Annotated in this window: 102 protein-coding genes and 2 riboswitches (1 of these 104 cut by a window edge); of the genes, 51 read left to right on the plus strand and 51 right to left on the minus strand. The window is 67.3% G+C overall.

What is annotated here, in order from left to right; all coding sequences use genetic code 11:
* On the minus strand, positions 1-2,991 hold a 2,991-nt coding region (locus N5J29_RS00005; RefSeq protein ID WP_164151404.1), incomplete at its 3' end, for a TonB-dependent receptor.
* A 409-nt stretch (positions 2,992-3,400) separates the two neighbouring features.
* On the opposite strand from N5J29_RS00005, the gene N5J29_RS00010 reads away from it, so the two are divergent.
* Complete coding sequence (locus N5J29_RS00010) at positions 3,401-4,678, plus strand: sugar MFS transporter (RefSeq protein ID WP_164151402.1); 1,278 nt, start codon at positions 3,401-3,403, stop codon at positions 4,676-4,678.
* A gap of 20 nt (positions 4,679-4,698) precedes the next feature.
* Here the strand turns inward: N5J29_RS00010 and N5J29_RS00015 are convergent, their stop codons facing one another.
* Positions 4,699-5,706 (minus strand): LacI family DNA-binding transcriptional regulator, encoded by a 1,008-nt coding sequence (locus N5J29_RS00015; RefSeq protein ID WP_053515642.1) that lies wholly within the window; start codon positions 5,704-5,706, stop codon positions 4,699-4,701.
* A gap of 338 nt (positions 5,707-6,044) precedes the next feature.
* Between N5J29_RS00015 and N5J29_RS00020 the strand changes: the two genes are divergently transcribed.
* Together N5J29_RS00020 and N5J29_RS00025 are read left to right on the plus strand one after the other, a co-directional pair.
* Entirely contained in the window at positions 6,045-8,576 is a 2,532-nt protein-coding gene (locus tag N5J29_RS00020; protein ID WP_164151400.1) for an exo 1,3/1,4-beta-D-glucan glucohydrolase, read from the plus strand.
* A gap of 124 nt (positions 8,577-8,700) precedes the next feature.
* A complete protein-coding gene (locus tag N5J29_RS00025; protein ID WP_164151398.1) occupies positions 8,701-9,486 on the plus strand; it encodes a pentapeptide repeat-containing protein in 786 nt (261 codons plus the stop codon).
* 165 nt (positions 9,487-9,651) lie between these two features.
* Here N5J29_RS00025 and rho read toward each other — a convergent pair whose 3' ends face one another.
* Together rho and trxA are read right to left on the minus strand one after the other, a co-directional pair.
* Positions 9,652-11,385: a transcription termination factor Rho gene (rho, locus tag N5J29_RS00030; protein WP_065174406.1), complete on the minus strand. Its 1,734-nt coding sequence runs from the start codon at positions 11,383-11,385 to the stop codon at positions 9,652-9,654.
* A 230-nt stretch (positions 11,386-11,615) separates the two neighbouring features.
* Positions 11,616-11,945, minus strand: coding sequence for a thioredoxin (gene trxA, locus N5J29_RS00035; RefSeq protein WP_025878607.1), 330 nt, complete (start codon positions 11,943-11,945; stop codon positions 11,616-11,618).
* A gap of 523 nt (positions 11,946-12,468) precedes the next feature.
* Here trxA and rhlB point away from each other — a divergent pair.
* The 6 genes from rhlB (at position 12,469) to rpoH (ending at position 18,670) form a co-directional block, all read left to right on the plus strand.
* Positions 12,469-14,196 (plus strand): ATP-dependent RNA helicase RhlB, encoded by a 1,728-nt coding sequence (gene rhlB, locus N5J29_RS00040; RefSeq protein WP_164151397.1) that lies wholly within the window; start codon positions 12,469-12,471, stop codon positions 14,194-14,196.
* Between the two features lie 123 nt (positions 14,197-14,319).
* The gene (gene ftsE / locus N5J29_RS00045) at positions 14,320-15,006 is read left to right on the plus strand and encodes a cell division ATP-binding protein FtsE (RefSeq protein WP_053515652.1); all 687 of its coding nucleotides are present in this window, start codon (positions 14,320-14,322) and stop codon (positions 15,004-15,006) included.
* Positions 15,007-15,009: 3 nt separating this feature from the next.
* Positions 15,010-15,957 (plus strand): permease-like cell division protein FtsX, encoded by a 948-nt coding sequence (gene ftsX, locus N5J29_RS00050; protein ID WP_164151395.1) that lies wholly within the window; start codon positions 15,010-15,012, stop codon positions 15,955-15,957.
* A 7-nt stretch (positions 15,958-15,964) separates the two neighbouring features.
* Positions 15,965-16,807, plus strand: a complete 843-nt coding sequence (locus N5J29_RS00055; RefSeq protein WP_053515655.1) for a response regulator — start codon at positions 15,965-15,967, stop codon at positions 16,805-16,807.
* Positions 16,804-17,517 carry a uracil-DNA glycosylase gene (gene ung / locus N5J29_RS00060; protein ID WP_053515657.1) on the plus strand — a complete coding sequence of 238 codons (714 nt, stop codon included), beginning with the start codon at positions 16,804-16,806 and terminating at the stop codon, positions 17,515-17,517. Before N5J29_RS00055 ends, ung begins: the two co-directional genes overlap by 4 nt.
* A gap of 277 nt (positions 17,518-17,794) precedes the next feature.
* On the plus strand, positions 17,795-18,670 hold the full coding sequence (rpoH, locus tag N5J29_RS00065; protein WP_053515659.1) for an RNA polymerase sigma factor RpoH: 876 nt from the start codon (positions 17,795-17,797) through the stop codon (positions 18,668-18,670).
* Between the two features lie 81 nt (positions 18,671-18,751).
* Here the strand turns inward: rpoH and purD are convergent, their stop codons facing one another.
* Both purD and purH read right to left on the minus strand, forming a co-directional pair.
* A complete protein-coding gene (gene purD / locus N5J29_RS00070) occupies positions 18,752-20,038 on the minus strand; it encodes a phosphoribosylamine--glycine ligase (RefSeq protein WP_164151393.1) in 1,287 nt (428 codons plus the stop codon).
* Positions 20,039-20,099: 61 nt separating this feature from the next.
* Positions 20,100-21,683 carry a bifunctional phosphoribosylaminoimidazolecarboxamide formyltransferase/IMP cyclohydrolase gene (gene purH / locus N5J29_RS00075; RefSeq protein WP_164151391.1) on the minus strand — a complete coding sequence of 528 codons (1,584 nt, stop codon included), beginning with the start codon at positions 21,681-21,683 and terminating at the stop codon, positions 20,100-20,102.
* Between the two features lie 210 nt (positions 21,684-21,893).
* On the opposite strand from purH, the gene N5J29_RS00080 reads away from it, so the two are divergent.
* Genes N5J29_RS00080 through N5J29_RS00105 form a run of 6 tightly spaced genes read left to right on the plus strand, consistent with a single transcriptional unit; the run spans position 21,894 to position 27,701 of the window.
* Positions 21,894-22,511: a CDP-alcohol phosphatidyltransferase family protein gene (locus N5J29_RS00080; RefSeq protein WP_065181553.1), complete on the plus strand. Its 618-nt coding sequence runs from the start codon at positions 21,894-21,896 to the stop codon at positions 22,509-22,511.
* A gap of 24 nt (positions 22,512-22,535) precedes the next feature.
* Positions 22,536-24,299 (plus strand): bifunctional alpha/beta hydrolase/class I SAM-dependent methyltransferase, encoded by a 1,764-nt coding sequence (locus tag N5J29_RS00085; RefSeq protein WP_164151390.1) that lies wholly within the window; start codon positions 22,536-22,538, stop codon positions 24,297-24,299.
* Positions 24,296-25,633 (plus strand): phosphatase PAP2/dual specificity phosphatase family protein, encoded by a 1,338-nt coding sequence (locus N5J29_RS00090; protein ID WP_164151425.1) that lies wholly within the window; start codon positions 24,296-24,298, stop codon positions 25,631-25,633. Before N5J29_RS00085 ends, N5J29_RS00090 begins: the two co-directional genes overlap by 4 nt.
* A complete protein-coding gene (locus N5J29_RS00095) occupies positions 25,630-26,067 on the plus strand; it encodes a hypothetical protein (RefSeq protein WP_164151388.1) in 438 nt (145 codons plus the stop codon). Before N5J29_RS00090 ends, N5J29_RS00095 begins: the two co-directional genes overlap by 4 nt.
* Positions 26,068-26,079: 12 nt before the next feature.
* Positions 26,080-26,709 (plus strand): lysophospholipid acyltransferase family protein, encoded by a 630-nt coding sequence (locus N5J29_RS00100; RefSeq protein WP_053515671.1) that lies wholly within the window; start codon positions 26,080-26,082, stop codon positions 26,707-26,709.
* Positions 26,706-27,701 (plus strand): phosphatidate cytidylyltransferase, encoded by a 996-nt coding sequence (locus tag N5J29_RS00105; RefSeq protein ID WP_053515673.1) that lies wholly within the window; start codon positions 26,706-26,708, stop codon positions 27,699-27,701. Before N5J29_RS00100 ends, N5J29_RS00105 begins: the two co-directional genes overlap by 4 nt.
* A gap of 29 nt (positions 27,702-27,730) precedes the next feature.
* Here N5J29_RS00105 and fis read toward each other — a convergent pair whose 3' ends face one another.
* The 3 genes from fis to prmA form a co-directional block, all read right to left on the minus strand.
* Entirely contained in the window at positions 27,731-28,006 is a 276-nt protein-coding gene (gene fis, locus N5J29_RS00110) for a DNA-binding transcriptional regulator Fis (RefSeq protein ID WP_005419706.1), read from the minus strand.
* Between the two features lie 115 nt (positions 28,007-28,121).
* A complete protein-coding gene (locus N5J29_RS00115; RefSeq protein WP_279924053.1) occupies positions 28,122-28,874 on the minus strand; it encodes a DUF3426 domain-containing protein in 753 nt (250 codons plus the stop codon).
* A 42-nt stretch (positions 28,875-28,916) separates the two neighbouring features.
* A complete protein-coding gene (gene prmA / locus N5J29_RS00120) occupies positions 28,917-29,837 on the minus strand; it encodes a 50S ribosomal protein L11 methyltransferase (RefSeq protein ID WP_065174416.1) in 921 nt (306 codons plus the stop codon).
* Positions 29,838-29,987: 150 nt separating this feature from the next.
* Here prmA and N5J29_RS00125 point away from each other — a divergent pair, with 150 nt between their 5' ends.
* Entirely contained in the window at positions 29,988-30,962 is a 975-nt protein-coding gene (locus N5J29_RS00125; RefSeq protein WP_164151384.1) for a hypothetical protein, read from the plus strand.
* Entirely contained in the window at positions 30,959-31,333 is a 375-nt protein-coding gene (locus N5J29_RS00130) for a hypothetical protein (RefSeq protein ID WP_065174417.1), read from the plus strand. Before N5J29_RS00125 ends, N5J29_RS00130 begins: the two co-directional genes overlap by 4 nt.
* Positions 31,334-31,465: 132 nt before the next feature.
* Here N5J29_RS00130 and accC read toward each other — a convergent pair whose 3' ends face one another.
* The 4 genes from accC to N5J29_RS00150 form a co-directional block, all read right to left on the minus strand.
* A complete protein-coding gene (accC, locus tag N5J29_RS00135) occupies positions 31,466-32,833 on the minus strand; it encodes an acetyl-CoA carboxylase biotin carboxylase subunit (protein WP_014648613.1) in 1,368 nt (455 codons plus the stop codon).
* 10 nt (positions 32,834-32,843) lie between these two features.
* Complete coding sequence (gene accB / locus N5J29_RS00140) at positions 32,844-33,323, minus strand: acetyl-CoA carboxylase biotin carboxyl carrier protein (RefSeq protein ID WP_053515682.1); 480 nt, start codon at positions 33,321-33,323, stop codon at positions 32,844-32,846.
* Between the two features lie 59 nt (positions 33,324-33,382).
* On the minus strand, positions 33,383-33,826 hold the full coding sequence (aroQ, locus tag N5J29_RS00145) for a type II 3-dehydroquinate dehydratase (RefSeq protein ID WP_065174418.1): 444 nt from the start codon (positions 33,824-33,826) through the stop codon (positions 33,383-33,385).
* A 232-nt stretch (positions 33,827-34,058) separates the two neighbouring features.
* Positions 34,059-34,793: a DOPA 4,5-dioxygenase family protein gene (locus tag N5J29_RS00150; protein WP_164151383.1), complete on the minus strand. Its 735-nt coding sequence runs from the start codon at positions 34,791-34,793 to the stop codon at positions 34,059-34,061.
* 153 nt (positions 34,794-34,946) lie between these two features.
* Between N5J29_RS00150 and N5J29_RS00155 the strand changes: the two genes are divergently transcribed.
* Complete coding sequence (locus tag N5J29_RS00155) at positions 34,947-35,774, plus strand: isocitrate lyase/phosphoenolpyruvate mutase family protein (RefSeq protein ID WP_164151381.1); 828 nt, start codon at positions 34,947-34,949, stop codon at positions 35,772-35,774.
* Positions 35,775-35,838: 64 nt separating this feature from the next.
* Here N5J29_RS00155 and N5J29_RS00160 read toward each other — a convergent pair whose 3' ends face one another.
* Positions 35,839-37,887, minus strand: coding sequence for a TonB-dependent receptor (locus N5J29_RS00160; protein WP_081284364.1), 2,049 nt, complete (start codon positions 37,885-37,887; stop codon positions 35,839-35,841).
* Positions 37,888-38,089: 202 nt separating this feature from the next.
* On the opposite strand from N5J29_RS00160, the gene N5J29_RS00165 reads away from it, so the two are divergent.
* Both N5J29_RS00165 and N5J29_RS00170 read left to right on the plus strand, forming a co-directional pair.
* Positions 38,090-38,686 carry an NAD(P)H-dependent oxidoreductase gene (locus tag N5J29_RS00165; RefSeq protein ID WP_053515689.1) on the plus strand — a complete coding sequence of 199 codons (597 nt, stop codon included), beginning with the start codon at positions 38,090-38,092 and terminating at the stop codon, positions 38,684-38,686.
* Between the two features lie 16 nt (positions 38,687-38,702).
* Positions 38,703-39,296: a TetR/AcrR family transcriptional regulator gene (locus N5J29_RS00170; RefSeq protein ID WP_053515691.1), complete on the plus strand. Its 594-nt coding sequence runs from the start codon at positions 38,703-38,705 to the stop codon at positions 39,294-39,296.
* A 13-nt stretch (positions 39,297-39,309) separates the two neighbouring features.
* Here N5J29_RS00170 and N5J29_RS00175 read toward each other — a convergent pair whose 3' ends face one another.
* Positions 39,310-40,098, minus strand: a complete 789-nt coding sequence (locus N5J29_RS00175; protein WP_164151379.1) for a D-alanyl-D-alanine carboxypeptidase family protein — start codon at positions 40,096-40,098, stop codon at positions 39,310-39,312.
* Between the two features lie 120 nt (positions 40,099-40,218).
* On the opposite strand from N5J29_RS00175, the gene N5J29_RS00180 reads away from it, so the two are divergent.
* Together N5J29_RS00180 and N5J29_RS00185 are read left to right on the plus strand one after the other, a co-directional pair.
* A complete protein-coding gene (locus tag N5J29_RS00180; protein WP_164151377.1) occupies positions 40,219-41,769 on the plus strand; it encodes an alkaline phosphatase in 1,551 nt (516 codons plus the stop codon).
* 61 nt (positions 41,770-41,830) lie between these two features.
* Entirely contained in the window at positions 41,831-42,397 is a 567-nt protein-coding gene (locus tag N5J29_RS00185) for a GIY-YIG nuclease family protein (protein ID WP_065174424.1), read from the plus strand.
* Positions 42,398-42,431: 34 nt separating this feature from the next.
* Here the strand turns inward: N5J29_RS00185 and N5J29_RS00190 are convergent, their stop codons facing one another.
* Positions 42,432-42,614, minus strand: a complete 183-nt coding sequence (locus tag N5J29_RS00190) for a hypothetical protein (RefSeq protein WP_081279699.1) — start codon at positions 42,612-42,614, stop codon at positions 42,432-42,434.
* A 98-nt stretch (positions 42,615-42,712) separates the two neighbouring features.
* On the opposite strand from N5J29_RS00190, the gene N5J29_RS00195 reads away from it, so the two are divergent.
* A complete protein-coding gene (locus N5J29_RS00195; RefSeq protein WP_065174425.1) occupies positions 42,713-43,609 on the plus strand; it encodes a LysR substrate-binding domain-containing protein in 897 nt (298 codons plus the stop codon).
* A 51-nt stretch (positions 43,610-43,660) separates the two neighbouring features.
* On the opposite strand, the gene N5J29_RS00200 is transcribed toward N5J29_RS00195, so the two are convergent.
* The gene (locus N5J29_RS00200) at positions 43,661-44,377 is read right to left on the minus strand and encodes a transporter substrate-binding domain-containing protein (RefSeq protein WP_164151375.1); all 717 of its coding nucleotides are present in this window, start codon (positions 44,375-44,377) and stop codon (positions 43,661-43,663) included.
* Between the two features lie 81 nt (positions 44,378-44,458).
* Between N5J29_RS00200 and N5J29_RS00205 the strand changes: the two genes are divergently transcribed.
* Entirely contained in the window at positions 44,459-44,665 is a 207-nt protein-coding gene (locus tag N5J29_RS00205) for a hypothetical protein (protein WP_164151374.1), read from the plus strand.
* A 23-nt stretch (positions 44,666-44,688) separates the two neighbouring features.
* Here N5J29_RS00205 and N5J29_RS00210 read toward each other — a convergent pair whose 3' ends face one another.
* Positions 44,689-45,528 (minus strand): arylamine N-acetyltransferase, encoded by an 840-nt coding sequence (locus N5J29_RS00210; RefSeq protein WP_065181569.1) that lies wholly within the window; start codon positions 45,526-45,528, stop codon positions 44,689-44,691.
* 203 nt (positions 45,529-45,731) lie between these two features.
* Here N5J29_RS00210 and N5J29_RS00215 point away from each other — a divergent pair, with 203 nt between their 5' ends.
* The gene (locus tag N5J29_RS00215; RefSeq protein WP_164151371.1) at positions 45,732-48,266 is read left to right on the plus strand and encodes a methyl-accepting chemotaxis protein; all 2,535 of its coding nucleotides are present in this window, start codon (positions 45,732-45,734) and stop codon (positions 48,264-48,266) included.
* 36 nt (positions 48,267-48,302) lie between these two features.
* Here N5J29_RS00215 and N5J29_RS00220 read toward each other — a convergent pair whose 3' ends face one another.
* Both N5J29_RS00220 and N5J29_RS00225 read right to left on the minus strand, forming a co-directional pair.
* Entirely contained in the window at positions 48,303-50,819 is a 2,517-nt protein-coding gene (locus N5J29_RS00220; protein WP_164151370.1) for a sulfite reductase flavoprotein subunit alpha, read from the minus strand.
* Between the two features lie 161 nt (positions 50,820-50,980).
* Positions 50,981-53,524, minus strand: a complete 2,544-nt coding sequence (locus tag N5J29_RS00225; protein ID WP_164151368.1) for a TonB-dependent receptor — start codon at positions 53,522-53,524, stop codon at positions 50,981-50,983.
* A gap of 296 nt (positions 53,525-53,820) precedes the next feature.
* On the opposite strand from N5J29_RS00225, the gene N5J29_RS00230 reads away from it, so the two are divergent.
* Positions 53,821-54,741 carry a helix-turn-helix domain-containing GNAT family N-acetyltransferase gene (locus N5J29_RS00230; protein ID WP_065181626.1) on the plus strand — a complete coding sequence of 307 codons (921 nt, stop codon included), beginning with the start codon at positions 53,821-53,823 and terminating at the stop codon, positions 54,739-54,741.
* A gap of 37 nt (positions 54,742-54,778) precedes the next feature.
* Here N5J29_RS00230 and N5J29_RS00235 read toward each other — a convergent pair whose 3' ends face one another.
* From N5J29_RS00235 to N5J29_RS00250, 4 genes are all read right to left on the minus strand, one after another.
* A complete protein-coding gene (locus tag N5J29_RS00235) occupies positions 54,779-55,345 on the minus strand; it encodes a TlpA disulfide reductase family protein (protein ID WP_164151365.1) in 567 nt (188 codons plus the stop codon).
* On the minus strand, positions 55,342-57,720 hold the full coding sequence (locus N5J29_RS00240) for a protein-disulfide reductase DsbD (protein WP_164151363.1): 2,379 nt from the start codon (positions 57,718-57,720) through the stop codon (positions 55,342-55,344). Before N5J29_RS00240 ends, N5J29_RS00235 begins: the two co-directional genes overlap by 4 nt.
* Entirely contained in the window at positions 57,717-58,055 is a 339-nt protein-coding gene (cutA, locus tag N5J29_RS00245) for a divalent-cation tolerance protein CutA (protein WP_053515713.1), read from the minus strand. Before cutA ends, N5J29_RS00240 begins: the two co-directional genes overlap by 4 nt.
* Positions 58,056-58,123: 68 nt before the next feature.
* Positions 58,124-59,914, minus strand: a complete 1,791-nt coding sequence (locus tag N5J29_RS00250) for an endonuclease (RefSeq protein ID WP_164151361.1) — start codon at positions 59,912-59,914, stop codon at positions 58,124-58,126.
* A gap of 312 nt (positions 59,915-60,226) precedes the next feature.
* On the opposite strand from N5J29_RS00250, the gene N5J29_RS00255 reads away from it, so the two are divergent.
* The 4 genes from N5J29_RS00255 (at position 60,227) to N5J29_RS00270 (ending at position 63,681) form a co-directional block, all read left to right on the plus strand.
* Positions 60,227-60,514, plus strand: a complete 288-nt coding sequence (locus tag N5J29_RS00255) for a co-chaperone GroES (RefSeq protein WP_006396661.1) — start codon at positions 60,227-60,229, stop codon at positions 60,512-60,514.
* A gap of 81 nt (positions 60,515-60,595) precedes the next feature.
* Positions 60,596-62,245, plus strand: coding sequence for a chaperonin GroEL (gene groL, locus N5J29_RS00260; RefSeq protein ID WP_053515717.1), 1,650 nt, complete (start codon positions 60,596-60,598; stop codon positions 62,243-62,245).
* Positions 62,246-62,419: 174 nt separating this feature from the next.
* Positions 62,420-62,812, plus strand: coding sequence for a hypothetical protein (locus tag N5J29_RS00265; RefSeq protein ID WP_164151359.1), 393 nt, complete (start codon positions 62,420-62,422; stop codon positions 62,810-62,812).
* 38 nt (positions 62,813-62,850) lie between these two features.
* Positions 62,851-63,681 (plus strand): hypothetical protein, encoded by an 831-nt coding sequence (locus N5J29_RS00270; protein ID WP_164151358.1) that lies wholly within the window; start codon positions 62,851-62,853, stop codon positions 63,679-63,681.
* Here the strand turns inward: N5J29_RS00270 and N5J29_RS00275 are convergent.
* Both N5J29_RS00275 and N5J29_RS00280 read right to left on the minus strand, forming a co-directional pair.
* Positions 63,678-64,838, minus strand: coding sequence for a serine hydrolase domain-containing protein (locus N5J29_RS00275; RefSeq protein WP_164151356.1), 1,161 nt, complete (start codon positions 64,836-64,838; stop codon positions 63,678-63,680). The two genes, N5J29_RS00270 and N5J29_RS00275, sit on opposite strands and share 4 nt — an antisense overlap.
* Before the next feature lie 79 nt (positions 64,839-64,917).
* Positions 64,918-65,274, minus strand: coding sequence for a hypothetical protein (locus tag N5J29_RS00280; RefSeq protein WP_164151353.1), 357 nt, complete (start codon positions 65,272-65,274; stop codon positions 64,918-64,920).
* Positions 65,275-65,785: 511 nt separating this feature from the next.
* Here N5J29_RS00280 and N5J29_RS00285 point away from each other — a divergent pair.
* The 3 genes from N5J29_RS00285 (at position 65,786) to N5J29_RS00295 (ending at position 68,535) form a co-directional block, all read left to right on the plus strand.
* Positions 65,786-66,046: a hypothetical protein gene (locus N5J29_RS00285; RefSeq protein ID WP_053515725.1), complete on the plus strand. Its 261-nt coding sequence runs from the start codon at positions 65,786-65,788 to the stop codon at positions 66,044-66,046.
* A 257-nt stretch (positions 66,047-66,303) separates the two neighbouring features.
* Complete coding sequence (locus N5J29_RS00290; protein WP_053515727.1) at positions 66,304-67,377, plus strand: 3-deoxy-7-phosphoheptulonate synthase; 1,074 nt, start codon at positions 66,304-66,306, stop codon at positions 67,375-67,377.
* Between the two features lie 297 nt (positions 67,378-67,674).
* Positions 67,675-68,535 carry a hypothetical protein gene (locus N5J29_RS00295; protein WP_164151351.1) on the plus strand — a complete coding sequence of 287 codons (861 nt, stop codon included), beginning with the start codon at positions 67,675-67,677 and terminating at the stop codon, positions 68,533-68,535.
* A 66-nt stretch (positions 68,536-68,601) separates the two neighbouring features.
* Here the strand turns inward: N5J29_RS00295 and N5J29_RS00300 are convergent, their stop codons facing one another.
* Entirely contained in the window at positions 68,602-69,219 is a 618-nt protein-coding gene (locus N5J29_RS00300; protein ID WP_164151349.1) for a trimeric intracellular cation channel family protein, read from the minus strand.
* An 84-nt stretch (positions 69,220-69,303) separates the two neighbouring features.
* A riboswitch (glycine riboswitch) is annotated at positions 69,304-69,407 on the minus strand.
* Positions 69,408-69,420: 13 nt separating this feature from the next.
* Positions 69,421-69,510, minus strand: a riboswitch (glycine riboswitch).
* Positions 69,511-69,549: 39 nt separating this feature from the next.
* Here N5J29_RS00300 and N5J29_RS00305 point away from each other — a divergent pair.
* Positions 69,550-69,825, plus strand: a complete 276-nt coding sequence (locus N5J29_RS00305) for a GIY-YIG nuclease family protein (protein ID WP_164151347.1) — start codon at positions 69,550-69,552, stop codon at positions 69,823-69,825.
* Between the two features lie 95 nt (positions 69,826-69,920).
* On the opposite strand, the gene N5J29_RS00310 is transcribed toward N5J29_RS00305, so the two are convergent.
* Positions 69,921-71,201, minus strand: a complete 1,281-nt coding sequence (locus N5J29_RS00310) for an NAD(P)/FAD-dependent oxidoreductase (protein ID WP_065174438.1) — start codon at positions 71,199-71,201, stop codon at positions 69,921-69,923.
* Between the two features lie 120 nt (positions 71,202-71,321).
* Between N5J29_RS00310 and N5J29_RS00315 the strand changes: the two genes are divergently transcribed.
* Positions 71,322-72,116: an NYN domain-containing protein gene (locus N5J29_RS00315; RefSeq protein WP_074899952.1), complete on the plus strand. Its 795-nt coding sequence runs from the start codon at positions 71,322-71,324 to the stop codon at positions 72,114-72,116.
* A gap of 107 nt (positions 72,117-72,223) precedes the next feature.
* Entirely contained in the window at positions 72,224-72,844 is a 621-nt protein-coding gene (locus N5J29_RS00320) for a glutathione S-transferase (RefSeq protein ID WP_053515737.1), read from the plus strand.
* 59 nt (positions 72,845-72,903) lie between these two features.
* On the opposite strand, the gene N5J29_RS00325 is transcribed toward N5J29_RS00320, so the two are convergent.
* The gene (locus N5J29_RS00325; protein ID WP_065174441.1) at positions 72,904-75,081 is read right to left on the minus strand and encodes a primosomal protein N'; all 2,178 of its coding nucleotides are present in this window, start codon (positions 75,079-75,081) and stop codon (positions 72,904-72,906) included.
* 413 nt (positions 75,082-75,494) lie between these two features.
* Here N5J29_RS00325 and N5J29_RS00330 point away from each other — a divergent pair, with 413 nt between their 5' ends.
* From N5J29_RS00330 to sppA, 4 genes are all read left to right on the plus strand, one after another.
* Entirely contained in the window at positions 75,495-76,502 is a 1,008-nt protein-coding gene (locus N5J29_RS00330) for a hypothetical protein (RefSeq protein ID WP_065174442.1), read from the plus strand.
* Positions 76,495-77,064, plus strand: coding sequence for a DUF3106 domain-containing protein (locus N5J29_RS00335; RefSeq protein WP_065181583.1), 570 nt, complete (start codon positions 76,495-76,497; stop codon positions 77,062-77,064). Before N5J29_RS00330 ends, N5J29_RS00335 begins: the two co-directional genes overlap by 8 nt.
* A 125-nt stretch (positions 77,065-77,189) precedes the next feature.
* On the plus strand, positions 77,190-78,554 hold the full coding sequence (locus N5J29_RS00340; protein WP_053515745.1) for an MATE family efflux transporter: 1,365 nt from the start codon (positions 77,190-77,192) through the stop codon (positions 78,552-78,554).
* A gap of 109 nt (positions 78,555-78,663) precedes the next feature.
* Positions 78,664-80,586 carry a signal peptide peptidase SppA gene (sppA, locus tag N5J29_RS00345; protein WP_053515746.1) on the plus strand — a complete coding sequence of 641 codons (1,923 nt, stop codon included), beginning with the start codon at positions 78,664-78,666 and terminating at the stop codon, positions 80,584-80,586.
* Between the two features lie 98 nt (positions 80,587-80,684).
* On the opposite strand, the gene N5J29_RS00350 is transcribed toward sppA, so the two are convergent.
* Positions 80,685-80,897, minus strand: coding sequence for a hypothetical protein (locus tag N5J29_RS00350; RefSeq protein WP_164151346.1), 213 nt, complete (start codon positions 80,895-80,897; stop codon positions 80,685-80,687).
* A 111-nt stretch (positions 80,898-81,008) separates the two neighbouring features.
* Here N5J29_RS00350 and N5J29_RS00355 point away from each other — a divergent pair, with 111 nt between their 5' ends.
* Entirely contained in the window at positions 81,009-81,785 is a 777-nt protein-coding gene (locus N5J29_RS00355; protein WP_164151344.1) for an SDR family oxidoreductase, read from the plus strand.
* 38 nt (positions 81,786-81,823) lie between these two features.
* Here the strand turns inward: N5J29_RS00355 and N5J29_RS00360 are convergent, their stop codons facing one another.
* The 9 genes from N5J29_RS00360 to N5J29_RS00400 form a co-directional block, all read right to left on the minus strand.
* On the minus strand, positions 81,824-82,546 hold the full coding sequence (locus N5J29_RS00360) for a hypothetical protein (RefSeq protein WP_164151342.1): 723 nt from the start codon (positions 82,544-82,546) through the stop codon (positions 81,824-81,826).
* A gap of 25 nt (positions 82,547-82,571) precedes the next feature.
* Complete coding sequence (locus tag N5J29_RS00365; RefSeq protein WP_164151340.1) at positions 82,572-83,246, minus strand: DUF4124 domain-containing protein; 675 nt, start codon at positions 83,244-83,246, stop codon at positions 82,572-82,574.
* A gap of 56 nt (positions 83,247-83,302) precedes the next feature.
* The gene (locus tag N5J29_RS00370; RefSeq protein WP_164151338.1) at positions 83,303-83,893 is read right to left on the minus strand and encodes a Sua5/YciO/YrdC/YwlC family protein; all 591 of its coding nucleotides are present in this window, start codon (positions 83,891-83,893) and stop codon (positions 83,303-83,305) included.
* A 100-nt stretch (positions 83,894-83,993) separates the two neighbouring features.
* On the minus strand, positions 83,994-86,495 hold the full coding sequence (locus N5J29_RS00375; protein WP_065181587.1) for a DNA topoisomerase I: 2,502 nt from the start codon (positions 86,493-86,495) through the stop codon (positions 83,994-83,996).
* Positions 86,496-86,686: 191 nt separating this feature from the next.
* Positions 86,687-87,619: an RDD family protein gene (locus N5J29_RS00380; protein WP_164151336.1), complete on the minus strand. Its 933-nt coding sequence runs from the start codon at positions 87,617-87,619 to the stop codon at positions 86,687-86,689.
* Positions 87,620-87,667: 48 nt separating this feature from the next.
* Positions 87,668-88,405, minus strand: a complete 738-nt coding sequence (locus N5J29_RS00385; RefSeq protein ID WP_053517106.1) for a pilin — start codon at positions 88,403-88,405, stop codon at positions 87,668-87,670.
* A 39-nt stretch (positions 88,406-88,444) separates the two neighbouring features.
* A complete protein-coding gene (locus tag N5J29_RS00390) occupies positions 88,445-88,918 on the minus strand; it encodes a DUF494 family protein (protein ID WP_053517108.1) in 474 nt (157 codons plus the stop codon).
* Positions 88,919-88,961: 43 nt separating this feature from the next.
* Positions 88,962-90,089: a DNA-processing protein DprA gene (gene dprA / locus N5J29_RS00395; protein ID WP_164151334.1), complete on the minus strand. Its 1,128-nt coding sequence runs from the start codon at positions 90,087-90,089 to the stop codon at positions 88,962-88,964.
* Positions 90,090-90,168: 79 nt separating this feature from the next.
* On the minus strand, positions 90,169-91,299 hold the full coding sequence (locus tag N5J29_RS00400; protein ID WP_164151332.1) for a LysM peptidoglycan-binding domain-containing protein: 1,131 nt from the start codon (positions 91,297-91,299) through the stop codon (positions 90,169-90,171).
* 126 nt (positions 91,300-91,425) lie between these two features.
* On the opposite strand from N5J29_RS00400, the gene def reads away from it, so the two are divergent.
* The 5 genes from def (at position 91,426) to N5J29_RS00425 (ending at position 97,462) form a co-directional block, all read left to right on the plus strand.
* The gene (gene def, locus N5J29_RS00405) at positions 91,426-91,938 is read left to right on the plus strand and encodes a peptide deformylase (RefSeq protein WP_053517114.1); all 513 of its coding nucleotides are present in this window, start codon (positions 91,426-91,428) and stop codon (positions 91,936-91,938) included.
* Positions 91,939-92,059: 121 nt separating this feature from the next.
* Complete coding sequence (gene fmt / locus N5J29_RS00410; protein ID WP_053517116.1) at positions 92,060-92,983, plus strand: methionyl-tRNA formyltransferase; 924 nt, start codon at positions 92,060-92,062, stop codon at positions 92,981-92,983.
* Positions 92,984-92,986: 3 nt separating this feature from the next.
* A complete protein-coding gene (rsmB, locus tag N5J29_RS00415) occupies positions 92,987-94,318 on the plus strand; it encodes a 16S rRNA (cytosine(967)-C(5))-methyltransferase RsmB (RefSeq protein WP_164151330.1) in 1,332 nt (443 codons plus the stop codon).
* A 22-nt stretch (positions 94,319-94,340) separates the two neighbouring features.
* Entirely contained in the window at positions 94,341-96,053 is a 1,713-nt protein-coding gene (locus N5J29_RS00420) for a glycosyltransferase family 39 protein (RefSeq protein WP_164151328.1), read from the plus strand.
* 164 nt (positions 96,054-96,217) lie between these two features.
* On the plus strand, positions 96,218-97,462 hold the full coding sequence (locus N5J29_RS00425) for an O-antigen ligase (protein WP_229765804.1): 1,245 nt from the start codon (positions 96,218-96,220) through the stop codon (positions 97,460-97,462).
* A gap of 140 nt (positions 97,463-97,602) precedes the next feature.
* On the opposite strand, the gene N5J29_RS00430 is transcribed toward N5J29_RS00425, so the two are convergent.
* The gene (locus tag N5J29_RS00430) at positions 97,603-98,409 is read right to left on the minus strand and encodes a glycosyltransferase family 2 protein (RefSeq protein WP_164151326.1); all 807 of its coding nucleotides are present in this window, start codon (positions 98,407-98,409) and stop codon (positions 97,603-97,605) included.
* On the opposite strand from N5J29_RS00430, the gene N5J29_RS00435 reads away from it, so the two are divergent.
* Positions 98,408-99,466 (plus strand): CDP-glycerol glycerophosphotransferase family protein, encoded by a 1,059-nt coding sequence (locus N5J29_RS00435; protein WP_164151324.1) that lies wholly within the window; start codon positions 98,408-98,410, stop codon positions 99,464-99,466. The genes N5J29_RS00430 and N5J29_RS00435 overlap by 2 nt on opposite strands.
* Positions 99,467-99,566: 100 nt before the next feature.
* On the opposite strand, the gene N5J29_RS00440 is transcribed toward N5J29_RS00435, so the two are convergent.
* The 4 genes from N5J29_RS00440 to N5J29_RS00455 form a co-directional block, all read right to left on the minus strand.
* Positions 99,567-101,090, minus strand: coding sequence for a PH domain-containing protein (locus N5J29_RS00440; RefSeq protein ID WP_164151322.1), 1,524 nt, complete (start codon positions 101,088-101,090; stop codon positions 99,567-99,569).
* Positions 101,087-101,587, minus strand: a complete 501-nt coding sequence (locus N5J29_RS00445; RefSeq protein WP_053517123.1) for a PH domain-containing protein — start codon at positions 101,585-101,587, stop codon at positions 101,087-101,089. Before N5J29_RS00445 ends, N5J29_RS00440 begins: the two co-directional genes overlap by 4 nt.
* 74 nt (positions 101,588-101,661) lie before the next feature.
* Positions 101,662-102,798 carry a GTP cyclohydrolase II RibA gene (gene ribA / locus N5J29_RS00450; protein ID WP_065174455.1) on the minus strand — a complete coding sequence of 379 codons (1,137 nt, stop codon included), beginning with the start codon at positions 102,796-102,798 and terminating at the stop codon, positions 101,662-101,664.
* Positions 102,799-102,872: 74 nt separating this feature from the next.
* Entirely contained in the window at positions 102,873-103,793 is a 921-nt protein-coding gene (locus N5J29_RS00455; RefSeq protein ID WP_164151320.1) for a lauroyl acyltransferase, read from the minus strand.
* Positions 103,794-103,854: 61 nt separating this feature from the next.
* On the opposite strand from N5J29_RS00455, the gene dtd reads away from it, so the two are divergent.
* The 4 genes from dtd (at position 103,855) to N5J29_RS00475 (ending at position 108,050) form a co-directional block, all read left to right on the plus strand.
* Positions 103,855-104,295, plus strand: a complete 441-nt coding sequence (gene dtd, locus N5J29_RS00460; protein WP_053517128.1) for a D-aminoacyl-tRNA deacylase — start codon at positions 103,855-103,857, stop codon at positions 104,293-104,295.
* A 92-nt stretch (positions 104,296-104,387) separates the two neighbouring features.
* Positions 104,388-106,241 carry an RNA polymerase sigma factor RpoD gene (rpoD, locus tag N5J29_RS00465; RefSeq protein ID WP_053517130.1) on the plus strand — a complete coding sequence of 618 codons (1,854 nt, stop codon included), beginning with the start codon at positions 104,388-104,390 and terminating at the stop codon, positions 106,239-106,241.
* Positions 106,242-106,501: 260 nt separating this feature from the next.
* Entirely contained in the window at positions 106,502-107,311 is an 810-nt protein-coding gene (locus N5J29_RS00470; RefSeq protein WP_239519774.1) for a HipA domain-containing protein, read from the plus strand.
* Between the two features lie 388 nt (positions 107,312-107,699).
* Positions 107,700-108,050 (plus strand): hypothetical protein, encoded by a 351-nt coding sequence (locus N5J29_RS00475; protein ID WP_279924057.1) that lies wholly within the window; start codon positions 107,700-107,702, stop codon positions 108,048-108,050.
* A 131-nt stretch (positions 108,051-108,181) separates the two neighbouring features.
* Here the strand turns inward: N5J29_RS00475 and N5J29_RS00480 are convergent, their stop codons facing one another.
* The 7 genes from N5J29_RS00480 to N5J29_RS00510 all read right to left on the minus strand — a co-directional run.
* A complete protein-coding gene (locus N5J29_RS00480; RefSeq protein ID WP_279924058.1) occupies positions 108,182-108,418 on the minus strand; it encodes a hypothetical protein in 237 nt (78 codons plus the stop codon).
* The gene (locus N5J29_RS00485) at positions 108,415-109,050 is read right to left on the minus strand and encodes a hypothetical protein (RefSeq protein ID WP_279924059.1); all 636 of its coding nucleotides are present in this window, start codon (positions 109,048-109,050) and stop codon (positions 108,415-108,417) included. Before N5J29_RS00485 ends, N5J29_RS00480 begins: the two co-directional genes overlap by 4 nt.
* Positions 109,051-109,078: 28 nt before the next feature.
* Positions 109,079-112,330, minus strand: a complete 3,252-nt coding sequence (locus N5J29_RS00490) for a phage tail length tape measure family protein (protein ID WP_279924060.1) — start codon at positions 112,328-112,330, stop codon at positions 109,079-109,081.
* Positions 112,331-112,342: 12 nt separating this feature from the next.
* Positions 112,343-113,152, minus strand: coding sequence for a DUF2213 domain-containing protein (locus N5J29_RS00495; protein ID WP_279924061.1), 810 nt, complete (start codon positions 113,150-113,152; stop codon positions 112,343-112,345).
* A 61-nt stretch (positions 113,153-113,213) separates the two neighbouring features.
* Positions 113,214-113,546 carry a hypothetical protein gene (locus tag N5J29_RS00500; RefSeq protein ID WP_279924062.1) on the minus strand — a complete coding sequence of 111 codons (333 nt, stop codon included), beginning with the start codon at positions 113,544-113,546 and terminating at the stop codon, positions 113,214-113,216.
* Positions 113,536-114,003, minus strand: coding sequence for a hypothetical protein (locus N5J29_RS00505; protein ID WP_279924063.1), 468 nt, complete (start codon positions 114,001-114,003; stop codon positions 113,536-113,538). The genes N5J29_RS00500 and N5J29_RS00505 overlap by 11 nt, the downstream gene beginning before the upstream one ends.
* A gap of 33 nt (positions 114,004-114,036) precedes the next feature.
* Positions 114,037-114,145: the 3' portion of a hypothetical protein gene (locus N5J29_RS00510; protein WP_279924064.1), read on the minus strand. The gene runs 452 nt beyond the window's last position; the window shows 109 of its 561 coding nt (coding positions 453-561); the start codon falls outside the window, past its right edge; it ends in the stop codon at positions 114,037-114,039.

Consider the following 114,145-nt stretch of genomic DNA (forward strand, 5'->3'; position numbering starts at 1 on the left):
GAACTTGTAGCGGACGCCGAACATGTAGCGCGGACCGGTCTGGGTGGCATAACGCAGCATGTTGGTGTGCCGCGAATAGGTGCGCATGGTCTCGTCGGTCAGGTTGATCGCTTCCAGGCTCAGCGTCAGCTGTTCGCTGACCGCGTAGCTGATGTTGAGATCGAGCTGACCGTATGCGGCAGTGTAGTTCGGGTTCGGGCCCTGGCCACCGATGCCGTTGAGGAACTTGTCGCGCCAGTTGTAGGCCGCGCGGATCTGCCAGGCGTTCTTGTCGTAGAACGCGACCACGTTGGCCGAATCGCTCAGGCCGATCATCGGGTACTGGTCGCCCAGGCTGAGGTTGTTGAACGTCAGCCCCGACTTCACCTTGGTGTAGTTCGCGGCCACGCCGAAGCCGGACTGGCCGAACAGGTGCTGCACCGCCACTTCCCAGCCGTCGAGGTGATCCGAGTGCTGGTTGGCCGGTACCGTGATGTCGAAACCGGCCACCGGGTCGTTGGGCTGGCCGACGATGGTGCCGGTCATCTGCCCGGCCGAATTGCGCCCGGTATAGGTTACGCCGGGATCCCCGGCATGGTTGGTGAAGATGTAGTCGCGGATGCAGGGCATGTCGGTGGTGCCGCAGCCCGATGCCAGTGCCTCGTTCCAGTACGCGCCACCGACCGGCGTATGCAGGGTGCCGGCGTTCTCGCGCACGATGGTGTCGCTGATGAAGTTCTTGATGTTCTTGCGGAAGAAGCCCACGGAGGCATAGCTGGCCTCGCCGTAGTACCACTCCAGCGACAGATCGAAGTTGTCCGAGATCAGCGGCTCCAGACCCGGATTGCCGCGGGTGCCGGTGCCGCCCTGGGTGCGCACGATGTCGGCCAGCGACTGACCGCTCTGGATCTGCGTCCAGCTCGGCCGGCCCAGGGTGCGGCTGTAGCTGCCGCGCAGCGCCAGCGTCTCGGCCAGGTCCAGTTTCAGATCAACGTTCGGCAGCACGTAGTCGTACTTGCCCTTGCCACCGACGAAGCCGCGATCGGCGGCGTAGTCGATGTTGAACTCGTTGGCCGAACTCCAGCTGATGCCGGTCGGTACGCGCACCAGCGCATTCGACTCCACCTCGGTCTGCTCGTAGCGCGCGCCGACGGCCACGTGCAGTGGCATCGACCAATCCAACGTGGTGCGGTACTGCAGGTAGGCACTCTTCGACTTCTCGGTGGTGCGGATGTCCTCGGAGTACTCCGTCGGTGCGTAGTAGCAGCTCGGGCAGGCCGGATCGGAATCGGTGCCGACCTGGGCCGCGCGATCGATCAGGCGGTCGAAGTCGAACACCAGGAACTGGCCGGTCAGGCGCGGATCGTTGTGGCCGGAGAATGCCTTGAAGTACTTGCCCATGTTGTCGGCGTACCAGATGTCATCGGCGTAGTCGGCCGGAGAGCCCAGACCGCCCCAGCTGTTGCGCTGCATGATGGCCGAGGCAGAGCGGTTCTCCACCTGGGTGTGGCCCACGCCGAAGTCCAGCGCCGAATAGTCGGCGAAGCGGAACGTGCCGCGGCCCTGGTACTGCTGCACCTTGGACTTGTTGTAGCTGTTCTGGAACACCGAGCCGGTGACCAGTGCGTCGGAGGCCTGCACGCCGCCCGGCGGCAGTGCGATGTTGATGATCGGCAGGTCGCCGCTGTAGTCGACGGTGGTGGTGCCACGCACGAAGGCGGCCACGCCGAGCACGCCCGCCGAGCCATAGGGACTGTCCGGCCGTGATTCCGACTCGGCGTTGTGCACATCGAAGGACAGGTCCAGCGCGTCGTTCACTTCCCAGTCGACGTTGAAGCCCAGCGAGTGCATGTCGGTCTTGGTGGCCAGTTTGGCGCCGCCCATCGACACGTCCGAATTGGTCATGTCCTCGCTGTAGATGATCGGCGCGGACACCGGGCCGTTGGTCCAGATGCTGTCGCCCGGACCATAGTTGAACCAGACCGACAGCTCGCTGCGCTGCTGCTGCACCTTGTTCTCGACATAGGTGTAGTCCAGCGTGGTGGTGACATTGTCGGCCGGCTTCCACTGGAACGTCGCCTGCGCGTTGGTGCGCTGCCGCTGCACGCCATTGACGTTGTAGGCGGTGTTCTGCGGACGTGCGTAGACATCGTCGGGGCCGGGGCGGTTGGTGATGCGGTCGGAATACCCCTGGCCCGGCAGCGGCAGTGCCCGCCAGTCCGCGCTCTCGTTGCCCTTGAACGTGGCCCAGCCCTCGGCCACGGTGGCCTGGTTGAAGCCGGAATCACGTTCCTGGTGGCTGGCGCTGAACGTCACGCCGAAGCGATCGTCGGCGTAGCGCTGGCTGAAGATGCCCGAGAGCTCGCCAGTGACGTTGGAGCCGCGCAGGGTCCGCGGCAGGTTGTCGTTGGACGAATCGTTGACCGCCTTCACACCAAGGCTGATCACCGGTTCGGACTCCAGCGGCCGCAGCGTCTTGATGTTGATGGTGGCACCGATGCCACCGGCAGGATTGTCGGCGCGGCTGGTCTTGTATACCTCCACCGCAGAGATCGACTCGGAAGCGAGGTTGGCGAAGTCGAACGAGCGCGAGCCGGACAGGCCGCCGCCGCCGTTGCCCAGATTCGACGCCGGCATCTGCCGCCCGTTCAGCAGCACCAGGTTGTAGTCCGGACCAATGCCGCGCACGGTCACCTTGGACCCTTCGCCGCTGGAGGTGCGGTCGATGGAAACACCGCTGATGCGCTGCAATGATTCGGCCAGGTTGGTGTCCGGGAACTTGCCGATGTCCTCGGCGACGATGCCGTCAACCACGCCCTGGCTGTCGCGCTTGAGGTTCATCGATGAGGTCAGGCTGCCGCGGATACCGGTGACCTGCACCGCATCGAGCGTGGTCGGATCGACTGGTTCGTTGGTGGCGGGTGCGTCCTGTGCCCATGCCGGGGCGGCCAGCGCAGCCAGCAGCGCGGACGTGAGCATCGTCTTGCGAGGTACTGCCTTGTACGTCTTCATGGAAGCTCCCTCCCCAGGGAATTCGGTAATGGCGATCCTGCTTCGTTCAATCACGGACTACTGCATGTGGCCCGGATTGGAGCGACGCTTGACAGCGTTGTCAACAAACTGCCATGAAGTGCGCCGCGTCGGCGGTCGCAAGGCGCGCTGTGAAATCGTTGCCAGAACCTCGTCGCTTCGGAAACAACGCCTTGTGCGACGGCATCTGCAGCGGTTTTTCAGGGATGACAGCGCTGCCAACACGAGGGCAGGAAAGTGTTGTGCGGTGCAGAACAAAACTGCGCGGATCAGCTTTCAGCCCGCAGGTGTCAGGTCATTCGTCGGATTGACAGCGCTGGACAATCACAATGGCTGCAAATGTCACGCATGACCGCAGGATGGCTTCGATCACTGACTGGAAGGACAAGCAATGGACACAGTAACGACCGTTCGAGGACATCACGTGCAGGGCACCACCCGCGCACTGGCGGTGGTCACCGCCATCTTCTTCATGTGGGGCTTCCTGACCTGCCTCAACGACATCCTCATTCCGCACCTGAAAGCGGCGTTCGCGCTGAGCTGGGTGCAGGCGATGCTCATCCAGTTCACCTTCTTCGGTGCCTACTTCCTGATGTCGCTGCCTGCGGGCCGGCTGGTGGCTGCGGTGGGATACAAGCGCGGCATCGTCGCCGGGCTGGCCATTGCAGGCGTCGGCTCCCTGCTGTTCTGGCCGGCTGCGGCCGCCCATGTCTATGGGCTGTTCCTGGCGGCGTTGTTCGTGCTGGCCACCGGCATCACCGTGCTGCAGGTGGCAGCCAACCCCTACGTGGCATTGCTGGGCGAGGAGCGCACCAGCTCCAGCCGGTTGACCCTGGCGCAATCGATGAACTCGCTGGGCACCACGCTGGCACCGTTGTTCGGTGGCCTGCTGATCCTGTCGGCGCAGCCGCGCAGCGAGGAGCAGCTGGCGCTGTTGCCGCAGGCCGAAGCACTGGCCTACCGTGCAGCCGAAGCGCAATCGGTGCAGCTGCCGTACTTCGGCCTGGCAGTGGTCCTGTTCCTGCTGGCGGCAGCGATCTGGATGTTCCGTCTTCCCACCATTCCCGGCGTGGAGGAACGCACCGGCGCGCGAAGCCGGCCGTGGGACGTCCTGCGCCACCGCCATGTGCGACTGGGTGTGCTGGCCATCTTCTGCTACGTGGGCGCGGAAGTTTCCATCGGCAGCGTGCTGGTCAACTTCCTGTCCTCGCCGGGCATCGGCCAGGGCATGACCGAGCAGGAGGCCACCGGTTATGTCTCGCTCTATTGGGGCGGTGCGCTGGTCGGGCGCCTGCTTGGCGCGGCGATGCTGGCGAGGTTGGATGCGCGCTGGCTGCTCGGTCTTTTCGCGCTCGCGGTGGTGCTGCTGCTCGGCATCACCGTCTCCACCACGGGTGGCCTGGCCAAGTGGGCGGTGGTGAGCATCGGACTGTTCAACTCCATCATGTTTCCGACCATCTTCGCGCTGGCGATCACCCGCCTTGGAGCTCTCACCGGACAGGCTTCAAGCCTGTTGGTGATGGCGATCGTCGGCGGTGCGGTCATTCCGCTGGCCATGGGCTGGCTTGCCGACAATCATGGCCTGCAGCTGTCGTTCCTGCTGCCGGCGCTGTGTTATCTCTACATTGCCTTCTATGCATGGAAGGGTTCGCGGCTGCCTGCCGCGTGAGCCGCAGGTTCGCCGCTGGCTCAACGTCGCCGTGGTGCGGCGGTCGACTCGCGTTCGAGTACCGCGTGCTCGACCGTGATCATGCGGCCAGCGGCTTCGGCACGGATGTGCTCGATCAGCTGTTCGGTGGCCAGCCGCCCCATGTGCGAGGTCGGTTGGCGCACGGTGGTGAGTGCAGGGTAGATGTGCCCTGCGATCGGCGTGTCGTCGAAACCGCATACCGAGAGGTCGCGCGGCACGCGAAGCCCGCGTTCGCCCGCGACGCGATACACGGCCGCGGCCATGTCGTCGTTGGCGGCGAAGATTGCCGTGGGAGGCTCATCCATGTCGAGCAGCAGGTTGGCTGCGTCCACGCCGGACTCGAACGAGAACTGGCCGTTGACCACCAGCGCCGGATCGTAGGCGATACCTGCCTGCCGCAGGGCCTGGCGGTAACCGGCGTAGCGCCACTGGCAGGCACCATGCGCGCGCGGCCCCTTGATGTGGGCAATGCGGCGGTGGCCCTGCGCGACCAGGTGGCCGATCAGCTCGACCACCGCAGTGGTTTCATCCATGCGCACGCCGATGCGTCCCTCCGGGTGTCGCGGGGCGATGCAGGCGAAGGGAATGTCATGCTCTTCCAGGTACGACAGCACTACTTCGTCGTCGGTCAGCGGCGGGATCAGCACCACGCCATCCGGACGCGAGTTCTCGAACAGCGCGGTCATGTCGGGCAGGGTACGCCGGCCAGTGCCCACCGGGCCGAGGATCAGGTTGTAGTGCTGTGCGTGGCAGGCCTCGAGCATGCCGTTCTGGATTTCCATCAGGTAGTTGCGCGAAGGATTGTTGTAGACCAGTGCCAGCGCGTACGAGCGCTGTCCGGCCAGGCTGCGCGCGGAGAGATTGGGCTTGTAGCCCAGGCGCGCCACGGCCGCCAGCACCCGTTCGCGGGTCTGCTCGCGCACGTTGGGCTCGCGGTTGAGCACGCGGGACACCGTCTTGATCGATACCCCGGCAACGGCGGCGACATCCTCGATTCGACTGCGCATGATGCGGTGGATCCTCCTGGAAGGCGGCTACGCGCCGATGGTAGTGCGTACCTGCGATGTCGGTGTTGCCGGAGCAGGCGGATGGTGCCACGACGCGAGGGGGACTGGCACGTCCTGAATTCTTGTCGCGTCGCAACACCCACCGCCGCGGGCCGTGTGCTGCGTCGGCCGCAAAGCCCGCCGTTACGCGATTGCCGCCACAGGATGTGCGATCGCTCATTGACACGATGCAGGCAGGCTTATATGACAGCGCTGTCAGGACGGGCGTCCGATCGCCCATACCGACGTGCCGCTGCAGTCCCGCACGCCAGGAACGTCATCCACGGAGGTAGTACCCAGTGAAGCGCCCCACCCAGACCCTTCTTTCCGGCTGTCTGTTGGCCGCCCTGGCCGCATCGGCGGGTGCCGCGCCGTCCACGGGCGAACGCCTGCAGGACTGGCCGCGCGTCCACAGCGTGATCGCTGCTGATGCGGATATCGAAAGGCGCGTGCAGGAGATCCTTGCGCAGATGACGCTGGCGCAGAAGATCGGGCAGATGACCCAGGCCGAGATCAAGACCATCACGCCGGACGAGGTGCGCCGCTACTACATCGGCTCGGTCCTCAATGGCGGTGGCTCCTGGCCGGGCATGGACAAGCACGCCAGCGTGCAGGACTGGCTGCAGCTGGCCGATGCCTACCACGCTGCATCGCTGGCAACCGATGCGAAGACGCCGGTGCCGGTCATCTGGGGCACCGATGCGGTGCACGGCCACAACAACGTGCTGGGTGCGACCCTGTTCCCGCACAACATCGGCCTGGGCGCGGCCGGCGATGCCGAACTGATCGAACGCATCGGCGAGGCGACCGCGCGCTCGGTGCGCGCCACCGGCATCGGCTGGGTGTTCGCACCCACCCTGGCCGTGGCCCATGACCCTCGCTGGGGTCGCACCTATGAGAGCTATTCGTCCGACCCGGCGGTGATCCGCAGCTACGCCCACGCCTACGTGAAGGGAGCACAGGGCACCTTCAAGGACGACGGTAACGTGGTCACCACCGCCAAGCACTATCTGGGCGATGGTGCCACCGACAACGGCCGCGACCAGGGTGAGGCGCTGGTCGACAAGAACACCATGATCAACGTCCACGCGCAGGGATACTATGGTGCGCTTGCCGAGGGTGCGCAGACGGTGATGGCCTCGTTCAACAGCTGGAACGACCGCACCGCAGGCGTGGACTACGGCAAGATGCACGGCAGCAAGGCGCTGCTGACCGATGCGTTGAAAGACAAGATGGGTTTTGATGGCTTCGTCGTCTCCGACTGGAACGGCATCGCGCAGGTGCCGGGCTGCCGCAACGACAGCTGTGCGCAGGCCATCAATGCCGGCATCGACATGGTGATGGTGCCCGACGACTGGAAAGCGTTCATCGCCAACACCACCGCGCAGGTCAAGAGCGGTGAGATTCCGCTGGCGCGCATCGACGATGCGGTCGCCCGCATCCTGCGGGTGAAGCTGCGCGCGGGCCTGTTCGACCACAAGCCGTCCGACAGCCGCTACGCCGGCGATGCCAGGGCCGTGCAGCACCGTGACCTGGCCCGGCGTGCCGTGCGCGAATCGCTGGTGCTGCTGAAGAATGAAGGCGAGGCACTCCCGCTGCGCCGCGATGCGCGGGTGCTGGTGGTCGGCAAGAGCGCCGACAGCATCGGCGACCAGTCCGGTGGCTGGTCGCTGACCTGGCAGGGCACCGAGAACAGGAATTCCGATTTTCCCAACGCCGATTCCGTGCTGGGCGCGCTGCGCGCCGAACTGGGTGCGGACAAGGTCAGCTTCAGCGCCGATGGCCAAGGCGTCGATCCGAAGGCTTTCGATGTGGTGCTGGCGGTGATCGGTGAGACGCCCTATGCGGAGACCAACGGCGATATTCTCGCTTCGGATACCGTCAGCCACAGCCGGGCCTACCCGCAAGACCTGGCCGCGCTGAAGGCCGCAGCTGCAACCGGCAAGCCGGTGGTGACCGTCTACCTGTCCGGTCGCCCGATGTATGTCAACGACCTGCTCAATCTGTCCAGCGCCTTCGTCGCCGCCTGGCTGCCGGGCACCGAAGGCAAGGGCGTGACGGATGTGCTGGTGGCGGGCAAGGGCGGCAAGCCGGCACACGACTTCCGTGGACGCCTCAGCTTCCCGTGGCCGGGCGTTCCGTGCCCGGCACCGATCGACCAGCCCGACGCGAAGAAGCCGGCGCTGTTCGCGCTTGGCTATGGCCTCAGCTACGCCAAGGGCGGCAAGGTCGCCAGGCTCGAGGAAGCTGACCCGGACAGCTGCGGCGAAGTCACCGTGCTGCCGATCTTCAACCGCGCCGACACGCCGCCATTCGCCCTGCACGTTGCCGCCGCGGGAGCGACCCAACCGCTTGGCAATGATCTGAACGCTACGCTGCGCTGGCCCACCGCCAAGCCGGTGGTGCAGGTGCGCACCGTGCAGGTGAACACCCAGCAGGACGCCAAGGAGGTGACCTGGCGGGCCCCGGCGCAGCTGATCGCACGCAGCACCTCGCGCCGCAATCTCGGCGCACTGGCGCGCAGCAACGGCGCGCTGCAGTTCGACGTGCAGCTGGTGAAGCGCCCGGCATCGCCGGTGAAGGTGACCATGCAGTGTGGCAGCGGCTGTGAGGGCGGGGTGGACATCGCCCCGCAGCTGGTCGCGCTGGCGCCCGGGCAGAAGCAGACGGTGACCGTGCCATTGGCCTGCTTTGCAAAGCGCGGCGTGGACCTGGGCGCGGTGGAAGCCCCGTTCGTGGTCAGCGCCGACGCGCCGTTCGCCGCGGCATTCACCCGGGTCAGGTTGACGGCCAACACGGCTACCGCCGAAGGCGCGGTGGCCTGCCCGTAACCCTGCCTGCTGGATAGAAGGCAAGCTATGGCTGTTTAGACAAATCTCCGACGAGCGCGTATGTGGGTGCTTGTATCATCACGCTTCACATCAAATGTGTGCAGATAGCATGATTCTGGCGCGAATGAAGTACTGGTTGTACGAGCTCAGGATTCCGATCCTTGCATTGGTTCTGAGCGGCACGGTGATCATCGCAGTGACCGGTCGCTGGTCGTGGGTCTCGGGTCACGTCTTTCCAAACACAACATGGGGGCTTTACTCGAAAGATTTCTTCGAGAATGTGTTGGTCGAAGCACATGGAATGATTCTGGACCTGCTGGTCATCGGTTTGGTCGCCTATCTGTTCCAGCGGAGAAGCGAACGGTCCGATCTAAAGAAGCAAGTTCTTCGTGATCTTGAGGATCTCAGACACTACAGGGGGAGTGATGCCGGATATCGGATCTACGGAGAACTACGCCGCCTGTCCTCGCTGGGGGTGAAAAAGGTCACGATCGCAACCGCTCGTATCAATGATGTAAGCCTTGAGGGATTGGATCTTGTCGACTCCAGTGCACAGGGCGTAGTCATTTCAAAATCCAGTCTCAGAGATTGCGCCTTCACCGGATGTGACTTTGATGGGGCCGTTTTCCTTGACGTCAGAGCAAAGCGGACTACTTTCCGTGGCGCGAAGCTCGTGCGCGCGAAACTGGTGGGGGCCCGCTTCAAAGGCTGCGATTTCTCTGGGGCAGATTTGACTGGTGCAGATTTCTCAAACGCAGATCTGAGCAGCGCGATCTTTCGAGGTGCAAACTGCACAAGGACGAAGTTCGACGGGGCGAAGCTTCGCAGCGCGAACTTTGTCGGCGCAACCGGCCTGTCTGAGGAGCTTAGCTCGATTGCTGCGGATGCTAAGCACATCAAGATGAAGTAAAGACGGGGGGGAATCGAACACCCCTGGCGAATTGAGATTCGCTTAGCACCAGCCCGCTAGTCTTCAGGATACCACGGCAAACGCGGTGCCCACGTGGGCGGTGCCCAATGCCTATCGGGGAACTATCGTATGACAAAAAAAGCCCCGCAGTGCGGGGCTTTTTTCTTATCGCTTCATGGAACCGAAGAACTCGTCGTTGGACTTGGTGTTCTTCATCTTGTCCAGCAGGAATTCCATCGCGGCCATTTCATCCATCGGATGCAGCAGCTTGCGCAGGATCCAGATCTTCTGCAGCAGTTCCGGCTCGATCAGCAGGTCTTCGCGGCGGGTGCCGGAGCGGTTGATGTCGATGGCCGGGAACACGCGCTTCTCGGCGATGCGGCGGCTCAGGTGCACTTCGCTGTTGCCGGTGCCCTTGAACTCTTCGTAGATCACCTCGTCCATCTTCGAGCCGGTGTCGACCAGCGCGGTGGCGATGATGGTCAGGCTGCCGCCTTCTTCAACGTTGCGCGCGGCACCGAAGAAGCGCTTCGGGCGGTGCAGGGCGTTGGCGTCCACACCACCGGTCAGCACCTTGCCCGAGCTCGGCACGACGTTGTTGTAGGCGCGTGCCAGGCGGGTGATCGAGTCCAGCAGGATCACCACGTCCTTCTTGTGCTCGACCAGGCGCTTGGCCCGTTCGATCACCATTTCGGCGACCTGCACGTGGCGTGCGGCCGGCTCGTCGAAGGTCGAGCTGATGACCTCGCCGCGCACGGTGCGCTGCATTTCGGTCACTTCTTCCGGGCGCTCGTCGATCAGCAGCACGATCAGGTGCACGTCCGGATGATTGGTGGTGATCGCGGTGGCGACCTGCTGCATCATCATCGTCTTGCCCGCTTTCGGCTGGGAGACGATCAGCGAGCGCTGACCCTTGCCCTGCGGGGCCATCAGGTCGAGGATGCGGCCGGTGATGTCTTCCGACGAACCGTTGCCGCGCTCCAGGGTGAAGCGGCGACGCGGGAACAGCGGGGTCAGGTTCTCGAACAGCACCTTGTTCTTCGACGCTTCCAGCGGCTCACCGTTGATGGTGTCCACGATCGACAGCGCGAAGTAGCGCTCGCCGTCCTTCGGGAAGCGGATGCGGCCGGACAGGTGGTCGCCGGTACGCAGGTTGAAACGGCGGATCTGGCTGGGCGAAATGTAGGTGTCGTCCGGGCCGGCCAGGTAGCTGGCTTCGGCCGCGCGCAGGAAGCCGAAGCCGTCCGGCAGGATCTCCAGCACGCCATCGGCGGCAACGCCGTCGCCGTGGCGGGTCAGCACCTTCAGCAGGGCGAAGATCACATCCTGCTTGCGGGCACGCGCCACGCCCTCGGAGATCTGCAGCTGTTCGGCGATTTCCAGCAGCTTCTGTGCCGGCATGCGCTTGAGATCGCTCAGCGAATAGACCGGGAAGCCTTCCGGCACCGTCGGCTGCACGCGCGGCACGAAGGCCTGCTGCTCGCCGCCCTCGTTGGGCATGCCGTCATCGCGGAAGCGGTTGTTGCGGTCGCGGTCGCGGCGGTTGCGGAAACGGTCACGGCGGTTGCCCTGGCCCTGGCCCTGCTGGCCATTCTGGTTGTGCGGATGCTGGCCGCCACCCTGAGGGTTCTGCTGCCGCGGCTGGCCGGATTCGCGACCCTCACCGCCTTCACCGCCGCCACTGCTGGCAGGGGCCTCGGCGGCGGGCGCGCTCGGCGCGGGAGCGGCTGCGGCCGGCGCCGGTGCTTCGGGCGCGGCGGCCAGCGGCAGGGTCGGCTGCGCGGGGGGCGCGCTGGTTTCGGCGGCGGCCGGTGCGGCAGCCTTGGTCACGCGGGCCTTGCGCACGCGCTTTTCGGCGGGCGCTTCTGCGCTGCCGGTTTCGGGAGTGTTATCGGACAAGAGCGTTATTCCTCGCTTGAAGGTGCGAGCGCCCGGCTGGGGCGGCGAACGTTGGGGATGGGTCTGGAAGAAACTGCGTCCAGAAGGTGCGGCACGCGAACGCGGCCGGATGTGCCGACACTATCATCGGCCCGCGGCGCCGTGCAAGGGTCGCCGGGAACAGCATTCATGCAGGCGCGGTCCGCGCCTGCCGGCAGCCGCACCGGGCGGCTGCCGGAGTCGTTACAGGGTCAGGCCAGGGCCTTGTCCAGCAGGCCGGCCAGCTGGGCCTTGCCCACCGCACCGATCTGCTCGCCGACCTTCTCGCCATCCTTGAACACGACCAGGTACGGGATCGAACGCACGTGGTACTTGGCGGCCAGCGCACGATTGTTGTCGACGTTGACCTTGGCGATCTTGGCGCGGCCCTGGTAGGCATCGGCCAGCTCGTCCAGCGCGGGGGCGATCATCTTGCACGGGCCACACCACTCGGCCCAGAAATCGACCAGCACCGGTTCCTTGGAATTCAGCACGGCGCTATCAAAGTCGGCATCGCCGACGTGTACAACCTTGTCGCTCATCTTGGTTTCTCGTCTTGGATTGCACCCGGCCAGGCCGGAGGTGGGTGAACTGGGCCTTGCCCGGTGGCGCGACCCTCGTCGTTGCCTCGCGGCGTCCTGCCGCGGTGCGTTCGGCGGGATGCCTGGACGCTCACGGCCGGCAGTGTACCCCTATCGCGGGGCATGGACAGTGGCCGGCTGGAACCCAGCGTATCGTGATCGCTTCGAAGCGCGGTATGTGTCGGATTTCACTGTCTTCCTGAAGTGGGGGCCGGCAGCCGCGGACTCCAGCGCCCCCGGCAGGGCTGTTCAAGCGCGGTGTGGCTGGGTGAAGAGGCGTCCCGCACGGGCCTGTCTCGCGGTTGTGTGAGACGGTTCATTCCGGTTTGGCCGCCGGAGTGCGTTAAACTGGGGCATTGAGCGGCGCGCGGACCCGGTGGTCCCCGGTCCGCCGACCCGCCGCAGGGGCCGCAGTTTGCGACGGTGCCCCCAGACGATGCAGTGCCGCCCGCCCGCTGGCCGGTGGCCATACCAAGACGGACTCATGAGCGACAAACCGCTGACCGATTTGACCTTTTCCTCCTTTGAGCTGCATCCGGCCCTGCAGGCCGGCCTTGAAGGAGCCGGATTCACCCGCTGCACCCCGATCCAGGCGCTGACACTGCCGGTCGCGCTGGCCGGTGGTGATGTCGCCGGCCAGGCCCAGACCGGCACCGGCAAGACGCTGGCGTTCCTGGTTGCCGTGGTCAACCGCCTGCTGAGCCGCCCGGCGCTGGCCGACCGCAAGGCGGAAGACCCGCGCGCGCTGATCCTGGCGCCCACCCGCGAGCTGGCGATCCAGATCCACAAGGACGCCGTGAAGTTCGGTTCCGACCTGGGCCTGCGTTTCGCCCTCGTCTACGGTGGCGTGGATTACGACAAGCAGCGCGAGATCCTGCAGCAGGGCGTGGATGTGATCATCGCCACCCCCGGCCGCCTGATCGATTACGTCAAGCAGCACAAGGTGGTTTCGCTGCACGCCTGCGAGATCTGCGTGCTGGACGAAGCCGACCGCATGTTCGACCTGGGCTTCATCAAGGACATCCGCTTCCTGCTGCGCCGCATGCCCGAGCGCACCACCCGGCAGACCCTGCTGTTCAGCGCCACCCTCAGCCATCGCGTGCTGGAGCTGGCCTACGAGCACATGAACGAGCCGCAGAAGCTGGTGGTCGAAGCTGAAACAGTGACCGCCGCGCGCGTGCGCCAGAAGATCTACTTCCCGGCCGACGACGAGAAGATCCCGTTGCTGCTGGGCCTGCTCTCGCGCAGCGAAGGCGCCCGCACCATGGTCTTCGTCAACACCAAGGTCTTCGTCGAGCGCGTGGCGCGTTCGCTGGAAAAGGCCGGGTACCGGGTCGGCGTCCTGTCCGGCGACGTGCCGCAGAAGAAGCGCGAGAGCCTGCTCAACCGCTTCCAGAAGGGCCAGCTGGAAATCCTGGTCGCCACCGACGTGGCTGCCCGCGGCCTGCATATCGACGGCATCAAGTACGTCTACAACTACGACCTGCCGTTCGACGCCGAAGACTATGTGCACCGCATCGGCCGTACCGCACGCCTGGGCGAAGAGGGTGACGCGATCAGCTTTGCCTGCGAGCGTTATGCGATGAGCCTGCCGGACATCGAGGCCTACATCGAACAGAAGATTCCGTCCGAGCCGGTCACCAAGGAACTGATGACCGCACTGCCGCGTCCGGAACGCCCGGCCACGGTCGCTGGCGAGGACGGTGACGAGAACGAGAGCGTCGGCCAGATCTTCCGCGAGGCGCGCGAAGCCCGCGCCGCCGAGGAAGAGCGTCGTGGCGGTGGCCGCAGCGGTGGTCGCTCCGGTGCCGGCCGTGGCGAGCGTCGCGATGGCGAGCGCAGCGGCGAACGCCGCTCGCGTGGTCCGCGCAAGCCGCGGGTGGAAGGCGAGCAGGGCGCGACCGCGCCGGTGGAAGGTGCCGCGTCCGGCACCCCGGCCCAGGCCCCGCGTCCGCCGCGTCCGCCGCGTGCCGAAGGTGCTCCGGAGCTCGCGGCGGACGGCGAGCGCAAGCCGCGCAAGCGCCGTCGTCGTCGCCATGGCCGTCCGGTCGAGGGTGGCGAGGCGATGGTCGCCAACGGCAGCGCCGGCAACGGTGCCTCGCCGGTGACGCCGGTTCACGTGGTGGCCAAGCCGGTGCGCAGCACCGACGCCGCCGACTCGTTCCTGACCCGCATCGGCCGCAAGATCCGCCGGATGCTGTCGGGCGGCTGATCGGCGCACCCGGTCAGCGGTAGCGCCGGGCCATGCCCGGCGCGCGCAGCGGCAGATCAACGATTCCACCCGGGCGCGTCCCGGCGCTATCGATACTTCGCGCCGGTCCTGCATAATCGGGGCATGAGTGTCCTGCGCTTCGACAATGTCAGCAAACAATACGCCGGTGGCCACGAAGCACTGATCGACGTCAGCTTCGAGGTCGCGCCGGGCGAGATGCTGTTCGTCACCGGCCATTCCGGGGCGGGCAAGAGCACCCTGCTCAAGTTGATCCACCTCGACGAGCGGCCCAGCCGCGGCGCGGTGGTCTTCGACGAGCGCAACCTGCTGAAGGTGCGCGGCGGCGACGTCCCGCGCCATCGGCGCGCGGTCGGTGCGGTGTACCAGGACCATCGCCTGCTGATGGACCGGACCATCGCCGAGAACGTGGCACTGCCGCTGATCCTGCGCGGTACGCGCCGTGGCGACATCGGCAAGCGCGTGCGTTCCGTGCTGGAACGGATGGGCCTGGGCCATCGCGAGAAGGCGCTGCCGTCGCAGCTGTCGGCCGGCGAACAGCAGCGCGTGGGCATCGCCCGCGCCATCGTGGGTGAACCCAAGCTGCTGGTTGCCGACGAGCCGACCGGCAACCTGGACCCGACCCTGGCGGCGGAGATCATGGCCCTGTTTGCCGAGCTGCCCGCGCGCGGCACCAGTGTGCTGGTGGTCAGCCACGACCTTCCCCTGCTGCGTCGCATGCGCAAGCGCGTGCTGATTCTCGACCACGGCCGGCTGGTGGACGACATCTCGCCGCAGGATCTGGCGGAGTAACGCATGGCGAAGAACGAAAACAGCGAAGCCGCCGCACCCTCGCGTCTCGGCGTGTGGTTCCAGCACCACGTGCACAGCGTGGTGTTCAGCCTGGGCCGCGCCTGCCGCAAGCCGTGGGCGACCCTGCTGACGGTGATGGTCATGGCGCTGGCGCTGGCACTGCCACTGGGCCTGTCGATCGCGCTGGACAACCTCAAGCATTTCGCCGGCAGCGTGCAGCAGTCGCGCGACATCAATGTCTTCCTCAAGGGCACGGTGGATGGCCCGGGTGCGTTGCGCCTGGCCGGCCAGCTGCGCGACCGCGATGACGTCGGCGAGGTGACCGTGCGCACGCCCGAGCAAGGGCTGCAGGAGCTGCGCGATGCCGGCCTTGGCGAGGCGATCGACGCGCTGAATGACAATCCGCTGCCTTCGCTGCTGGTCATCACCCCGGGGCAGGGCAAGGACGATGCGCGTCTGGCGCGTGCGCTGGAAAGCCTGCCCGAGGCCGATCTGGTGCAGCACGATGCGCTGTGGCGGCAGCGGCTGGATGCGTGGCTGGCGTTCGGCGCACGGCTGGTACAGGTGCTTTCGGTGCTGCTCGGCGTCGGCGCTGCGTTGGTGGTCGGCAACACCGTGCGCCTCGACATCCAGGCACGGCGCGAGGAAATCGGCGTGCTGCAGCTGCTCGGCGCCAGCGATGGCTTCATCCGCCGGCCCTTCCTGTATCTGGGCGCCTGGTACGGGCTGGGCGCCGGCGCGGTGGCGCTGGCCCTGATCGGTGTTGCCGGCGCCGCCCTGCGCGCGCCGCTGGCTGACCTGTCACGCAGCTACGGCAGCCCGTTCGAGCTGCACGGCCTGGACCTGCTGCATGGCAGCCTGGTCCTGCTGGGCACGCTGCTGCTGGGCTGGCTGGGCGCGTGGCTGGTCACCGGCCACTTCCTCCGCCAGACCCGCCCGACCGACACCTGAGACCGGCATGCAACCGCAAGCGCTGAAGCACCTTGAAGGGCCCGCTACGCGGGTGATGGTGGTCGACGGTTCCAAACTGGTGCGCAAGCTGATCGCCGACGTGCTGCAGCGTGATCTGCCGGGCGTGGAGGTGATCGGCTGCGACAGCATCGAGGATGCCCAGCAGGCGCTGGCCCAGGGGCCGGTAGACCTGGTCACCACCTCGCTGACCCTGCGTGACGGCGACGGCCTGGCGCTGGCGCGGACGGTCCGCGAAGCTGCCGGCCAGGCGTACGTGCCGGTGATCGTGGTCTCCGGCGATGCGCAGCAGCATCTGGAGCAGCGGCGCTTCACCGAGTACGTCACCGACTATTTCGACAAGGCGCTGGGCCATGAGGCGCTGGCGACCTTCATCCGTGGCTATGTGCAGCCGCAGACCATTCCCGGGGCGACCATCCTCTACATCGAGGACAGCCGGGTGGTGGCGGAGGCGACCAAGCGCATGCTCGAACGCCAACAGCTCAACGTGCTGCACGTGGTCAGTGCCGAAGAGGCCTTCACCCTGCTCACGGCCGAATCGCTGGGCCGCAGCCGCCACCGCATCGACCTGGTGTTGACCGACGTCACCCTGAAGGGCGAATTGAGCGGACGCGACGTGGTGCAGCGCGTGCGCGTGGATTTCGGCTACGGCAAACGCCGACTGCCGGTGCTGGTGATGACCGGCGACGGCAATCCACACAACCAGACCGGGTTGCTGCAGGCCGGTGCCAATGATCTGGTGCTGAAGCCGATCGAGGAGCGCCTGCTGGTGACCAAGGTGCTGTTCCAGCTGCGCCTGGCCCGCTTGAACGATGGACCCCTGTTGCGATGACCGATGACGTAGTGGACACCCCGACGATCCAGCTGGAACCGAGCTGGAAGCAGCAGGTCGGCGATTACCTGTTGCAGCCGCAGATGCGCGAACTCTCCACCTTCCTGCGCCAGCGCAAGGCGGCCGGCGCGGCGGTGTTCCCGCCGGGGCCGCAGATCTTCGCGGCGTTCGACGCCACGCCGTTCGAACAGGTGAAAGTGGTGATCCTGGGCCAGGACCCGTACCATGGGCGCGGCCAGGCGCACGGACTGAGCTTCTCGGTGCCCGCCGGCGTTCCGGTGCCGCCATCGCTGCTGAACATCTACAAGGAGATCGAGGGCGACCTCGGCATCCCCCGTCCCGATCACGGCTGCCTGGTGCCGTGGGCGCAGCGCGGCGTGCTGCTGCTCAATGCCGTGCTGACGGTGGAGGAGGGCAGGGCCGGCGCCCACCAGGGCCGCGGCTGGGAAGGCTTCACCGACCACGTGGTGGATGTGCTCAACCGCGAACGCGAAGGCCTGGTGTTCATGCTCTGGGGGGCCTACGCGCAGCAGAAGGGCAAGGTCATCGATACCCGGCGCCACCGTGTGCTGAAAGCCCCGCATCCCTCGCCGCTGTCGGCCCATCGTGGCTTCCTCGGCTGCCGGCATTTCTCGATGGCCAACGACTATCTGCAGCGTCGCGGGCAGGCGCCGATCGACTGGTCGCTGCCGCCGCGCGCGGCGCTTTGACCTCCGCCGGCAGCCGGGCCTGAACACCGGGCAACGTTTCCTGGCCTGAATGGGCCTTCGGAACGGCCCGTTCAGCTCCGCTTGACCGGAATCGGCCGGTTCCCGGCAGGTAATTGGTTGAATTCCAAGGGATTGTGAATCCCGAAAAGCGCGCTCGCCACTGTCATCAAATCGCGCTACGGTAGGGCTCTGTTTGGGACCAGTGTTGCATCAATAGGATGCTGGAACTTTTTCCTCCTTTAGCAGTCCAAATCCCGGACTGCTAAGATGGGTGCCTATGAGCCAGAACACCTCTACTGCCCTTGTGGCAAACAATCTCCCGATTCCCAGTGCGCTCGGTTCGCTGGACGCCTACATCGGTGCCGTGCACCAGATCCCGGTGCTGTCGGTCGATGACGAACAGGACCTGGCCCGTCGCTTCCGCGACGGCAACGATCTGGACGCTGCCCGTGAGCTGGTGCATTCGCACCTGCGCTTCGTGGTGCACGTGGCCCGCGGCTACAACGGCTATGGCCTCGCCCTGGGCGACCTGATCCAGGAAGGCAACATCGGCCTGATGAAGGCGGTCAAGCGCTTCGACCCGGACATGGGCGTGCGCCTGGTCTCCTTCGCCGTGCACTGGATCCGTGCCGAGATGCACGAGTTCATCCTGAAGAACTGGCGCATCGTCAAGGTCGCCACCACCAAGGCGCAGCGCAAGCTGTTCTTCAACCTGCGCAAGTCGAAGACGCGCCTGGGCTGGATGAACGCCGCGGAAGTCAGCGCGGTGGCCAAGGATCTGAACGTGTCCGAGCGCGAGGTCATGGAAATGGAGTCGCGCCTGTCCGGTCGCGATATCGGTTTCGATGCGCCCAGCGACGAGGATGACGATCATGCGCCGCCGTCGCCGGCCGCATACCTGGTGGCCAACGATGAAGATCCGTCGATGGCCTACGAGCGTGCCGACAGCGAGGACAACCAGCTGCAGCTGCTGCGCGAAGGCATGGCCGAACTGGATGCGCGTTCGCGTGACATCATCCGCCGCCGTTGGCTGGATGCGGACAGCAAGGTGACGCTGCAGGAACTGGCAGACGAGTACGGCGTGTCTGCCGAACGCATCCGCCAGGTCGAGGCGAATGCCCTGAAGAAGATGAAGGCGCTGTTCACCGCGTGATGTGACATCACAGTTATCCAACAGAAAACCCGGCATTGCCGGGTTTTTTGTTGGGTCTGCCAAGCAACAGGCCGCTGCCCTTTACGCGTGCTCACGCGCGATCGCGCGCCAGCCGATGTCGTTGCGGTGGAATTCGTTGGCCCAGCTGACCTTGGCCACACCGGCGTAGGCATTGGCCTGCGCATCACGCACGCTGTCACCCAGCGCCGCCACGCACAGCACGCGGCCGCCGGCACTGACCACCCTGCCCTGCGCGTCCAGTGCAGTACCCGCATGGAAGACCTTGGCGCTGGCCGGCACCTCATCCAGTCCGGAAATCACATCGCCGGTGACCGGCGATTCCGGGTAAGGTTTCGCGGCCAGCACCACACCCAGCGACGGGCGCGCATCCCACTGTGCCTGCACCTGGTCCAGGCGGCCATCAATGGCGGCTTCCACCAGCTCGACCAGATCCGACTGCAGGCGCAGCATCACCGGCTGGGTTTCCGGGTCACCGAAGCGCACGTTGAACTCGATCACCTTCGGTGCGCCGCTGGCATCGATCATCAGGCCTGCGTAAAGGAAGCCGGTGAACGGAATGCCGTCGGCGATCATGCCCTGCACGGTCGGGTTCACCACCTCGCGCATCACCCGCGCGTGCACCTCCGGCGTGACCACCGGGGCCGGTGAGTACGCGCCCATGCCGCCGGTGTTCGGCCCGGTATCACTGTCGCCGACTCGCTTGTGATCCTGCGAGGTGGCCATCGGCAGCGCATGCACGCCATCGACCATCGAAATGAAGCTGGCTTCCTCGCCGTCGAGGAATTCCTCGATCACCACGCGTGCGCCGGCGTCACCGAATGCGTTGCCGGAGAGCATGTCGCGCACCGCATCCTCGGCCTCGGCCAGGGTCATTGCAACGATCACCCCCTTGCCGGCGGCCAGGCCATCGGCCTTCACCACGATCGGCGCACCCTTCTCGCGGATGTAGGCCAGTGCCGCCTCCACGTCGGTGTGCACGGCGTAGAACGCGGTCGGGATGTTGTGCCGGGCCAGGAAGTCCTTGGCGTAGGCTTTGCTGCCTTCCAGCTGGGCAGCGGCGGCGGTTGGCCCGAAGATGCGCAGGCCGGCGGCACGGAACCGATCGACCACGCCTGCCACGAGCGGCACTTCCGGGCCGACCACGGTGAGTTCAACACCTTCGGCCTGGGCCAGGGCCAGCAGACCATCGATGTCGGTGACCTTCACCGCCACGTTGCGGCACTTGTCTTCGGTGGCGGTGCCGGCGTTGCCGGGTGCCACGAGTACCTCATCGACGCGGGAGGACTGGGCCAGCTTCCATGCCAGGGCGTGTTCGCGGCCGCCGGAGCCGATGACGAGGATCTTCATGGGACAGGGTTCTCGTAAGCAGAAAAGAAAAGCCGGGCAGGGCCCGGCTTGGTGATGCGGATCAGTGGCGGAAGTGGCGCACGCCGGTGAACACCATGGCCAGGCCATGCTCGTCGGCGGCGGCGATCACCTCGGCGTCGCGCATCGAGCCGCCCGGCTGGATGACCGCCTTGATGCCGGCGGCGGCGGCGGCATCGATGCCGTCGCGGAACGGGAAGAACGCATCGGAAGCCATCACCGAGCCTTCAACCACCAGGTTCGCGTCGGCCGCCTTGATGCCGGCGATGCGCGCCGAATACACGCGGCTCATCTGGCCGGCACCCACGCCGATGGTGCGGTTGTCCTTGGCGTACACAATCGCGTTGGACTTCACGAACTTGGCCACCTTCCAGGCGAACAGCAGGTCGGTGAACTGCTTGTCGGTCGGTGCCAGCCTGCTGACCACTTTCAGTTCGTCACGGGTCATGCCGCGGTTGTCCGAGGACTGCAGCAGCACGCCCGAGCCGACACGCTTGCTGTCGAAGTTGTTCAGGCCGTCGCCATGCGGAATGCGCAGCACGCGCACGTTGGCCTTCTTCTGCGCGTATTCCAGCGCCGCCGGCTCGTAGTCCGGTGCGATCAGCACTTCCACGAACTGACGGTCCAGGATGACCTGTGCGGTGGCGGCGTCCAGCGGCTTGTTGAAGGCGATGATGCCGCCGAAGGCACTGGTCGGGTCGGTGGCGTAGGCCAGCTCGTAGGCATCGCCGTTGCCGGCACCCACCGCCACGCCGCACGGGTTGGCGTGCTTGACGATGACACAGGCCGGCGCATCGAACTGGCGCACGCATTCCCAGGCGGCATCGGCATCGGCCAGGTTGTTGTAGCTCAGTTCCTTGCCCTGCAGCTGCTGGAAGGTGGCCAGGGTGCCCGGCACCGGGTACAGGTCGCGGTAGAACGCGCCGCTCTGGTGGGGGTTCTCGCCGTAGCGCAGGTCCATCACCTTGACGAAGGTGGAGTTCATCTGCGCCGGGTACTCGGCACGCACCGGCACGGCGGCGTCGGTGGCGGTGACCGCCGACAGGTAGTTGCTGATCGCCGCATCGTACTGGGCGACGCGGTTGAACGCGGCGACCGAGAAGGCGAAGCGGGTGGCCGCCGGCAGCTGGCCATCATGGGTGTCCAGGGCGCCCAGCAGCTCGGCGTACTGTGACGGGTCGGTGGCCACGGCCACGCGGGCGAAGTTCTTGGCCGCCGAGCGCAGCATGGCCGGGCCGCCAATGTCGATGTTCTCCACCGCGTCGGCCAGGGTGCAGTCGGCCTTGGCGGTGACCGATTCGAACGGGTACAGGTTCAGTACCAGCAGGTCGATGGCGCCGATGCCGTGTTCGGCCATCACGGCGTCATCCAGGCCCGAGCGGCCCAGCAGGCCGCCGTGCACCATCGGGTGCAGGGTCTTGACCCGCCCGTCCATCATTTCCGGGAAACCGGTGACCTCGGCGACGTCCTTCACCGCCAGGCCCGCATCACGGATCGCCTTGGCGGTGCCGCCGGTGGACAGCAGCTCGACGCCGCGGGCGGCCAGAGCGGTGGCCAGCTCGACCAGGCCGGTCTTGTCGGAAACGGAGAGGAGGGCCCGACGGACGGGCAACAGATCAGCAGTCATGGGACAGGGCAATCGGCAGCGGAGCGGGGCCGATATTGTAGGCGGTGGGGGCCGACGGCGGGCGGCGGCGGCAAAATTGACCGGCCCCAACGGCCCTGCGGCCGCCTTCGGTATGCCCTGGCCGGCGCCGCGCCGCGGACATTTCGACGGAGGTGCGCTCCCAATCGGGTAGGCTGTGCCGGAACTGCCAGGGAGCTGCGGGTTCGGATCGTGTCGATCTATGCATTGAAAGGACGTTTCCAGGACCTGCTGCGTCCGGCCGTAGGCGGCCTGCATCGCGCGGGGATCACCGCCAATGTGGTGACCGTGGCCGCTGCCGTGGTCTCGCTGCTGGTCGCCGTCGTGGTCTGGTGCTGTGCGCCACAGCAACCGCTGCTGTATCTGGCCCTGCCGCTGTGGATGCTGCTGCGCATGGCCCTCAATGCCGTGGACGGCATGCTGGCCCGCGAGTTCGGCCAGCAGTCGCGGCTGGGCGCCTATCTGAACGAGCTGTGCGATGTGGTGGCCGATGCGGCGCTGTACCTGAGTCTGCTCAGCGTGCCGGGCGTGCGCCCGGAAGCGTTGTGGTTGCTGGCCTGGGGTGCAGCACTGAGCGAGTACGCCGGTGTGCTGGGCCTGATGGTCGGTGCCAGCCGCCGCTACGACGGCCCGATGGGCAAGAGCGACCGTGCCTTCGTCATCGGCCTGCTGGGCCTGCTGCTGGCGTTCGGCTGGGCCGGTGCCCTGACGGTCGGCGGCGTGGCCGCAGCGATGGCGCTGCTGTGCGGGGTAACGGCGGTCAACCGCGTCCGGCGGGGACTGAAGGAAGCGGCCACAGCGCAGCGATAAGTCAACAGCCCACCAGGAGAAGGCATGCGTCAGGTGCAGGAACGGGAATTCCACAGCTTCGACCAAGTACCGCTGTTCTACCGGCACTGGCCGGTTGCGGCCGCAGGCACACCACCGGGGCGCACGGTCCGGGCCATCGTGCTGCTGCATCGTGGCCACGAGCATTCAGGGCGGGTCGCCCACCTGGTCGACGAGCTGGACCTGCCGGAGATCGCCTTCTTCGCCTGGGACGCGCGCGGCAACGGCCGCTCGCCGGGCGAGCGTGGCGACGCACCGGGCTTCCCTGCGCTGGTGCGCGACCTGGACAGCTTCATCGCCCACATCGGCAGCGAGCACGGCATCGCGGTCGAGGACATCGTCGTGGTCGCGCAGAGCGTGGGCGCGGTCATCGCTGCGACCTGGGTACACGACTATGCCCCCCGCCTGCGCGCGCTGGTGCTGGCGTCACCGGCATTCAAGGTGAAGCTGTATGTGCCGTTCGCACGTCCAGGCCTGGCCCTGATGCAGAAGCTGCGCGGCAATTTCTTCGTCAACAGCTACGTCAAGCCGCAGTGGCTGACGCATGATCCGGCACGGGTGGAGAGTTACCGCACCGATCCACTGATCACCCGGCCGATCTCGGTACGCGTGCTGCTGGGCCTGTATGAAGCCGCCGACCGCATCGTGGCCGACGCGCAGGCGATCAGCGTGCCGGTGCAACTGCTGGTGTCCGGCTCCGACTTCGTGGTGCACCGTGGTCCGCAGGACCGCTTCTATGAGCGCCTGTCCAGTCCGATCAAGGAGCGCGTGTACCTGCCGGGTTTCTTCCACGACACGCTGGGCGAGCGCGATCGTGCGCCGGCACTGGCGCGCATCCGCGACTTCATCCAGGCGCGTTTCGCCGAACCGCTGCGCACGCTGTCGCGGCGCGACGCGCATCGGCATGGGCCGACGTTCGAGGAGTCGGAGATCCTGGCCTGGCCTCCGGAACGCAACAGCCTGGCCGACCTGCGCTGGCGCGGGGTGCGTGCGGGCCTGCGCCTGGGCGGCACCCTGTCCGAAGGCATCGCGCTGGGCCTGCAGACCGGTTTCGACTCCGGCAGCACGCTGGACTACATCTACCGCGACGAAGCGCGCGGCAAGGGACCGCTGGGGCGGATGATCGACCGCAACTACCTCGATGCGATCGGCTGGCGTGGTATCCGCGTGCGTGGCCAGCACCTGCAGGAACTGCTGCGAGATGCCGCCACGCGCCTGCGCGGCCAGGATCTGCCGGTGCAGGTGCTGGACGTGGCCGCCGGCCATGGCCGCTATGTGCTGGAAGCCCTGGGCCAGGGCGAACAGCGCGCCGACCGCATCGTGCTGCGTGATTTCAGCCCGCTCAACGTGACCCAGGGCCAGGCCTTGATCGAACGGCTGGGAGCCGCCGACATCGCCCGCTTCGAGCAGGGCGACGCGTTCGATCCGGCGTTGCTGGCGACGGTGGAACCCACGCCGACGCTGGCAGTGGTCTCAGGCCTGTACGAGCTGTTCCCCGACAACGATGCCGTGCTGCGTTCGCTGCAGGGTATTGCCGCGGTGGTGCCGGAGGGGGGCTACCTGGCCTATACCGGCCAGCCCTGGCACCCGCAGCTGGAATTCATCGCCCGTGCACTCACCAGCCATCGCGGAGGCGCGGCCTGGGTCATGCGACGGCGCACCCAGCAGGAGATGGACGAGCTGGTGCGGCTGTCGGGCTTTGAGAAGGTGACCCAGCGCATTGACGCGTTCGGCATCTTCACCGTATCGCTGGCGCGTCGGGTCGCCTGATGGCCATCACCGCAACGCCGATCGTTGCCGATGCACCGCGTCCGTGGCGCCGCGCGCTGCTGTGGCTGGCGGTGCTGGGCCCGTTCTTCTTTGCCAGTTATGGCTTTGCCAACTGGATGGCCGGCCGCCACGACGTGGTTCCGGTTGTCGTGTTCGACTGGGAGACGCGCATTCCGTTCGTGCCCTGGACGATCGTGCCGTACTGGTCGATCGACCTGTTCTACGCGGTGTCGTTCTTCCTGTGCCGGCAGCGCCTGGAGCTGGACCGCCATGCGCTGCGGCTGCTCAGCGCACAGGTGATCGCAGTGGCCTGCTTTCTGCTGTGGCCGCTGCGCTTCAGCTTCGAGCGGCCGGAGACGGGCGGTGCCTATGGCTGGTTGTTCGAAGTGCTGCTGGGGTTCGACAAGCCTTTCAACCAGGCGCCGTCATTGCACATCGTGCTGCTGATCGTGCTGTGGGTGAAGTTCGCCCACTACCTGCAGGGCGCCTGGCGGCTGGTGCTGCATGCGTGGGCATTGCTGATCGGCATTTCGGTGCTGACCACGTTCCAGCATCACTTCATCGACATTCCCACCGGCCTGCTGGTGGGCTGGCTGTGCGTGTGGCTGTGGCCGGACCAGGGAACACCGCCGTTGCGTGCCTGGCAGTCCGCGGAGGATCCCGCGCGGTGGCGGCTGGCGCTGCTCTACCTTCTGGGTGCCGCCGTGCTGCTGGTGCCGGCGCTGGCGCTGCGAGGCACTGCGCTGTGGCTGCTGTGGCCGGCGATCTCGCTGCTGCTGGTGGCGCTGGCGTACGCCGGACTGGGCACGGCCATGTTCCAGAAGCGCGACGACGGGCGCCTGACCATGGCCGCGCGCTGGCTGCTCGCGCCTTACCTGGGCGCCGCCTGGATCAATTCGCGGCTATGGACATGGCGGGCACCGCAGCCCTCTGCGGTGGCCGATGGCGTGTGGTTGGGACGGATTCCACGGGCGGCCTTGGCGTCGCCACTGCACGGCGTGGTCGATACCTGCGCAGAGCTGTCGTGCCGGGCGCCAGGTGCAGCGTATGCCAGCGTGCCGATGCTGGACATGGTGGTGCCCTCGCCGGCGCAGCTGCGCGAGGCCGCTGCCGCCATCGAACGCCTGCGCATGCAGGGGCCAGTACTGGTGTGCTGTGCCCTGGGCTATTCGCGCAGTGCGGCCAGCGTAGCGACCTGGCTGCTGTGCAGCGGCCGGGCACGGGACGCAGCCGAGGCGGTGGCACGGATACGTGCCGCGCGGCCCTCCATCGTTCTGCATGACGACCACCTGCGCGCCATCCAGGCCGCCATCACCTCGGAGAGCCCCGCATGAGCCTCGCTGTCGACCTGCCGATGATGCGCCTGCTGCTGCGCCAGGGCCGGCTGCCCGCTGCGCTGTCGCTGGGACTGCTGCTGGTGGCGTTGCTGCTGCTGGGCATCGAGCCGGGACTGGCGATGTTCGCGGCCGGCCTGTTGCTGCTGAGCGTGGCGGCGGGGATGGTGCAGGCGTACTACGCGGTGCGCGTACATCTGGACGCCAGCCTCCTGCAGCTGCTGCTGCAGGAGAAGCTGCACGGTGAGGCGGCGGCCGAACGGGTGGACGCGGCCCTGCATGTCGCCGGTCTGCGCCGCCGTGACGCGCAGGCGCCCGTGCGTGGCTGGGATGCGCGCTGGGCGGGCATGCGGGGCCTGCTGCTGCGCCAGTACGCGGCGGCGCTGCTGCAGTTCGCCACGCTGCTGGTGGCCGTGCTGTGGCCGCAGACCTGAGGAGAGACATCGATGTTTGCTGAACTGATCGCCCGCGCCTGCAGTGGCGCCATCCATGTGCTCACCGGCGCGCGGGCGCTGTGGCTCGGCTGCGCGCCCTCCAGCGAGCGCCGTGTCTACTACGGCAACCACGCCAGCCACGGGGATTTCGTGCTGATCTGGTCGTCGATGCCGCCGGCACTGCGGCGGCAGGTGCGTCCGGTGGCAGCCGCCGAATACTGGCAGCGCGATGCCCTGCGTCGCTACCTGATCGATGCGGTGTTCAACGGCGTGCTGGTCGAGCGCGAAGCGGCGCGCCGCCAGCAGGATCCGCTGCAGGCGCTGCGTGACGCGGTGGATGCGGAGTGCTCACTGATCCTGTTCCCGGAAGGCACGCGCAACGTCGGCGATGAGCCGCTGCTGCCGTTCAAGAGTGGCATCTACCATCTTGCGCGGCAGCGTCCGGAACTGGAATTCGTCCCGGTGTGGATCGACAACCTGAAGCGGGTGATGCCCAAGGGACGGTTCCTGCCGTTGCCGTTGCTGTGCACGGCCACCTTCGGTACTCCGCTGCGGCTGCAGGCCGATGAGGACAAGACGGCGTTTCTCGAGCGCAGCCGCCAGGCGCTGCTGGATCTGGCGCCGGACGGAGGACGCGCATGAGCGGGTTGATCGCCGTATCGGGTGACCTCGCCGCGCGCAGCGTGGGCCAGCAGACCGGGCTGCTGTTCGCCGGGGTCGGCGCGGTGCTGGTGCTGGCGACGCTGGTGGCCGAGACCCTGCGCTGGCGGCAGCGTGGACGGCCCAGCGCGGTCATCGCCAACCTGGTCTCGCGCATCCGCGCCTGGTGGGTGATGGCGATCGTGGTCGGCCTGGCGCTGCTGTTCGGCCGGGCCGGGGTGATCGTGCTGTTCGCGATCATCTCGCTGTTTGCCCTGCGCGAGTTCATCACCCTGGCACCCACCCGGTCAGGTGACTACTACGCGCTGCTGGCGGCGTTCTACATCGTACTGCCCTGGCAGTACTACCTGGTGTGGATCGACTGGTATGGCATGTACACGCTGCTGATTCCGGTCTATGCGTTCCTGTTCCTGCCGATCCTGGCGACGATCGGCGGTGACACCACGCATTACCTGGAGCGCACGGCCAAGGTGCAGTGGGGGCTGATGATCTGCGTGTTCTGCATTTCGCACGTGCCCCTGCTGCTGAACCTGCGTGTGCCCGGGCATGAGCCCGCGCGCAACGTGCTGCTGCTGGCGTTCCTGGTGATCGTGGTGCAGTCCTCGGACGTGCTGCAGTACATCTGGGGCAAGCTGCTGGGCAGGCGCCTGATCGCGCCCAGGCTGTCGCCGTCGAAGACAGTGGAGGGCTTCATCGGTGGCGTGCTGAGTGCCAGCGTGGTGGGCGCTGCGCTGTGGTGGATCACGCCGTTCACGCCGCTGCAGGCGTTCGGCCTGTCGCTGTTGATCAACCTGATGGGGTTCTGGGGTGGCCTGGTGATGTCGGCGATCAAGCGCGACCGTGGCATCAAGGACTGGGGCCACATGATCGAGGGTCATGGCGGCATGCTCGACCGGCTGGATTCGGTGTGCTTCGCCGCACCGGTGTTCTTCCACGTGGTGCGGTATTACTGGAAGGCGGGCGGCGGCGGGTGACCCCGCTTCCACGACGTCGCCATCCGCGCTCAGGCGCTGATGCCGTATTCCTTCAGCTTCTTGCGCAGCGTGGCACGGTGGATGCCCAGCATCGCCGCGGCCCGGCTCTGGTTGCCTTCGCAGTGGTTGAGCACTTCCACGAACAGCGGAATCTCCATCTCGCGCAGCACGATCTCGTAGACGTCGTCTGCATCGCAGCCATCAAGGTCGCGCAGGTACCGGCGCACGGACTGGGCGACGTGTTCGCGCAGCGGTGGCCGGGGAGCGCCACGACTGTTGTCAGGACGAGAAAGGACAGCGTTCAAGGGGGTTCCCGATCTGGTTGGCCCGTGCACGCGGAGCGCGCGGCCGGATGAGGTGGTGGCGGTCAGTCTAGCGCGAGCGTGCCCGACCTGCCATGGCTGGTCGCCTTCGTCCCGATCACAGGAACTCGAAGGTGAATGCGACAGTGGACGCCGCAGGCTCCTGCACGCGGAACGCGATGTGTGCGCTCTGACCCGGTTCCAGCACGGCGGTACCCGGGTTCTCGCCGAGGTACTGCGTGGGGCTGAAAACGTCACTGCCGATGACCCGTCCGTCCGCATCGGACAGCGAAAGCCGCAGGTCGGGCCAGGCCTGTGGCCATCGCGCGTCATTGCGGATGCTGGCCTGGACCTGCAGTACGCCGGCCTGATCAGGCAGCGGGCGGATGTCGCGACTGGTCATGGTGAAGGCGGTGGGTTCGTGCCAGGCGGGCAGGCTGCAGCGCAGCACGCTGCACAGCGCCACCAGCCATGTGCGGTGGCCGGCATCGGCGGCCAGCCGCGCGCGGTCGGCGAGCACGCTCTGCAGGATCAGCAGCGCCGCCAGCCCCGTCACCAGCAGCCAGTGCCAGCGCGGCGCCGGGCGCGAGCGTGAAGGTGCACGGGCGAGGAAACCGGGTGCGTCATGGTTCGATGGTGATGCCACCGCCGCGGCATGCGGGGGCACATCATCGGTGTGCTGCGGAACGGGTTGCGCAGGGATCACCGCCGCTGCCGGCGCATGTTCGATCTCCGCCGCAGTGGGTTCGGGCGCCGGACCGGCCTGTGCAGGCGTATCGACGTGCGCCTCGACGGCAGGTGCCGTTCCGCCTTCCGGCGCGGGGCGCAGGAAGGTGGCCAGTGGACGTCGTGCGGGGGTCGGCTCGGACATGCTCACGGTGCGGGTTCGGGTCGAGCGCTCATTCAAACACGATCAGGCGCGGCGCACGCCGGTAATGCGCATCCAGTCGCCATCGCGGGTCGCCTGCAGGTCGTCGAACCAGGCACCGTAACGCTGCAGCAGTTCGTGTTCCTGTCCGTGCAGGATGCCCGACAGTGCGATGCGGCCACCGCTGGCCACGCGCGCGGCCAGCAGTTCGGCCAGGGCATCCAGTGCCGAGGCGAGGATGTTGGCGACCACGATGGGATAGGTTGCCACCGGCTCGTCCTGTGGCAGATAGACCTGCATGCGGCCCTGCTCGCCATTGCGCTCGGCATTGTCGGCGGTCGCGACCAGGGCCTGCGGATCATTGTCCACGCCGATCGCCTCGGCGGCGCCCAGCTTCAGCGCAGCGAGGGCGAGGATGCCCGAGCCGCACCCGAAATCGAGCACGCGCTGGCCCTGCAGCTGGCCGTCCACGGCCAGCTGGTCCAGCCAGCGCAGGCACAGCGCGGTGGTGGGATGAGTACCGGAGCCGAAGGCCAGGCCCGGGTCCAGCCGGACGACGGCCGCGTCGGCGGCCTGCGCCGCCTCCGGCAGCTCATGGTTCCACGGCACGATCCAGGTGCGGCTGCCGAAGTCCATCGGCTGGAACTGGTCCAGCCAGGCACGCTCCCAGTCCTCGTCCTCGACGGCGCGGAAGCTGCCACCGCTCCAGTCCAGTTCCGGGTCGAACGCTTCCAGCGCCGCCAGCAGCAACAGCGCGTTGCTGTCAGCCGGGAACAGCGCCGTCAGCACCAGGCTGTCCCACAGCGGCGTCTCGCCCACGCCCGGTTCCAGGATCGCCTGCTCGTTGCTGGTGTCGGCCTCGGCATCGAGCAGGGTCACGGCCAACGCCCCGACGTCCTCCAGCGCATTCTCATAGCGGGGCTGGGTGGCTTCGGTGCAACGCAGGGTCAGTTCCAGGAACGGCATGGGATCGGGGGCAATCGCGGGAAAGGGGGCCATGCTAGACCATCGGGGCGTCTCCGTATGCTCTGAGATGAACGCCCCCCGTTCAGACAGGCCTGCCGGGCCTTGCTAAACTGCGCGCTTTCCTGTGCGCCCCCGACGCTTCCGTTGCCGATGGCCCTCGCTCCGACACTGAAAACCTGGTTGCTCGTGCTGCCGGCGGTGGCCGTGCTGGGCGTGGCCGGGTATCGGGCCAGCGGGCACGTGGGCTCGGTATCGTCTCCGGTCGCGGCCTCCGGGCTGCCGACGGCCCAGCTGGCGGGCAACGAGGATGGGACGACGATGCCGGTCATGCCCGAGGCGCTGGCGCGGCGTCTGGCGGCCTTCGAGCGGGGCGGCGCACTGCCGTCCGGCCTGCCGCTGGACATCCGGGCCGACATCGAGGGCGCCACCGATCTGTTCGCCTATGCGCAGCGGTTGCGTGCGCAGGCCGACGGTGGCAACCACGAAGCGCGCTGGATGCTCAGCCGGGTGTATGACTACTGCGCGCAGTACGCGGTCGATCCCGGGGGGTATCGCCTGGACAACAACGTGCTGGCGGGGCTGGGCCTGAGTGCCGCACCGGCCATGGTCGATGCGCGCGAGCGCGTGGCCCAGCGCTGCGGCGGGTTCGTGCCTGGCGACAAACTGGGCGCGGCGCTGGTGCTGGCGGAGCGTCGCAAGGCGGCCGCGCAGGGCAATCTGGCGGCCGAAGCTGCGCTGTTCGCTGAAGGTGAGCCGCTGCATGACAGCGCGGACTACCGCCGTGGCCTGGTCGAGCGCGTGCGCCTGTCGCGCGATCCGGAGGCATTCATGGCCCTCGCTCCGGGAATGGGCGTGCGCGCCGCAGGTGACAGTGCACTGGACGGGCTGGTGGCCGGCGAGCAGCTCAGCGAAATGGCGTGGCGGCTTGCGGCCTGCGAACTCGGTCTACCGTGTGGGGCCGACAGCGTGCTGGTCAATAGTTTTTGTGCGAATGGAGGGATCTGTTCGCAGGATGAGACGCAGGATTTCCGGGATTTCGTGTATGACGCTGCGGTTTCGCGGCAAGGTGCTGGGAAGATGAACGAATGGATCAAGCGATTGATTGGAAGGGGGAGCAGGCCATGAACTACCGTCGATTCCTTCACGGGGCCAAGTTCTGGTTCTGGGTGGCACTGTTCGTGGCGTATTCGGCCGGCGCGGTGGGCCTGTTGATGATCGATACCTACGAGGATCGCTACCGGCATCTGTCGAAGGTGGAGCTGACCACGGTGAAGGCACAGGAAGACCTGCGCCGCGCCGGCGCCAGCCAGGTCGCTGCGGTCTATCGCGCGCAGAGCGGCGTGCCGTTCGCATCGCTGCCGGCGGGCAGCACCTTCCAGGTGGTCTGGCCCGATGGCTCGACCGAGACCATGGTGATCGTCGATCCGACCTCGCCCAATGGTGTGCGCCCGCTGCCGAACTCGCAGATTCCGGCAACCGCGGCCGACAGGCACTGACACCGATCCTGCAGCGCCGGGCCCTCACGCGCGGCTGCTTTTCCCGGTACGCCGGGCGCGGGGGAAGGCGCTGCAGAAAACAGAAAAGGGCGGGGATATCCCCGCCCTTTTCGTGTCCGGCACCTGTGCCGATCAGGTCAGCGCGATCGGCTTGTTCTTGCGCTCGGCCAGACGCTTTTCCAGGTAGTGGATGTTCTGGCCACCGGCCTGGAAGCCCTTGTCGCGCATGATCCGCTGCTGCAGGGCGATGTTGGTCTTGATACCGTCGACCACCATTTCGCTCAGCGCCACCCGCATGCGGGCGATCGCGGTTTCGCGGTCCGGGCCGTGCACGATCAGCTTGCCGATCATCGAGTCATAGTTCGATGGCACGCGGTAACCACTGTAGATGTGGGTGTCCACGCGCACGCCGGGGCCGCCCGGCGGATGGAAGCCGGTGATGGTGCCCGGGCTCGGCACGAAGGTTTCAGCATCTTCGGCGTTGATGCGGCACTCGATGGCATGGCCGGTGAGCACCACGTCGCTCTGCTTGATCGACAGCTTCTGGCCGGCGGCGATCTTCAGCTGCTCGGCCACCAGGTCGATGCCGGTGACCATTTCGGTGACCGGATGTTCCACCTGGATGCGGGTGTTCATTTCGATGAAGTAGAAGCGGCCGTCCTCGTACAGGAACTCAAACGTGCCGGCGCCGCGGTAGCCGATGCGGATGCAGGCCTCCACGCAGACCTTGCCGATCTGCTCGCGCTGCTCGGCGGTGATGCCCGGTGCCGGTGCTTCCTCGACCACCTTCTGGTGACGGCGCTGCATCGAGCAGTCGCGCTCGCCGAGGTGGATGGCATTGCCCTGGCCGTCGGCCAGCACCTGGATCTCCACGTGGCGCGGGTTCTCCAGGAACTTCTCCATGTAGACCTCGCCATTGCCGAACGCCGCCTTCGCTTCGCTCTTGGTGGTTTCGATCGAGGTCTTCAACGAGGCTTCGGCGTGCACCACGCGCATGCCGCGACCGCCGCCGCCGCCCGCTGCCTTGATGATGACCGGGTAGCCGATCTCACGGGCGATCTTGGTGTTGGCGACGATGTCCTCGCCCAGCGGGCCGCCCGAGCCGGGCACGCACGGCACACCGGCGGCCTTCATGGCGCGGATGGCTTCGACCTTGTCACCCATCATGCGGATGGTGTCGGCCTTGGGGCCGATGAAGATGAAGCCGGATTCCTCCACGCGCTCGGCGAAATCGGCGTTCTCCGACAGGAAGCCGTAGCCCGGATGGATGGCCTGGGCATCGGTGACTTCCGCCGCGGCGATCAGGGCGGGGATGTTGAGGTAGCTCTGCGGCGACGGCGCCGGGCCGATGCAGACCGACTCGTCGGCCATGGCCACATGCTTGAGGTTGCGGTCGACCGTGGAGTGCACGGCCACCGTGCGGATGCCCAGGGTGTGGCACGCGCGCAGGATGCGCAGCGCGATCTCCCCTCGGTTGGCGATGACGACTTTGTCGAGCATGGCGTGCCCCTCAGCCGATCACGAACAGCGGCTGGTCGAACTCCACCGGCTGGCCGTTCTCGCCGAGGATGGCGACGATGGTGCCGGACGCGTCGGCTTCGATCGGGTTGAACATCTTCATCGCTTCGATGATGGCCAGGGTTTCGCCTTCCTTGACCTGCTGGCCCACGGTGACGAAGGCCGGCTTGTCCGGAGCGGACGAGGCATAGAAGGTGCCGACCATCGGCGAACGCAGCACGTGGCCTTCCGGCAGCGCCGGGCCCGGCTTGGCGGTGCCGCCGGTGGAGGCTTCGGTCGGCGACTGCATCGGCATTGCCTGCGGCGCCGGCGCGGCAGGGGCGGCATACACCGGAGCGGCGACCGGGGCGGCATAGCCGGCGACCGGCGCGCGCGACAGGCGCACGGACTCTTCGCCTTCCTTGATTTCGATTTCGGCCAGGTTCGACTCTTCCAGCAGGTCGATCAGCTTCTTGATTTTGCGCAGATCCATGAGGGCCTCTTGGGTTTCTATCTAGGTGAGGAGAGCGCCGTGGGCGCCCGGGTCGACAATCAGGTGGCGGACAACCGCAGCAGCGCCGCGTCCATCGCGTAGCGGTAGCTGTCGGCGCCGAAGCCGCACACCACGCCGACCGCCTTGTCGCTGAAATAGCTGTGCTGGCGGAACGGTTCGCGGGCGTGCGGGTTGGACAGGTGGATTTCGATGAACGGCACGGCCACGGCCGCCAGCGCATCGCGCAGGGCGACCGAGGTGTGGGTGAATGCGGCCGGATTGATCAAGATGAACGCCGTGCCGTCGGTGCGGGCGGCCTGTACGCGGTCCACCAGCGCGTGTTCGGCGTTGGACTGCACACTCTCCAGCACGTGCCCGGCGGCGTCGGCCTGGCGGGCCAGCGCCTGGTCGATGTCGGCCAGGGTGGTGTGGCCGTAGACCTCCGGCTCGCGGGTACCGAGCAGGTTGAGGTTGGGGCCGTGCAGGACCAGCAGCTTCGCCATGGGATCCGATCGACTGGAAAGGGCGGCAGTCTGGCGGAAGCGGCCGATGCTGTCCAGTTCGGCGAAGTTTGCCGCGTTTCAATCGATTGTTTGAAATCGCTGAAAGCGCTTGTGCCCGTATGCCGGGCAGCGCTTCAAGGCGCGCTGAACGCGGCGGCGGCGGGTAATAGCGGCACGTACGCCGACGATGGCGGCCAGCCGCTCCTGTCCCGACCAGGCCGGGCGCGGCTGCTCAGGTTTCCAGCGGCCGCGTCGGCACGACGTTGGGGAACACCTGTTCCAGCGGCTCCTGCTCGCCCGGCCGGGGCGCGGGCCAGTCGTAGGCGTTCACCGGCTGCGCGCGGTTCACCCACAGCGCGTAATGCAGGTGGTCGGCGCGCCCATCGCCGGTGTTGGGGTGGATGAGGATCGTCAGGCCCAGGCTGTTGAGCTGCAGCCATGGCACCACGACCGGCAGGAGATCGTTGGTGAAGCCGAAATAGAAGGACGGGGTGACATGGGGGCCGCGTGGCTCCGGATTCCAGTTGCCCAGTTCCACCGGGAAGCGTTCCGCCACCCAGCGCCGGATCAGTGCGGCCTTGGCCGAGGTGTCCTCGTCGAAATAGATGTGGGCGTGGTAACTCTTGATGTCGGTGTAGGGGCGTGGGAGGGTCGGCAATGGCGATTCGCCCGGGCGTGTGCTGCGCGGTCGTGGGGTCGGTTCGCTGGCGGTGTCCTGTCCCCAGGGACTGCGGCCCTGCGCCGGCGGCGGGACGATCGCCTGGAATCCGGGACGCCCCGGTGCGGTCGTGTTCGCCACCTCTCGGGCCGGTGTTGCGGCGGCCGGACTCGTGGCGCCGGCCAGGCCACCTGCGGCCAGGCCGGCCGATGCGATCAGGCGGCGCCGGCTGGGTGAGAACGGCGCGGCCTGGTGTGCATCGGTGTCGTCGCCAGCAACGGCGTCAGGGGAATGCGGGGAGCGCGGCATGGTCGTTTCCGTGGACGGCGGACCGTCACCGTCGGACGGATGCGGGGGCCGCGTCCAATGATCCGGTGGCATCACCTGATGCTGCGCCGCAGGTGCGTTGAGTCCTGTGCGCGGCCCGGATAGGGTGGTCAGCTCACCGCACGGATACCCGCCATGAACAGCGCAGATGCCAGCACTGCCCGCAGACGTGCCACGTTCCGGCAGTTGCATGCGCAGGGCTGCTTCGTATTGCCCAATCCGTGGGACATCGGCAGCGCGCGCTACCTGCAGCGGCAGGGCTTCCTGGCATTGGCCACCACCAGCGCGGGATGTGCATGGAGCGAAGGTCGCCCCGATGGTGCGGTATCGCTGCAGGCGACGCTTGACCACCTGCGGCTGATGGTGGCCGCCACCGACCTGCCGGTGAACGCAGACTTCGGCGATGGCTTCGGCGCCACGCCACAGGACGTGGCTGAGGCCGTGACGGCGGCACTGGATACGGGCATCGCCGCTCTGTCGATTGAAGATGCCAGCGGTCTGGCCGACGCGCCGCTGCGCCCGCTGGAGGAGGCCGTGCAACGCCTGCGTGCGGCGCGTGCGGCCATCGATCGCGCCGCGGCCGATGTGCTGCTGGTGGGCCGGGCGGAAAACTTCTTCGTGGGCGTACCGGATCTGGAAGACACGCTGCAGCGCCTGCGTGCCTACGCGGCCGCAGGTGCCGATGTGTTGTACGCACCGGGCATCACCACGGCCGGACAGATCCAGGCGGTGGTGGCCGCGGCCGGCGGCAAGCCGGTGAACCTGCTGGTGGGCGGACCGACGTCACTGACGCTGCAGGACATCGCTGCGATGGGGGTACGCCGGGTCAGCCTGGGCGGGGCGTTGGCCCGTGCGGCGTGGGGGGGATTGATGCGGGCCACCGATCCCATCCAGCAGGAAGGCCGCTTTGATGGCCTGCAGGCGGCAGCATCGGGTGCGGCGCTGAACGCGCTGTTCCGCTGAGGCAGGGCCGCGGATGCACGGCAGGATCCCTTCGCTGCGCGAAGGGATCCGAGCCAGTGCTGCATCAGAACCGTGCGGTGGCGCCCACGAAGAAGGTGCGCGCGCCGCCGTCGTAGTTGTTGCCTTCGTCGATGGTGGACACGTCGCCTACGTTCAGGACGCCGGCACGCAGGGTCAGGTTCTCGTTCACGTCGAAGCCGGTCACCAGATCCCAGGTGGTGTACGCCTTGGCGAAGGTGGCGCTGGTGGCCGATACCAGTTGCTTGCCGATGTGCTGCGCACTGGCATTCAACGACCAGGCATCGGTCACCTGCCATTCCAGCGAGGTGTTGGCGGTCAGCTCCGGTACTACCAGCAGGGTGGCGCCGGTGGTGCGGTTCTTCGATTCCAGCATGCGCGTGGCGTGGGTGGTCCAGTTCAGGCGTTCGTGCAGCGGCACGGTCACGCTGGCTTCCACACCGCGGGTGCGTGCCTTCTGGATGTTCTGTGCCACCGTCCACCAGTAGCCGTTGACGAAGCTGGTGGTCTGGCCGGGGATCTGGCTCAGCGGCACCTGTTCGATCTTGTCGTCGAAGTTGGTCAGGAAGTAGGTGGCCGAGGCCGACCAGCCCTCGCGGTCGAAGCCCACGCCCAGCTCGTAGTTGGTGCTGGTCTCCGGTTCCAGGTTGGGGTTGCCGGCCATGTAGCAGCCGCGCGTGCCGTCGGCATTCACCGAACGGCTGCTCCAGCCTTCGGCGGTCAGGGCACGGCAGCCGTTGCCGCCGGACTGGGTCGCAGCGCCGGCCGTTCCCTGCTTCAGGTTGGGGGCACGGAAGCCCTTGGAAATGCCACCGCGCACGGTCCATGCGTCGGCCGGGTGCCAGACGCCGTAGATGCGCGGGCTCAGGTTGTCATCGTAGTTTTCCGTGTTGTCCCAGCGCAGGCCCAGGGTCAGCACGAAGCGCTCGTGCAGGGTGAGGTGGTCCTCGGCGAACAGCGCCCAGGAGTCGGCCTCGCTGGTCGGGCTGATGCGGCCGCTGCCCGTCCAGGTGACCGGAACGGTACCGATGGTGTCGCTGTTCTCCAACTCCTCGCGCTTCCACTGCCCGCCCACATTCAGGCTGTGCTCGACGCCCCAGTGGAAGCCGGTGTTGAAGGCGGTATCGAACACCGTTTCCTTCGAACGGTTGCCGACGTCGCTGCCCTTGTCTTCGTATTCGTTCTGCACCAGCGTGGTCTTCGACGTGGTGGCGTCGCTGTAGGTGCCGTCATGGCGGATCACGTAGCCGGTCTGCACCAGCTTGGACAGCCCCCAGCTGTTGACCTGGCCGGCCCCGCTGTTGCGCTGCGTTCCGCGCGAGGCCTCCACGCCCACGACGTGGCTGTCGCTGATGCGCCAGTTGAACAGCACGTTGGCGTTCGCTGCCTTGTTGCCCGGTGTCTGCCGCGCGCCGCGGTCAGATTCGCGGTCAGTGACGTTGGCGCCGATGCGCACGCCCAGGTTGTCGGTCAGCGGGCCACTGAACAGCGCTCCCATCTGCGTGGTGTTGCCGCGGGTGTCCGAATCGGGCTTGCTGTAGTTGAAGGTGGCCGAGCCGCCCCAGTGGTCGGCGATCTTGCGGGTGATGATGTTGATCACACCCCCCATCGCGTCCGATCCGTACAGCGAGGACATCGGGCCGCGCACCACTTCGATGCGTTCGATCATGTCCGGCGACAGCCAGTTCAGATCCTGCGGGCCCAGGTCATCACGATAGTTCACGCCGGCCGAGCTGCCCTGGCGGCGGCCATCGATCAGGATCAGTGTGTACTGCTCGGGCAGGCCGCGCAGCCGGATCTTCGACTGCGCACCGGACAGCGCGTAACCGCCGGTCACGCCGGGCACGGTGCTCAGCAGCTGGCCGATGCTGCTGACCGGCTTGCGCTCGATGTCCTCGCGGGTGATCACGCTGATGCTGGCGGGGGCATCCCGGATCCATTGCTGGGCGCCGGTGGCGGTGACCACCACGGTGTCCATCTGCTTGGCGGCGGCATCGGCTGACGCCTCGGCGTGGGCCTGGGAGGCGAGGGCAAGGCCGATGGCCACGGCCAGCGTGGCAACGGAACGACGGGACTTCAGACTGGCATGCAACATCGCGCGGTACTCCGGGTGAGGGGTCCACTGGCGATGGCTGGGACGTCCGTGTGGGGTTTCAGATCTCCTTAACAATCGTATCACGAATCATTTGCATTTGACTTGAGGCGATACAGAACGCCAGAAACAGTGTCCTGCTGGCAGTGCTGATCGGGCTGGGTTCGCTAGTTACCATTAGTAACTAATCTCCAAGGAGTTGCCCATGCACAGCCTGATTGTTGTTGCCCATCCCGATCCTGCCTCGCTGACCCACGCGGTAGCCGCTCGCATCGCGCAGGCCATCGCCGATGCCGATGAGAGCAATACCACCGCCATGGCCGATCTGATGGCCGAAGGCTTCGACCCGCGCTTCAACGGGCAGGACCAGGCCCTGTTCCGCGGCATCGCGCCGCCACCGGCCGATGTGGCGGCCGAGCACGCACGGCTGGATGCGACCGACACGCTGGTGCTGGTCTACCCGCTCTACTGGTGGTCGTTCCCGGCGCTGCTGAAGGGCTGGATCGATCGCGTTTTCACCCAGGGCTGGGCCTACGCCGAGGGTGCCGATGGAAAAGTGGAGAAGCGGCTGCAGCGGCTGCAGGTGCATCTGGTCGGCATCGGGGGTGCCGATGCCGCGATGATTGAACGCCGTGGCTATGGCGCGGCCATGAACACGCAGATCGACATGGGCATCTTCGATTACTGCGGCGCGCGCGTGCTGTCCTCCACCCTGCTGCTGGAGGCGGACACCGGGGCGGCCGCGGCGCATCTGCAGACCGCGATGGAGATCGGCCGTAAAATCGGACATCCAACGAGCTGACAGCCGTGTTCCGCCGATGCCTGCCACCGACACCCCCACGCGTCGCCGACTGACCCGCGAGCAGCGGGCCCGCCAGCTGCTGGATGTCGCATGGGCGCTGGTAGGCGCCGAAGGCACCGATGCCTTGACCCTGGGGCGCCTGGCCGAAGCGGCGGGCGTGACCAAGCCGGTGGCCTACGATCACTTCGTGACGCGCAACGGCCTGCTGGCGGCGCTCTACCATGACTACGACCAGCGGCAGACGCTCATTTTCAATGACCGTATCGCCGCGGCGCCGGCAGAACTGACCGCGCGCGCAGCGGCCATCGCGTCCGGTTACATCGACTGCGTGCTGAGCCAGGGCAGCGACGTGCAGAGCATCCTCGCAGCGCTGGTCGGCGCGCCGGAGCTGCGCGAGGTGCGGCACTGCTACCAGCAGGAGTTCATCGACAACTGCGCGGACTGGCTGGGCCCGTTCGCCGGTGACGGCCAGGTACCGGTGGAGGGGCGCTGGGCGATCCTCGGCGCTGCCGAAGCGCTGTCCGAAGCGGTGGCCAATGGCGCGATCGGCAAAGCCGACGCGGAACGCGAACTGCAGCGGGTGATCGTATCCACCGTTGTACGGGACTGACTGCCCGCGCAGCTCAGGCTTCTGCGACGGTGTCGCCGGCCAACGCGGCGAATCCACTGGCAAGATGCCTGCGCACCCGCGCATCGCGTGCTTCGCGGTCTTCCGAGCCAAGCACCACGGTGATCAATCGCACCGGCTGCGCGTGTCCGGCGATGGGGCGGCGCGCCGTAGCCGCCAGGCAGAACCCGGCCGCGCGGGTATAGCCGGTCTTCAGGCCGTCCACACCTTCATCGGCGAGCAGTGCGTTCTGGTTGCTGCGGCTGAACGTCCCGTGCGCGAACGCCGGCTGTGCGGTGATGGCCAGCACCTGCGGATGATCTGCCAGCAGGCGGCCCGCCAGCACCGCCATGTCGCGTGCGCTGGATACGTGCCGCGGCGTGGTGATGCCGGACACCGACGCGAACCAGGTACTGCCCAGGCCGAGACGCCGCGCCAGCGCGTTCATGTGCTGCAGGTACGCCGCCTGCGAGCCGTGCAGATGGCGGGCAAGCACAAGGGCCGCGTCGTTGCCCGATACCACCAGCATGCCCTGCAGCAGCCGGCCCAGCGTGACCGTTTCGCCGGGCACCAGGCCCATGCGCGTTTCATCGTCAGCAACCGCCTGCACGTCCTCGGCGGCAACCGTCACCGACATCTCCCAAGCGGCGGCGCCGGATGCGACCTGTTCGTAGGCTGCGTACGCGGTCATCAGTTTGGTCAGTGAAGCAGGCGGACGCTGCAGGTCGGCGTTCTCCTGATGGATGACCGCGAAGCTGCCGGCATCCAGGGTGATCGAGGAGACCGGGGGACGTGGAGACGGCATGGTGGCGCGGCAGGGGAGACGTTCCACAGGATACCGCTGCCAGGATGCGTGAATCTGCAATATTGCAATGATATAACGTCGCGCATTCCGGGCCACCTGCCCGACCCCACAGGATGCACGATGACCGCACACACGCCGCGCCGTTGGCTCTACCCGTCGATTCTGGCCGCGCTGGCAGCCCTCGCCGGCTGCCAGCCGGCACCGCGTGCGCAGGCGCCGGTGGCGACCGGCGGCTACCCGCACAACGTGATCGTGATGATCAACGACGGCGCGGGCTGGGGAACCTGGGATGCCGCCGCGTACTGGCAGTATGGCAGTCGCGAAGGCGCTCCGTACGCGCACTTCCCGCAGCGCCTTGCGGTGGCCACGTTCCCGCTCAACGCCAGCAGCCAGCCCACGCACGATTCGGCGCAGACGCTCGGCTACGACGCCGCGAAAGCATGGGATGCCACCCCGGTACCGGCAGCGGATCTTCCGTTCGCCGGTTATCAGTACCTGGCCGCGGTGGCGACCGACAGCGCCGCGGCGGGCACGGCGTTGTCGTCGGGCATCAAGACGTACAACAACGCCATCAACGTCAACAACGACGGCGTCGCGGTAGAGTTCAACACCCTGCGCGCCAAGCGCCTGGGCATGGCAACCGGTGTGGTCACCTCGGTGCCGTTCTCGCACGCGACACCGGCCGCGTTCGCCGCGCAGAACGCGTCGCGCAACAACTACCATGCCATCGCCCACCAGATGCTGGCCCAGGGCCACATGGACCTGGTCATGGGAACCGGCGGCCCCGGCTACAGCGTCGATGGCCGCGCCTGCGATGACGATGCAGGCGCAGTGAAGGAAGAGGGTTGCGCGAACCCCTGGGAGTGGGTGTCGCAGCAGGACTGGCAGCAGCTGGAAGCAGGCACCCCCATCGCTGGCAATCCTGCCGGACCGTGGCGGTTGATCCGCAGCAAGGAAGCGTTCGCTGCGCTTGCACAGGGGAGGGTGCCAGCCGACCGCCCGTTGATCGGCGTACCGCGTGTGGCCAGCACCCTGCAGCAGGCGCGTCAGCTGCAGGTCCTGGGCAGGGATGAGACCGCTCCCTCCGGCGTGAGGAAGATCGACAGCGTGCCGGACCTGGCGACCATGACCCGCGGCGCCCTGCAGTTCCTGCAGCAGCGCTCGTCCAAGGGCCTGTTCCTGATGGTGGAAGGCGGGGCCACCGACTGGGCCGCGCATACCAGCGCGTGCGGCACGGAATGGCATTACGGCCAGTGCGGCGAGCAGCCGCAGTACGGCCGCCTGATCGAAGAGACGGTCGAGTTCAACGATGCGGTATCGGCGGTGGTGGCGTGGATCGAGCGCAACGGCGGATGGCAGCGCAATCTGCTGATCGTCACCACCGACCACGACAACAGCATGCCGATGGGCCCCGACGCGCAGCAGGTGGCGTTCGAGCCGGTGCGCAACAACGGGCGCGGGCGGATGCCGGGGATGAGCTTCCGCCCCACCGGCAATCACTCCAACGCACTGGTACCGCTGTGGGCCAAGGGCGCCGGCGCCGAGCGGCTCACCGCCCGAGTGCGCGGCATCGACGCCGGTTACCGCCAGCATGTGCGGTGGAATGATGGCAGCTACATCGACAACACCGACGTGGCTGCCGCAGTGCAGGACGTGCTGCAGCGGCCGTGACCCGAACGGCGCACGGTTCGGCCCGGTTGCCATCGCGTCCGAAGCGATGCAGCCTGCGCCGATGGAACCGCAGATCCGCATCGATGGTCGTGTCTTCGCCTACGTCTTTCCCTGCGCCTGGGAGGATTACGCCAAGATCGGTTTCTCGCGTGACCCGCTCGGTCGCATCAGCGCACTGCATCGGCGCTGGTTCGAGTTCTTCGATCTGTGCGCCGGGGCGCTGGTGGAGGCGGAAACCGAGCGCGATGCGCGTGACCTGGAGCTGGAGCTGCGTGCCCCCTTCCGAGCACATCGCGCGCCGGCACCGATGACCGTGCAGGACAAGGCCGGCGGACGCACCGAATGGGTGCGTGGCGCGAACCAGGCCCTGTCCGATGCTGTGCGTACGCTGGATGGGCGCGGATATCGGACCTTCCCGCTGCGCCCCTGGCTGCGCGCCGCCATGGTCCAGCGGCTGGATCGCCTGCATGACTGGGCCGCCCTGCAGCTGCCGGAAGAGGAAAGCCTGCGCATGCCGGGCAGCCCCGGACCGGCGCTGCTGCGCGATACCCTCGATGGCTATCGCGCGCTGGACATCGACCCGCTGCCATCGCTACCGCCCCATGTGCAGGCCTGGTACGGGCATTAGCGCCCCGGCACTGGTAAGCCCGCCGCTGCCGCGCTCAGCGCGGGGCGGGGCAGGTGGGGCAAGTCACCTTTGCTGCAGCTGGACGGTCGAGGTGTGTGCTCCGGTACGGCTTTGCCGGTGCCCCGGTCGTGCTGGCCACCGGCGTGGCCAACTGGCGGGCCAGCTCGGCGCTTGCGATGTGACCGTGCAGGAACAACAGACTGCTGAAGATGTTCATGATCGTCGCTCCACTTGAGTGGATTGAACGATACGGGCAGCATGAGGACGCAAAAAGCGACATTTCCGCAAGCTTGACTTGAACAGGATTCAAGCCTCATGTCCCGCCCACCCCTCCATGCCCTGCAGGGTTTCGTGGCTGCCGCGCGCCTGGGCAACCTGTCACGCGCCGCGGCGTCGATGAACCTGACCGTCAGCGCGCTCAGCCACCAGATGCGGCAGCTCGAAGAACGCCTCGGCCAGCCGCTGCTGGTCCGCCAGGCGCGCGGGGTCGCACTGACCCTGGAGGGCCAGCGCCTGCTCGATCGGGTCGGGCCGCACCTGGATGCAATCAACGAGGTGTTCCAGCGCTATGCCGCGCGCGCCGAACATGTGCTGACGATCAGCGCCGTACCGTCGATGGCCTCCGCATGGCTGGTGCCACGGCTGGGTCATTTCGTCGCCGCACACCCGCAGATCGAGATCAACCTGCAGTCCAGCGAGCGCCTTGTCGATTTCGATCGGCAGCTGCAGTTCGACGCGGCCTTGCGCGTAGGCGGCGGGCAATGGGCCGGGCTGGTGGTCGAGCGGCTGTTCGATGAGTGGCTGGTGCCGATGGCCAGCCCGGCGCTGATCGCGCGGATGGGCGGCATCGACCGTGCTCCACTGGCGCAGTGGCCGCTGCTGGGCGATCCGGATGGCGCATGGGCCGCGTGGTTTGCCCTGATCGGGCAGAGCCCCCCTTCGCGGTTCGTGGCGGTGCTCGACGATTCGGAAGCGCATCACCGTGCAGCGCTCGATGGTGTCGGTGTGGCCCTGGGCCGGCTGACGCGCGCGCGCCTGCTGCTGGATTCCGGCCAGCTGGTCGCGTTGTCGGAGCAGCGGCTGAAAACGGCCTGGCCGCACTGGCTGGTGTATCCGCAGCGCTCGGCGCGCCACCGTGGATTCCTCGCTTTCCGTGAGTGGTTGCATGCGCAGGCCAGCGAGCATGCGCGGCACATGGAGACGCAGGGCTGATCCGGCCTGGCGCACGCAGCCACCTGTCGCGTGCTGCGGGTCACTGCTGCGTCATCGCACCAGGGTGACCGCCTGTCCGGAACGTGCGAAAGCGTCCTCGAGCAAGGGCCCTGCCTTGATCGCCTCGACCTCGTCGAACAGGGCCCGCAGGGCGGCAGCGGGGCGCGCTGCAGGTGCGGCCACGGCCTGCTGGATCGCAGTGAAGCGGTCGGCGAGCACGCGGTGTCCCGGATGCTGCAGTGCCCAGGCCTGCAGCGGCTGGCGCACGCCAGCGGCGGCATCCAGGCGCCGTGCGTCAAACAGATCGATGGCCGTCGCCGACGTGTCGGCACGCTCGATCGTGGCGTGCCGCAGTTCCCGGCTCAGGAACAGATCGTAGGCGGCACCGCGGCCAACGGCGATACGCAGCCCATCGCGATCCAGATCGGCCACCCGCCGCGCGGGACTGTCCTCGCGCACCAGGTAGGTTCCTTCGATCTCCACATACGGTGCACTGAAGGCGATGCGGTCGGCACGTGCCGGATCGATGGCGAGAAAGGCCAGGTCCCATGCGTCGTCGGCTGCCGCCGCGACCACCGATGCGGCCGCATCGTGACAGGTGAATCGCGCCTGCACGCCCATCCGCTGCGCCAGCGCGGTGGCCAGCTCCACCGAGGGGCCGCGCGGCGATCGTGCGTCGCCCTGCGCAAGGACCGGATTCCCCAGATTGATGGCGACGCGCAGATGGCCCAGTGGCGCCAGTGCACTTCGGTGATCGGCCAGGGTCATGCAGCGCTCCGCGAAGGGTGGGCAGGCCAGCATGCCCGCAACGATGCGCACGGAATGTCAGGGCGGCGCCATCCTGCGACGATGAACCCCATCGCGCATGTCGAGATTCCGGCCAGCGACCTGGCTCGCGCCATCGCCTTCTACCAGCAGTGGCTGCAGGTGCGCATCGATGCGCCGGTCCAGCTGCACGGCTGCCGCGGCCCGGCAGATGCCGGCCACTGGCGGGTGGCCGAGATCTGCGACAGCGAGGGCAACCGCATTGCGCTGCAGGCGCCGGTGACGCCGTAACCCGGGCACCGTGCCGCGCGGTGCTACCGTGATGCGGCGTGCGAGCGCTGCAGCCAATCGGTGATCGCCGGATCGAGCCGCGCATCGTCCGGCACGCGCAGGCCGAATGCCGACTGCAGGACGTCGCGCACGTCGGCGGCATCGCGCAGCGGACGCTTGAGCGGCGCCTGCCCGGGGCGGTACTCGGTGTAGTTGCCACTGCCGATGGTGCGCCGCCAGTCCGGGCCGGCCAGTGACGCGCGCAGCTGGCCGGGGAAACCCGAATCCGGGTGCGTGCACACGTACCAGTTGGCCACCACGTTGTCGATCGGCGCTGGCGGCCGCAGGTCGAAGCGGTACATCGCCCGCCATGCGTCGCCCGCCTGGGCGGAAAGCACGAAGTCGTCTTCACCCGCCAGCTGCTGAAGCTGGAAAGACTCGTGCGGCGTGGCCTGCGGCGCCGTTTCGTACAGCCGCAGCGGCACCGTCGGCGTCAGGCCACCGAAGCCGGCATCGACCAGCCAGTCCTCTCCCTCCACGTGCACGCGCAGCAGCAGGTGGGTACGCGCCGTCGGGGCATTGTCCTGTGCCGCCAGCAGCACGCGCGCGCTCAGCGGCTGTGCGTCGAAGCCCACTGCCTGCAGGAGCGCCAGCAGGCCGCCGTTGAGTTCAAAGCAGTAACCGCCGCGCTGCTGGTCGAGCAGCTTGTGCTGCACGCTGTCCAGATCGATCGGCACCGCGTCGCGCAGCAGGCTGCTGAGGGTTTCAAAGGGGAGCAGGGCGTTGTGGCGCTGCACCAGCAGGGTCAGTCCGGCAAGGTCCAGCGACGGCGGAGCATCCAGTTGCAGGCGCTGCAGATAACGGGGGACGTCGAGCGGGGTCATGGCGAGGGCGGCAGGTGGGAAGAATCCCACTGTGCAACCGCAACCGGGGTTGAGGTCAAGCGCGGGCGCCGTGTCACGTCTCCGTCGCCTGGGGCCGGTACAAAGAGCGCAACCGGCACGGTGCGTGCCACAGCGTCGGCAATGTGCCTAAAGTTGTCGCCGGTCAGGCCGATACAGGTGCGTCCTTCCGCCTGGAGTCTGTGATGTCGGCCGTCGTCCCCCTTCGGTCCCTGCGCACCCGTCTCATCGCGATGCGCTCGGCGCTTCCACGCCTGCTGGTCTGGCTGCAGCCGCATCGGCTCAGCGTGGCCAACAAACTCAAGGCCACCCTGCTGGTCTGCGGCGCGGGCCTGGTGGCGATCGCCGCCGTCCATGCCTGGACCGGCCATGCCAGCAGCCAGGCCGCACGCAGCCAGGCCAGTTACCAGCGTGGCAGCGATCTTGCCGCACGCCTGGCGACGCGGGTGGCGGAGGCGCGTCGCCTGCAGACCCAGTATGCACGCAGTTTCGACGATGCTGACCGCAGCCAGCTGCAGGCGGCCCAGCAGGCATTGCAGGTCGATCTGAAGGCGCTCAGGGCGATGCCGATGGATGCCGGTCGCCGCAAGGCATTGCAGGCGCTCACCGAGGCCGCCGAGGGATTCTCGCAGGGAGTGGCTGCGCTGTTCGAACGTGTGGACGAGATGGGGCGGGGTGATGCCGGCCTGGCTGCACAGCTGCAGCAGGCCGCCGATGCCCTGCAGCAGCGGGTGAATGGCCTGGACCGGCCGGCACTGGCGCTGCACCTGCAGAAGATGCGGCGCCAGGAAGCGCTGCTGCTGCTCGATGGCGATTCGACTCATGCCGACCGCGCCAGCGAAGAGAAGCTGCCGTTCGATCTGGCGCTGGCGGGGTTGCCGCCCGACGTGCAGGAGGCGCTCCGCACCGGCATGGACGCCTATCAGTCGGCACTGCTCGGCTACACCGCTGCCCGCGTCGGCCTTGATGTGGAGACGCAATCGCTGCTGGAGACCGCTGCCGGCGTGGCGCCCGCGCTCGCCGCCTTCCAGCAGGCACAGGTGAATGCGCTGGCCCTGGCGCAGGCGCGGCAGCAGGCCGGTGCACGCACCATGAGCGTGCTGTTCGCCCTTACCCTGCTGCTGGTGGCCGGCGTGCTGATCACCAGCCTGCTGCTGGTGCTGCGCGCGGTGCGCAGGCCGATCCAGGACACCCTGCGGTTCGCCAGCGACATCGCCGATGACCGGCTCGATACCACGTTGCGCGTGCACAACGCCAACGACGAGATCGGCCAGCTGGCACAGCGCTTGGTGGACATGCAGCAGCGGCTGCGTGCGCGCATCGAGACCGAGCGTGCGATGGCCCGTGGCAACACGCGCGTACGCCAGGCCCTGGACTGCGCGCAGACCGGGCTGATGGTGGTCGATGCCGAAGGCCAGGTGGCCTACGCCAATCCTGCGTTGCGGCACGTGCTGGGCCTGCAGGCCGACGCGCTGGTCGGCACTGACGCGCGGGACCTGCATCCGGCCCTGGCCGGCCTGGTCGACGCGCGCCACCGCCAGGAGCGGGAAATCAGTCATGCCGGTGTGCGCTATCAGTTGATCGCCAATGCCATCGTCGATGACGACCAGTTCCTGGGCGTGGCGCTGGAGTGGCGCAGCCGTGCGCTGGAAACGCTGCTGGAGACCGAGGTGGCGGCACTGGTCGACGCTGCCGCGCAGGGTGACCTGCACGGCCGCATTTCGCTGCAGGGCAAGCACGGTTTCGTGCATACGCTGTCCACCAGCATCAACCGCCTGCTGTCCACCTTTGAAACCAACCTGGGGGACCTGCAGGCATTGCTGGCGGCGTTGGCCCGCGGGGATCTCAGCGTGCGCATGGAAGGTGAGCTGCAGGGCGTGTTCGCACGCATGCGCGACGACGCCAATGCAACCGTCGCACAGCTCGGCCGCATCGTGACCCGCATCCAGCGCGCCGCTGCCAGCCTGGACAGCGGTGTCGGTGAAATCGTTGCCGGCCATCACGACCTCTCGCAGCGTACCGAGCAGCAGGCGGCCAATCTGGAAGAGACCGCAGCCTCGATGCATGAGCTGACCGACACCGTCGGCCGCAACGCCGACGCCGCCGGACGTGCCGACGCGCTGGTGCAGGGGGCTGCAGCGGTTGCACAGCGGGGTGGGGTGGCCGTCGGTCAGGTGGTGGAGACCATGCAGGGCATCAGTGAAGCATCGCACCGCATCGGGGACATCACCCAGTTGATCGACGGCATCGCATTCCAGACCAACATCCTTGCGCTCAACGCCGCCGTGGAGGCTGCGCGTGCCGGAGAGCAGGGCCGCAGTTTCGCGGTGGTGGCGGCGGAAGTGCGTCTGCTCGCGCAGCGCAGTGCCGAGGCAGCCAGGCAGATCAAGGCGCTGATCGAGGATTCCGTGGCACGCGTCGGCCAAGGCAGCGTGCAGGCCGCGCAGGCGGGCACCACCATGGACGAGATCGTCGGCAGCGTGCAGCAGCTGGCGGACCTTCTCGCCGGCATCCGCAGCGCCTCGCAGGATCAGCACGCGGGCATCGCCCAGGTGAACCACGCCATCGTGCAGATGGAGGCCAGTACCCAGCGCAACGCCAGCCTGGTGGAAGAAGCCGGCTCGTCGACCGCGCAGATGCAGGCGCAGGTGCGCGCGCTGGCCGAAGCCGTGTCCGCGTTCCGCCTGCAGCCGGACGGTCAGGCCCGCGCGGCGGCGTGATCACGTCCGCCGCCGGGTCCAGCCCGGCGGCGCGGCTCAATACACGTCGCGCCGGTAGCGGCCGCTCTCGAGCAGCGTTTCCACCACCTCGTCACCGAGCGCGCCCCGCAGTACCTGATCCACGCCCTCGGCCATGCCCTGCAGCGAGCCGCAGACATGGATCACGGCGCCACGCTGCATCCATTCCCGCAGTTCATCGCAGGCCGACCGCAGGCGGTCCTGGACGTAACCGCCCGCTGCGTCGCGCGAGAACGCCAGGTCGACCCGGATCAGATGGCCCTGCGCCTGCCATGCGCTCACCTCATCGGCGAACAGGAAGTCATGAGCGCGCTGGCGCTCGCCGAACAGCAGCCAGTGGCCGTGCTCGCCTGCGTGTGCCGCCTCGCGCAGCAGGCCGCGCAGGCCGGCGATGCCGGTGCCGTTGCCGATCAGCACCATGGGTGCGCCCGGCACGCGATGGAAGCCGGGGTTGCGGTGCACGCGCGCGGCGATGTGCGCGCCTGCCGGCGCATGCAGCGACAGCCAGCCCGAACCCAGCCCCGGGCGCCCGTTGTTGTCGTGCACCAGGCGCACGACCAGTTCCACCACGCGATCGGCCGGGCAGGAGGCGATCGAATACTCGCGGCCCGGCAGTACGGGCAGGGCCGTCAGCCAGCGTCCGGCATCCTGCACCTGCAGCGCACTGGCCGCGTCCGGCAGTTCACGTTCGCTGGCCAGGCACTGCAGGGTCTGCGTGCCGCCTTCGATCAGCAGCGGTTGCAGCGGGTCCAGTCCATGCGCCCGCAGTACCGCACGGGCATGCGCGGCACTGTGCCGCGGCGCGATGTGCAGGATGTCGCCGGCCTGCCACTGCACGTCATCCGGCGCGGCCAGCCGGATCCGCCAGATCGGACCACCGACGCTGCCCGGGTTCAGCTGCTGGCGATCCAGCAGCTGCCAGTCGTGCATGCGGGTGGCCGCCGGCAGCACGCTGTCGTCGGCAGCAATGCCGGTCAACAGGCCGAGCTGCTGCTGCCACTGGCGCAATGCCGCGACCGATGCAGCGTCCACGTCGATGCGGTCGAACATCGCGCGGGCACCGTTGCCCAGCAGCCACGCATCGAACTGGCGGCCGAAGGCGCAGTAGTGCGGGTACTGGCGGTCGCCCAGCGCGAGCATGCCGAACTGCAGTGTGGCCAGGTCCAGGGATCGGCCCAGCAGCTGGCGCGAGGCACGTCGTGCCGAATCCGGCGGTTCGCCGTCACCAAAGGTACTGAGCACGAACAGCGCGTGGCTCGCCGCCTGAAGGCGGTGCGCGTCGATCCTTGCCATCGGCAGTACCTGCACCGCCTGGCCGCTGGCCTGCAGCTGCGCTGCCGCGCGCCATGCCAGCTGTTCGGCCAGGCCGCTCTGGCTGGCATGCACCACCAGCCATGCGGCGCCGTTGGCTGCGGCCGCCGGCAGTGGCTGGCGCAGCGCACGTGCGGCGCGCTGGCTGCGGCGACGGTCGAGATAGAGCAGCCAGCCGGTGATGAAGAACAGGCTCATGCCCAGGCTGCTGAGCATCACGATGATGCGCCCGGGAATCCCGAAGTAGCTGCCCGAGTGCAGCGCGAACACGCTGGTAGCCAGCTGACCGCCAGCGCCCTGGCGCGCGTAGGGACGCGCGTCCAGAATCGCACCGCTGGCAGGGTCGAGCTGCAGCAGATCGTGCGCGCGGTCATGATGGCCGCCGCGCAATGCTGGATCGCCCGCCATGGTCCGCACATTCAGTGCCTGGCCGGGCTTCTCGGGCAGCCGCAGGTCGATGTAACCGGTGCGCACCCCGGCCTGCGCGTACAGCGTCGTTTCCACGCGGCGCAGGTCGAGCACGGCGCCGGCATCGATCACCTGCTTGCCCGGTGGCGCCACGCCGAGCAGGGCATTGGCCGCGCTGCGATACCAGTCGAACGACCACCACAGGCCGGTCAGGGCACTCATCAGGTAGATCAGCAGCACCCAGGTGCCGGCCACCGAATGCAGGCTCCACAGGAAGCCGCGGCCGCTGCGCTTCCATTCCACGGCCAGCCAGCTTCGCCAGTGCCGCCAGCGGCGGGGCCAGCGCAGGTAGAGCCCGGACAGCGTGAAGAACAGCAGGGCGATCGCGCAGCTGCCGGTGATCCATTTTCCGCGCTCGCCCGCGGCGAGGTGGCGGTGCAGGTCTTCGACGAAGTCGAAGAAGGCCTGCCCGCGCAGGGCGCTGAAGCGCTCGCCGCTGTATGGGTCGAAGTACACCCAGTGCGCTTTGCCGCCGGCGAAACGGGCCACCGATGGGCGCTGGCCGCTGGCATCCACGCGCAGCCGCTGCAACGGCCGTTTGCTGTCGGCCTGCAGCATCGGCACCAGCTCGCTCAGGGGCAGCGGCTGCTGGCCTTCGGCGTGATGTTCGGCGATGGCGGCGAAGCCGGGGTTGGCGGCGCGCAGCAGTTCATCTTCAAAAGACAGGGCTGCGCCGCTCAGGCCCATGATGGCCAGGACGGTGCCGGCCGTGATGCCGAGCAGCCAGTGCAGTTGGAACAGGACGTTCTTGAACATCGGGGGATGAAAGCCAGGAGGGCTGCCGCCCGCATCCTGCGCAACAGCAAATGAGAATTAGTCGCGTAATTCTCGGGGGCGCCCTGCCTGCGGTCAAGCCGGTGGGGTGGCGCCAGCGACGGGGCCTTCCATGGCCACCGTTGCGCGCACTTGCACCTGCGTCAGAACTTCCAGCCCACCCGCGTGTAATAGAACCCGCCGTTGAATCCGTAGGGCGAATGCACCGGATACTGCGCACCGGCCACGCCCCCCCAGGGGTTGCTGGCCGGCACACGGTCGAACAGGTTCTGCGCGCCCACGCTGACGTACAGGCCCGAATCGAACTTCCAGCCCACCTCCGCATCCACGATCAACGCGCTGCCCCCGTAGATCGGCAGGCCGCCGTCCTCGGCGGAGATCACGCCGCTGTCCAGGTGATCCTCGTACCAGCTGCTGTAATAGTTGAACCGGAGATTGGCGTGGAAGATCTGCCGCTGGTGATTGATGCTGAAGTAGCCCTTGGTCCTGGGCAGCGATTTCTCCAGCTTGTACACGCGCGCTTCGTCGATGAAGTCGGTGTCGTAGCGGTCCACCTTCGTGCGGTTCCAGTTGGCCGCCAGCGAGTAGGTGGTGACCCCGCCGAAGTGGTTGCTCTTGAAGCTGGTCACCAGGTCCACGCCGGTGGTGGTGGTATCGAAGGCGTTGCCGAAGTAGGTTACCTGCGAGATGGAAGCGGCTTCCGCATTGCCGCCGGCCACCAGCGCCGCACGCTCCTCCGGAGTGACTGCAAAGCTGGTGCTCAGGGCAATGCGGTCTTCCACCTTGATCTGATAGCCGTCCAGGGTGACCAGCCAGTCACCTTCGGTCCACACCGCACCCAATGACACATTCCTGGACTCTTCCGGAGTAAGCGGCTGCGCGCCCTTGAGCTGGGCAATCGGATTGGTCGGCGGCAGGGTGGCGATGTCTTCCAGTGCGGTACCGCCGAACACGGTGCTGATCTGGCTGATGTTGGCCTGGCCGGGAGTCGGCGCACGGAAGCCGGTGTTGTAGGCGCCGCGCAGAGCGAAGTGCTCGTTGAAGTCGAAGCGTGCGGTGAGCTTGCCGGTGGTGGTGCTGCCGAACGAATCGTAGTCCTCGTAGCGCAGCGCACCGGCCAGCAGCAGCCGCTCGGTGAGCTGTGCTTCCAGGTCGGCGTAGGCGGCCCAGTTGCGACGATCAAAGGTGCCGGCGGTGCGCGTGCTGAAGCCGTTGAATCCGTTGGAGCCCAGCGCGAAGCCCTGCTCGGTCAGCGGCCCGATGGCGGTGGACGGGCCGTCACCGGGGCTGATCCTGAAGCTCTCCTCGCGCCATTCGGCACCCATCGCCAGGCGCAGCGGCTGGCTGCTGAAGCTGACCGGGATGTCCCGGCTGACGTCCACGTTGAGGTTCTTTTCGGTCTGGGTATTGCCACCCGGGCGGAAGAACAGCCCGGCCGGCTGGTCGGGACCGAGCGAGGCGTTGACGGTGTTGTAGATGGTGAACTCGATGTCGTTGCGTCCCCAGGAGCCGCTCACGTCCCAGTACCACTCACCCCAGGTGCCTTTGGCGCCGGCGAACACCGAGGCGTCTTCCAGTTTGCCGCCGAAACGTGGGGTGAAGCCGCCGGGCAGGCTGGACAGGAAGGTAAAGCAGTTGGCGGGCAGGGCAGCCACCGCGCCGCTCACGGTGCCGTACGGCAGGAGGTTGCCGGCGCCATCGCGCAGGGCGATGGTGGGGCATGCGCCCACGCCGGTCAGGTTGCCCACCAGCAATGTCTGGCCGCCATCGTTGGAGTAGACGCCCGAACGTGCGGTGGGGTCGCGGTAGTAGAACCCGCCATCCACTTCACGCTTGGCGTAATTGCCGAACAGGTAGAACTCCACGTTCTCGGTGTCGTAACCGAGGTTGGCGACCAGCTTGAGGTCGTCGTCCACCTTCGGCGATCCCCAGATCTGCGCAGGATCTTTCACCCCGGGGTAGCCTGCCGCTGCGACCGCGGCGGCATCGTCGCGCTGCACACTGCGCGAGGTGTCGTCGGCGTTGCGCCATTCGGCCGTAAGGGTGGCGAAGCCGTGCTCGGTGAGCGGCAGGCCGATCTGCGCCGAGTACTGGGTGGTGAGCCCGTCGCCCTCGTAGTACTGGCCGGCGAACACCTCGGCGGTGCCGCCTTCGCGCAGCTTCTTCAGGCTGAAGTTGAGCACGCCGGCAATGGCGTCCGAGCCGTATTGTGCCGCTGCGCCGTCGCGCAGCACGTCCACCTGTTCCAGCGCCAGCGAGGGGAACACGGACAGGTCCGGTCCCTGTGCGCCGTCGGACAGTCCGTGGCCGAGGAACGTGATCACCGCCGAGCGGTGGAAACGCTTGCCGTTGACCAGCAGCAGGGTGTTGTCCGGCGGCAGGCCACGCAGGTTGGCCGGACGCACCAGGCTGGCCGCATCGTCGATGGGAATCGTGCTGACGTTGAAGGAAGGCACGAGCACTTTGAGCTGGTCGAGGGCGTCGGTCGCGCCCTGGTTGCGGAACTCTTCACCGCTGATGATGTCGATCGGCACCGCCGACGAGGACACCGTGCGCGGTTTGGTGCGGCTGCCCAGTACCGAAACGGTATCCAGGGTGGTGGCCGCGTCGGGCGTCGTCGATGTGCCGCTGTCCTGCGCCCGTGCAACGGGGCTGGTGGACAGCAGCGCGGTGGCGAGGGCCACCATTACTGCGGATGCCAATGGCGTGATTGCGTCTGGAGCCTGAACACTTCTGCGAATTCCGTGTTTCATGCATGCACCCTGCAGTCGATTTGAGTGGTTTGTCGGTCAGTCGTTCATCCTGTTGGTTCTCCTTGCAGCCAGGGCCCTGGTCGCTAAACGCAGAATTAACAGAACGTAAACCGTACTGCAACGAAGCTTTCGTTTTAAGGCGCCAAGACGCGGAATGGATCGCAAAACAGCCTTATATAGTTGCTCAAGGCATGTACTATGTGCCCAAGGCAACCATCAGGAACGTCCCCGTGTCTGCGCTCACTTCCGATCCCGTCGCACAGGTCCGCGCCTTCAACCGCTTCTACACCCGCAGGATCGCGGTGCTCGAGGAGCGTTTGCTGCACAGCGACTTCACCCTCACCGAGGCGCGGGTGCTGTTCGAACTGGCGGCGGGCCAGGGCATCACGGCTGCGCAGCTGGGCCATCGGCTAGACCTCAACGCGGGCTACCTCAGCCGGCTGCTGAGCGGGCTGCAGGCGCGCGGTCTGGTTCAACGCGAACCGTCGGTGATGGATGCGCGCGCGAACCGGCTGGTGTTGACCGAGGCGGGCCGCGCCGCCTTCGCACAGCTGGATGCAGCGTCCAGCGAAAGCGTCGCTGCCATGCTGGGAGATATCAGCGAAGCAGGATGCCAGCGCCTTCTTGAGGCGATGGCGCACATCCAGGCACTGCTGGGAGGTGCATCGTCGGATTGCGTGCTGCGCGATCCCCGCCCCGGCGACATGGGCTGGGTGATCCAGAAGCACGGCGCGCTGTATGCACGCGAATTCGGATGGAACGCGGAGTTTGAAGCGCTGGTGGCCGACATCGTCACCCGCTACCTGCGCGAACACGACCCGCAGACCGAGCGCTGCTGGATCGCTGAACTGGACGGCACCCCGGTGGGGTCGGTGTTCGTGGTCCGGCACGACGCGCACAATGCCAAGCTGCGGCTGCTGCACGTCGATGCCAGCGCGCGCAGGCGGGGCATCGGGCAGCGACTGGTGGACGAGGCGATGAGCTTCGCGCGCGCGGTGGGCTACAAGCGCATGGTGCTGTGGACCAATGCCGCGCTCATCGACGCCCGCGGTCTGTACGAACGGGCCGGCTTCGAACTGATGACCGAGCAGCACGAGCAGCTGTTCGGCCAGCCACAGGTGTCCCAGCTCTGGGCGCGCTCACTGGTCTGACCGGGATCAGGACGCGTGAATGCCGGCCGCGGCCAGCTTACAGCCGGGCCCACGTCTGCACTTCGCCGGCGGCAAACGGCCCCAGCTTCTGCTTCACGATGCGGCCCTGTGCATCCACCAGCACGCTGTAAGGTAGCAGCCCCTGGGCATTGCCCAGCTGCACGCTGGCATCGCGCGGACCGGGCGTCTCCAGCACGATCGGGTAGTCCACCGGCACCCGCTGCAGGAAGCGCTGCACATCTTCGGGTGTATCCAGCGCCAGCCCCAGCACCTGCACGCCGTCAGGTTGCTGCGCCTGCGCGAAGCGCGACAGTTCCGGCATTTCCTCGACGCAGGGCCCGCACCAGCTGGCCCAGACATTGATGAGCAGCGGCCGGCCGGCAAAACGCTGGCGCAGATCGAGCGGCTGTCCCTGCAGGTCCGGCAGCACCAGTGCGGGCAGGGCATCGCCTGCCTGCAGCACGGGCAGCGGTGCTGCAGGTGGCTGCGCGTCTGGATCGCCAGCGTCCGCCGCCGGCACCGGCGTCAGCCGATGGCCGGCCCACAGGCCCAGGCCGGCAGCCAGCACCGCGGTCCACAGCAGCGCTGGCCGTTGCCACCTCATCGTGCGGTGCGCAGCAGCGCTTCTTCGACCACGGCCTGGGTAAGCAGGGTCGGCAGCACCGTCGGCGGTGCGCCGGGCCCGTACACCACGTAAAGCGGAACGCCCACGGCCTTGTGCTCATCGAGGAAAGCGGTGATCTGCGGGTCCACGTTGGTGTAGTCGCCGCGCATGTACACCGCGTTGGTGCGCCTGAGCAGCTCCCTGAACTCCGGCCGCGACAGCACGGCGCGCTCGTTCGCCTTGCAGCTCACGCACCAGTCGGCGGTCATGTTGACGAACACCACGCGGTTGTCGGCACGCAGGCGGTCGAGCAGCTGCGGCGAGTACTCCACGACGTTCTCGCTGGTGGCCTGTGCCGCACGTGCCGGTGGCTTCAGCTGGGTCACGCCCCACACCGGTACCAGCGCGGCGATTGCCAGCAGCACGCCCAGCAGGCCGGCGGCGCGCTGGCTGCGCCAGCGGCTGCGCTCGAACAACCACAGGCCCAGGGCCAGCAGCAGCAGTCCGCCCAGCGCCAGCGCCATGCCGTCCACGCCACGCTGCTTGCCCAGCACCCACAGCAGCCACAGTGCGGTGGCATACATCGGGAACGCCAGCACGTGCTTGAGCGTTTCCATCCACGGGCCGGGCTTGGGCAGGCGCCGCGCGAGCGCCGGCACGAAGCCGATCAGCAGGAACGGCAGGGCCAGGCCCAGGCCCAGGAACAGGAACACGGCCATCGCCTGTATGGGCGTGGCAACGAAGGCATAGGCGACCGCGCCTCCCATGAACGGACCGACGCACGCGCTGCCGACCACGCAGGCCAGCGCACCGGTGAAGAAATCGCCGGCCGGACCGCTGCGACGGGCAAGTGACTGGCCGAGGTTGCCCAGGCCACCGCCGAGGGTGAACACGCCGGACAGGCTCAGGCCAACCGCAAACATGATGTAGGCCAGTGCCGCGACCACGCCTGGGTGCTGCAGCTGGAAACCGATGCCCACCGCATTGCCAAGCATGCGCAGGCCGACCATCAGCGCGCCGATCACCGCGAAGGCGACCAGTACGCCCAGCGTGTACCACATGGCGTGGCTGCGGGCGCGCTCGGCGCTCTCACCGCTCTGTGCCAGGCCCAGCACTTTCAGCGACAGGATCGGCAGCACGCAGGGCATCAGGTTCAGTACGAGACCACCGGCCAGTGCCAGCAGCAGCACCCACAGGAACGAACGGTCCGGATCCGGGGTGGTGGCCGGCGGGCGGGTGCGCAGCGCGTTGTCGCCCCGCGCATCGGCGGCGAACCCTGCCTGCGCGCCGTCCACATCGGTACGCGCCGGTTCGCTGTTCGGCACGGTCGGCAGCAGGCGCAACGGGGTGCCGTTGGCAGCCTCGCGCGGTGCGGCGCTGCCCGCCGGCAGCGGTCGGATCATTTCGCTGCGTGGCGCAGGCTGGCCGGCGTGGGCGCTGATCTTTCCCGCGGGGATCGACAGCTTCACCCGGCGGGTCATCGGCGGGTAGCAGATGCCATCGGTCTGGCAACCCTGGAAGGTCACCACCAGTGTGCTGTCCACCGCCTCGGTCACCGTGCGGCGCAGCGGCAGCGGCACTTCGACCTGGTTGAAGTACACCGACACATCGCCGAAGTGCTCGTCGCGATGCGACTGCGCGGCGGGCCAGCGCGGCGTAGCAGCCAGCACACCGGCACTGCCTTCCAGCTTCAGCGAGGTGCGATCGCGATACAGGTAGTAGCCCGGCGCGGGACTGAAGCGCAGCAGCAGGGTGTTGCCATCGCTGGCGATCGCGTCGAAGCCGAAGGCCTGTTCGGAGGGCAGCGGAAGCGCCTGGCTGTTGCTGCTGCCGGGCAGGCGCAGGCCACCACCGCTGCCGGCCCCGGCAAGCGGAGTGTTGAACGCGCTCACGCCGGTGACCCGCGCGGTTGGCAGGGCGGCTGCGGCGCCACCGCCACCACCGGGCAGTGTCACCTGGACCACGCGCTTCTGCGGCGGGTAGCAGACACCGGCATCGGCGCAGCCCTGGTAGCGCACTTCCAGGCTGAGGGTGCCGGCCGCATCCGTCGGGGCGCCCGGCAGCGAAACCTGCAGGCGTTCGCGGTAGGTCTCGACCTCGCCGAAGAAATCGTCGTGGTGCTTGGTGCCGCTGGGCATCTGCAGCGCACCGGCATTGAAGGCCGGGTCGGCCTTGACGCTGGTGCGGTGGCGATAGAGGTAGTACCCCGGCGCGATCTTGAACTGCAGCTGGATCTGGTTCCGCTCCGGCGCACTGGCGGTCAGCGCGAACGCCTGGTCCACCGGCAGCAGATCTTTCTCGTCCAGGGCGAATGCAGGCAGGGCCAGCGAGAGCAGGGCGCACAGCGCGGCGGCACGGGCAAACAGATTCATCAAGCGGTGTCCTCCCGGGTCTGCGCCCGGATCCAATCCAGATAGGCCGGCAGTCCGGCCCGGGCTTCGACCGCGATGCACTCGGGGAGTTCATACGGATGCAGTTCGACGATCCGCGCCATCGCTGCCTCCACGCGGCTGGCCGTGGTCTTCACCAGCAGCTGCAGCTCGGCATCGGTAGTGACCTCGCCCTGCCAGCGGTAGGTCGACTGCGCCCCTTCCAGGCGCGTTACGCAGGCGGCCAGGCGCTCGCCGACCAGCGCATGCGCGATGCGCTCGGCACTGGCCCGGTCCGGGCAGGTGGTCAACAGCAGCAGGACGGGATCGACGGTCGGCATGACCGTCGAGTATAGGGCCGCCGCCGGATCAAGGTCCGGCGGCGGCGATGGACCGCTGCGTTGCGCGGTCAGTTGGCCAGCTGGCAGGTCGCCGGCTTGGCCGAGGTGAACAACGCCGGCGTCGCCCACTCGGGGTGGTCGATGAACGGGTTGCGGTTGCCCTGGAAGCTGTAGATCACGTCGTTGCGCGCGCGCTCGGCGTCGTCCGGCGGATCGGACAGATGCCAGTCGATCAGGGTCGAGAGCAGGCCCATGTAGGCCGGCGAACTGCTGGTCCTGACGATCCGGCTGCGGTCGTCGGTCAGCTCCAGGTCCGGCTCGGACTGGCCGGTGGCTGCATCCTTGCCGCCCTCGTAGCGGATCGCCATGTACATCACCGCGCGCGCCATGTCTCCCTTGCGATGGCCCCACACCTCGAAGGTGCCGGTGTTGCCGTCCGGCGTGCGCACCCAGTTGGAATTGCCCGGGTAGCCGCCGCTGCCGCCGCCATGGCCGTTGTTGGCCTCGGTGGCGCGCTCGCCACAGTTGGCATCGCACTTGCCGAACGGCTTGTTGCCGCGGTCGGCATTCCACTGCGCATCGGTCAGGTACAGCATGTGGGTGTCGGTGTAGGGCGCGTAGGGCAGGCCCTTGTCGCCGGTGGTGCTGGCAAAGCCCAGCGAGTTCGGCCAGGTGTGCTCGCGGTTGTAGGTCAGGCCGCTGCCCGTGCCAGCGCGATCGCTGACCTTGGCGTAGCTGCGGTTGCGATAGGCATCGAGGATGCGGTTGGGATTGTTCGGATCCTCGTCGGCGATCTCCAGGATGGTCCAGGTGCTGGTGCCCGACCCGCTGTACGGATAGGCGGTGTGGCCCTTGATGGTCGCGTGCAGCGAGCAGCGCAGCTGGCTCGGGCTGGAGGTGTTGACCCTGGAGTAGTAGCCCGCCGGTACGCCGGGATTGCCCGGATCGGGGTTGCCCGTGGCGCTGGCCACGGTGAAGGCGATGCGGCTGTCGGCAGCCGGATGCGCGCCCTGCAGGTCGGTGATGCGCGCGGCGCGGATGTCGAAGCGGCAGGCCTCACCGGCCACCAGCGCGGTGTTGGTGGACAGCTTCACGCTCCTGCCGCTGGCCGGGTGGGTCAGCGGTACGCTGCCGGAGGCGCCGCAGCTCAGCGCGAAGGCGCCGCTGGCCAGGTTCACCGTCTCGCTGAACACCACTTCCAGATCGGCCGCGGCCGGGAACGTGCTGCTGCCCTGGGCGGGGGTGGTGGTGGACACCGATGGCGGCGTATTGGGACCGGGCGTACCCCCACCGCTGAAGGTCTGGCCGTTGTTGCAGCTGCCGAAGGTCTGCGTCGCCGATTCGGCCCAGGTGAAGTGGGCGTACTGGCTGCCGCTGCCCGTCAGCTGCAGTGAGGTGCCAGGGGCCGTGCTGTTGGTCTCGGCCACCGGAATGTTCTGGCTGGTCATGCCTGCGGCAGGACCGCCGGAGGCAGTGATCGTGCCCTCATAGCTGAGGAACTGGACCACCTTGCCGCTGGCGTCGACCAGCGCGATGCCGTCGTTGGGACCGTTCTGGATGCCGTTGGTCGGATAGCTGACCACGGCCAGGGTGGCGCTGCCGCACCCGGCCGCGCTGCCGGCAGGGACGGCCGTGTCGGCGTACACCGAAGCGGCCGACGGCGTGCTGCCGTTATAGAGATACAGCCGATAGCCGGACAGATCCTCGCCGGCGGTGGCCACGACCTCGATCGCCTCGCCGACGTCACCAGCTGCGGTGCTGTCGTCGTAATGCAGTTCGTTGATGAAGACCTCGGCCTGGGCCGGCGCGGTGGCCAGGGCCAGCACGCAGGCGGTGGCGAGCGGGGACAGCAATCGCATCGACGACTCCTTGTGATTGGGAATGCGCGGCCGAGCCTAAGGCCGATCCAGTGACACTTTGTCGTAAATGAACGTCAGATATCTGACAGTGCGACGTTGGTCACCTAATTCGGGGCCACCCCACCGCACTGCCGCAGCGTCCGGCGCGGAAACTTTTTTCGCGACGCCCCTTGAAAGCCTCCCGGGGGGCTCCATCTCTGCCGTGCTCCCGACCTTGTCGGGTTTCTTCACGTGCGGTTCTGGCACTCGCCTGGTGCGAGTGCTAACATCGCCGGACTTTTTTAGACCAATCAATCACTTAAGAGGTCTCCTATGAGCATCAAGCCGCTGCACGACCGCGTTGTGGTCAAGCCGATCGAAGCCGACGAAATCTCCGCCGGTGGCATCGTCATCCCCGACTCGGCCAAGGAAAAGTCCACCAAGGGTGAAGTCGTGGCCGTCGGCCCCGGCAAGCCGCTGGACAACGGCAGCGTGCGCGCGCCGTCGCTGAAGGTCGGTGACAAGGTCATCTACGGCCAGTACGCCGGCAGCTCGTACAAGAGCGAAGGCGTCGAGTACAAGGTCCTGCGCGAAGACGACGTGCTCGCCGTCATCGGCTGAGCCCCGCCGCGACCTGTTTCAACCTGATCCCCACATCCCAGCCGCCGGGCACGGCCCGGCGCGACCAATGAGGTAATTGCAATGGCTGCCAAGGATATCCGTTTCGGTGAAGACGCCCGTTCGCGCATGGTGCGCGGCGTCAACGTTCTCGCCAATGCCGTCAAGGCCACCCTCGGCCCGAAGGGCCGCAATGTCGTGCTCGAGAAGAGCTTCGGCGCCCCGACCATCACCAAGGACGGCGTCTCCGTCGCCAAGGAAATCGAACTGGCTGACAAGTTCGAGAACATGGGCGCGCAGATGGTGAAGGAAGTTGCTTCGCGCACCAACGACGACGCCGGCGACGGCACCACCACCGCCACCGTGCTGGCCCAGGCCCTGATCCGCGAAGGCGCCAAGGCCGTTGCTGCCGGCATGAACCCGATGGACCTCAAGCGCGGTATCGACAAGGCCGTCGTGGCTGCCGTCACCGAGCTGAAGAACATCTCCAAGCCGACCGCTGACGACAAGGCGATCGCCCAGGTCGGCACCATCTCGGCCAACTCGGACGAGTCGATCGGCCAGATCATCGCTGACGCGATGAAGGAAGTCGGCAAGGAAGGCGTGATCACCGTTGAAGAAGGCTCGGGCCTGGACAACGAGCTGGACGTGGTCAAGGGCATGCAGTTCGACCGCGGCTACCTGTCCCCGTACTTCATCAACAACCAGCAGTCGCAGACCGCTGACCTGGATGACCCGTTCATCCTGCTGCACGACAAGAAGATCTCCAACGTCCGTGACCTGCTGCCGGTGCTGGAAGGCGTCGCCAAGGCCGGCAAGCCGCTGCTGATCGTGGCCGAGGAAGTCGAAGGCGAAGCGCTGGCGACCCTGGTGGTCAACACCATCCGTGGCATCGTCAAGGTCGTGGCCGTGAAGGCCCCGGGCTTCGGCGATCGTCGCAAGGCGATGCTGGAAGACATGGCCGTGCTGACCGGCGGCACCGTGATCTCCGAAGAAGTGGGCCTGTCGCTGGAGAAGGCCACCATCAAGGACCTGGGCCGCGCCAAGAAGGTGCAGGTCTCCAAGGAGAACACCACCATCATCGACGGCGTGGGCGACAAGGCTGCGGTCGAATCGCGCGTTGCGCAGATCAAGACCCAGATCCAGGACACCTCCTCGGATTACGACCGCGAGAAGCTGCAGGAACGCGTGGCCAAGCTGGCCGGCGGCGTTGCCGTGATCAAGGTGGGTGCGTCCACCGAAATCGAAATGAAGGAAAAGAAGGATCGCGTCGACGACGCCCTGCACGCTACCCGTGCAGCCGTTGAAGAAGGCGTGGTTCCGGGCGGCGGCGTTGCACTGGTCCGTGCGGTCACCGCGTTGGCCGGCCTGAAGGGCGCCAACGAAGACCAGAACCACGGCATCCAGATCGCCCTGCGCGCGATGGAAGCCCCGCTGCGCGAGATCGTCGCCAACGCCGGCGAAGAGCCGTCCGTCATCGTCAACAAGGTCAAGGAAGGCAGCGGCAGCTTCGGCTACAACGCCGCCACCGGTGAGTTCGGCGACATGCTGCAGTTCGGCATCCTGGACCCGACCAAGGTGACCCGTTCGGCGCTGCAGAACGCGGCCTCGATCGCTGGCCTGATGATCACCACCGAAGCCATGGTTGCCGAAGCTCCGAAGAAGGACGAGCCGGCCCTGGGCGGCGCCGGTGGCATGGGCGGCATGGGTGGCATGGGCGGCATGGACTTCTAAGGTCCGCTGTTCCCGATGAAGTGAAAAACCCCGCCGCAAGGCGGGGTTTTTTTTGTGGGCCGTTGGCTTGTCTCATAAGCCCCTGTTCGCAGAGACCTGGTGGTCGTATGATGCAGTAGGCTTCCGGGGCTAGCAGCTTGGCCCCTACTCGGGGGATTTCGGAGTGCTGACGGCATGAAAGCTTTCAAAAGCGAAAACGCCAAGCAATTGTTGAGTGACCCCAAGCGATCGGCGCAGTTGCGCGATTTGTTGGTTAAGGGGGCTGAACTGGATGATTTTTTGTCCGGCTCTAGACTTGTACATGAGAGTGCAGGTGTTCGGGCGTCGCGCGAAGTGCAGAAGTCGTTGACTCATGCTTTGCAGGCCTGCCGGGCGAATACCGCAGAGATCCAGCGGCAACTGCAGCAGTTGCAGGCGGAATTGGAGAAGTTGAGATCAAGGGCCGAGGCACGGACATCAAAAGCATCCTCCTCGTCTCAGTCAGCATCTCGCCGTGAGCCAGATGTGTCAGAACTTGATCGCATCGGTGAGCGCCTTCAGGCGGTCCGGAACGTCTTGAACAAGTAGATCGTCGCATTTCAGGAAACACGACGGGGCACTCAAGGATGAATGTAGCGCTACCCGCGTTGATCGTTTTCTTTCTTCTTGTCCCTGGGTTCATTGCTAGATCCCAAGTCCAGAAGATCGAGAGTGAAGTTCTCGATTACTCCCCTTTCGGTGCAGTTGTCGCCCAAGCGCTGGTTTGGGCTTTCCTGCTTCACGCCCTCTGGCTCACAGGAATGCATTTGTGGACAAGCCGGGAGTTTGCGCCCGAGCATCTACTCGGAATGATGTCAGCCAGCTCGAGCCTGCAGTCTGATTCTGTACGTTCCGTCGCTGGTCAATGGAAGGAAATCGCTCTTTACTTTGGATCCATGGTTGCGTTTGCCTACATCGGACCAATGGTTGTCAGGACAATCATCGTGAGGTGCAAGCTGGATCGAGAAGGACGCTGGTGTTCCTCTCTCTGTAGATTCAATCGTGCGCCTTGGTACTATCTCCTTACTGGAGCAGATCTTCGCGATGATCAGAAGGCTGATGCCATCATGATCAGTGCGGTGGTGAGTGTTGGCGGAACTGCCCACCTGTACGTGGGTTACCTGGAAAAATGGCACGTCGATAGGGACGGAAAGCTCGATCGTCTGGTGATAAGTAAAACGATGCGACGCGCGTTCTCTTCGGACAAGCCTGCTGAAGGTGAAGCCGATGCGATGGGAAGGTTCTATCGTGTAGACGGGGATTTTTTCGTCCTGCGTTATGACCAGATATCCACACTGAACGTGTCTTACCGCGAGCTCCCGGCTCCGGCAGAACTCGATCTGCTGACTCTCTCAGCTCAGATTGAAGAGATTGAAAGGATGGTTGGCGAAGACGACTCGGCAGTTGTACGCAACTAGCGCACGAATGCCTTCGTAGCCCCGTATTCCCATTCCCACGGCACCCCCGTCTCGCCCAGCACGAAGCGCACCAGTGCCGGAAAGGTCGCTTCGGCGCGCACATCGTTGCCCAGGATCACCACGCAGCGTTGGCCTTGTTCGACGCACACCAGCGTGTTGCCCACCGCATCGTCATGTCCGCCCTTGTAGAAGCCTGCGCCTTGTGGGCCGGTGAATGTCACCACGCCCAGTCCCGCAGCCAGGTTTCTGCGCCGCTGCGCAACCGGCAGTTCCGGCTGCAGCGTCGGGAACTGGCTGGCGGTGGTGATCGCCAGCTGCGGCCGCACCAGCTCGTGCCGCATTGCCGCCGACAGCCCCTGGCCACTGACATAGCCGGCCGCGAAACTGCCCATGTCGGCGATGGTCGTGTCCATCGAACCGGCGGCACGCACGCGGCTGCGTTCATCGTGCGGTTCCGTCGTGCCTTCGGCGGTCCAGCCGTCGGCCAGATTCGTGGCGAAATCCTCGCGCCACATCATGCTGGTGCGGGGCATGCCGAAGCGGTCGAATACGCGCTGCTGCATGAGCGTACCCACGTCCTGGCCCAGCCCGCGCTCCAGCACGAACTGCAGCAGGATCAGCCCTTCGCCGGAATAGCCATAGCGGCTGCCCGGATCGAAGTGGAACTTCAGTTTTCCGTCCGGCTCCAGGAATGCGAAATTGGCAAAGCCGCTGGCATGGTTGAGCAGCAGGCGCGGAGTCAGCCGGCGCCAACGTTCGTCGCCGGCCAGCACGGTGTAATCGGCGTACTTCTTCGGCTCGGCCGCATAGTCCGGCAGCGGTCTGTCCAGTGCGCTGGCGATGCTGGCATCCAGATCGATCACCTTGTCCTGTGCCAGCTGCGCGATCAGGTGGCCGAAGGCCATCTTGGTCAGCGATGCCGCATACATCACCGTGTCGGTCTGCAGCGGTTCGCCGGCAGCGTTGCGCTCGCCATAGGCGGCGACGTGCACGACCTTGCCACCGTCGACGACGGCCACTGCCATCCCGCGGGCGTGAGCCATCTGCATCAGGCGCTTGGCTTCGGCATCGATCCGGGCCGGGGAGGGCACGGGAGGGGGAGCGGCCATCACGGCGGCGGGGAACAGCGTCAGCAACAGCAGGACGGCACGGCGCATGCGTGGAACTCCTGGCGGGACGTGGCGCGATGCTACCGCAGCTGGCGCCCCGCGGGCGGTAGCGCCAGCCCCGGCATGCTCAGACGGGCTGCAGGCGTTCGGCCGCATGCGTGGCCAGCCCCAGGGATGCCAGCATCAACCCTTCCATCACCCGGTCGCTCACGTGATGTTCGGGCGCGGCATTCTGGCGGCAGCGTTCGGCGGCCAGCAGCACCTCCTGCACGATGCGCAGGCCGGCCAGTGCGCCATCGGCATCGGCCAGCATCATGCGCCGGCCGTTCGCTGGATGGCGTTCGGGCCAGGGTTGGCCATCGGCGGCCGCACCGCTGCCGATGCGTTGCAGGTGGGCGACCAGACTGTTGGGATCGATCGGCGCCTGATCGGCATTGGCCGGATCGGGGTGGGCACCCGGGAAGGGAACGTGTGGTGTTTTCATGGCGTGTGCTCCGTACAGGACAGACGACACCGCCACCGGAAGAGGTGGCGGACGGTACGTGGCGGCAAAGACCGGGAGATGCTGATACCGGCGGGCGCAAGCGCCCCCACGCACCGCCCGCCATGGAACGCGGACGGATTGCCAGCCGGCGCCGCCCAAGGCGACGCCGGCTGACAAGCGTAAACAACATCTCTTCGGGCTTTGCCGACCCGGCCACCCTTTTCCGGTGGCAAACCATCTTGAGCACATGTCCGCGTGGAATGCCAAGGCAGTACGCGACACGTCATGAACGCGGCGGAAGTATCGCATATGCCATTGCCTGTAGAGCCGCGCATCGAGCGCCTGCACGCCCCCTCCGGGTCGGAGGGTGAGAAGCCTGGAAGGAAGATCTCAACGCGGTGGCACCATCGGTCCAGTCGCGACACGATCGATCCGCACACCGGCACATGCGCCGGTCATCCGGACGCGGTAAACAGTGCATTGCCCACGTCCACCCGCAAGGAAGTCGATCATGCAGAGCACGCTCCAGGTCACGCTGTTCGGCCCTCCCGGCGACACCCCGGCGTTGCAGTTGCCGGATGTGGACGGGCCCTCGGTGGCGATACCGGAATCAACCCTGCGGCGGCTGGTCTCCGATCTCTACACGGCGCGGTCCCTGCTCAACCCCGAGCAGCTGGAGGAGGCGAGGCGGGAACTGGACCAGGTGCTGGAGCGCTGGGCCGATATCCACGAGGGCCTGCTGCTGGACGTGGAAGTGCATGGCAGCCGCTAGATCACCGTGCTGCTGAACCGCTTCCCCAGTTGCGGATGAAACATTTTGTACTGCGCAGAAGCTGTGCTATCAATACACCCCATGAACGCAGCCGCTACCCGCTTTTACTGGTATTACTTTCCGAAGCCACTGGCGGAGGAAGGACTGCGCTCACCCTGAAGAAAGCTTCAGACGCATTCCCGAAAGCCGCCAGCGAACCTGGCGGCTTTTTTCATGCCGCCTCGCTGGGGACCCCCTACGTACCGGAGACCTCCCCCATGCCCCCCCATACCGACGACCTGCGCATCCGCACCATCGAACCGCTCACACCGCCTGCCCAGCTGCTGGCGATGCTGCCGTGTGACGATGAAGCCTCCGACACCGTCAGTGCTTCGCGCGCGGCCCTGCACCAGATCCTGCATGGCCGCGACGATCGCCTGGCGGTCGTGGTCGGCCCGTGTTCGATCCACGATCCGAATGCGGCCATCGAGTACGCACAGCGCCTTAAGCCGCTGCGCGACGCGCTGGCCGGCGAGCTGGAGATCGTCATGCGCGTGTACTTCGAGAAGCCGCGCACCACGGTGGGCTGGAAGGGCCTGATCAACGATCCGGACCTGGACGGCAGCTTCAGGATCGACAAGGGCCTGCGCATTGCCCGCGGCCTGCTGCGCGACATCAACAAGCTGGGCCTGCCGGCCGGCGTTGAATTCCTCGACGTGATCTCGCCGCAGTACATCGCCGACCTGGTGGCATGGGGCGCGATCGGCGCACGCACCACCGAAAGCCAGGTGCACCGCGAACTGGCCTCCGGCCTGTCGTGCCCGGTGGGCTTCAAGAACGGCACGGATGGCAACGTCAAGATCGCGGCCGATGCGGTCGGCGCGGCCTCCAACCCGCATCACTTCCTGTCGGTGACCAAGCAGGGCGGCACCGCCATCGTTTCGACCACCGGCAACCCGGATTGCCATGTGATCCTGCGCGGCGGCAAGCAGCCGAACTATGACGCGGCCAGCGTGGCCGATGCCTGCCAGGCACTGGCCAAGGCCCGGCTGCCGACGCGGCTGATGATCGATGCCAGCCATGCCAACAGCCTGAAAAACCCGGAAAACCAGCCGAAGGTGATCGAAGACATCGCCGTTCAGTTGGAAGACGGTGAACAGCGCATCGTGGGTGTGATGATCGAGAGCCATCTGGTGGGAGGCCGGCAGGAACTGGTGGAAGGCCAGCCGCTGGTCTACGGGCAGAGCATCACCGATGGCTGCATCGACTGGGACACCACGGTGACGGTGCTGGAGCGACTGGCTGCGGCGGTGCGCGCCCGTCGCGAAGTGACGGTGTCAGAAGCCGCCTGAGCGCGGCATGTGTGTGGATGGCGGCCAGCGCCTGCGGGGGTGCGGCCGCGATCAGGGCCGGTCGGAGTTGGAGACTGGCCCGTCCGCACCGGCGATGCGCCTGGCGCTGCGCATGAGCGACAGCGCCAGGTCCATCGCCGGGGTGGTGCGAACCCCGACCATTCACGATGCGGTTGACTCGGTGGATCCACGCCATGCGTGGATAGGGGCTGGCCACGGCACGCTTTCGGAAGAATTGCATGGAACCTGCTTGCGGCTTAGGCCGAAGATCGGAGCCTCGCCTGGCTGGACCCGCCGATGCACGTTTTCCCCGACGACAGCCCGTTGCAGCCAGAATGCCGATCAGTTTCCGGGGAGGCCGCAACGGCCCTCGTTCGCTTGAAGGGCGGCCCGATTGCCGATGATGCGATCTCCGTCATCGAGGACTGGTTTGAACCCTCGTCTCCCGCGAGGACGGCAAGTCTGCTGGCGCAGCTTGATGAAAGAATCGAGCTTTACCGCAACGAAGGAGACCAGGCACTTCTGCGTACGACGTTGAAGGCCAGGGCGATGATCGCGGCCTCTGCCGACCAACCGCGCGATGATCGTGAGTCCCCCTCTTCGTACAAGGTAGTGCCTGCGGCATCCCTCGTTGGCGACTGGCGCTCGGACTGGGAAACGGACTGCGTGATCGTTGACGGAGATCTGAGCGTAGAAGGCACGCTGGTGCTCAATGATCTGGGCGAGATGCGGTGTGTGATCGTCCTGGGCAGTCTCAGCGCCCGCAATCTTGACTGTGGTGGTTGGGTCTTCGTACGCGACGATCTCAAGTGTGAGCATCTCCACGCGTGCTCACTAAATGATGGGATTTTGGCCGTAGGTGGCGATCTGACTGTTCAGAATTTCCTCGAGACGGGGACTTACACCCAAGTGGCGGGGCACCTGAGCGCCAGCTACCTCGGCAGCACCCACAACTCCATTGAAGCGGAGGGAGAAGTGAACTGTCCAGGCTTCGAAAGACGATCTGATAGCGACTACTTGTGCGAATGGATCGATCCTGCGTTGCTGGAAGCCCACGATTCCGACAGCGGTTTGGGATGCGAACCCCAACTGTATCCGTCGGCTGACTATCCGGAGCGGATACGCGCGGGGGGCAGCCCTATGAAGTTCAGGCTCTAGATCCACGCCATGCGTGGATACCGCTCTTCTGTAGCGCCGGGCCACGCCCGGCGAACACGCCATCGTTCAATGCACTTCGTCGTGATACACGAACTTCGGCATTTCCCAGCGGTAGTGGATGGCCAGCAGGCGCAGGGCGAAGCCGCCCGCCAGGCAGCACAGGATGGCCGTGGCATCGGACACGTTCCAGTGCAGCAGCAGCAGATAGGCGGCGCCGGTCAGCAGCGCGATGATCGCGTACAGCTCCTTCTGGAAGATCAGGGGCACTTCGTTGCACAGAATGTCGCGCAGCACGCCGCCGAACGCGCCGGTCAGCATGCCGGCGATCAGCACGATCGGCGTGGCATGACCGACCTCGCGTGCGATCGAGCAACCGATCAGGGTGAAGGCGATCAGGCCCAGGCCGTCGAGCACCAGGAAGGTGCGGCGGAAGTGGTGCATCCAGCGTGCGACCCAGGTGGCGATCAGCGCCGCGCACACGGTGAAGCCGAGGTACTCGGGATGTTTGACCCAGCCCAGCGGATAGTGGCCAAGCAGGATGTCGCGCAGTGAACCACCGCCGAGCGCGGTAACGCAGGCGATCATGACCACGCCGAACAGATCCATGCGGCGGCGTCCCGCGGACAGTGCGCCGGTCATGGCTTCGGCGGAAATGGCGATCAGGTAGATGATGGACAGCAGCATGGGACAGGCTCCGGACGCGGTGGGGCCGGCCATGCGCGGACGCCGCCATTGCCTGCGCAGTGACGGGATGACGATGACCGGTGCCGCTCCCGCTGTCCTTTTGCCTGAGAGTTCAGCGGCGTAGGCCGCGTGCCCCTTCGGCGGATCGTGCCGGGCATGCCCGGTGACCTCTCTCCAGCTCGGCGAGTCGAATGCATGGTTGGTGGGATTCCAGCCCACCGGCCTGAGCGATCATGGGAGCCTGCGCCTTCGGCGGGCGCCAGCGCGGCGCCTCTCTCCTGCATTCGCGGGCAGTATATCCGCTGCGGTGCAGCACGGCATAATCCCGGCATGTCCCCATCCCACCGCCCGTGGTTCCTGTACCTGCTCGAATGCCACGATGGCAGCTACTACGCTGGCATCAGCACCGACGTGGACGCGCGTTTCGCCGCCCATCGCGCCGGCACGGGCGCGCGCTACACCCGGGCCCGCCCGCCGCTGCGCATCCTGGCCGTGCGTGAGTACCCGGACCGCTCCGCCGCTTCGCGCGCCGAGTGGCAGCTCAAACACCTGCCGCGCGAGCGCAAGCTGGCGTGGTTGCAGGCATTGGATTCCGCATCTTTGTAGTGCCGTGCCCAGGCAGGGCGCATCGCAGGCAGTCGCGCCGCGACGTGGGGTCAGATCCCCACAGGAAAGGGATCTGACCCCGTTGCAGACCTGCGCTACCGCTTCGGCCGGCGGTCATCCTGGTCATCGCCGAAGATGATGCGCGCGCTGCGCTGGTAGCTCCAGTACGCCACCGCCCAGTTCAGCAGCACCACGATGCGGTTGCGGAAGCCGATCAGGAAGAACACGTGCGCGGCCAGCCAGAACCACCAGGCCAGCACGCCCGACAGCTGCAGGCGCCCCAGGTGCACGATCGCGGCCATGCGGCCGATGGTGGCCAGGTTGCCGTAGTCCGCGTACTTGAAGGGCCCGGGCTCCGGCCTGCCGTGCAGGCGTGCACGGATGACCTCGGCCACGTACTTGCCCATCTGCTTGGCCGCGGGCGCTACGCCGGGCACGGGCTTGCCATTGGCCTGGTTCACCGCGGCCAGATCGCCGGCCACGAACAGTTCCGGATGCCCGGGCAGGGTCAGGTCTGGCTGCACCTGCACGCGCCCGGCACGGTCCAGTGGAACGTCCAGCGTGCGCGCCAGCGGCGAGGCGGCCACGCCGGCCGCCCACACCACGGTGCGCGCCGGCACGAACTGGTCACCCAGCGTGAAGCCCTGGCTGTCGATGTTGCTCACCGGCGTTCCGGTCAGCACTTCCACGCCCAGCTTTTCCAGCTGCCGGCGCGCCTTCAGCGAGAGCACTTCCGGGAACGAGGACAGCACGCGCGGACCGGCTTCCACCAGGCGCACCTTGGCGCTGGCCGGATCGATGTGGCGGAATTCGTTGCGCAGCGTATGGCGCGCAATCTCGGCCAGCGTGCCCGCCAGTTCGACGCCGGTCGGGCCGCCGCCGACGACGGCAAAGCTGAGCCATGCTGCCTTCCTGGCCGGGTCCGGTTCGGCTTCGGCGCGCTCGAACGCCAGCAGCAGCTTGCGGCGCAGGGCAATGGCATCGTCGAGGGTTTTCAGGCCGGGCGCATCATCGGCCCACTGGTCGTTGCCGAAGTAGGCGTGAGTGGCGCCGGTAGCCAGCAGCAGGCTGTCGTAGTCCAGCGTGCTGCCGTCGGCCAATCGCACCTGGCGGAGCTGCCTGTCGATGGCCACGACCTCACCGAGCCGCACTTCCACGTTGCGCTGGTGGCCGAGGATGTGGCGCAGCGGTGCGGCGATGTCCGGCGCTGACAGGCCTGCGGTCGCGACCTGGTACAGCAGCGGCTGGAACAGGTGGTGGTTGCGGCGGTCGACCAGGGTGATGCGGATGCGTTCGCGTGCCAGCGCACGGGTGGCCCAGAGGCCGGCAAAACCGCCGCCTACAACGACCAGATGGGGAACGCGCTCACGACTCATCGACTCACTCCAGGGGGCATGGGGGAACCGTCCGGCATCTTCGCACGGCGGCGGCCTGTCACGTCAGCGTGCGCGCGGATCGGCGATACTCGGATTCAGGCAACCGCCAGCGAGAGCCCCATGAGCGAACCGGAAAAGCGCATCGCCCTGTTGATCGATGCCGACAACGCGCCCGCATCGAAGATCGACGAAGTGCTGGCGGAGGTGGCCCGCTACGGCGTGGCCAATGTCCGCCGTGCCTACGGCAACTGGAAGAGCCCACGGCTGAAAGGCTGGGAGGCGGTGCTGCACGAGTACGCGATCCGGCCCATCCAGCAGTTCGCCTACAGCAAGGGCAAGAACGCCTCGGACATGGCCATGGTGATCGATGCGATGGACCTGCTGTACGCGCGCAACCTTGACGGCTTCGCCATCGTCTCCAGCGATGCTGATTTCACTCCAATGGTGATGCGCCTGTTGACCGACGGGGTGAAGGTGTATGGCTTCGGCGAAAAGAAGACGCCGGAACCCTTCGTCAATGCCTGTTCCAAATTCACCTATCTGGAAGCACTGGGCCAGGCCCATGCCAGCGTGCCGGAAGTGGAGCAGGGCACGACAGAGCCGGGAGCCATCGAGCCGGCCACCGGTGAAACGGGCAGCGGCGACGAAGTGCGCCCACGCAAGAGCGGCGCGGAAATGCGCAGCGATACACGTCTGGTGAAGATGCTGCGCCGCGCCGTGTCCGCAGCGGAAGGCGAGGACGGCTGGTCGCACCTGGGGCCGGTGGGCAGCCAGATCGCCAACCAGGCCTCGTTCGATTCGCGCAACTATGGCTATGGAAAGCTGAGTGATCTGCTGGCGGCGATCGGCCTGTTCGAACTGAAGAAGGATGGCAAGTCGTCCTACGTGCGCGCGCTGCCGAAGAAGAACCGGTAGCGCCGGGCCATGCCCGGCCGACGTCCTACCGCAGTCATTCCGCACGCCCACATATGCACCGATCAGGCGTATCGTTGCCGCTCGCATTGCCCGCAAGGAATACCCGCATGTTGAAGATCTGGGGCCGTCGCAATTCCAGCAACGTCCGCAAGGTGCTGTGGTGTGCCGAAGAGATCGGCCTGCCCTACGAGTCCATCGAAGTGGGCGGCAGCCACGGTGGCACACAGACGCCGGAATACCTGGCGATGAACCCCAACAGCCTGGTGCCGGTGATCGAGGACCACGGCCTGCCGCTGTGGGAGTCCAACGCCATCGTGCGCTACCTGAGCGCGCGCTACGCGCTGGGGACACTGTATGCGGAGGATCCGATGGAACGCGCACAGGCCGAGAAGTGGATGGACTGGAGCACCTCACGGATGGCGCCGCTGTACAGCGATCTGATCTGGGGCATCATGCGCACCGCGCCGGCAGATCGCGACGAATCGCGCATCAATGCCGCCATCGTCCGCGCCGCCGATTACCTGGCGATGGCCGACGCGACGCTGGCCACGCAGCCGTGGCTGTCGGGCGCGACATTCGCGATGGGCGACATCCCGTTGGGTTCACTGGTGTACGCCTGGTATGAACTGCCGATCCAGCGTCCGGACCTGCCCCACCTGGCCGAGTGGTACGCCCGGCTGCGTGAGCGACCCGCTTACCAGCGCGGCGTGATGTCACCGCTGACGTAAGCGGGAATCGCGCGCGGTAACGGTAGCGCCGGGCCATGCCCGGCGGATTCCGCTTGCATTCAATACAGATCCGTCGGATCCACATCCAGCGACCAGCGCACCTTGCGGGCTTCCGGCAAGGCATACAGCTGCGGTACCAGCTGCGCCAGCACGCCGTGCAGAGGCGGGCGCTGTGCCGATGACAGCAGCAGCTGCGTGCGCTGGTAGCCGGCCCGGCGCGGCATCGGTGCCGGCATCGGTCCGTACGCTTCCACCAGCGCCTGTTCGCCCAGCAGTCGCCGTGCAGCCAGCAGGAACGCGTTGGCGTGCTCCACCTGCTGCGCTTCGGCACGCATCAGTGCCAGATGCGCGAACGGCGGGAAGCCGGCGGCCTGCCGCTGGTTCAGTTCGGCCTGCGCGAACGGGTGGTAGCCGCCGTTGACCAGCGTCTCCAGCAGGGGATGACCCGGATGGTGGGTCTGCAGCCACACCTCGCCCGGATCGCGGGCGCGCCCGGCGCGGCCGGCGACCTGGATCAGCTGCTGCGCGAGTTTCTCGCTGGCGCGGAAATCGGCCGAGAACAGGCCCTCGTCGATGCCGACCACCACCACCAGCGTGAGTCTGGGCAGATCGTGGCCCTTGGCCAGGATCTGCGTGCCGACCAGGATGCCGGCCTGGTCCCCCAGCTTGGCCAGCTGCTGTTCCAGCGCATCGCGGCGGGCGGTGGTGCCGCGGTCGATGCGCACCACCGGGTACTCGGCGAAGGCGGCGGTGAGGTGCTCCTCCAGCCGCTCGGTGCCGATTCCCTGTGGCTGCAGGGCCAGGCTGCCGCAGGCGGGGCAGGCCAGTGGCGCCGGTTGCCGCGCACCGCAGTGATGGCACTGCAGGCGACGGCCGCCGCCATGCACGGTCATCGGCGCATCACAGCGCTGGCACGGCGCCGTCCAGCCGCAGTCATGGCACAGCAGTACCGGTGCGTAACCACGCCGGTTCTTGAACACCAGCACCTGCTGGCCGCGCTGCAGGTGCTCGCCGATGCCGGCCAGCACTTCGGCCGAGAGACCGTCCTGCAGGGGACGCTTGCGCACATCGAGGATGCGCACGCGTGGCGGCCGCGCGTCGCCGGCGCGCTGCTTCAGGCGCAGGTGCAGGTAACGACCGGCATAGGCGTTGTGCAGGGTTTCCAGCGACGGTGTCGCGCTGCCCAGCAGCACCGGAACCCCCAGCGCCTTGGCACGCACCAGGGCGAAATCGCGCGCGTGGTAGCGGATGCCGTCCTGCTGCTTGTAGCTGCCGTCATGTTCCTCGTCCACGATCAGCAGGCCGGCCTGCGGCAGCGGCGTGAACACCGCCGAGCGGGTGCCGACGATCACCCGCGCTTCGCCGCGCGAGGCGGCTGCCCAGACGCGCGCGCGCTCGTTGTCATTCAATCCCGAATGCAGCGCATGCACGGCGATGCCCAGGCGGCCGCGGAAACGCGCCAGGGTCTGCGGCGTCAGTCCGATTTCGGGCACCAGCACCAGCGCCTGCCGGCCTTGGGCCAGGCAGTGGATGATCGCCTGCAGGTAGACCTCGGTCTTGCCGCTGCCGGTCACCCCATCGAGCAGGAAGGGCTGGAACCCCTCCGCGGCGTTGATCGCGGCAACGGCTTCGGACTGGTCCGGATTGAGGGTCGGGCCGGGCAGCGGTTGCGCGTGCTGTGGCGCCACGCTCAGTGCAACGCGCTCGGCCAGTGCGCGCTTGCCGAGACTGCGCGCCGCGCTGCGCCAGTCCTCCATGCGCGCCCCCAGCACGTCCTCGTCCACGACGGCGTCGGCCAGCAGTTCCGCCAACTGCCGCGGGCGGCTGCCTGCGCGCAGCGTGCCGCGCTGCGCGTGGCCTGCGGCGGTCAGCTGCCAGCCCCAATGATGGGTGTCGGGCAGGGCTTCGCCGTGCCGCAGCGGCCCCGGCAGGGCCGTGCTCAGCACTTCGCCCAGCGGCGCGTGGGTGTATCGGGCCAGCCATTGCAGGCTCTGCCACAGTTCGCCCTGCAGCAGGGGCGCGGGGTCGCACCACGCGAGCGCCTGACGCAGGCCCTGGCCGTCGTCGGCCTGGCCGTGGCCGGCCACCACGCCGATGAGTTCGCGGTTGCCGAACGGCACCTTCACCCGGCAGCCGACCGCCACGTCCGGGGCATCGCCCTGCGGCGACAGATAGTCGAACAGGCGGGGCAGGGGGACGGGCAGGGCGACCTGCAGGGTCGGAATCGGGTCGAGCATCGGGGCAGTGTAACGGGCCGTGTGCACCCGCATGCCGCCCGGAAGGCCCACACGGGGGACGTCGCCGAATCATAAATGTCACCTAAATATCGGTGTCCATTGGAGATTCAGTCTTATCCACACGTTCTGTGGATAACACTGTGCGTTACCGGTCAACGGCTGCGTAGGACGCCGATGGCGACGGCCTCGCCCTTGGGTTGGTCAAAAAATCGCCATACATTAAAATGCATTAAAATCAATACTTTATGTGTGAAACATTGCTGAAACAGAGTGAATTCAGCGAGATGTCGCGGTTTTGCCGGGCGCCAGCGTGGTGCTGTGCACAACCTGCAGCATGAAGTGCCCACGGACGCAAGTCCTGCCGGGCGCCGATGGCCTGCCGCTATCATGCCGGCAGACCTCTGGAGTGACCGATGACCGCTGTGCCCGCCCCTGTTTCCTCGACCGCGGCCGGTGCGCTGTCGGCGTTTCTGCGTGGCGTAGAGCGCCGTGCCCTGGTAGTGGCGGAGCTGCAATGCGGCGACCCGGCCCGGGCCGAGCAGACCCTGGTGGCGGTGATGCGCGCCTTCTCGGCCGTTGCCAGCGATCTGCCGATGGCACAGTGGCCGACCCGCTTCTGGACGCTGCTGGGGCAGCGGCAGGCACTGCGCGAGCCGGCCCCGGGCCAGTGGCCGCCGGCACTCGCCGCACTGGGCGGCATGGCACCGCTGCCACGGCTGGCCCTGCTGCTGCGGGTGGGCGGCAGCCTGGATGAGAACATCGCCACGCGGGTACTCGATCGTGATGAGGCCGGCTACCAGCAGCTGCTGGCCGATGCCTGCCCGCGTGATGCCCAGGGTCAGCCGGATGCTGTTGCCTGGCGCGGCCTGGCCGAACAGGTGCAGCAGCGCATCCGCGACCTGCCGGCGCAGCGGCTGCAGCAGCTGCAGCAGCCGGCAGCTGCCACCAGCAGCAATCCGCAGGCGCCGACGTCCAGCTGGAGGGCACCGCAGCGCGATGAACGGAGCGCTGCCAGCCCCCGGCGCCGGCGCCCCGATGCCCGACCGCGCTGGCGCGGGCCGGCGATCCTGCTGCTCACAGTGGCAGTACTGCTGGCAGCCGCTCTGGGCTGGCGCCATTGGAGCGGTCGGTCGCTGGTGAGCGATGCGCCGCTGCCGGAGGGGGTGGTTGCCGAGGCCGGCCCGGTCACGGTCGAGGCGCTGCCGCCGAGCACGGTCGCTGCCACGCCGCAGGCGGACAGCGCCCCGGCCAACGATGACGCAGCAATGCTGGCCGACCGCGATTATCCGTTGCTGGCCGAGGCCGATCTGTATGCCTGGACGGCCGCCGGTGGTCCGCTGCCGGTGGACGAGTCGCAGACCAAGCCGAGCCGGCCAGAGCCGGCCAGCGCAGTGCTGGAAACCGCCGCCGCCGATGAATAAGTCCGTGATCACCAGCCTGCTGCTGGCCATCCCGTTGTCGCTGTCCGCAACGCCCCAGACCCTGAATGTTCCACTGCCACCCGCGCCGGCGGCCACGCCCGCGGTCCCGCCATCGGCGGCACCCACCGCGTTCGTCCAGCTCGACGCGCAGCAGCAGCGGCAGCGCCGCGTCGACTACGCCGCTTGGCGCGCGCTGCCGGAAAGCGAGCGCGAACGCATCCGTCAGGCGGCCACGCGGTTCGCCGCACTGCCGGCCGCACAGCAGGAGCGCCTGCGCTCGCAATTCCAGGCACAGGACCAGGCGTTCCGCGATGGCTGGCGGCTGGGGCCGCAACTGGGCGTGGAGTTTCCCAAGCTGCATGGGCTGTTCGGCTTCCTGCCACCGCAGCAGCGCGACAGTGCACTGGCCGTGCTGCACCAGCTCAGCCCGGCACAGCTGGCGCAGTTGGCGCTGGTGGCCCAGCGCACGCCGCCGCAGGAACGCGATGCGGTGCGCAGCGCGTTCCTCGCCGTACCTGCTGCGGAACGAGACGCCTGGCTCAAGCGCCAGGCCGGCCAGTAAGCGCGCGGTCAAACCCAGCGTTCACCCCATGTCATGGGAATGAACGCACCGCGCGCGTAAGATGACGGCCCGCAACCCGGTGCCTGTGCCCTTCGCGCGCAACCGCAGTTCGCGTTCTGCATCCCATGTCCAACGCAACCTCCACGCCGCGCTTCAGCAAGGAAGTCGGCGCCACCGGTCTGCTCGCCCTGCCGCTCGTGCTCGGGCATGTCTCCACCGGCCTGATCTCCTTCGTCGACAACGTGATTGCCGGTCATCACGCCACCTCAACCCTGGCGGCCGTGACCATCGGCACCGCCCTGCTCTGGCTGCCGATGCTGATTCCGATCGGCACGCTGATCTCGCTGACCGCCTCGGTATCACAGCTGCACGGTGCCGGCCGCGAGCGCGAGATCGGCCCGCTGTTCCGGCAGGCGTTGTGGCTGGCGCTGGGCCTGGGCCTGATCATGTTCACCTTCCTCACGGTGGTGCCGCCGCTGCTGCCCGCCTTCGGCATCGCGCCGGACATCGTGCCCGGCGCAACAGCGTTCCTGCATGCGGTGCGCTGGGGCGGGCCGGCGCTGACGCTGTACTTCTGCATGCGCTATCTCAGCGAGGGCATGCACTGGACGCTGCCGACCATGCTGATCGGCTTCGGCGGCCTGGTGGTGCTGGCGCCGATGGGCTACGTGCTGGCCAACGGCAAGCTGGGCTTCCCGGAGCTGGGTGCGGAGGGCCTGGGCATCGCCTCGGCGGTGATGATGTGGTTGCAGGCCAGCGCATTTGCCCTCTATCTGTGGCGTACACGGCGATTCGCCCATCTGCAGCTGTTCTCGCACTTCGAGTGGCCGCGCTGGAAGGCGATCTGGGACCTGCTGCGCACCGGTCTGCCGATCGGCATCACCGTGCTGATGGAAGGTGGGTTGTTCATCGTCACCGCGCTGCTGATCGGCCGCCTCGGCGCCAACGAGGCGGCAGCCCACCAGATCGCGATCAACGTGGCGCAGCTGTGCTTCATGATCCCGATGGGCGTGGCCGAGGCCACCACGGTGCGCGTGGGTCATGCAGTGGGGCGGGGTGATGGCTTCGGTGTGCGTCGTGCAGCCTGGGCCGGCTACGCGATCATCATGGGTACACAGACGTTGTCCGCGCTGGTGCTGCTGTTCGGCCACGATGCCATCGTCGGGGTGTACACCAACGATCTGGCGGTGGCCGGCCTGGCCTCCACGCTGCTGCTGTACGCGGCCACCTTCCAGTTCCCGGACGGCATCCAGGTGCTGTCGGCCGGTGCTCTGCGCGGCCTGAAAGACACCCGCGTGCCGATGTTCATCGCCATGTTCGCCTACTGGGGCCTGGGCATGCCGCTCGGCGCCGGGCTCGGCCTGGGGCTGGGCATGGGCCCGCAGGGCATGTGGATCGGCCTGATCGTCGGCCTCACTGCCGCTGCCATCCTGATGGGCTGGCGCCTGCGTCGCAGCAGCCAGCGCATCGGCCAGTCCGCGCTGTCCTGACCCTCCGCCCGTCACCCCGTGACGGGCGATCCCCTGACTTGTGTCCGATGCCGCCTCACACGGCACCGGCTATGCTGTTACCACGGCAAGAAGCCATCCGGAGCGCTCCATGAATCAACCCGTGCCCCCGCTGCCCCAGGCGCGTCGCAATCCCGTCGCCAGTTTCTTCATCGGGCTGTGGGACGTCATGAATTTCACCCGCCGGTTGATCCTCAACCTGGTGTTCTTCGGCCTGCTGTTCCTGCTGCTGGTGGTGTTCGTCATCGCTGCCGGCATGGGCGCCGGCGCCAGCAAATCGCTGCAGGACCGCACGACCCTGGTGATCGCACCGGAAGGGCGCCTGGTCGAGCAGTTCAGCGCCGATCCGGTCAGCCGCGCGCTGGCCAAGGCCGTGGGCGACAACAGCGCCGAAGAGGTCCAGCTGCGTGACCTGGTCCGGGTGATCGAGTCGGCGCGCGAGGACAAGAAGATCGAGCGCGTGGTGCTGGAACTGGACAAGCTGCAGCCCTCCGGCTTCGCCTCGCTGCGTGAAGTCGCCGCCGCGCTGCAGAGCCTGCGCGCGTCCGGCAAGCAGCTGGTGGCCTACAGCGAAAGCATGGGCCAGTCGCAGTACCTGCTGGCTGCGCAGGCCGACGAGGTCTACCTGGATCCGATGGGATCGGTGGTGCTCGAGGGTCTGGGCCGCTACCGCCAGTACTTCCGCTCCGGCCTGCAGGACAAGCTGGGCGTGGACGTGCACCTGTTCAAGGTGGGCGAGTACAAGTCCGCGGCCGAGCCCTATGTGCTTGATGCTGCTTCGCCGGCGGCCAAGGAAGCCGACCTGTACTGGATGAACGACGTGTGGCAGCGCTATCTGGGCGACATCGCCAAGGCGCGCCGGCTGGATCCGGCGCAACTGGCCGCCGGCATCGATACGCTGCCCGAAGGCGTGGCGGCTGCCGGTGGCGATCTGGCCAAGTTCGCCCTGCAGCAGAAGCTGGTGACCGCGCTGAAGACCCGCGAGGAGTTCGAAGACCTGATGATCGAACGCGGCGTGGCCGATGAAGACGCTGAGGGCGGCTTCCGCAATGTCGATTTCGGTCGCTACATGGCCCTGCTCGACGCCCGCCGCAGTCCGGTGGATGCACGCCCGCAGGTGGCCGTGGTGGTTGCCGCCGGCGAGATCAGTGGCGGTGACCTGCCGGCCGGCCGCATCGGTGGTGAGTCCACGTCGGCGCTGCTGCGCGCTGCCCGCGACGACGAGCAGGTCAAGGCCGTGGTGCTGCGCGTGAATTCGCCGGGTGGCGAAGTGTTCGCCTCCGAGCAGATCCGCCGTGAAGTGGTGGCCCTGCAGGCCGCCGGCAAGCCGGTGGTGGTGTCAATGGGTGACCTGGCCGCGTCCGGTGGTTACTGGATCAGCATGAATGCCGATCGCATCTACGCCGATCCCTCGACCATCACCGGTTCGATCGGCATCTTCGGCATGATCCCGAACTTCAGCCGCGCGCTGGACAAGATCGGCGTGCATACCGATGGTGTCGGCACCACGCGCTTCGCCGGTGCGTTCGACGTCACCCGTCCGATGGATCCGGCGGTGGGCCAGGTCATCCAGACGGTCATCAACAAGGGCTACGCCGACTTCACCGGACGTGTCGCCGAAGCACGCAAGAAGCCGGTCGAGGCCATTGATGAGGTGGCCCGTGGCCGTGTCTGGAGTGGCGCGCAGGCAAAGGAACGTGGTCTGGTCGATGCCTTCGGTGGCCTGAAAGACGCCGTGGCCGACGCCGCCAGCCGCGCCAAGCTGGGCGGCGAAGACAAGTTCCGCGTGCGTTACATCGAAAAGGCCGCGACCCCGTTCGCGCAGTTCGTCAGTGGGTTTGCCGGCAGCCGTACTGGTGCCTGGATGCTGTCCGATTCGGGCGTGGCGCGGATGATGCTGGCGCGCACGATGCCGGAAGTGGATACCCAGCTGCGCTTCGTCGAGAACGCCGCGCGCGAGAAGGGTAACGGCGCTCCGGTAAAGACCCTGGCGTACTGCTTCTGCGGGTTCTGAGCACAGCCAGCCACGCGTAGCGTGGATCGACGGAAAACGCCCGGCCCTTGGCCGGGCGTTTTCGTTCGGGCGCTCCGCTGACGACGCCATCGCCGCGATCAGTGCGCTGCGTCGGCCTCCGCGCTGCGCTGGCGCTCGGCGCCATCATCGACGGTCTTCTGCACGGCGCGCGCGCGATCGATCGGTTGCTTGGCTGCACGGGCCAGGGCCTGGGGTTCGGGCGGCCGTTCCGGGTCCGGCGCCGGTGGGCGTTGGCAGCCGGCCAGCAACACAGTCGCCGACAGCAGTGCGGACAGGATCAGGATGCGCATGGTGGCTCTCCACGACGGGCGTACGGCCAGTGTGGCACCCCCGGCAGCGGCGTGCCGTGAGCGCGTATCCTTTCTGCATCGGAACACAGCGGGCGCAGCCCGGGAGGACACATGACCCAGCAACGGTGGAGACTGGACGGGCAGACCGCACTGATCACCGGCGCCAGCGCCGGCATCGGCCTGGCCATCGCGCGTGAACTGGCCGGCTTCGGAGCCGACCTGATGATTGTCGGGCGTGACATCGACGCGCTGGAAACCGCGCGCGACGAGCTGGCCGACGCCTATCCCGACCAGCAGGTGCGCGCGCTTGCCGCCGACGTCTCCGACGACGAGGATCGCCGGCAGATCCTGGACTGGGTCGAGGACCATGCCGATGGCCTGCACGTGCTGGTCAACAATGCGGGCGGCAACGTCACCCGCCCTGCCATCGACTATACCGAGGACGAGTGGCGCGGCATCTTCGAGACCAATCTGTTCTCGGCGTTTGAACTGTCGCGCTATGCGCATCCGCTGCTGGCACGTCACGCCTCGTCGGCCATCGTCAACGTCGGCAGCGTCTCCGGCCTGACCCATGTGCGCAGTGGCGTGGTGTACGGCATGAGCAAGGCGGCGATGCACCAGATGACCCGCAACCTGGCCGTGGAATGGGCCGAGGATGGCATCCGCGTGAACGCGGTGGCGCCGTGGTACATCCGCACGCGCCGCACCTCCGGGCCGTTGTCCGATCCTGACTACTACGAGGAAGTCATCGAGCGCACGCCGATGCGCCGCATCGGTGAGCCGGAGGAAGTCGCCGCGGCCGTGGGCTTCCTGTGCCTGCCGGCGGCGAGTTATGTCACCGGCGAATGCATCGCCGTGGACGGCGGCTTCCTGCGCTACGGGTTCTGACCGTCACCGCGTTGGGCCCGCGCCACGCCGGCAGGCCCTCACCCCGGTACCGCGCAGTCGCTGGCCTCGAGCACGGCCTGCAGACGCTCGCGCTCGCTGCGCGCAGCGTCGACGTTCTCCGGCGCGGCGAAGCGCTCGCGCCCCCGGGCGTCGCGCAGGCGCTGCTGCCAGCTGCCGCAGCGCTGGATCTCGGGAACCTCCTCGCAGCGGTCGCGTACCACTTCGCAGCTGGCGGCATTGGCCGGGGTGACACCGCCAAGACCCTGTACGTCGAGCAGCACGCAGTGCGGTGGCGCCGCCTCGTACTCGTGCAGGTAGCGGCTTCCTTCCTCGCTGCTGCACTGGAAGATCGGCGGCAGCGGTGCCCGTGGCGCGCTGTCGCTGCCGCTTGCCGGGTCCGTCCGCGGCGGCAGCGCTGCGCTGTCCAGAATGGCGTCGCCGCCGCCAGCCGGTTCGACCATGCCCGCTTCCATGATGGTGCGCGCTTGGTCGACCCGGCGCGGCGTGTCCGCCGCTGCCGGCGACGGCACTGCCGACGGGACGAGCTCCGTTTGTTGGCCGACGGGCGGCTCCACGCGCGGTGCCGGCGTCGCTGCTGGCGCCGGTACCCGCTGGATCTGCTGCGCGCTGCCCTCCGGGCAGGGCGTGCGCTGCAGGGTGGGAACGTCACTGCTGCTGAACGTGCAGCGGTAGATCACCATGTCCTCGGCGAACGCGTTTGCGGGCAGCAGCGCCAGAATCAGCCAGAGTGCTTTTCTCATGCGTGCAGCCTACACGGGCAGGGGCTCAACGCCCGCAGTCGCGCGACAGGCGCGCATCGATACCGCGCTGTTCGTTGCTGATCGCGGTGCGCTCGCTCTGCAGCGCGCTGTTGTAGCGGCGGTCCAGCTCCCAGCGGCGATCGCGCAGGCGCGAACAGACTTCCTGCGGCGGCAACGCATGGCAGGTGTCGCGGACCAGGATGTTGCCTGCCGGCACCTGCACGCCGACGCCGACCGCAGGTGGCCGGTAGATCGGTGGACCTCCCGCCGATGCGCCCGTGGCCGGGCGGGGCCCGGGATGGCCAGGTCCGAAATGACCGCGTGGCGACCAGACCGTGGTCCACAGCGGGACCCAGCGTGGATTGCCTTCGTTGCTGTCGCTGGTGTAACGCTCGCCGTCGGCGGTAACGCATTCGTACATCGGTTGCGGAGGCTGGATGTAGACGTGCCGGACCTCGCGCTCGATCACGGCCGGTGGCGTGCTGGTTGCGGGCGCGGCGTCGCTGCGCACCCCCTGCGGCGCCGGGTCACGCGGCCGCTGCAGGTCGCGTACTTCCTGGCGGCCGCTGCTGCACGGCGTGTCCTGCAGTGCCACGGCGCCATTGCTGCCGACACAGCGGTAGACACGCACATCGTCGCCGGCGGTGGCGGTCAACGGCAACAGCAGGCTCAGGCAGAGGGTGGCGCGCAGCGGGCTCATGGATGCAGCGTGCGGGATCCGGCGGAGCGGCGCAATCCGCGCGTCCACAGGGTGGCTCAGGATCGCAGGACGTTGCCGCTGAGCGCATCGCGGATCGGCGTCGGCTGGGCCAGGCCGCCGGTCGGGCCGTCCAGGATGCCGTCCAGCAGGCGCAGCAGGCGCGGATCCAGTTCCTCGCGGCTGCGTGCCGGTGGCTCGCCGGCCAGGTTGGCGCTGGTGGAGACCAGGGGCCCGCCCCACGCTTGGCACAGGGCGGCCACCAGCGGGTGGGCGCTGATACGCACCGCGATACCGCTGTGTTCGCCGGTGATCCAGTCTGGCGCGCGTGATCCGGCCGGAAGAATCCAGGTGTTGGCGCCGGGCCAGCTGGCCAGCACTGCACGCTGGCGCTCGTCGGGCAACGCCTGCAGGCGTACCCAGCCTTCCAGCTGCGCCAGTTCGGCGGCCACCAGGATCATGCCTTTCTCGATCGGCCGCTGTTTCAGCCGCAGCACCGTGTGCACCGCCGCTTCGTGCGACGGGTCGCATCCCAGGCCCCAGACCGCTTCAGTGGGGTAGGCGATCACGCCGCCGGAGCGCAGCAGGGTGACGGCAGAATCCAGGGTAAGTTCTTTCATGGTGGCGACCGGCCCGGCATGGGCCTTCATTATCCTCCCACCGCGTGCAGATGGGGTGGACCGGCGCCATCGAGGCGGCGACGGACCGGGCACCGTCCGCGCCCGACCCGTGGCCGGGCGCTGTCCCACATCAGGCCTTCTTGACGACCTTCTTTGCCGCTTTCTTCGCCGGGGCCTTCTTGGCGGCGGCCTTCTTTGCCGGCGCCTTTTTCGCGGCCGCCTTCTTGGCCGGTGCCTTCTTGGCCACTGCCTTCTTCGGTGCGGCTTCCTTCTTCACCGCCGCCTTCTTGGCCGGTGCCTTCTTGGCAGCGGCTTTTTTCGCGCCGAAGCCCTTGCGCACCGGCTTGCCGGTTTCTTCCATCAGCTGCTGCACTTCGGCCAGCGTCAGCGAGGCGGGCTCGCGGTCCTTGGGAATCTTGCCGTTCATCCTGCCGTCGCTGATGTACGGGCCGAAGCGGCCATTCAGCACCTGGATGTCGCTGCCTTCGAATTCCTTGATGATCCGGTTGCGCGCGATTTCTTCCTTCTCTTCGATCAGGAAGACGGCGCGGGCCAGGTCGATGGTGTACGGGTCGTCTTCCTTCTTCAGCGAGGCATAGGTGCTGCCACGCTTGGCGAACGGGCCGAAGCGGCCGATGCCGACGCTGACCGGTTCGCCCTTGTCCTCACCCAGCGCGCGCGGCATCAGGAACAGCTCCAGCGCGTCTTCCAGGGTGATGGTGTGCATCGACTGGCCCGGGCGCAGCGAAGCGAACTTCGGCTTCTCCTCGGCATCCTCGGCGGTGCTGCCGATGGCGGCGTACGGCCCGAAGCGACCCAGGCGCACGCTGACCGGCTTGCCGGTCTTCGGGTCGGTGCCAAGCTCGCGCGCACCACTGGCTTCGGCACGATCGACCGATTCCTTCTTGTCCTCGACCAGCTCCTTGAACGGCTCCCAGAAGCGTGACATCAGCGGGATCCACTCTTCCTCGCCGCGCGAGACGGCGTCCAGCTCGTCTTCAAGCCTGGCGGTGAAGTCGTAGTCCACGTACTGGGTGAAGTGGCTGGACAGGAACTTGGACACTGCACGACCGACGTCGGACGGACGGAAGCTGCGACCTTCCATCTCCACGTACTTGCGGAACAGCAGGGTCTGGATGATCGAGGCGTAGGTCGAGGGACGACCGATCCCGTACTCTTCCAGCGCCTTGACCAGTGCCGCCTCGGTGAAGCGGGGCGGCGGCTGGGTGAAGTGCTGCTCGGCCAGGATGCGTTCCAGCGGCACGCGGTCGCCGGGCTTCATCGCCGGCAGCTTGCGGCCTTCGTCCTCGTCTTCGGCGCTCTTGCTGTCCTTGCCTTCCTCGTACACGGCCAGGAAGCCGGGCACGACCACGGTGGTGCCACTGGCACGGAAGACGTGTTCGCTGCCGGCCGACAGGTCGACGCTGACGGTGTTGAGCGTGGCCGGAATCATCTGGCACGCTACCGCGCGCTTCCAGATCAGTTCGTACAGCCTGCGCTCGTCGTCGGTCAGGAACCGCGACACCTGCGCCGGCGTGCGCAGCGCCGAGGTCGGTCGCACCGCTTCGTGCGCTTCCTGGGCGTTCTTGGACTTGGTCTGGTAGGTGTTGGGCTGGTCCGGCAGCGAACCGATGCCGTAATCGCGGGCGATCACGTCGCGGATTTCCGCCAGCGCATCCTGAGACAGGTTGACCGAGTCGGTACGCATGTAGGAGATCAGGCCGACCGTGCCTTCATCGCCGATCGCCACGCCTTCGTACAGCTTCTGCGCCACCTGCATGGTCTTGCGGGTGGTGAAGCCGAGCTTGCGCGAGGCTTCCTGCTGCAGGGTGGAGGTGGTGAACGGCGGCGCCGGGCGGCGCTTGCGCTCCTTGCTGGCCACGTCGGTGACGTGCAGCGAGCCCTGCGCCGCCTGCTGGATGCGCAGGCGGGCGGCCTCGGCGGTATCGCCGTCGGTGATGGTGAACTGTTCGAACTTCTGTCCGTCCAGCTTCACCAGCTTGGCATTGAAGTGCTGCGACGGGTGCGCGCATTCGGCAGCGATGGACCAGTATTCGCGCGCGATGAAGGCTTCGATCTCTTCCTCGCGCTCGACGATCATGCGCAGTGCCGGGCTCTGCACGCGGCCGGCGGACAGGCCGCGCTGTACCTTGCGCCACAGCACCGGCGACAGGTTGAAGCCGACCAGGTAGTCCAGCGCACGGCGTGCCTGCTGGGCGTCCACCAGATCGCTGGCGATGGCCCGCGGCTGGTTGATCGCTTCCTTGATGGCGCGCGGGGTGATCTCGGTGAAGACCACGCGCTGCATCGGCTTGTCCTTGACCAGCCCGCGCTCCTTCAGGATCTCGGCGATGTGCCAGCTGATCGCCTCGCCTTCGCGGTCCGGGTCGGTCGCCAGCAGGATGTCATCGGCGCCCTTGGCCGCCTTGGCGATCGCATCGACGTGCTTTTCGTTCTTGTCGATCACGTCGTAGTGCATGGCGAACCCGTTGTCCGGATCGACCGCGCCTTCCTTCGGGATCAGATCGCGCACGTGCCCATACGAGGCCAGGACGGTGTAGTCCTTGCCGAGGTATTTGTTGATCGTCTTGGCCTTGGCCGGCGATTCGACGATGAGCAGGTGCTTGGGCATGGCAGCAGTGTCTGTGGGGCGAGCCGCAGGGGAGGGGCCGCTAGGGTGGAGCAAACGGCCGCATTAGTGAAGCGGCCACGGGCAAATCCATAAACTGAACGCCCGGTTGGGTGCCGGGCGTTCAGGTTTCCTTATTAGAGGAATCACGCCCGGACGCTCCATGTCAAGCGCCCAGGCGTGAGGATGGCCGGTCAGGAGGCCATCTTGGCGATGAATCCGATGGCCGCCACCATCAGGACCAGGCCGGCCAGGGCCAGCAGGGCGGTGATGACCAGGACGGCGATGGTGACCACGCCCAGCTCGCGGCGTTGCAGCTGCGGCTGGTCGGTGAAGGCCCAGCGGTCCACCACCAGGGTGTCGCACATCATGTCGTGCAGGCCCTGCTTGCGCTCGGTGAACGCGGCCATCAGGTAGCCGATGCACAGGATCAGGCCGCTCAGCACGGCGGCCCAGTAGCGTCCGAAGGCACGTCCCACGGTCAGCCGGTCACCGTTGCTGCGCACGACCTTGATGCCGACGGCCATCTTGCCCAGGGTGGCACCGCCGCGCGAGGCGTGGAACCAGGTGTAGTACACCATGGAGATCACCAGGTTGAGCAGGCCGCTGACCAGCTGGCCCATGATCTCGATGGCCGACTCGCCGCTGCCGGCGGCCCCCACGCCCGCACCCAGTGCCAGGGCGGAAATGACGCCGATGATCGTGCCGGGGATGAGCAGCACGAAGTAGTCGATCACATAGGCAGCCACGCGCTTCCAGAAGCCTGCGTACACCACTTCGCCGCCCATCACCGGCTGTGCGTGGCCGGCCATGGCTGCGGTGCCCGGCGCGCTGTAGGGCGAACTGCTGAGCGCGCCGGTGCCGGGCAGCGGCGCCGTGCCGTTGTCGATGGCCTGGTAGTCGCTGCGCAGGTCGAAGCCGCCACTGTCAGCGGCCGTGGTGGCGCTGGCCAGGGTCTGCAGGCCGAGCTCGTCGACCACCTGCCGCAGCGCGGCCCATTGCGCCATGCCCTCACGCCAGACCAGCGTATCCAGTGTCAGCTGGCCGCGCTGGAAGCGCTGGCGGATGTCCTCGACCGGCAGCGGTCCCTGGCGTTGCTGTCCTTCGGCGAAATACCACTCAGTCATTGTGTGTCCCTCCTGGGTCGTCCTTGCTTGGGGTGTAGTGCCGATGGCTCAGCCGCGGCACTGCTGCGGCAGATACTTGTCGTTGCTTTCGCCGCTGCATTCCCAGCGGCCGCTGTCGCGGTCGTATTCCAGCCACAGCAGATCGCCATCGATGGTCTTGCCGGGCGCGGCCAGCGTGGCTTCGATACCGCAATGACCGTTGTTGAAGCGGCCGATGTGGACCGCTGACAGGCCTGCGGCGGAGAAGTCCCCCGGCGCCGGGAAACCGGCATCGTTGGCACCCGGGCAGCGTCCTTCCTCGTCGGCGAAATGCTGCACCTGGTCCTTCAGTGGTTGCAGTGCGGTCAGCGACGTGGCGACCTTGGAGCGCAGGGTGTAGTCGTTGTAGGCAGGCAGCGCGATGGCCGCCAGGATCGCCACGATGGGTACCACCACCAGCAGCAGTGCCCCGCCGATGATGGCGGTCAGGGCGCAGCCGGACAGGCCCTTCTTCGGTGGCGGCAACGCGGCCGCGGGCGCACTGTGGGCATAGGGGGTTGCCGCCGGCAGTACCGGAGGCTGCGGGGCAGGGGGCTGCAGCCCGGGGTCATCGCGGGCGGCATCGACGGCCGGCACGATCAGGCCGAGCTCATCCACCACGCTGCGCAATGGCTGCCATTGCGGCAGGCCATCGCGCCACACCAGGGTGTCCAGGCTGATCTGATTGTTGCGGAACAGCTCGACCAGCTGTTCTGCCGGCAGCGGGCCTTGCTGCCGGTTGCCTTCTGCATGGAACCACTCGCTCACGGGGCACGCTCCTGAATGCGCTATGCCCCAAGTGTACGGTCAGTGCAGGGGTTCTGGCTCGTCCATGAACATCTGCGTTTCCATCCAGGCGTAAGCCGCCTCGGCGCCGGGCTGGTTGAACAGCACCATCAGCACGACCCATTTCAGATCGTCCAGGTCCAGTTCGTCCTGGTCCAACGCCATCGCCCGGTCCAGCACCAGCTCGCGCTGGTCGGCATCGAGGATGCCGTGCTGCTCCAGGTACAGCAGGAAACCGCGGCATTCCACGTCCAGCTTGTCCAGCTCGGGCCCGTGATAGATGCGCACCGGGCCATCGACCCGCGCCTGGGCCACACTCGGACGCTGTGCCGCCAGGGCATCGAGCCAGTCGAATGCCTTGTTGATCTCGGTAGGGCTGAATCCGGCCTGGATCAGGCCGTTCTGGAGCGAATCGCGGTCACGGATCAGGTCCGCATCTTCGCTGAAATAGTGTTCAAACAGGTACAGCAGTACATCCAGGATGCTCTCTTTCATTGCCCCTCGGCCTGCGTCGCGCGACGCTGTGGAGGTGAAGAAACTAGGGAGTTCGACAGTAGCGGCCGTGTACGCAGACCACGATTCCCGCAAGTTCCATGGCCAGCAGCATGGAGGACACCTGCGGCGCCGTCAATCCACAGCGCGTGATCAGTGAATCCATACTGATTGGGTCAAGGTCCAGGGCCTGCCACAAGCGCTGGTAGTCAGGGTCGCCGACCCAGCGCGCCGGCAGGTCGGCTGGCACTGCCTGTTCAGTGGGGGTGGCCAGCCGCGATTGCAAGGCCGGCAGCTGCTGGCGCAGGGCCGGGGCCAGCAGCTCCAGCACGTCCTCGGGCCGTTCCACCAGGGCAGCTCCCTCGCGGATCAGGCGGTGGCAGCCGGCCGCCCGCGGATTGAGCACCGAGCCGGGCACGGCGCATACCTCGCGACCGGCCTCGGCGGCCAGGCGCGCCGTGATCAGGGCGCCGGACCGGTGCGCCGCCTCGATCACCACGGTGGCCAGGGCCAGCCCGGCCACCAGCCGGTTGCGCGCCGGAAAGTGGCCGGGACGGGCAGCCGTACCGGGCAGGTACTCGCTGAGCACGGCACCCTCGGCGCCGATCCGGGCCTGCAGTGGCGCATGGTGGTCCGGATAGGCACGGTCGGGGCCCGTTCCGATGACGGCAACGGTACTGCCGCCGGCGTCCAGCACCGCAAGGTGGGCGGCCGCATCGATACCGGCCGCCAGCCCACTGGCGACCGCCAGTCCGGCTTCGGCGAAGCTGCCGGCAAAACGCGCCGCCAGTGCCCGACCGGCCGGTGTGGGTGAGCGGCTGCCAACCACCGCCACCGCCGGGCGCCAGGCCAGGCCGGGGTCGCCGGCCACGAACAGCGCCAGCGGCGGGTTGGGGACCTCCGGCAGCAGGGGCGGGAAGGCCGGGTCGGTAACGGCCAGCAGGTGATGGTGGTCGTCCTGCAGCCAGTGCAGGGCGGCTTTCGACCGCTGCGCATCGGGGCGTTCCAGTGCCGCGCACTGCTCCGGGGTGCAGCCATGGGCGCGCCAGCCGGCCACGCCCAGCGCAAGGGCCGCTTCGGCGCTGCCCGCGCCCTGCAGCAGTGCCCGCCGCGGCGCCAGCGCGCCTCCCGCCATCACCAGGCGCACCAGCGCCTCATCTGCCTGCTTGGTCATCCCCCCACTATCGACCGCAGACAACAAAGGCGCCCTAGGGCGCCTTCGCGTGCGGCTGTCAGGGATGTTCCCGGCAACCCTACTTCGTGTCCGGATGCAGCGCGCTGTAGCCCACTCGTACAGGCTTCACGCCCTGCATCACCAGCGCATAGCTGACGTTGTCGAAGGTGCGGAACACCATCGCATGCGCGGCGTACTCGTCGGGCAGCGAGACCCGGCCGGCGCCGGTACTGAGCGAATCATCCATGCGCGAGGACCCCGGGTACTTCATCCGGTGCGCGACGTGGCGGCCCGGCCGCCACAGCGAGAACACGGTGCCGTTGTCCACGCCCTGCGCGCGGCCCGCCGAAATGGCGATCACATCGCGTGGCCCGCCAACGCTGAACATGTCGGTCACCGCGAGCACGCGCACGTCCACGCCCTCGACGCCCGCCGCCGGCGCATGCGGGACGAACTGCAGGTCGTAGGGCCTTGCCTCGACCGGCACCAGCCGGTCGCCGGCGCGGACTTCACGCCCGCCGCTGTTCTTGTCCAGCACCAGGGTGGACGCCTCGACCTTGCCGCCGGCAACCTGGGTGATGGTGCCCGTGCCGACCTGCATCAGCTCGTAGCCCAGCATCTGGTGCGCACGTCGCGTCGGCGCGTTGTAGGCCCGCCACAGGTTGCCGCTGCCGGGGGTGACCTCGCCATTGGCGGTCAGGTCCTCGGTGGGCTTGGGCACGCCATAGCGCACGGTCGGGCGGACCACGGCCCAGCGCTGCCCGACCTGGGCATCGGCCAGGCGCACGTACACGGCTTCGCCACTGCTGGCGCGCAGGCGGTCTTCTTCCAGGCCCGCCACGTAGGGCAGGTGGTCGATGCGGTCGACCACGCTCAGCTGCTTCAGGAACGGCTCGACCTGGGCCAGCGGAATGGCATCGATCGGGGCCTCCTGGCGGGGCCCGGGCTGGGCCGTCACACGGTCCAGGTAGGCCAGGCTCAGCACGTCACCCGGATAGATCAGGTGCGGATTGGCGATCTGCGGGTTGGCCTGCCAGATCTCCGGCCACAGCCAGGGCTTCTGCAGGAAACGCGCGGCGATATCCCACAGCGTGTCCCCTTTTCGGACCACATAGGTATCCGGGTGCCCGCCATTCACTTCCACGGCGGTAGCATAGGCAGCCACGGTCAGCATCGCCGCGGCGACGACCGTACGAAAACGAAGCAACATAGGTGTGAAGCCCTGATTCCCCAACAGGTCCGCGCACTATAGTCCAGAAACCGGGGCGCAAGGCAAGCGTTGCAGCTAGAATCTGCGACGTATGCCGGCGTGCCGGCCCCCTATCCGGAAACTGCCATGGCCCTCCTCCCGATTCTTGAGTTCCCCGATCCGCGCCTGCGTACCAAGGCCGCGTTGATCGACGCCGCCGAAGTGACCACGCCGGCCTTCCAGGAACTGGTCGACAACATGTTCCAGACCATGTACGACGCGCCGGGCATCGGCTTGGCCGCTACCCAGGTGGACGTGCACAAGCGCTTCATGGTCATCGATGTCAGCGAAGAGAAGAACCAGCCGCTGGTGTTCATCAACCCGGAGATCGTCGCCAAGGACGGGGGCCGGGTGTACCAGGAAGGGTGCCTGTCGGTGCCGGGCATCTTCGCCGACGTGACCCGTGCCGACACCATCACCGTGAAGTTCCTTGACCGCAATGGCCAGGAACAGCAGATGGAAGCCGGTGAAGTGCTGGCCACCTGCATCCAGCACGAGATGGATCACCTGGACGGCAAGCTGTTCATCGATTACCTGTCGCCGCTCAAGCGCGAGATGGTCCGCAAGAAGCTGGCCAAGCAGCGCAAGCACGTGGCGTGATCGCCGCTCCGGGCCGCCCGCAGGGGTGGCCCGTGCCCGCGCGCAGCGCGCGGGCTGTACGGCGCCGGCCGACGGCGCCGTTTTCTTTCCTGCACGAATCCATCCTGCAAGTGGGGTAGCCATGAGGATTGTCTTTGCCGGTACGCCGGAATTCGCGGTGTCATCGCTGCGCGCAGCGGCGCGCCACCACGAGGTCGTGGCCGTCTACACCCAGCCTGACCGTCCGTCAGGCCGTGGTCGCGGCCTGGCCCCCTCGCCGGTGAAGCTCGAGGCGGTGGCCCGCGGCATTCCGGTGTACCAGCCCGAATCGCTGAAGGACGAAGCGGCCCAGCAGCAGCTGCGTGACCTGAAGCCGGACCTGATGGTGGTGGTGGCTTACGGCCTGATCCTGCCCAAGGCCGTGCTGGCCATCCCGACCTACGGGTGCTGGAACGTGCACGCTTCGCTGCTGCCGCGCTGGCGCGGTGCGGCGCCGATCCAGCGCGCGATCCAGGCAGGTGACGAGACCACGGGCGTGTGCCTGATGCAGATGGAAGCCGGACTGGATACCGGCCCGGTGCTGCTGCACCAGGCGCTGCCGATCGCGGCCACCGATACCGGCGGCCAGCTGCACGACAAGCTGGCCGAGCTGGGTGCGCAGGTGTTGTCCGATGGCCTGGGACTGCTGCGCGCCGGCATCAAGCCGATCGCGCGGCCGCAGCCGGAGCAGGGCGTGACCTACGCACACAAGCTGGACAAGGCCGAGGCGAAGCTGGACTGGGCGCAGGATGCAGCGGTGCTGGCGCGGACCGTACGCGCGTTCAACCCGTGGCCTGTCGCCGAAGCAACGCTGGCCGGCGAGCGCGTGCGCATCCATGGCGCCGTGGCGCAGGCGATGGAGCACGGCCAGGCACCGGGAACGGTCCTTGCTGCCGGCCGCGAAGGCATCGACATTGCCTGCGGCCAGGGCGCGCTGCGCCTGCGCGTGCTGCAGCGCGAAGGCGGCAAGGCGATCACTGCCGCCGATTACCTCAACGCCCGTCGCGACCTGCGCGTGGGAGCGTAAGCGGTGACGAAGCAGAATGACTTCTCCATCGCCAGGGCGGCGCCGGGTGCAGCCACCCGCATGCTGGCCGCACGCGTGCTGGCCCAGGTGTTCACCCGTGGCCGTTCGCTGAAGGCGGAACTGGCGTGGGCCCTGCCGAAGCTGGCCGACAGCCGTGATCGGGCGTTGCTGGAAGCGCTGTGTTTTGCCGTGCTGCGCCGTCGCAGTACCTATGACGCGGCATTGCAGGCGTGGATGCAGAAGCCGCTCTCGGCGCGCGATGCAGACCTGCGCACGCTGCTGATGGTCGGCTTCGCCCAGCTGGACGTGCTGGAACTGCCGGCGCACGCGGCCCTGTCGGCCACCGTCGACGCAGCGCGTGCGCTGGGCCGTGAGCGCCAGGCGGGCCTGGTCAATGCCATCCTGCGCCGCGCCCAGCGTGAGGGATTCCCGGAGCAGCCGGCCCGCGATGCATTTCCGGCCTGGCTGGCCGAGGCCATCGAGCGCGACTGGCCGGCGCAGGCCGAGGCGATCTTCAGCGCCAGCCTGCAGCCTGCGCCGCTGTGGCTGCGCGCCAACCGCCAGCACGGTGGCCGCGAGAAAGTCCTGGCCGTGCTGGCCGAGGCCGGTATCGTCGCCGAGCCGAGTCCGCTCAGTGCGGACGCGTTGCGGCTGGCGACGCCGGTCGCTGTCAACCAGCTGCCCGGCTTCGCCGAGGGCGCGCTCTCGGTGCAGGATCTGTCGGCGCAGTGCGCGGCCGATGCGCTGGCGCCGGCCGCCGGGGCGCGGGTACTGGATGCCTGCGCCGCACCGGGCGGCAAGTCGGCGCACCTGCTGGAGCGTGATCCCAGCCTGCGCCTGCTGGCGCTGGACATCGACGCCCGTCGCCTGGCGCGTGCCCGTGACACGTACGCGCGCACGGGTGTCGGTGAGGGCGCACAGACCCTGGCGGCAGACGCCAGCGATCCTGGCGCGTGGTGGGATGGCACGCCGTTCGATGCGATCCTGCTCGATGCGCCCTGTTCGGCCACGGGCGTGATCCGCCGCCAGCCGGATGTGATGTTCCACCGCCGCGCCGAGGACATCGATGCGCTGGTCGGCGTTCAGGCCCGGCTGCTGGAGGCATGCTGGTCGATGCTGCGCCCCGGTGGCGTCCTGCTGTATGCCACGTGCTCGATCCTGCGTGCGGAGAACATCGAGCAGATCCGCGCGTTCCTGAAGTGGCACCCGGATGCGGTGGCGCAGCCGTTGGACGAGGCGTTCGGGCTGGATTGCGAAGGCATTGCACGCCAACGACTGCCCGGTGACAGCGATGCTGACGGATTCTTCTACGCGCGTCTGCTAAAAGCGGTGTGAATCCGCTGCCGTTCAAGTCCTCATGCTGAAAACCCGCGCGTCGCGAGAGACGTGGTTGTTCGTGGTGATGGCCCTGCTGGTGCTGGGGGCTGGACTCGGCCTGCGCGATCCCTGGCCGTCGGATGAGCCGCGCTTCGCGCTCGTCGCCAAGCAGATGGTGGACAGCGGTCACTGGTTGTTCCCGCATCGCGGCCTGGAGCTGTACTCGGACAAGCCGCCGATGCTGATGTGGTGGCAGGCCACGCTCTATCACCTGATCGGCGATTGGCGGCTGGCGTTCCTGCTGCCCTCGCTGATCGCCGCGCTGGGCACGTTGTGGTGCGTGGTCGATCTCGGCGGTCGGCTGTGGACGCGACGCGTCGGCCTGTACGCAGGCTGGGCACTGCTGTTCGCACTGCAGTTCACCTTCCAGGCGAAGAAGGCACAGATCGATCCGCTGGTGGTGCTGTTCATCACCCTGGCCAACTACGGGCTGCTGCGCCACCTGCTGCTGGGCCCGGCATGGCGCTGGTGGTGGCTGGGCTGGTTCTTCGCCGGGATCGGCGTCATCACCAAGGGCGTGGGTGTGATCGCCCTGCTGATGCTCGTTCCGGCCGTGATCGGCTCGGCGCTGCGGTGGAACGGTGTGCGCCTGCATGCGCGCGACCTGCGCTTCTGGCTGGCGCCGCTGGCGTTCCTGCTGGCCGTGGCGCTGTGGCTGCTGCCGATGGTGCTGGCGGCGCTGGCGACCGGGCTGGACGAGTACCGCGCCTACATGGACGACATCCTGTTCCAGCAGACCGCAGGGCGTTATGCCCAGTCCTGGGACCATCACCAGCCGTGGTGGTACTTCCTGGCGATCATGCCGTCGATGTGGATTCCCGCGTTCCTGGCACTGCCGTGGGCGATTCCGGCCTGGCGCCGCCGGCTGCAGCGACGCGACGCGCGCTACCTGCTTCTGCTGGGGTGGTGGTTGCTGATCGTGCTGTTCTTCTCGATTCCCGAGGGCAAGCGCGATGTGTACATTCTCCCTGCGCTGCCGATGTTCTGCCTGGCCCTGGCGCCGCTGCTGCCCGGCCTTCTGCGCCGTCGCGACGTGCAGGCACTGCTGGGGCTGTTCACGCTGGCCCTGGCGCTCGGCACGCTGCTGGCAGGCGCACTGGCATTGCTGGGCGAGCCGGGATTTGAGTCGAGGCTGGAGCACGAACGTGGTCTGGCACCGGGCGTGATGGATGCGTTGGCCTGGGCGGCGCTGGCGATGGGCGCCTGCGGTGTGGCCAGCCTGTTGCTGTCTGGCCGTGGCCGGCGTCATCTGGCCATGGTGTCGACCCTGGCCACGGTGTGGGTGCTGTACAGCCTGGTGGGCTACCCGCTGTTGAACGATTCGGGTTCGGCGCGGGGCCTGATGCGCCATGTGGGGGAGCGCATCGGCCCGCAGGCCGAGTTGGGCCTGGTGGCCTGGAAGGAACAGAACCTGCTGATGGCCGATCGACCGGCGGCCACGTTCGGCTTCAACACCGCCTGGGATGAACAGCTGCAGGCGGCGACGCGCTGGCAGCGGCTGGTGCCGGCGCGGCGCTGGTTGCTGGTGCAGGAGGACGCCCTGTTGCCGTGCGTGGACCGCGACCGGGCCGAACCGGCGGGCGTGGCCAATCGTCGCCGCTGGTGGCTGGTGCCGGCGGAGGCGGTGGTCGCGCCCTGCCAGGCCAGCGATCGCGAGCGCGAACGTGAACGGCGTTTGCAGGAACGCGGATAACGACCTGTGTCCACGCTTGTCCAGACTGCCCAACAGGCGACAAAGGCAGTAAAACAGCACACTGGGAGTGGCCGTTGTGGCCGCCCCCGTTCTTCCCGCACACCCGCAGCGAAACTTCCGACGTGCCAGCTCCACCGGACAACCTGAACCCCGCGGCCGGCGACCTGCCGGGTGCCCCCGTCGGCGGTCGGCAGCGCACGGCGCACTGGCTGGCGCAGATCGGTCTGTTCTGCCTTCCGGCGCTGGTGCTTACCGTGCCGATCAACCTGCTTCCGTATGGCCTGTTGCTGCTGGCCAGCACGCTGCTGGCGCCGGAACTGCTGTGGCGCGCCCGGCACATGGGCGGGCAGCCGGTGAAGGTGCTGACCTGGCTGATGCTCGCGGTGCTGGCACTGGGCCTGCTGTCGGTGCTGCTGTTCGAGCAGGGGCTGCGCGATGTCGACAACCGCTCGCGCTTCGTGGTGATCCCCTGGATCGCCCTGTGGGTCTGCGCGTTGCGCCCGGACCTGCGCTGGCTCTGGCGTGGCGCGCTGGCCGGGCTGCTGGTCACCTTCGCGATGTCGCTGTGGCAGGTACTGCAGGGGGCTCCGCGTGCGGAGCTGTTCACCAATGCCATCGTGCTGGCCGACATCGTGATGGTGCTGATGGTGCTGCTGGTGTTCTGCCGACCTTCGCGACGCTGGTCGCTGGTGATCGTCGGCATGGCGGCCGGCTGTGGAACCATCGTGTTGACCGGCAGCCGTGGCGTGTTCGCGGCGTTGCTGGCTCTGCTGGTGGTGCTGGCGCTGAGCCTGCGCTGGCGGACCGGCACCGCCCGCCTGTCGGTGCTGGCAGGCATGCTGGCGATTGGCGCCACCCTGCTGCTGTCGGTGCCCGAGCTGCGTCACCAGGTGCGGCTGAGCGAGCTGCACAGCGACATGCAGCGCATGGAGCAGGGCGACAGCGACTCTTCCGCCGGTGCCCGCGTGGAGCGTCTGCAGGTTGCCTGGGATACCTTCCTGGACCACCCGCTGGTCGGTGTCGGAATCGGCCACTTCGATGACGCGATGCAGCGTGTGCCGGTCTGCCGCGAGAACCCGGACGAACAGCGCTGCCACCTTGGCCATGCCCATAACGACGTGGCCGAATGGGCCGCCACCCAGGGCATGCCCGGCCTGCTGCTGCTGCTGGCGGTGTATGGCGTTCCGCTGTGGGTGTTCGTGCGCCTGCATCGGCGCAGCGGGCGCAGTACGTTCCGCGGGCCTGCCGCGGCCGGGATCATGATCGTGACCACGTACGTGCTGTGCGGGCTGACCCAGTCGATGTTCGCGCACCAGATGACGGCCAGCTTCTACGTCACCATCGTCGGCCTGCTGGCCGGGTTGTCGATCCTGGAAGGTGCCCGCCACCGCGGGGCCAACGCGGGTTGACACCCCGCCGCCGGGCATGGCCCGGCGCTACCGCTCCCGCGCACCTGCATCCGCCGGGCATGGCCGGCGCGACCGCTCCCGTGCACCTGCGTGCGCCGGGCATGGCGGTGCAGGGGTAGCGCCGGGCCATGCCCGGCGGATCAGGGCTGCGGCGGGTCGGCCACCGCCTGACCGTTGCCGAGCATCCACAGCATGATGGTCTTCTGCCGCACGTAGTTGGCACGCACGTAGGCATAGACCAGGCCGTGCCAACCATCGCGGAAACCGCCGCGGAAAATGAATCCCCGCCAGAAGCGCCAGGCCGGTGCCAGCACCAGCTTGCCCAGGGTGGCGCGCTTGCCGCGTGCGAACTCGTGCTCGGCCATCATCCGCGCGTACTTCTCGGTCTTGGCCAGTTGCTGCTGCAGCGAGCGGTAGGGGTAGTGGATGAGGTCGCCGCGCAGGGTGCCGACGCTGCCATCGACGCTGGCGGCCTCGTGGATCTCACGGGTGCCGCGCCAGCCGCCGCGGCGGCGGTCGAACAGGCGCATCACTCGGTCCGGATAGGCGTTGCCGTGGCGCAGGAAGCGGCCGAAATACTCTGAAAGGCGGGCGAAGCGGTAGCCCGCGTGGCCGCTGAATCCCCCCTCGCGGGCCTGTTCGATGGAGGCGCGCAGTTCCGGGCTGATGCGCTCGTCGGCATCCAGGCACACCACCCAGTCATATGCTGCCTGCTCGACGCAGAACGCCTTCTGGCTGCGGAAGCCATCGAACGGCCGCTGCAGCACGCGGGCACCGGCGGCCTCGGCGATGGCCACGGTGGCGTCGCTGGAATACGAGTCCACCACGATGATCTCGTCGCAGAAGGCCAGCGAGGCCAGGCAGTCGCCGATGCGGCCGGCCTCGTTGAACGCGATAATGCACGCCGAGATGCGAGGCCGTTCGATGGGAGCGGTCGTGGAGGACATGATGGCCGGGTACCTGTTGTTTGCGACGGAGCGCTATGCGCTGCCTATTCTCGCCCCGTTGGCGCAGGCCTTGCACGCGTCCGGGCAGGAGGTGGCTGCCTGGTTCGAAGGTGGCGCCGCCGGCAGCCAGTTGCCGGGCGTGCCCGTGATCGGCCTGAAGCAGGCCCTGGCGATGCGCCCGCGCGCGGTGTACAGCGCGGCCAACTGGGTGCCGACGTTCCTGTCCGGTGCCAAGGTGCAGCTGTTCCATGGCTTCAACGTGGAGAAGCGCGACAGCGCACGTGGCCATTTCCGGGTACGCGGGATGTTCGACCTGTACTGCACCCAGGGCCCGGCCACCACCGCGCCGTTCCGCGACATCGCCGCCCTGCAGGGTCACTTCGCGGTGGCCGAGACCGGCTGGCCGAAGCTGGACCCGCTGTTCCGCGACGATGGTGGCGAAAGCGCCGCGCTGCGCGCAGCGGCGGGCGGTCGTCCGGTGATCCTGTTCGGCTCGACCTTCACCGAGCGGCTCAGCGCCGCCCCGCACCTGCATGCGCAGATCGCCGCCGACATCGCGGCCGGGGAACGCTACTGGCTGCTGACCCTGCACCCGAAGTGCCCGCCGGAGCTGTTCGAGCGTTACCGTGCGCTGGCCGGCGCCAATGCCCGCTTCATCGAACCGGAGCAGGTCATGGCCGCACAGCGCGCCGCTGATGTGCTGGTGTCCGATACGTCTTCGATCGTTTCGGAGTTCATCGTCCAGCACAAGCCGGTGGTGACCTTCCGCAACCGCGTCCCGAAACCGCACATGATCGATTTCGACGTGCCGGCGCAGTTGCCCGTCATGCTGCAGCGCGCGCTGCACCCGGATGCCGCCCTGCAGGCGGAGATCGTGCGCTATGCCGACGCGATCCATCCGTACCGTGACGGCCGCTCCAGTGAGCGGGTGATTGCCGCAACCGAGGATTTCCTGTCCGGCGAGATGGGCCCGCTGCGCCGCAAACCCTTCGGCAGCTGGATGCGTGACCTGCAGATCCGCAGGGATCTGGGCTACTGGGGGCCATCACAGCGGTGATCGGGGGATGTAGAGCCGAGCCCACGCTCGGCTGTGGCAAGCCGAGCATGGGCTCGGCTCTATAGTAGATCCACGCCAGGCGTGGAAGGGCGGCAACGGATCACCAGCGCAGCTTGCGGCGCGGCAGCGCGGCGGCCAGCTGCGCCATCAGTGCCCGTGCCTGTGCGTGCGGCAGGTAATGCAGCGCCAGGGCCACATCACCATGCGCGCCTGCGGTGTCCAACTGCAGGCTGGCCGTGCCCAGCAGCCTGTCCAGCGGTGAGCGCTGCAGGCGCAGGCCCTGCAGCTTGTCCAGTTCCGCCCAGCGCCACCAGCGCCTCCACCATCCGCCGCGCACCGCGACGTAGCGATCATCCAGATGCCAGCCCATGCGCGCCATCTGCCGATGGGCGACCCACAGCGCGACCGGCAGCCAGCCCAGCACCAGCAGGCCGGGTGTTCCCCAGCGCCAGTACATCGCGGCGGCCAGCAACGGCACCAGCAGTACGCTGCCCAGGCATAACCGCCACCAGCCGCGCTGCGGCACCGGCTGCCAGTGCGCGGGCGGCCACTGCAGCTGAGGCAGCAGGCGCTGCACCAGATGATCGCAGTCGGCGGCCGGTGCCAGCGGCGCGAGTTCGCGCAGCGCCCGATCTTCCTCGCGGGTGGGGCCGCCGGCAGCGCTGTCAATCTGCAGCTGGCGCCGCCCGAACCAGCGTTGCAGGGTGCCTTCACGCAGGGTCCAGGCCTGGATGCGCCGGCGCGCCACGCTGCTGCGCGTGCGGCTGAGCAGGCCTGCCGCGACCGTCAGCCGGTGTTCCTGCTCGGTCAGGGTGAAGCCGGCATAGCGCAGCAGGGCCAGCACCACCGACAGCAGGCGCATCAGCAGCCAGCCTGCGACCAGCACCAGCGCGGCCAGGATCAGCAGGCCGGCAAGGCCCTCGTGCAGCTGGCTGGCGTAGCCGAACGCCTCGCGTCCTCCGCTGGAGATCACGCCGTCCAGCGAACGGCGCGGGATCACCTGCAGCAGCGCACCGATGGCGGCGGCGAACAGCACCCAGCCGCGGTTGGACAACAGGCCAAGCCGGATCACTTCGGCAGTGGACATGCGCAGCAGCACTTCATCGGTCGGGTCGGCGGTGGCAGCCGGTGCGTTGCCAGGCGCCTTTCCGCGCTGCTTCACCAACTGCTCCAGTGCCAGTGCCTGGTCCAACCGCAGCACCCGCATCTCTGCCTCCGGGCGCACGCCGCCGGCCGACTCCAGGCGCAGCTCGGCCACGCCGAACAGCCGGTGCAACGGGTTCTGCCGCACTTCCACGTTGTGGATGCGGGCGAAGGGAATTTCCCGGCGGTTGCGCGCAAGCAGCCCGCTGCGCACGGTGATCGCATCACTGCCGATGCGGTAGCGGTAGCTCAGGTACTGCAGCACCGAGACCACCACCAGCGCGGCGATGGCCAGCAGCGGCATCAGCTGCGCCCACAGCGGGTCGCGGTCGCCGCGCTGGCCGAACACCAGCAGCGCGACCAGCGGCAGGAAGTAGTGCCGCAGCTGCATCAGCAGCACGAACAGCCATGACCAGGGGTGCAGGCGCTGTTCGTCGCCGCCGCGTGGCAGCGGGGGCGGCAGGGGCGGTGGCTGGCTCACAGGGCGTCGGCGTCCTGATCGAGCTGGTGGGCCAGGGTGTCGCGCAGGCGTTCGGCGTCGGCATCATCCAGGCCGCTGACAGTCACGGCACTGAGGCGGGTGCCTGCGGTGTGCACGATCAGCGTCGCCAGGCCGGCACGCCGCTCCAGCGGACCACGGCGCAGATCCAGGTGCTGCACGCGCGAGACCGGTACCTGCGTTTCGGTCTGCCACATCAGGTCCCTGCGCAGGCCCAGGCCCTGTGCGTCCAGGCGCCAGCGTGTGCGGGTCAGGCGGCGATGGCCCAGCCACGCGCCGAACAGGGCGCCGACCAGCAGGCCCGACGCTGCACCCCACAGCCCGGCAGGCAGATCGAAGAACCACCACGCGGCCGCCAGCGGTGCGCCTGGCACGAACAGTCCACCGAATGCGCCTTCCAGCGCAGCCAGGCGTGCGGCGCGGGCCGGCAGCGGCTGCCAGTCGTTGATGGGCACAGCAGGAAGAGGCTGGTCGGTCACACGGGCTCCGTCGGGCGGCAGGGCAGGCGGGGCGGCCGCAGCCGCACCGCGCAGACGGTAGCAGGTCGGGCGCGCTACTGCGCCGCCTGGATCAGTGCATCGACATCGAGCAGATGGCCGGCACGGTCGGCCTTGGTGCGCAGGTAGTGTTCGTTCTCGGCCGTGATCTCGCCAGTGACCGGGATGCAGTCCAGCACTTCGATGCCGGCATTGCGCAGGCGCTGTGCCTTGGTCGGATTGTTGCTGAGCAGGGCCACGCGGCTGATGCCCAGGCCGCGCAGCATCGCCACGGCGCTGCCATAGCGTCGCTCATCGGCGCCGAAGCCCAGTTGTGCATCGGCGTCGATCGTGTCCAGCCCGTCGTGCTGGTAGCCATAGGCGCGCATCTTTGCAGCGATGCCCGTTCCCCGGCCTTCCTGGTCCAGATACAGCAGCACGCCGCCGCCCAGTTCCTTCAGTTTGCGCAGACCGCGTCGCAGCTGGTCCCCGCAGTCGCACTTGAGCGAACCGAACAGGTCGCCGGTCAGGCACGAGGAGTGCACGCGTACCGGCACCACGGCAGACAGGTCCGGGTCGCCGACGATGATCGCCACCTGGTCGCGTTGTGCAACGCCGCCGCGGAACACTGCGAAGGTGGTCATGCCGACATCGCGCAGCGGTACCGGCGAACGGGCGACCAGCTCATAGTCGTGGGCGGCGTGCGCCGCACCTTCGGCCAGGTCGCACAGGGCGACGTCGGCGGCGCCGTCGAAGGTCGCATCATCCACATCCAGGCGCACCGCGACCATGGCCGGCAGCAGCAGGCCCAGGCGGGCCAGTTCAACCGCGCCGGCATCGAAGGCATCGCCTGCGGTCCAGTGAGCCGGCATCGGCCCGGGCTCGCGCAGGTAGCCCAGCGTCGGCAGGGCGTCGAAGGCGATACCGGCCAGCGGCAGGCGCACACCGTCAGGTGCCTCCACCCCCAGCACGCGGGCGCGGGTCGCCGTCAGGAACAGGTAATGACGCTCGCGCGCTGCGCTGGCAAAGGCGGCAAAGCTGCTGGCGGTGGCGCTGTCCAGCGCGATCACGGCCAGGCGTTGGCCCTGGCCGTCGTGAAGCAGGACCGGGCGACCGGCGCGCAGTTCCGCGACCGCGCGCTCGCAGCGGATCGCGGCCGGGTCGCCGAACAGGGAGGAGGCAGCAGGCATGGCAGGACCGGGGGAGGCGGACATCGCAGTCTCTATGGGGGCGCCGGCGTCGTATTCAACGTGCTGCGGCCGCCGGTCGCAGGGCGGCACGGTGGGACTCAGTGCGGGTGTTCCTCGGTCGCGTAGGGGTCATCCTCGCCGCTGCCCGGTGGCCGCAGCGTATAGCGCTTGTAGGTCCACTGGTACTGCGCCGGATCGCGGCGGGCGATGCGTTCGATCCCGGCGTTGAGGGCGGTGGCCGCAGTCTGCGGGTCCGGGTCGGCCACTGCGGGGTCGGCCGGCTCGACGTGCAGGGCGAATTCCATGTCCGGCCCAATGCGCTCGCACCAGCCATACAGGACGATGGCGCCGGTGCGTTCGGCCAGGCGGTTGACCAGGGTCATGGTCAGCGCCGGCACACCGAAGAACGGAACGAACACGCCGTCACCGGCCTTCGGCTGCTGGTCCGGCAGGATGCCGGTGGCGCCACCGTCCTTGAGTACCTTGAACAACTGGCGCACCGCCGGGCCCTCGGCGCGCACCTGCTGCACGTTCTGTCCACCCCGCACCAGCTGCAGGAACGCGTCGCTGGCTTCATCCTCCGGCGGCTTGTAGACGATGGCGATCTGTCCGCGCGAGGCCAGCCACTGGTTCAGCAGCTCCCAGTTGCCGAAGTGCGGCGCGGCCACGATCACGCCCCTGCCGCTGGCCAGCGCCGAGTCATACAGCGCTTCACCGTGACGCTGCTTCAGGTGCAGGCGCAGGTTCTCGGCCGGCGGGCGGCTCCACAGGCGCAGGGTCTCGATGGCCTGCAGGGCGGTGGAGCGCAGCAGATCGCGATGCAGGCGCTCGCGCGCAACGGGGTCCAGATCCGGGTAGGCCAGCTCCAGGTTGCGGCGGGTGACGCGACTCTCACGGGCGTTGAGACGGATCCAGGCCCAGGCCAGGGCCTGCGCGACGCCGCGCAGCAGCGGCCAGGGCAGGCGCGTGAACAGGGTGGTGGCGCGATAGGCCAGCCGGGCTTTGCGTTGCGGGTTCATCCACGCAAGTTTAGCCAAGGGCGCTGCTATCGTGGCCGGCCCCCTGACCGGAAACCCACAGATGCTCGTCCTGATCCAACGCGTCAGCCAGGCCGCCGTCCACGTCGATGGCGAGGCCGTCGGCCAGATCGGCCCTGGCCTGCTGGCCCTGGTGGGGATGGAGCCGGGCGACACCGAGCCGCAGCTGCAGCGCATGGCCGAGCGCCTGCTGGGCTACCGGGTGTTTGCCGATGAAGCCGGGAAGATGAACCGCTCGCTGCGCGATACCGGCGGCGGCCTGCTGCTGGTCAGCCAGTTCACCCTGGCGGCCGACACCCGGTCGGGCATGCGCCCCAGCTTCACCACTGCGGCGCCGCCGGCCGAGGCTGAACGCGGGTTCAATCGATTTGTCGACATCTGCCGTGAAAATCACGCGCCAGGGGTGGAAACGGGCCGCTTTGGCGCCCATATGATCGTCAGCCTGGTCAATGATGGTCCCGTGACCTTCCTTCTCAGGCCCTGAAGCCGCCGGGACCACCGCCCGGCAGGCGGGGCCCCGGGCTGGTATAATGCTACGTTCCCTATTTCCTACCCAGCCGGTGGCGCGAGCACTACATGGCCAACGAACGTCCTGCCCAATCCGAAATCAAGCAACTGATCAGCAAGGGCCTGGAACAGGGCTACCTGACCTACGCCGAAGTCAATGACCATCTGCCGGACGACATGGTCGACCCGGAACAGATCGAAGACATCATCGGCATGATCAACGGCATGGGCATTGATGTCCATGAAGTTGCGCCGGATGTGGAGACTCTCCTCCTCAACGACGGCAACACCGGCAACCGCGAAGTCGACGACACCGCGGCCGAAGAAGCCGCTGCCGCGCTGAGCGCGCTCGACACCGAAGGTGGCCGTACCACCGACCCGGTGCGCATGTACATGCGCGAAATGGGTACTGTCGAGCTGCTGACCCGCGAAGGCGAAATCGCCATCGCCAAGCGCATCGAAGAAGGCCTGGGCCAGGTACAGGCCGCACTGGGCCAGTTCCCGGTGTCGGTCGAATCGCTGCTGTCCGATTACGAAGCCCACAAGGAAGGCAAGAAGCGCCTGGCCGAAGTGATCGTCGGCTTCAACGACCTGACCGACGAAGAGCCGGCTCCGCCGGCGGCCGCCGCCGATGACAGCGACGATGCCGACGCCGAAGCCGACGAGGACGAGGACGATGATGTCGACGGCGCCGATGAGGAAGCCGCACCGACCGGTCCGGACCCGGAGGAAGTCGCCGCGCGCATGCAGGCCCTGAGCGATGCCTTCAATGCCTTCAAGAAGGCCGCCGGCAAGGGCGACAAGAAGAATCTGCCGCGCCTGCGCGAAGAGATGTCGGCCGTGTTCGTCACCCTGAAGCTGCCGCTGCCGCTGACCGACGTGCTGACCAAGCAGCTGCGCGACACCATGGCCGAGATCAAGAGCCATGAGCGCCGCGTGCTGAACCTGGCCACCGTCACCGCGCGCATGCCGCGCAAGGATTTCATCCGCTCCTGGGAAGGCAACCAGACCAACCTGGAGTGGGTGGAAGACGCACTGAAGCGCAAGCAGAAGTGGTCGTCGGCGCTGCGTGAGGTGAAGGACCAGATCATTGCCGAACAGCAGGCCACGATCGACATCGAGAAGCTGACCCAGCTGGACCTGGAAGAGCTGAAGGAAATCAGCCGTGCCATGGCCTACGGTGAAGCCAAGGCGCGCAAGGCCAAGAAGGAGATGGTCGAGGCCAACCTGCGCCTGGTGATCTCGATCGCCAAGAAGTACACCAACCGCGGCCTGCAGTTCCTCGACCTGATCCAGGAAGGCAACATCGGCCTGATGAAGGCCGTGGACAAGTTCGAGTACCGCCGCGGCTACAAGTTCTCCACGTATGCGACCTGGTGGATCCGCCAGGCCATCACCCGCTCGATCGCTGACCAGGCGCGCACCATCCGTATTCCGGTGCACATGATCGAGACGATCAACAAGTTGAACCGCATTTCCCGCCAGATGCTCCAGCAGTACGGCCGCGAGGCCACGCCGGAGGAGCTGGCCAAGGAAATGGACATGCCGGAAGACAAGATCCGCAAGGTGATGAAGATCGCCAAGGAGCCGATCTCGATGGAAACCCCGATCGGCGACGACGAGGATTCCCATCTGGGCGACTTCATCGAGGACACCAATGTGGAGTCCCCGATCGAGAACACCACCAACATCAATCTGTCTGAAACCGTGCGTGACGTGCTGGCCGGCCTCACCCCGAGGGAAGCCAAGGTGCTGCGCATGCGCTTCGGCATTGACATGAACACCGACCACACGCTGGAAGAGGTCGGCAAGCAGTTCGACGTGACCCGCGAGCGCATCCGCCAGATCGAAGCAAAGGCGCTGCGCAAGCTGCGTCACCCGAGCCGCTCGGAACAGCTGCGCAGCTTCCTGGATATCGATTGATTCCAGCGGTTGTGTCGTGAACTGGAAAACCCCGCCTCGGCGGGGTTTTCTTTTTTCGTAAATTAATTCGGTGCCGGCGGGCGATCTTCTGGCGGGCCTTGGGATCACTCGCGCGACCCTGGGGCGGTTGGTCGCCGACGCGGGAGGCGCGGTCGTGCGGCTGGGCCGCGCGCAGGTGGTACCGGTGTCGGCGAGCTGCTGCTGGGCGCGGACGCGGTTGCGTCTGCTCTTGCGACGATGGACACACACCGCCGGACCGCGTGCGCAGCGAGGATCGGCAGCAGCGCTATCCCGAATGGGCAACTGCTGCGCTGGAAGGCGAAGATGTCGGCTCCTCGCCCGGCGGCGAACAGCCCAAGTTCACCGCGACGGTCGAGCACGATGGCGGCCGCTATGCCGCGCTGGTGAAGTTCGCCCTGCCGGGCGCGGGGGAGGCTGCCGAGCGGTGGGCAGACCTGTTGGTCTGCGAGCATCTGGCGCTTGAGGTTCTGCGCGAGGCGGGTGTATCTGCAGCAGAATCGTCGCTCATACAGACCGACAGCCACACCTTCCTGGAGGTGAAGCGGTTTGACCGCTCGCCGGGCACACTGGGACGGCGTGGATTCGTGTCGCTGTTGGCCCTGTCCTCGGCGTATGTGGGTGACGTAACCATGGATTGGGGGCAGGCGGGTGAGCAGTTGCTGGCGCAGCGGTGGATCCATCAGGAGACCGCAACCGCCCTGTCGCGGCTGCACGCCTTTGGGCAATTGATTGGCAATACCGATATGCATCAGGGCAACGTCGGCTTCCATCTGCTGGATCGGGGGGCGTTGCCGCTTGCCCCTGCCTACGACATGCTGCCGATGTCCCTGGCCCCCTCGCGAACGGGCGTTCTGCGGGCGACAACGCCGCTTCCCCCGGTCGCACCACGGCGCGCAGGCCAGTTGGATCATCTGCAATGGGCGGCTCCGCTCGCGGTAGATTTCTGGGAGCGGGTTGCAGCGTCTGGCCTGCTGCGCTCCAAGGTGCTGCTGGAAGTGGCCGGACAGAATGCAGCTCGGGTCCGGGCCATGGGCAATGGTTTCGGCTGAGGCACGCTTCTGCGGCCGGTCGGTGGCGAGAGAAGGCCTGACTCAACTACACTTTCACGTTGCACGGGCCTATAGCTCAACGGTTAGAGCAGAGGACTCATAATCCGGTTATGCCCGGATTCCGCCTCTTTCCATCGCGCACAAAAAACGTCAGAAACACGCTATTTCAGGCGGTTTCGGCAGGCGCGCGGGCACCTCTGGGCGTTAGAAATATCCACTGGTTTCCGGCACTGTTACACCGAATTTACACGGCTTCAATCCAGGGACGAACATCATGGCGCTCGTTGCATGCGGTGAGTGTGGAAAGGCGATCAGTGACCAGGCCGTGGCATGTCCGCACTGCGGCGCGCCAACGATAGGGCGGAAGGAGCGCAACACGCGACGGGCGATGTGGATCATCGTGGCTGTCCTGGGCCTGCCCGTGGTGCTGTTCTTCGGGTCAGCAGTCGTCGCTGGGATCGCAGAGGGCGTCAGCGGTGGGAGTTCTTCCAGAACGCCTGAGCGGCCCTACACCGGCCGGATCCGTGGGGAGGGGATTGAGTACGAGCTGCGCTACGCGTCGTCCACAGCAGGCGGTGAGTGCGATGGCTGGAACACCGTATCGGTCCAGAAGCCCGGTGACCCTTCGTCAGGGATGCTGGATCTCATGTGCTGGCGCCAGGTAGGCGATCAGATCGAGGTCAACACGGCCACCGGCCAAGGTCGGAGGAAAGATCCTCGGTCGACCTACGTGGATTGACGATGCCGCCCCTGAACCCAGGGGCGGTACCGGTCGCCTCTCGCCGGCATGAGTAACGGCTCAGCGACTGCCGGTGTTGTTACGGACACTCTCCGGCTGGTCCGGCGCGGCCCACACACCGCGCAGCGAATTCAGTGATGCCTGGGCCTACCTGCTGACAGCAGGGGCGCAGGGGGAGCAGTCTTCCCCTCCTCAACGCAGAACTGGAACAGGCCCTCGACGTATTCGTCGGGCTTGCCATCCGTCCAACGTTCGCCCATGACCGCGGTCATGACTCGCCGGCGGACGCTCTCGGCACTCTCGTCATCCTGAACGTCCACACCCGGCGCCATGCGGGCGGCGTCGATAATCAAGCGGGCCCGGCTCATGCTTGCCACTCCAGACGTGCTGCATCACTCGCTTCATCACGGCTGACACCGAGGTTGTCGACATGCACGTCCGGGCGCCAGGCGAGAGCGCTCCGATTCTGCTGCGACAGCGGGCTCAGGGCGATGAGTCGTCGCACCACATCGGGCTTGGCTCCGGCCTTGGGCATACCACCCTGGTGCGCGAGGCCGCGCGCCTGGACTACCGCAACGTAGGCTTCCTGCAGTGCGTCGAAGCTGCGCTCCAGCGCCTTCTGCGTGTCCTCTGCCTGCTCGATGCTGGCCTCCAACTTCTCCTGCAGGCCCGGCAGCGCCTCACTGGCTTCCTTTACTGCCATCGCGTGCCGGGTCTGGTGCAGGCTGTCGTGAATCGACCGCACGCGGTCCCGGTCGACTGTAAGGCGGTCGAACTCTTGCTGCAGGGCGGCCAGCTCTTCGTCACTCCCGCTGGCCAGTGCCCTCTTGTAAACGGGACCATGGTTGCTACTGCGCGGGCCGGCGACAGCGATTTCCGACCACCTGGTGTTGATGCGCGCCATCTCCGGCGCCAGCTTGACGATCAGCTGTTTGGCTTCCAGCGAGGTAAGCGGGGCGCCGCGGCTCATCTCCGCGCGGATCTCTTCGATGACAGACATCGTGTTCTCCTGATGTATTGGATTCTGGTTAACTGACTCGGCGGGGATTTACGTACCCACGCTTCATTCCACGACCCACGACGCCAGCACCAGTCGCGAGATCTCCGCCAATGATCGTTCTTGCTTGGTTGATGATGACGGGCCGCTCCTGGGCCAGAAGCGATTTCAGGGCCTGCAGGGTTCGCTGGTCGGGATCGCCGGCGACGTTGATGACAGGCGCGTAGACGTTACCGCCAGCGCCATTCCCAGAGACCGCACCCGACGACGAGATCCTCTCGAGCGTCGCGTCCATCTTCGCCGCGGTCCCTGCGGTCAGCACGCGCTCGCCCTTGTCCAGCAGCCACGTTCCCTCTCTCGGCACTGAGTCGATACCGTCATGGGCCATGCCCACCGCGGCGATGTTGGATACCAAGCCAGCGGTCGCCGCTGCCACCGACGCCATCGCCGCCAGGTTGGCCGGCCACGGGTTCTTTGCCGCCTCCGCAATGCCGGTCTGGATGGCAAGGGTCGCTTGGGCAATGGCAGCGGCCTTCTGGACAACGAAGGCCGCCTTGTAGAGTGCTGACTGCTCCGAGAAGGAGGTTCGCATCAAGTCAGCCACAGCAGCGAAACCCTGTTCCGCTGTCGCCAGCATCACGTTCTGCCTGGCTCGATCGATCTGGCTGAGACCATCTGCGTAGGCCTGTCGATCAGCCAGGGCCTGCTCATCGTAGATCGCGTTGACCGACGCTTCGGACTGTCTGAAGGCATCCAGTAGCTGCAGCTGACCGCCGTACCACTCTTCCAACGCAGCGCGCTGCTGGTCAAGCTTGGCCAGCTCGCCAGAAGAGCCGCCGAACAGTGCGTCGACGCCCGTGATTTTCGGAGCCTCCGGTCCGGCCGATACGATCTTGGCCAGCGTGGAGTTGTAGTCGCCATCACTGATGACGCCCTCTCCCTTCGCCTCGTTGAGCACCCTCAACCGCTCCTGGGCCACGGCCAGTCCGCTCTTCTCCTGCCTGTTGAGTTCGGACTGGAGCCGGGTCAATGCCTGAGTGGCGTCCTTCTGGCGGGTCTGGGCGTCCAGCTGCGCGGCTTGGGCAATCAGCACATCAGCAAGGTCTGAACGCAGCCCTCTCAGGTTGCCGCGCTCAAGCTGGTAGCGGGTGGCAGCCACACGCGATGTGTCGCCGTACAGCGCGATCTGCTGCGCCATCTGATCGTTGATCGACTGGTAGGCCTTCGCCAGCGACTCTGCATCCTTGTTCGGCTGAGAATTCCCTCCCGACCGGTTGAACCGCTTGTCGATCTCCGCATCACTATTGGCAATGAGCCGCTGCATCGAACCGTCGAACTGTCGAGGATCGTTGGCCGACAGCTTGTTGTACAGCTCGATGATCTTGTTCCGCGCGACCAGCTTGGAGGAAACACGATCCAGGCCAGCCAACTGCGCATTGATCGACTCGGATGCTGCAGCGGTTTCTGCCTTCGCCGCCGCCTGGGTCTCAATCACCTCTTGAGCGAGCCTGCGCTTTCGCTCGTCGGCCCATTCCTTGTCTTGCATCTCCATGCGCTCGCCAAGCAAGCGGGAAACCTCGGCGCGCGCCTCCATATAGCGCTCCGAATTCAGCGGGTTACCGAAAGTAGTGGCACGAACATTGTGCAGTTTCCAGATGGCCTCCTGCAGTTGCTGCTCGATGTCGGTGCGGCCGATGTTCTTGAAGGCTTGAATCGCATCCAGGATCTCACCCTTCACGCCGCGCCATGCCCTCTCCAGTACACCGGCAGATGCCTGCATGCTGCGCACGCGGTCGCCCTGAGCGCGCTCCAGCTCTACCAGCGCGAGCTGCAGTGCCGCGGTCTCACCCTTCTCCTCACGCACCGCCTCAATGTGGTTGAAAGACGCCACTGTCAGGAAGCCGTACTGACTGTTGAGCTTTGCCAGTGCCTCCGTGCTCCCGCCAACCATGTCCAGGATGCTGGAAGTCACTGAGCCGATGGACTGCCCGGTCAGCGAGGCGATGCTTGTGGCTGCAGACGCGATGGTGGCCGCGTTATCGCTCAGCACCTTTCCGCTCTGAATCACCTGGGTGATCGCCTGGGTTGCGTTTCCGTACTCCCCGGTCATGCGGCCGATCTCGTTGCGCACGTTCATCAGGCTGCCAGTCAGCGCACCGGCAGACCCACCCATGCCGATAATCACCCGGTCGAGGTCTCGCATCTCCATGTAGCCCTTCGCCGCTGCCACACCGACCGCGACGATCGCTGCCGCAGTGCCGCCCGCTACGAGGCCGGTGGCGGTGAATGCACCGGCCAAAGCCCCCGTGCGTGAGGTGAGGGACGTGATTGAAGACTGTGCGGTCATGAGGTCGCCGCTGGCCAAGCTGCGAGCGAGCATGACGATGCTCTGCTGGGCCTCCACCGTCTGCAGGTTGAGCCTGCCCACGCTGTTGGTCGTGGTGAGTAGACTGGCACGCGTCGCATCCAGTTGGGCCTGGTACTGCTGGTAGACCTGCGGCTTCAGCAAGCCGAGGTCACGGGCGCGCGCAAGGCGATCCTCTTGGTCGGCCAGCCGGTTCAACGCCGCCACTGTGGGGTTGATCTGGCCAAGCAGCTGCTGCAGGTTGAGCCTACGTGCCTCGGTGGCTGCCGCAGCGGCCCGAGTCTCACGTGCGGAGCGCTCTTCTGCCTGCTGCAGGGCCTGCGCACGCGCGGCCATTCGTTCTTGCTCACTGCCCGCCCGCGCCATGACCCGGGCCTTATGGTCGATGCCCAAGGCGGCATCGCGGGCGGCCTCAGCCAGTGCGCGCTCGGACAGGTTCGCCTCGCGGTTGGCCCTGGCCCATTCCATGGCGCGTTCTGAAACGCCCCGTAGGCGAGCGTCCTGCTGCGCCAGCTGCTGCTCCAGCTGCTGGCTGGCGGTGGCCACCTGCGTCTCAGCAGTCGCGGCGGCACGGGAAGCGGTGCCCATCGTCTGCAGGCCGCCGGCCGTGTTGGCCAGCTTTCCATCGAGTGCAGCCAGTGAGGCCTGAATCTCGGCGTTGGTCCGGTTGAGGGTCTGCAGCTCGGTGATGACCGCGCCGGTGCCAGTGCCGATGCGGTCAAGTGCCCCGCCCAGGCGGTCCCCAAGCACGCTGGATGAGCGCTCAACCGTCCGGGCCAGGGCTTGGTGATAGCGCTCCAGCCGGTCGGTGGCACCGCTCACCTTCTCGGCGGCTGCGGCGTTTTCGTCCAGCGCCTTGGTACCCTCGACCAGACCGCTTGAATCAATGCGGTATCCGAGCAACGCAATGTCGGCCATGGCAATCTCCTGTTAGCGGGCGCCGCCGTGCTGCAGCTGCGCGCACATCTCGGCGTACGCAGCGGCGGCGGGGTTGGTTGCTGCGTCGTTGACGCCACGGCTGCCGTGGGACTGGCTGTAACGCTGAGCGTGGTCGCGGACCACCGCAGCGTCCTGCGTTGCCTTCGCCAGAACGCGCTGGCCGGCAGCAGCATTGGCTGCAAGCTGGATCGCCAGCAGACCGGCCTCCGCAGCGCTCAGCCCGCCGTCCGTCAGCTGCTTGAGGAAGTCCGCCGCCTGGTTGGGGGCGGAGTCGATCTGGAGCTGGCTGCCGCCGCGCGCCGCGTCGACCAGCGAGAGGTGGTTGTTGGAGATTTTTCGCTGAACCGCGTCGTAGACCTGGCCATCGGGAGTGGTGCCGCTCTCGAAGTGGATCTCGGCGTTGTAGCCCATCGACAGCTGGCGCTTGCCGGTTTCCCAGGCTGCGATGGTGGCCTTGTCCATCAGCACCAGCTGGACGCGGACGAACTCGCCATCGCGGACCACCTCGGCGCCAGTCTGCCCCACCGCGTACTTCTTCCAGTTGTCGGCGGTGACGTGCTCCGGCGGATGATCGTTGGTCATGGGGCGGTGGGCGAAGCTTTTCATGGTCGCGTCCGAGAAGACCTCCTCGGCCGGGCGGTAGACCCGCACCACTGCCATGTCAGGCCGGCCCACCTCGCTGCCCAGGTATTCCTGAACGCCGGTGCGGGCCACCTTGGCGTCGGCCACCAGGTAGCCATCGACGGTACGGCGTGCTGCTCCCACGGTGACGCGGTCGGTAAATGCGGTGGATGTGCTCACTGGTGCCTCCTTCGGTTGCCGCTGAGTGCGGCGGTGGTGCTGGTGATCCAGGCCAGCGGGGTTACGTGCGTCGGCGGGAGTTGGCCGCCCGGGCGCCGCCCTCGCGGTCTTCCCAGAAGTCGGAGGCGCGCCAGAACTCGGCAGCTGCATCAGAGTCCACGGCTTCGACTGCCTCCAAGAAGTCCACGACCACGCCAGCGGCTTCTCTCGCCGTGGTGACGCCATAGACGCAGCCGTCGCCGATCTGCTCCTTGAAGCGGGAATCCACCAGGTGCCCGTGAGAGTCCACCAGCAGCTCGATGGCAGCCTGGATGGCCACGTCGCCGGCGGTGGGTGCCGCAGTCACCACACGGGCCTCCAGCATCGCCAAGCGGCGGGAGCGATCAGCTCGCATGCTTGCCCTCCAAGGCGCGCAGGCGCGCATCGAAGTCGGCCAGTTCGTGGGCGCGGGCGAACGTCTCTACACAGCGGCCCAGCTTCTCCGCCTCCGTGGCGGTGATCGTGCCGTCTGCAGCGGCGGCGAGGATGGCGCGCATGGTCGCGGGCACATCGGCAGGCGTCTCGGGGATTGGTAGCTCCACCTGGATCACGCGCTCGCGCGTGGGAGGGACCAATCGCTCCATGCAGAGGCGCATCGCCGCTGCATCTCCGGCCAGTGCCATCTGAATGGCCTTCTGCGTGAGGCGCTTGGAATCCTTGTCCAGCAAGGCCATCGCGGCAAGCGTGGTCTTGTTGCGGGAGCCTGGCCTACGGCCGGCGTTCCCCTGTCCGAAGCGGCCACGGCTATCGCGGGGTGCCGTAGCGGCACCGTTGTTACGGTCGGTGTTGGTGGTGTCGGGTGCAGTTTTCACCCGTACATTGCAGCGAATGCGAACCGCGCGTGCTTACTTGCGGCGGGTTTTTCTCGGCGGTAGCACGCCGGCACGCTGCAGCACTGTGCGGACGGCGTCGTCGGAACGCCCGAGGCGCCTGGCGATCATTCCCACCAGGTTG

This window comes from Stenotrophomonas sp. GD03680 (genome assembly GCF_029844625.1).
GTDB lineage: Bacteria > Pseudomonadota > Gammaproteobacteria > Xanthomonadales > Xanthomonadaceae > Stenotrophomonas > Stenotrophomonas maltophilia_P.

Coding starts and splice junctions, on each gene's coding strand:
- N5J29_RS00055 (WP_053515655.1), top strand. CDS start 15,965: ATGCAACCGCAAGCGCTGAAGCACCTTGAAGGGCCCGCTACGCGGGTG.
- N5J29_RS00340 (WP_053515745.1), top strand. CDS start 77,190: ATGTCCAACGCAACCTCCACGCCGCGCTTCAGCAAGGAAGTCGGCGCC.
- N5J29_RS00280 (WP_164151353.1), bottom strand. CDS start 65,274: ATGAAAACACCACACGTTCCCTTCCCGGGTGCCCACCCCGATCCGGCC.
- N5J29_RS00430 (WP_164151326.1), bottom strand. CDS start 98,409: ATGTCCTCCACGACCGCTCCCATCGAACGGCCTCGCATCTCGGCGTGC.
- N5J29_RS00235 (WP_164151365.1), bottom strand. CDS start 55,345: ATGAGGTGGCAACGGCCAGCGCTGCTGTGGACCGCGGTGCTGGCTGCC.
- N5J29_RS00225 (WP_164151368.1), bottom strand. CDS start 53,524: ATGGTGGCCCTCGCCACCGCGCTGCTGTCCACCAGCCCCGTTGCACGG.
- prmA (WP_065174416.1), bottom strand. CDS start 29,837: ATGCCGTTCCTGGAACTGACCCTGCGTTGCACCGAAGCCACCCAGCCC.
- N5J29_RS00115 (WP_279924053.1), bottom strand. CDS start 28,874: ATGTCCGAGCCGACCCCCGCACGACGTCCACTGGCCACCTTCCTGCGC.
- N5J29_RS00485 (WP_279924059.1), bottom strand. CDS start 109,050: ATGTCTGTCATCGAAGAGATCCGCGCGGAGATGAGCCGCGGCGCCCCG.
- N5J29_RS00490 (WP_279924060.1), bottom strand. CDS start 112,330: ATGGCCGACATTGCGTTGCTCGGATACCGCATTGATTCAAGCGGTCTG.
- aroQ (WP_065174418.1), bottom strand. CDS start 33,826: ATGGCGAAGCTGCTGGTCCTGCACGGCCCCAACCTCAACCTGCTCGGT.
- N5J29_RS00390 (WP_053517108.1), bottom strand. CDS start 88,918: ATGAAAGAGAGCATCCTGGATGTACTGCTGTACCTGTTTGAACACTAT.
- N5J29_RS00125 (WP_164151384.1), top strand. CDS start 29,988: ATGGCCCTCGCTCCGACACTGAAAACCTGGTTGCTCGTGCTGCCGGCG.
- ung (WP_053515657.1), top strand. CDS start 16,804: ATGACCGATGACGTAGTGGACACCCCGACGATCCAGCTGGAACCGAGC.
- N5J29_RS00160 (WP_081284364.1), bottom strand. CDS start 37,887: ATGTTGCATGCCAGTCTGAAGTCCCGTCGTTCCGTTGCCACGCTGGCC.
- rpoH (WP_053515659.1), top strand. CDS start 17,795: ATGAGCCAGAACACCTCTACTGCCCTTGTGGCAAACAATCTCCCGATT.
- N5J29_RS00205 (WP_164151374.1), top strand. CDS start 44,459: ATGAACCCCATCGCGCATGTCGAGATTCCGGCCAGCGACCTGGCTCGC.
- N5J29_RS00370 (WP_164151338.1), bottom strand. CDS start 83,893: ATGAAGGCCCATGCCGGGCCGGTCGCCACCATGAAAGAACTTACCCTG.
- N5J29_RS00400 (WP_164151332.1), bottom strand. CDS start 91,299: ATGTTGCTTCGTTTTCGTACGGTCGTCGCCGCGGCGATGCTGACCGTG.
- N5J29_RS00335 (WP_065181583.1), top strand. CDS start 76,495: ATGAATAAGTCCGTGATCACCAGCCTGCTGCTGGCCATCCCGTTGTCG.
- ftsE (WP_053515652.1), top strand. CDS start 14,320: ATGAGTGTCCTGCGCTTCGACAATGTCAGCAAACAATACGCCGGTGGC.
- N5J29_RS00325 (WP_065174441.1), bottom strand. CDS start 75,081: ATGCTCGACCCGATTCCGACCCTGCAGGTCGCCCTGCCCGTCCCCCTG.
- N5J29_RS00250 (WP_164151361.1), bottom strand. CDS start 59,914: ATGCGATTGCTGTCCCCGCTCGCCACCGCCTGCGTGCTGGCCCTGGCC.
- N5J29_RS00095 (WP_164151388.1), top strand. CDS start 25,630: ATGAGCCTCGCTGTCGACCTGCCGATGATGCGCCTGCTGCTGCGCCAG.
- rpoD (WP_053517130.1), top strand. CDS start 104,388: ATGGCCAACGAACGTCCTGCCCAATCCGAAATCAAGCAACTGATCAGC.
- N5J29_RS00025 (WP_164151398.1), top strand. CDS start 8,701: ATGAAGTACTGGTTGTACGAGCTCAGGATTCCGATCCTTGCATTGGTT.
- N5J29_RS00300 (WP_164151349.1), bottom strand. CDS start 69,219: ATGCTGCTGTCCATCATCTACCTGATCGCCATTTCCGCCGAAGCCATG.
- N5J29_RS00295 (WP_164151351.1), top strand. CDS start 67,675: ATGCACGTTTTCCCCGACGACAGCCCGTTGCAGCCAGAATGCCGATCA.
- N5J29_RS00215 (WP_164151371.1), top strand. CDS start 45,732: ATGTCGGCCGTCGTCCCCCTTCGGTCCCTGCGCACCCGTCTCATCGCG.
- N5J29_RS00455 (WP_164151320.1), bottom strand. CDS start 103,793: ATGAACCCGCAACGCAAAGCCCGGCTGGCCTATCGCGCCACCACCCTG.
- N5J29_RS00085 (WP_164151390.1), top strand. CDS start 22,536: ATGCGTCAGGTGCAGGAACGGGAATTCCACAGCTTCGACCAAGTACCG.
- accC (WP_014648613.1), bottom strand. CDS start 32,833: ATGCTCGACAAAGTCGTCATCGCCAACCGAGGGGAGATCGCGCTGCGC.
- N5J29_RS00310 (WP_065174438.1), bottom strand. CDS start 71,201: ATGAGTCGTGAGCGCGTTCCCCATCTGGTCGTTGTAGGCGGCGGTTTT.
- N5J29_RS00285 (WP_053515725.1), top strand. CDS start 65,786: ATGCAGAGCACGCTCCAGGTCACGCTGTTCGGCCCTCCCGGCGACACC.
- dprA (WP_164151334.1), bottom strand. CDS start 90,089: ATGACCAAGCAGGCAGATGAGGCGCTGGTGCGCCTGGTGATGGCGGGA.
- cutA (WP_053515713.1), bottom strand. CDS start 58,055: ATGCCGACCGTCGATCCCGTCCTGCTGCTGTTGACCACCTGCCCGGAC.
- N5J29_RS00375 (WP_065181587.1), bottom strand. CDS start 86,495: ATGCCCAAGCACCTGCTCATCGTCGAATCGCCGGCCAAGGCCAAGACG.
- N5J29_RS00015 (WP_053515642.1), bottom strand. CDS start 5,706: ATGCGCAGTCGAATCGAGGATGTCGCCGCCGTTGCCGGGGTATCGATC.
- fmt (WP_053517116.1), top strand. CDS start 92,060: ATGAGGATTGTCTTTGCCGGTACGCCGGAATTCGCGGTGTCATCGCTG.
- N5J29_RS00210 (WP_065181569.1), bottom strand. CDS start 45,528: ATGACCCCGCTCGACGTCCCCCGTTATCTGCAGCGCCTGCAACTGGAT.
- N5J29_RS00500 (WP_279924062.1), bottom strand. CDS start 113,546: ATGCGAGCTGATCGCTCCCGCCGCTTGGCGATGCTGGAGGCCCGTGTG.
- N5J29_RS00350 (WP_164151346.1), bottom strand. CDS start 80,897: ATGCGCATCCTGATCCTGTCCGCACTGCTGTCGGCGACTGTGTTGCTG.
- N5J29_RS00265 (WP_164151359.1), top strand. CDS start 62,420: ATGAAAGCTTTCAAAAGCGAAAACGCCAAGCAATTGTTGAGTGACCCC.
- trxA (WP_025878607.1), bottom strand. CDS start 11,945: ATGAGCGACAAGGTTGTACACGTCGGCGATGCCGACTTTGATAGCGCC.
- N5J29_RS00420 (WP_164151328.1), top strand. CDS start 94,341: ATGCTGAAAACCCGCGCGTCGCGAGAGACGTGGTTGTTCGTGGTGATG.
- N5J29_RS00275 (WP_164151356.1), bottom strand. CDS start 64,838: ATGCGCCGTGCCGTCCTGCTGTTGCTGACGCTGTTCCCCGCCGCCGTG.
- N5J29_RS00290 (WP_053515727.1), top strand. CDS start 66,304: ATGCCCCCCCATACCGACGACCTGCGCATCCGCACCATCGAACCGCTC.
- N5J29_RS00435 (WP_164151324.1), top strand. CDS start 98,408: ATGATGGCCGGGTACCTGTTGTTTGCGACGGAGCGCTATGCGCTGCCT.
- N5J29_RS00105 (WP_053515673.1), top strand. CDS start 26,706: ATGAGCGGGTTGATCGCCGTATCGGGTGACCTCGCCGCGCGCAGCGTG.
- accB (WP_053515682.1), bottom strand. CDS start 33,323: ATGGATCTGCGCAAAATCAAGAAGCTGATCGACCTGCTGGAAGAGTCG.
- N5J29_RS00480 (WP_279924058.1), bottom strand. CDS start 108,418: ATGAGCCGGGCCCGCTTGATTATCGACGCCGCCCGCATGGCGCCGGGT.
- ribA (WP_065174455.1), bottom strand. CDS start 102,798: ATGTCCGCCTCCCCCGGTCCTGCCATGCCTGCTGCCTCCTCCCTGTTC.
- sppA (WP_053515746.1), top strand. CDS start 78,664: ATGAATCAACCCGTGCCCCCGCTGCCCCAGGCGCGTCGCAATCCCGTC.
- rhlB (WP_164151397.1), top strand. CDS start 12,469: ATGAGCGACAAACCGCTGACCGATTTGACCTTTTCCTCCTTTGAGCTG.
- N5J29_RS00170 (WP_053515691.1), top strand. CDS start 38,703: ATGCCTGCCACCGACACCCCCACGCGTCGCCGACTGACCCGCGAGCAG.
- N5J29_RS00190 (WP_081279699.1), bottom strand. CDS start 42,614: ATGAACATCTTCAGCAGTCTGTTGTTCCTGCACGGTCACATCGCAAGC.
- N5J29_RS00155 (WP_164151381.1), top strand. CDS start 34,947: ATGAACAGCGCAGATGCCAGCACTGCCCGCAGACGTGCCACGTTCCGG.
- N5J29_RS00185 (WP_065174424.1), top strand. CDS start 41,831: ATGGAACCGCAGATCCGCATCGATGGTCGTGTCTTCGCCTACGTCTTT.
- N5J29_RS00255 (WP_006396661.1), top strand. CDS start 60,227: ATGAGCATCAAGCCGCTGCACGACCGCGTTGTGGTCAAGCCGATCGAA.
- N5J29_RS00365 (WP_164151340.1), bottom strand. CDS start 83,246: ATGAGCCCGCTGCGCGCCACCCTCTGCCTGAGCCTGCTGTTGCCGTTG.
- N5J29_RS00320 (WP_053515737.1), top strand. CDS start 72,224: ATGTTGAAGATCTGGGGCCGTCGCAATTCCAGCAACGTCCGCAAGGTG.
- N5J29_RS00360 (WP_164151342.1), bottom strand. CDS start 82,546: ATGAGAAAAGCACTCTGGCTGATTCTGGCGCTGCTGCCCGCAAACGCG.
- N5J29_RS00380 (WP_164151336.1), bottom strand. CDS start 87,619: ATGACTGAGTGGTATTTCGCCGAAGGACAGCAACGCCAGGGACCGCTG.
- groL (WP_053515717.1), top strand. CDS start 60,596: ATGGCTGCCAAGGATATCCGTTTCGGTGAAGACGCCCGTTCGCGCATG.
- N5J29_RS00165 (WP_053515689.1), top strand. CDS start 38,090: ATGCACAGCCTGATTGTTGTTGCCCATCCCGATCCTGCCTCGCTGACC.
- purD (WP_164151393.1), bottom strand. CDS start 20,038: ATGAAGATCCTCGTCATCGGCTCCGGCGGCCGCGAACACGCCCTGGCA.
- N5J29_RS00270 (WP_164151358.1), top strand. CDS start 62,851: ATGAATGTAGCGCTACCCGCGTTGATCGTTTTCTTTCTTCTTGTCCCT.
- N5J29_RS00195 (WP_065174425.1), top strand. CDS start 42,713: ATGTCCCGCCCACCCCTCCATGCCCTGCAGGGTTTCGTGGCTGCCGCG.
- N5J29_RS00180 (WP_164151377.1), top strand. CDS start 40,219: ATGACCGCACACACGCCGCGCCGTTGGCTCTACCCGTCGATTCTGGCC.
- N5J29_RS00150 (WP_164151383.1), bottom strand. CDS start 34,793: ATGCCGCGCTCCCCGCATTCCCCTGACGCCGTTGCTGGCGACGACACC.
- purH (WP_164151391.1), bottom strand. CDS start 21,683: ATGACTGCTGATCTGTTGCCCGTCCGTCGGGCCCTCCTCTCCGTTTCC.
- N5J29_RS00010 (WP_164151402.1), top strand. CDS start 3,401: ATGGACACAGTAACGACCGTTCGAGGACATCACGTGCAGGGCACCACC.
- N5J29_RS00475 (WP_279924057.1), top strand. CDS start 107,700: ATGTGGATCATCGTGGCTGTCCTGGGCCTGCCCGTGGTGCTGTTCTTC.
- N5J29_RS00130 (WP_065174417.1), top strand. CDS start 30,959: ATGAACTACCGTCGATTCCTTCACGGGGCCAAGTTCTGGTTCTGGGTG.
- N5J29_RS00330 (WP_065174442.1), top strand. CDS start 75,495: ATGACCGCTGTGCCCGCCCCTGTTTCCTCGACCGCGGCCGGTGCGCTG.
- N5J29_RS00355 (WP_164151344.1), top strand. CDS start 81,009: ATGACCCAGCAACGGTGGAGACTGGACGGGCAGACCGCACTGATCACC.
- N5J29_RS00100 (WP_053515671.1), top strand. CDS start 26,080: ATGTTTGCTGAACTGATCGCCCGCGCCTGCAGTGGCGCCATCCATGTG.
- N5J29_RS00305 (WP_164151347.1), top strand. CDS start 69,550: ATGTCCCCATCCCACCGCCCGTGGTTCCTGTACCTGCTCGAATGCCAC.
- N5J29_RS00175 (WP_164151379.1), bottom strand. CDS start 40,098: ATGCCGTCTCCACGTCCCCCGGTCTCCTCGATCACCCTGGATGCCGGC.
- ftsX (WP_164151395.1), top strand. CDS start 15,010: ATGGCGAAGAACGAAAACAGCGAAGCCGCCGCACCCTCGCGTCTCGGC.
- N5J29_RS00220 (WP_164151370.1), bottom strand. CDS start 50,819: ATGTTCAAGAACGTCCTGTTCCAACTGCACTGGCTGCTCGGCATCACG.
- N5J29_RS00315 (WP_074899952.1), top strand. CDS start 71,322: ATGAGCGAACCGGAAAAGCGCATCGCCCTGTTGATCGATGCCGACAAC.
- N5J29_RS00200 (WP_164151375.1), bottom strand. CDS start 44,377: ATGACCCTGGCCGATCACCGAAGTGCACTGGCGCCACTGGGCCATCTG.
- def (WP_053517114.1), top strand. CDS start 91,426: ATGGCCCTCCTCCCGATTCTTGAGTTCCCCGATCCGCGCCTGCGTACC.
- dtd (WP_053517128.1), top strand. CDS start 103,855: ATGCTCGTCCTGATCCAACGCGTCAGCCAGGCCGCCGTCCACGTCGAT.